Annotated in this window: 115 protein-coding genes and 2 pseudogenes (2 of these 117 running past the window's edge); 56 read left to right on the top strand and 61 right to left on the bottom strand. The window is 57.3% G+C overall.

Annotated elements, in window-relative coordinates; all coding sequences use genetic code 11:
* Positions 1-802, top strand: partial view of a multidrug effflux MFS transporter gene (locus tag F3J41_RS15035; RefSeq protein WP_059009709.1) — the 3' portion only. 392 nt of this gene lie to the left of the window's left edge; only the last 802 of its 1,194 coding nucleotides appear in the window; its start codon lies off the left edge, out of view; the stop codon is at positions 800-802.
* Here the strand turns inward: F3J41_RS15035 and dadX are convergent.
* Positions 795-1,865, bottom strand: a complete 1,071-nt coding sequence (dadX, locus tag F3J41_RS15030) for a catabolic alanine racemase DadX (protein ID WP_058757726.1) — start codon at positions 1,863-1,865, stop codon at positions 795-797. The two genes, F3J41_RS15035 and dadX, sit on opposite strands and share 8 nt — an antisense overlap.
* A 21-nt stretch (positions 1,866-1,886) precedes the next feature.
* Complete coding sequence (locus F3J41_RS15025; protein WP_059009711.1) at positions 1,887-3,188, bottom strand: D-amino acid dehydrogenase; 1,302 nt, start codon at positions 3,186-3,188, stop codon at positions 1,887-1,889.
* Positions 3,189-3,688: 500 nt separating this feature from the next.
* Between F3J41_RS15025 and F3J41_RS15020 the strand changes: the two genes are divergently transcribed.
* Entirely contained in the window at positions 3,689-5,224 is a 1,536-nt protein-coding gene (locus tag F3J41_RS15020) for a SpoVR family protein (protein ID WP_031280208.1), read from the top strand.
* 324 nt (positions 5,225-5,548) lie between these two features.
* Here the strand turns inward: F3J41_RS15020 and fadR are convergent, their stop codons facing one another.
* Positions 5,549-6,268: a fatty acid metabolism transcriptional regulator FadR gene (gene fadR, locus F3J41_RS15015; protein WP_058757728.1), complete on the bottom strand. Its 720-nt coding sequence runs from the start codon at positions 6,266-6,268 to the stop codon at positions 5,549-5,551.
* A gap of 309 nt (positions 6,269-6,577) precedes the next feature.
* Between fadR and dsbB the strand changes: the two genes are divergently transcribed.
* On the top strand, positions 6,578-7,108 hold the full coding sequence (dsbB, locus tag F3J41_RS15010; protein WP_040679952.1) for a disulfide bond formation protein DsbB: 531 nt from the start codon (positions 6,578-6,580) through the stop codon (positions 7,106-7,108).
* Positions 7,109-7,164: 56 nt separating this feature from the next.
* Here dsbB and F3J41_RS15005 read toward each other — a convergent pair whose 3' ends face one another.
* From F3J41_RS15005 to F3J41_RS14995, 3 genes are all read right to left on the bottom strand, one after another.
* The gene (locus F3J41_RS15005; RefSeq protein WP_021510046.1) at positions 7,165-7,611 is read right to left on the bottom strand and encodes a YcgN family cysteine cluster protein; all 447 of its coding nucleotides are present in this window, start codon (positions 7,609-7,611) and stop codon (positions 7,165-7,167) included.
* Positions 7,612-7,676: 65 nt separating this feature from the next.
* Positions 7,677-8,336: a fumarylacetoacetate hydrolase family protein gene (locus F3J41_RS15000; protein WP_021510045.1), complete on the bottom strand. Its 660-nt coding sequence runs from the start codon at positions 8,334-8,336 to the stop codon at positions 7,677-7,679.
* Between the two features lie 270 nt (positions 8,337-8,606).
* Complete coding sequence (locus tag F3J41_RS14995) at positions 8,607-8,882, bottom strand: YcgL domain-containing protein (RefSeq protein ID WP_021510044.1); 276 nt, start codon at positions 8,880-8,882, stop codon at positions 8,607-8,609.
* A gap of 153 nt (positions 8,883-9,035) precedes the next feature.
* Here F3J41_RS14995 and minC point away from each other — a divergent pair, with 153 nt between their 5' ends.
* Genes minC through minE form a run of 3 tightly spaced genes read left to right on the top strand, consistent with a single transcriptional unit; the run spans position 9,036 to position 10,862 of the window.
* Positions 9,036-9,743: a septum site-determining protein MinC gene (gene minC / locus F3J41_RS14990; RefSeq protein ID WP_021510043.1), complete on the top strand. Its 708-nt coding sequence runs from the start codon at positions 9,036-9,038 to the stop codon at positions 9,741-9,743.
* Between the two features lie 33 nt (positions 9,744-9,776).
* Positions 9,777-10,589, top strand: coding sequence for a septum site-determining protein MinD (gene minD, locus F3J41_RS14985; protein ID WP_021510042.1), 813 nt, complete (start codon positions 9,777-9,779; stop codon positions 10,587-10,589).
* A gap of 3 nt (positions 10,590-10,592) precedes the next feature.
* Positions 10,593-10,862: a cell division topological specificity factor MinE gene (gene minE, locus F3J41_RS14980; RefSeq protein WP_010616394.1), complete on the top strand. Its 270-nt coding sequence runs from the start codon at positions 10,593-10,595 to the stop codon at positions 10,860-10,862.
* 55 nt (positions 10,863-10,917) lie between these two features.
* On the opposite strand, the gene rnd is transcribed toward minE, so the two are convergent.
* The 5 genes from rnd to F3J41_RS14955 all read right to left on the bottom strand — a co-directional run bounded on the left by rnd (position 10,918) and on the right by F3J41_RS14955 (position 17,345).
* Positions 10,918-12,039, bottom strand: a complete 1,122-nt coding sequence (gene rnd / locus F3J41_RS14975; protein WP_166711666.1) for a ribonuclease D — start codon at positions 12,037-12,039, stop codon at positions 10,918-10,920.
* A 105-nt stretch (positions 12,040-12,144) separates the two neighbouring features.
* Entirely contained in the window at positions 12,145-13,818 is a 1,674-nt protein-coding gene (gene fadD, locus F3J41_RS14970; RefSeq protein ID WP_132462411.1) for a long-chain-fatty-acid--CoA ligase FadD, read from the bottom strand.
* Between the two features lie 208 nt (positions 13,819-14,026).
* Positions 14,027-14,620 carry a Slp family lipoprotein gene (locus F3J41_RS14965; protein ID WP_010616392.1) on the bottom strand — a complete coding sequence of 198 codons (594 nt, stop codon included), beginning with the start codon at positions 14,618-14,620 and terminating at the stop codon, positions 14,027-14,029.
* A gap of 60 nt (positions 14,621-14,680) precedes the next feature.
* Positions 14,681-15,382: a tRNA (adenosine(37)-N6)-threonylcarbamoyltransferase complex dimerization subunit type 1 TsaB gene (tsaB, locus tag F3J41_RS14960; RefSeq protein ID WP_104093239.1), complete on the bottom strand. Its 702-nt coding sequence runs from the start codon at positions 15,380-15,382 to the stop codon at positions 14,681-14,683.
* Between the two features lie 52 nt (positions 15,383-15,434).
* A complete protein-coding gene (locus tag F3J41_RS14955) occupies positions 15,435-17,345 on the bottom strand; it encodes an ATP-dependent DNA helicase (RefSeq protein ID WP_058771245.1) in 1,911 nt (636 codons plus the stop codon).
* A 125-nt stretch (positions 17,346-17,470) separates the two neighbouring features.
* On the opposite strand from F3J41_RS14955, the gene F3J41_RS14950 reads away from it, so the two are divergent.
* Positions 17,471-17,815 carry a RidA family protein gene (locus F3J41_RS14950; protein ID WP_058757734.1) on the top strand — a complete coding sequence of 115 codons (345 nt, stop codon included), beginning with the start codon at positions 17,471-17,473 and terminating at the stop codon, positions 17,813-17,815.
* Positions 17,816-17,828: 13 nt separating this feature from the next.
* Here the strand turns inward: F3J41_RS14950 and F3J41_RS14945 are convergent, their stop codons facing one another.
* A complete protein-coding gene (locus F3J41_RS14945) occupies positions 17,829-18,014 on the bottom strand; it encodes a YoaH family protein (RefSeq protein WP_152390956.1) in 186 nt (61 codons plus the stop codon).
* A gap of 115 nt (positions 18,015-18,129) precedes the next feature.
* Here F3J41_RS14945 and pabB point away from each other — a divergent pair, with 115 nt between their 5' ends.
* The 4 genes from pabB (at position 18,130) to F3J41_RS14925 (ending at position 23,405) form a co-directional block, all read left to right on the top strand.
* Entirely contained in the window at positions 18,130-19,482 is a 1,353-nt protein-coding gene (pabB, locus tag F3J41_RS14940) for an aminodeoxychorismate synthase component 1 (RefSeq protein ID WP_152390955.1), read from the top strand.
* A gap of 1 nt (position 19,483) precedes the next feature.
* Complete coding sequence (locus F3J41_RS14935; RefSeq protein WP_166711664.1) at positions 19,484-20,053, top strand: CoA pyrophosphatase; 570 nt, start codon at positions 19,484-19,486, stop codon at positions 20,051-20,053.
* A gap of 190 nt (positions 20,054-20,243) precedes the next feature.
* Positions 20,244-21,608, top strand: coding sequence for an L-serine ammonia-lyase (locus F3J41_RS14930; protein WP_152390954.1), 1,365 nt, complete (start codon positions 20,244-20,246; stop codon positions 21,606-21,608).
* A 234-nt stretch (positions 21,609-21,842) separates the two neighbouring features.
* Complete coding sequence (locus F3J41_RS14925; protein WP_166711662.1) at positions 21,843-23,405, top strand: EAL domain-containing protein; 1,563 nt, start codon at positions 21,843-21,845, stop codon at positions 23,403-23,405.
* 12 nt (positions 23,406-23,417) lie between these two features.
* On the opposite strand, the gene F3J41_RS14920 is transcribed toward F3J41_RS14925, so the two are convergent.
* Positions 23,418-24,986: a TerC family protein gene (locus F3J41_RS14920; protein WP_021510030.1), complete on the bottom strand. Its 1,569-nt coding sequence runs from the start codon at positions 24,984-24,986 to the stop codon at positions 23,418-23,420.
* A 510-nt stretch (positions 24,987-25,496) separates the two neighbouring features.
* On the opposite strand from F3J41_RS14920, the gene manX reads away from it, so the two are divergent.
* The 4 genes from manX (at position 25,497) to F3J41_RS14900 (ending at position 28,728) form a co-directional block, all read left to right on the top strand.
* The gene (manX, locus tag F3J41_RS14915) at positions 25,497-26,459 is read left to right on the top strand and encodes a PTS mannose transporter subunit IIAB (RefSeq protein ID WP_058757739.1); all 963 of its coding nucleotides are present in this window, start codon (positions 25,497-25,499) and stop codon (positions 26,457-26,459) included.
* Positions 26,460-26,516: 57 nt separating this feature from the next.
* Positions 26,517-27,317: a PTS mannose/fructose/sorbose transporter subunit IIC gene (locus F3J41_RS14910; RefSeq protein WP_031280203.1), complete on the top strand. Its 801-nt coding sequence runs from the start codon at positions 26,517-26,519 to the stop codon at positions 27,315-27,317.
* 14 nt (positions 27,318-27,331) lie between these two features.
* Positions 27,332-28,177, top strand: coding sequence for a PTS mannose transporter subunit IID (locus F3J41_RS14905; protein ID WP_021510027.1), 846 nt, complete (start codon positions 27,332-27,334; stop codon positions 28,175-28,177).
* A gap of 92 nt (positions 28,178-28,269) precedes the next feature.
* Positions 28,270-28,728, top strand: coding sequence for a DUF986 family protein (locus F3J41_RS14900; RefSeq protein ID WP_058781830.1), 459 nt, complete (start codon positions 28,270-28,272; stop codon positions 28,726-28,728).
* On the opposite strand, the gene rlmA is transcribed toward F3J41_RS14900, so the two are convergent.
* From rlmA to F3J41_RS14875, 5 genes are all read right to left on the bottom strand, one after another.
* Entirely contained in the window at positions 28,725-29,531 is an 807-nt protein-coding gene (gene rlmA, locus F3J41_RS14895; RefSeq protein ID WP_058781831.1) for a 23S rRNA (guanine(745)-N(1))-methyltransferase, read from the bottom strand. The two genes, F3J41_RS14900 and rlmA, sit on opposite strands and share 4 nt — an antisense overlap.
* Positions 29,532-29,671: 140 nt before the next feature.
* Positions 29,672-29,881 carry a transcription antiterminator/RNA stability regulator CspE gene (cspE, locus tag F3J41_RS14890; RefSeq protein ID WP_021510024.1) on the bottom strand — a complete coding sequence of 70 codons (210 nt, stop codon included), beginning with the start codon at positions 29,879-29,881 and terminating at the stop codon, positions 29,672-29,674.
* A gap of 83 nt (positions 29,882-29,964) precedes the next feature.
* Entirely contained in the window at positions 29,965-30,039 is a 75-nt protein-coding gene (locus tag F3J41_RS14885; protein ID WP_110866451.1) for a DUF2627 domain-containing protein, read from the bottom strand.
* A 540-nt stretch (positions 30,040-30,579) separates the two neighbouring features.
* The gene (locus F3J41_RS14880; protein ID WP_058781832.1) at positions 30,580-31,578 is read right to left on the bottom strand and encodes an MBL fold metallo-hydrolase; all 999 of its coding nucleotides are present in this window, start codon (positions 31,576-31,578) and stop codon (positions 30,580-30,582) included.
* 18 nt (positions 31,579-31,596) lie between these two features.
* Entirely contained in the window at positions 31,597-31,872 is a 276-nt protein-coding gene (locus tag F3J41_RS14875) for a YebO family protein (RefSeq protein ID WP_058781833.1), read from the bottom strand.
* A 218-nt stretch (positions 31,873-32,090) separates the two neighbouring features.
* On the opposite strand from F3J41_RS14875, the gene F3J41_RS14870 reads away from it, so the two are divergent.
* The gene (locus F3J41_RS14870; RefSeq protein WP_021510021.1) at positions 32,091-32,327 is read left to right on the top strand and encodes a YobH family protein; all 237 of its coding nucleotides are present in this window, start codon (positions 32,091-32,093) and stop codon (positions 32,325-32,327) included.
* Between the two features lie 40 nt (positions 32,328-32,367).
* On the opposite strand, the gene kdgR is transcribed toward F3J41_RS14870, so the two are convergent.
* Positions 32,368-33,159, bottom strand: coding sequence for a DNA-binding transcriptional regulator KdgR (kdgR, locus tag F3J41_RS14865; protein WP_058781834.1), 792 nt, complete (start codon positions 33,157-33,159; stop codon positions 32,368-32,370).
* A gap of 162 nt (positions 33,160-33,321) precedes the next feature.
* Here kdgR and F3J41_RS14860 point away from each other — a divergent pair, with 162 nt between their 5' ends.
* Positions 33,322-34,704 (top strand): MFS transporter, encoded by a 1,383-nt coding sequence (locus F3J41_RS14860; RefSeq protein WP_166711660.1) that lies wholly within the window; start codon positions 33,322-33,324, stop codon positions 34,702-34,704.
* Between the two features lie 42 nt (positions 34,705-34,746).
* On the opposite strand, the gene htpX is transcribed toward F3J41_RS14860, so the two are convergent.
* From htpX to F3J41_RS14840, 4 genes are all read right to left on the bottom strand, one after another.
* Positions 34,747-35,628: a protease HtpX gene (htpX, locus tag F3J41_RS14855; protein WP_021510018.1), complete on the bottom strand. Its 882-nt coding sequence runs from the start codon at positions 35,626-35,628 to the stop codon at positions 34,747-34,749.
* 210 nt (positions 35,629-35,838) lie between these two features.
* Positions 35,839-37,878: a carboxy terminal-processing peptidase gene (prc, locus tag F3J41_RS14850; protein WP_166711658.1), complete on the bottom strand. Its 2,040-nt coding sequence runs from the start codon at positions 37,876-37,878 to the stop codon at positions 35,839-35,841.
* Between the two features lie 20 nt (positions 37,879-37,898).
* Positions 37,899-38,579 carry an RNA chaperone ProQ gene (gene proQ / locus F3J41_RS14845; RefSeq protein WP_010616374.1) on the bottom strand — a complete coding sequence of 227 codons (681 nt, stop codon included), beginning with the start codon at positions 38,577-38,579 and terminating at the stop codon, positions 37,899-37,901.
* 96 nt (positions 38,580-38,675) lie between these two features.
* Complete coding sequence (locus F3J41_RS14840; protein ID WP_058774590.1) at positions 38,676-39,176, bottom strand: GAF domain-containing protein; 501 nt, start codon at positions 39,174-39,176, stop codon at positions 38,676-38,678.
* A 218-nt stretch (positions 39,177-39,394) separates the two neighbouring features.
* Here F3J41_RS14840 and yebS point away from each other — a divergent pair, with 218 nt between their 5' ends.
* The 3 genes from yebS (at position 39,395) to rsmF (ending at position 44,779) form a co-directional block, all read left to right on the top strand.
* Positions 39,395-40,639, top strand: coding sequence for a membrane integrity lipid transport subunit YebS (gene yebS, locus F3J41_RS14835; protein ID WP_166711656.1), 1,245 nt, complete (start codon positions 39,395-39,397; stop codon positions 40,637-40,639).
* Positions 40,608-43,241 (top strand): PqiB family protein, encoded by a 2,634-nt coding sequence (locus tag F3J41_RS14830; RefSeq protein ID WP_058771299.1) that lies wholly within the window; start codon positions 40,608-40,610, stop codon positions 43,239-43,241. The genes yebS and F3J41_RS14830 overlap by 32 nt, the downstream gene beginning before the upstream one ends.
* 113 nt (positions 43,242-43,354) lie before the next feature.
* On the top strand, positions 43,355-44,779 hold the full coding sequence (gene rsmF / locus F3J41_RS14825; protein WP_166711683.1) for a 16S rRNA (cytosine(1407)-C(5))-methyltransferase RsmF: 1,425 nt from the start codon (positions 43,355-43,357) through the stop codon (positions 44,777-44,779).
* 6 nt (positions 44,780-44,785) lie between these two features.
* Here rsmF and F3J41_RS14820 read toward each other — a convergent pair whose 3' ends face one another.
* Positions 44,786-45,433, bottom strand: a complete 648-nt coding sequence (locus tag F3J41_RS14820) for a metallophosphoesterase (RefSeq protein ID WP_127834766.1) — start codon at positions 45,431-45,433, stop codon at positions 44,786-44,788.
* A gap of 251 nt (positions 45,434-45,684) precedes the next feature.
* Between F3J41_RS14820 and F3J41_RS14815 the strand changes: the two genes are divergently transcribed.
* A complete protein-coding gene (locus tag F3J41_RS14815; RefSeq protein ID WP_058774587.1) occupies positions 45,685-46,416 on the top strand; it encodes a trans-aconitate 2-methyltransferase in 732 nt (243 codons plus the stop codon).
* 232 nt (positions 46,417-46,648) lie between these two features.
* Positions 46,649-47,410 (top strand): hypothetical protein, encoded by a 762-nt coding sequence (locus F3J41_RS14810; protein ID WP_193751821.1) that lies wholly within the window; start codon positions 46,649-46,651, stop codon positions 47,408-47,410.
* A 43-nt stretch (positions 47,411-47,453) separates the two neighbouring features.
* On the opposite strand, the gene F3J41_RS14805 is transcribed toward F3J41_RS14810, so the two are convergent.
* The gene (locus F3J41_RS14805) at positions 47,454-47,624 is read right to left on the bottom strand and encodes a hypothetical protein (RefSeq protein ID WP_164861043.1); all 171 of its coding nucleotides are present in this window, start codon (positions 47,622-47,624) and stop codon (positions 47,454-47,456) included.
* Positions 47,625-48,010: 386 nt separating this feature from the next.
* Between F3J41_RS14805 and F3J41_RS14800 the strand changes: the two genes are divergently transcribed.
* The 4 genes from F3J41_RS14800 to F3J41_RS14785 all read left to right on the top strand — a co-directional run bounded on the left by F3J41_RS14800 (position 48,011) and on the right by F3J41_RS14785 (position 49,687).
* Complete coding sequence (locus tag F3J41_RS14800; protein WP_021510007.1) at positions 48,011-48,241, top strand: hypothetical protein; 231 nt, start codon at positions 48,011-48,013, stop codon at positions 48,239-48,241.
* A 75-nt stretch (positions 48,242-48,316) separates the two neighbouring features.
* Positions 48,317-48,709, top strand: coding sequence for a YgiW/YdeI family stress tolerance OB fold protein (locus F3J41_RS14795; protein WP_058757753.1), 393 nt, complete (start codon positions 48,317-48,319; stop codon positions 48,707-48,709).
* Between the two features lie 69 nt (positions 48,710-48,778).
* Positions 48,779-48,949 carry a hypothetical protein gene (locus F3J41_RS14790; protein ID WP_058774586.1) on the top strand — a complete coding sequence of 57 codons (171 nt, stop codon included), beginning with the start codon at positions 48,779-48,781 and terminating at the stop codon, positions 48,947-48,949.
* Between the two features lie 177 nt (positions 48,950-49,126).
* On the top strand, positions 49,127-49,687 hold the full coding sequence (locus F3J41_RS14785; protein WP_211075239.1) for a diguanylate cyclase: 561 nt from the start codon (positions 49,127-49,129) through the stop codon (positions 49,685-49,687).
* Between the two features lie 110 nt (positions 49,688-49,797).
* Here F3J41_RS14785 and F3J41_RS23585 read toward each other — a convergent pair whose 3' ends face one another.
* From F3J41_RS23585 to F3J41_RS14780, 3 genes are all read right to left on the bottom strand, one after another.
* Entirely contained in the window at positions 49,798-49,926 is a 129-nt protein-coding gene (locus F3J41_RS23585) for a hypothetical protein (protein WP_021510004.1), read from the bottom strand.
* A 253-nt stretch (positions 49,927-50,179) separates the two neighbouring features.
* Positions 50,180-50,329, bottom strand: coding sequence for a hypothetical protein (locus tag F3J41_RS23470; RefSeq protein ID WP_230857119.1), 150 nt, complete (start codon positions 50,327-50,329; stop codon positions 50,180-50,182).
* A 20-nt stretch (positions 50,330-50,349) separates the two neighbouring features.
* Complete coding sequence (locus tag F3J41_RS14780) at positions 50,350-50,562, bottom strand: cold shock domain-containing protein (protein ID WP_021510003.1); 213 nt, start codon at positions 50,560-50,562, stop codon at positions 50,350-50,352.
* Positions 50,563-51,177: 615 nt separating this feature from the next.
* On the opposite strand from F3J41_RS14780, the gene F3J41_RS14775 reads away from it, so the two are divergent.
* The gene (locus tag F3J41_RS14775) at positions 51,178-53,196 is read left to right on the top strand and encodes a DUF262 domain-containing protein (protein WP_166711654.1); all 2,019 of its coding nucleotides are present in this window, start codon (positions 51,178-51,180) and stop codon (positions 53,194-53,196) included.
* A gap of 72 nt (positions 53,197-53,268) precedes the next feature.
* On the opposite strand, the gene F3J41_RS23685 is transcribed toward F3J41_RS14775, so the two are convergent.
* The gene (locus tag F3J41_RS23685; RefSeq protein WP_371815485.1) at positions 53,269-53,565 is read right to left on the bottom strand and encodes a hypothetical protein; all 297 of its coding nucleotides are present in this window, start codon (positions 53,563-53,565) and stop codon (positions 53,269-53,271) included.
* On the opposite strand from F3J41_RS23685, the pseudogene F3J41_RS23465 reads away from it, so the two are divergent.
* A pseudogene (locus F3J41_RS23465) lies at positions 53,563-53,718 on the top strand (hypothetical protein); the annotation flags it as partial. The gene F3J41_RS23685 and the pseudogene F3J41_RS23465 overlap by 3 nt on opposite strands.
* Positions 53,717-53,932: pseudogene (locus F3J41_RS23460) on the top strand (hypothetical protein); the annotation flags it as partial. The pseudogenes F3J41_RS23465 and F3J41_RS23460, both read left to right, overlap by 2 nt.
* 269 nt (positions 53,933-54,201) lie before the next feature.
* Here F3J41_RS23460 and F3J41_RS14765 read toward each other — a convergent pair.
* The 3 genes from F3J41_RS14765 to copC are packed head-to-tail and all read right to left on the bottom strand — an operon-like array spanning position 54,202 to position 55,836.
* A complete protein-coding gene (locus F3J41_RS14765; protein WP_031280196.1) occupies positions 54,202-54,549 on the bottom strand; it encodes a YebY family protein in 348 nt (115 codons plus the stop codon).
* Positions 54,550-54,577: 28 nt separating this feature from the next.
* Entirely contained in the window at positions 54,578-55,459 is an 882-nt protein-coding gene (gene copD / locus F3J41_RS14760) for a copper homeostasis membrane protein CopD (RefSeq protein WP_166711652.1), read from the bottom strand.
* Positions 55,459-55,836 (bottom strand): copper homeostasis periplasmic binding protein CopC, encoded by a 378-nt coding sequence (gene copC, locus F3J41_RS14755; RefSeq protein WP_166711650.1) that lies wholly within the window; start codon positions 55,834-55,836, stop codon positions 55,459-55,461. The genes copD and copC overlap by 1 nt, the downstream gene beginning before the upstream one ends.
* A 153-nt stretch (positions 55,837-55,989) precedes the next feature.
* Between copC and F3J41_RS14750 the strand changes: the two genes are divergently transcribed.
* Entirely contained in the window at positions 55,990-56,220 is a 231-nt protein-coding gene (locus tag F3J41_RS14750) for a DNA polymerase III subunit theta (RefSeq protein WP_010616356.1), read from the top strand.
* Between the two features lie 3 nt (positions 56,221-56,223).
* A complete protein-coding gene (exoX, locus tag F3J41_RS14745; RefSeq protein WP_021509985.1) occupies positions 56,224-56,892 on the top strand; it encodes an exodeoxyribonuclease X in 669 nt (222 codons plus the stop codon).
* On the opposite strand, the gene F3J41_RS14740 is transcribed toward exoX, so the two are convergent.
* Positions 56,886-58,949 (bottom strand): prolyl oligopeptidase family serine peptidase, encoded by a 2,064-nt coding sequence (locus tag F3J41_RS14740; RefSeq protein WP_088518142.1) that lies wholly within the window; start codon positions 58,947-58,949, stop codon positions 56,886-56,888. The genes exoX and F3J41_RS14740 overlap by 7 nt on opposite strands.
* A 119-nt stretch (positions 58,950-59,068) precedes the next feature.
* A complete protein-coding gene (locus F3J41_RS14735; protein ID WP_166711648.1) occupies positions 59,069-59,710 on the bottom strand; it encodes a tellurite resistance TerB family protein in 642 nt (213 codons plus the stop codon).
* A gap of 161 nt (positions 59,711-59,871) precedes the next feature.
* Here F3J41_RS14735 and purT point away from each other — a divergent pair, with 161 nt between their 5' ends.
* Positions 59,872-61,050: a formate-dependent phosphoribosylglycinamide formyltransferase gene (gene purT / locus F3J41_RS14730; protein ID WP_031280195.1), complete on the top strand. Its 1,179-nt coding sequence runs from the start codon at positions 59,872-59,874 to the stop codon at positions 61,048-61,050.
* A gap of 85 nt (positions 61,051-61,135) precedes the next feature.
* Here the strand turns inward: purT and F3J41_RS14725 are convergent, their stop codons facing one another.
* From F3J41_RS14725 to zwf, 3 genes are all read right to left on the bottom strand, one after another.
* Positions 61,136-61,783 (bottom strand): bifunctional 4-hydroxy-2-oxoglutarate aldolase/2-dehydro-3-deoxy-phosphogluconate aldolase, encoded by a 648-nt coding sequence (locus tag F3J41_RS14725; RefSeq protein WP_088518144.1) that lies wholly within the window; start codon positions 61,781-61,783, stop codon positions 61,136-61,138.
* A gap of 178 nt (positions 61,784-61,961) precedes the next feature.
* Positions 61,962-62,408 carry a hypothetical protein gene (locus tag F3J41_RS14720; RefSeq protein WP_104093222.1) on the bottom strand — a complete coding sequence of 149 codons (447 nt, stop codon included), beginning with the start codon at positions 62,406-62,408 and terminating at the stop codon, positions 61,962-61,964.
* 160 nt (positions 62,409-62,568) lie between these two features.
* The gene (gene zwf, locus F3J41_RS14715; protein WP_021509979.1) at positions 62,569-64,044 is read right to left on the bottom strand and encodes a glucose-6-phosphate dehydrogenase; all 1,476 of its coding nucleotides are present in this window, start codon (positions 64,042-64,044) and stop codon (positions 62,569-62,571) included.
* 373 nt (positions 64,045-64,417) lie between these two features.
* On the opposite strand from zwf, the gene F3J41_RS14710 reads away from it, so the two are divergent.
* The 3 genes from F3J41_RS14710 (at position 64,418) to F3J41_RS14700 (ending at position 68,165) form a co-directional block, all read left to right on the top strand.
* Entirely contained in the window at positions 64,418-65,287 is an 870-nt protein-coding gene (locus F3J41_RS14710) for a MurR/RpiR family transcriptional regulator (protein ID WP_150360576.1), read from the top strand.
* Between the two features lie 107 nt (positions 65,288-65,394).
* Complete coding sequence (gene pyk, locus F3J41_RS14705) at positions 65,395-66,837, top strand: pyruvate kinase (protein WP_021509977.1); 1,443 nt, start codon at positions 65,395-65,397, stop codon at positions 66,835-66,837.
* Positions 66,838-66,929: 92 nt separating this feature from the next.
* Positions 66,930-68,165, top strand: a complete 1,236-nt coding sequence (locus F3J41_RS14700) for an MFS transporter (RefSeq protein WP_058757513.1) — start codon at positions 66,930-66,932, stop codon at positions 68,163-68,165.
* 44 nt (positions 68,166-68,209) lie between these two features.
* Here the strand turns inward: F3J41_RS14700 and lpxM are convergent, their stop codons facing one another.
* The 3 genes from lpxM to znuA form a co-directional block, all read right to left on the bottom strand.
* On the bottom strand, positions 68,210-69,184 hold the full coding sequence (lpxM, locus tag F3J41_RS14695; protein WP_058771224.1) for a lauroyl-Kdo(2)-lipid IV(A) myristoyltransferase: 975 nt from the start codon (positions 69,182-69,184) through the stop codon (positions 68,210-68,212).
* Positions 69,185-69,311: 127 nt separating this feature from the next.
* Positions 69,312-70,640, bottom strand: coding sequence for a murein DD-endopeptidase MepM (mepM, locus tag F3J41_RS14690; protein ID WP_031280193.1), 1,329 nt, complete (start codon positions 70,638-70,640; stop codon positions 69,312-69,314).
* A gap of 14 nt (positions 70,641-70,654) precedes the next feature.
* Complete coding sequence (gene znuA, locus F3J41_RS14685; RefSeq protein ID WP_058757511.1) at positions 70,655-71,626, bottom strand: zinc ABC transporter substrate-binding protein ZnuA; 972 nt, start codon at positions 71,624-71,626, stop codon at positions 70,655-70,657.
* A gap of 77 nt (positions 71,627-71,703) precedes the next feature.
* On the opposite strand from znuA, the gene znuC reads away from it, so the two are divergent.
* Both znuC and znuB read left to right on the top strand, forming a co-directional pair.
* A complete protein-coding gene (gene znuC / locus F3J41_RS14680) occupies positions 71,704-72,459 on the top strand; it encodes a zinc ABC transporter ATP-binding protein ZnuC (protein ID WP_058774752.1) in 756 nt (251 codons plus the stop codon).
* Positions 72,456-73,241 (top strand): zinc ABC transporter permease subunit ZnuB, encoded by a 786-nt coding sequence (znuB, locus tag F3J41_RS14675; protein WP_021509971.1) that lies wholly within the window; start codon positions 72,456-72,458, stop codon positions 73,239-73,241. Before znuC ends, znuB begins: the two co-directional genes overlap by 4 nt.
* 6 nt (positions 73,242-73,247) lie before the next feature.
* Here znuB and ruvB read toward each other — a convergent pair whose 3' ends face one another.
* The 6 genes from ruvB to aspS form a co-directional block, all read right to left on the bottom strand.
* Positions 73,248-74,252 carry a Holliday junction branch migration DNA helicase RuvB gene (gene ruvB / locus F3J41_RS14670; RefSeq protein WP_021509970.1) on the bottom strand — a complete coding sequence of 335 codons (1,005 nt, stop codon included), beginning with the start codon at positions 74,250-74,252 and terminating at the stop codon, positions 73,248-73,250.
* Positions 74,253-74,260: 8 nt separating this feature from the next.
* Positions 74,261-74,875 (bottom strand): Holliday junction branch migration protein RuvA, encoded by a 615-nt coding sequence (gene ruvA, locus F3J41_RS14665; RefSeq protein WP_021509969.1) that lies wholly within the window; start codon positions 74,873-74,875, stop codon positions 74,261-74,263.
* A 154-nt stretch (positions 74,876-75,029) separates the two neighbouring features.
* Positions 75,030-75,557 (bottom strand): crossover junction endodeoxyribonuclease RuvC, encoded by a 528-nt coding sequence (gene ruvC / locus F3J41_RS14660; protein ID WP_021509968.1) that lies wholly within the window; start codon positions 75,555-75,557, stop codon positions 75,030-75,032.
* 37 nt (positions 75,558-75,594) lie between these two features.
* Positions 75,595-76,338 (bottom strand): YebC/PmpR family DNA-binding transcriptional regulator, encoded by a 744-nt coding sequence (locus tag F3J41_RS14655; protein ID WP_021509967.1) that lies wholly within the window; start codon positions 76,336-76,338, stop codon positions 75,595-75,597.
* Positions 76,339-76,579: 241 nt separating this feature from the next.
* Positions 76,580-77,011: a dihydroneopterin triphosphate diphosphatase gene (gene nudB / locus F3J41_RS14650; protein WP_058771222.1), complete on the bottom strand. Its 432-nt coding sequence runs from the start codon at positions 77,009-77,011 to the stop codon at positions 76,580-76,582.
* Positions 77,011-78,792 (bottom strand): aspartate--tRNA ligase, encoded by a 1,782-nt coding sequence (aspS, locus tag F3J41_RS14645; RefSeq protein WP_166711646.1) that lies wholly within the window; start codon positions 78,790-78,792, stop codon positions 77,011-77,013. Before aspS ends, nudB begins: the two co-directional genes overlap by 1 nt.
* Positions 78,793-79,022: 230 nt before the next feature.
* Between aspS and F3J41_RS14640 the strand changes: the two genes are divergently transcribed.
* From F3J41_RS14640 to cmoB, 3 genes are all read left to right on the top strand, one after another.
* Positions 79,023-79,844, top strand: a complete 822-nt coding sequence (locus F3J41_RS14640; protein ID WP_166711644.1) for a DUF72 domain-containing protein — start codon at positions 79,023-79,025, stop codon at positions 79,842-79,844.
* A gap of 78 nt (positions 79,845-79,922) precedes the next feature.
* Entirely contained in the window at positions 79,923-80,651 is a 729-nt protein-coding gene (cmoA, locus tag F3J41_RS14635; RefSeq protein ID WP_125310394.1) for a carboxy-S-adenosyl-L-methionine synthase CmoA, read from the top strand.
* On the top strand, positions 80,648-81,616 hold the full coding sequence (gene cmoB, locus F3J41_RS14630) for a tRNA 5-methoxyuridine(34)/uridine 5-oxyacetic acid(34) synthase CmoB (protein ID WP_021509962.1): 969 nt from the start codon (positions 80,648-80,650) through the stop codon (positions 81,614-81,616). Before cmoA ends, cmoB begins: the two co-directional genes overlap by 4 nt.
* Positions 81,617-81,619: 3 nt before the next feature.
* On the opposite strand, the gene F3J41_RS14625 is transcribed toward cmoB, so the two are convergent.
* From F3J41_RS14625 to cutC, 3 genes are all read right to left on the bottom strand, one after another.
* A complete protein-coding gene (locus tag F3J41_RS14625; protein ID WP_166711642.1) occupies positions 81,620-82,240 on the bottom strand; it encodes a LysE family translocator in 621 nt (206 codons plus the stop codon).
* A gap of 45 nt (positions 82,241-82,285) precedes the next feature.
* On the bottom strand, positions 82,286-83,134 hold the full coding sequence (locus F3J41_RS14620; RefSeq protein WP_058774577.1) for a hypothetical protein: 849 nt from the start codon (positions 83,132-83,134) through the stop codon (positions 82,286-82,288).
* 168 nt (positions 83,135-83,302) lie between these two features.
* Positions 83,303-84,055, bottom strand: a complete 753-nt coding sequence (gene cutC / locus F3J41_RS14615; RefSeq protein WP_021509959.1) for a copper homeostasis protein CutC — start codon at positions 84,053-84,055, stop codon at positions 83,303-83,305.
* A gap of 85 nt (positions 84,056-84,140) precedes the next feature.
* Here cutC and F3J41_RS14610 point away from each other — a divergent pair, with 85 nt between their 5' ends.
* Complete coding sequence (locus F3J41_RS14610; protein ID WP_127834214.1) at positions 84,141-85,280, top strand: MalY/PatB family protein; 1,140 nt, start codon at positions 84,141-84,143, stop codon at positions 85,278-85,280.
* Here the strand turns inward: F3J41_RS14610 and F3J41_RS14605 are convergent.
* Positions 85,277-85,837 carry a VOC family protein gene (locus tag F3J41_RS14605; protein ID WP_058774574.1) on the bottom strand — a complete coding sequence of 187 codons (561 nt, stop codon included), beginning with the start codon at positions 85,835-85,837 and terminating at the stop codon, positions 85,277-85,279. The two genes, F3J41_RS14610 and F3J41_RS14605, sit on opposite strands and share 4 nt — an antisense overlap.
* A gap of 313 nt (positions 85,838-86,150) precedes the next feature.
* On the opposite strand from F3J41_RS14605, the gene F3J41_RS23580 reads away from it, so the two are divergent.
* A complete protein-coding gene (locus F3J41_RS23580; RefSeq protein WP_007889544.1) occupies positions 86,151-86,273 on the top strand; it encodes a hypothetical protein in 123 nt (40 codons plus the stop codon).
* Positions 86,274-86,439: 166 nt separating this feature from the next.
* Positions 86,440-88,170 (top strand): arginine--tRNA ligase, encoded by a 1,731-nt coding sequence (gene argS, locus F3J41_RS14600; protein ID WP_127834215.1) that lies wholly within the window; start codon positions 86,440-86,442, stop codon positions 88,168-88,170.
* A 50-nt stretch (positions 88,171-88,220) separates the two neighbouring features.
* Here the strand turns inward: argS and F3J41_RS14595 are convergent, their stop codons facing one another.
* From F3J41_RS14595 to flhB, 3 genes are read right to left on the bottom strand one after another with little or no spacing between them, the layout of a single operon-like run.
* Positions 88,221-88,628 carry a flagellar protein FlhE gene (locus F3J41_RS14595; protein WP_127834216.1) on the bottom strand — a complete coding sequence of 136 codons (408 nt, stop codon included), beginning with the start codon at positions 88,626-88,628 and terminating at the stop codon, positions 88,221-88,223.
* On the bottom strand, positions 88,628-90,715 hold the full coding sequence (gene flhA / locus F3J41_RS14590) for a flagellar biosynthesis protein FlhA (protein ID WP_021509954.1): 2,088 nt from the start codon (positions 90,713-90,715) through the stop codon (positions 88,628-88,630). The genes F3J41_RS14595 and flhA overlap by 1 nt, the downstream gene beginning before the upstream one ends.
* Complete coding sequence (gene flhB, locus F3J41_RS14585; RefSeq protein WP_021509953.1) at positions 90,708-91,859, bottom strand: flagellar biosynthesis protein FlhB; 1,152 nt, start codon at positions 91,857-91,859, stop codon at positions 90,708-90,710. Before flhB ends, flhA begins: the two co-directional genes overlap by 8 nt.
* Before the next feature lie 639 nt (positions 91,860-92,498).
* On the opposite strand from flhB, the gene F3J41_RS14580 reads away from it, so the two are divergent.
* The 8 genes from F3J41_RS14580 to F3J41_RS14545 all read left to right on the top strand — a co-directional run bounded on the left by F3J41_RS14580 (position 92,499) and on the right by F3J41_RS14545 (position 101,497).
* Positions 92,499-92,990 carry a hypothetical protein gene (locus tag F3J41_RS14580; RefSeq protein ID WP_021509952.1) on the top strand — a complete coding sequence of 164 codons (492 nt, stop codon included), beginning with the start codon at positions 92,499-92,501 and terminating at the stop codon, positions 92,988-92,990.
* A gap of 85 nt (positions 92,991-93,075) precedes the next feature.
* On the top strand, positions 93,076-94,287 hold the full coding sequence (icmH, locus tag F3J41_RS14575) for a type IVB secretion system protein IcmH/DotU (protein WP_058780675.1): 1,212 nt from the start codon (positions 93,076-93,078) through the stop codon (positions 94,285-94,287).
* Entirely contained in the window at positions 94,287-96,401 is a 2,115-nt protein-coding gene (gene tssM / locus F3J41_RS14570) for a type VI secretion system membrane subunit TssM (RefSeq protein ID WP_166711640.1), read from the top strand. Before icmH ends, tssM begins: the two co-directional genes overlap by 1 nt.
* A gap of 13 nt (positions 96,402-96,414) precedes the next feature.
* A complete protein-coding gene (gene tagF, locus F3J41_RS14565; RefSeq protein WP_058771215.1) occupies positions 96,415-97,113 on the top strand; it encodes a type VI secretion system-associated protein TagF in 699 nt (232 codons plus the stop codon).
* Between the two features lie 33 nt (positions 97,114-97,146).
* On the top strand, positions 97,147-98,277 hold the full coding sequence (gene tagH, locus F3J41_RS14560) for a type VI secretion system-associated FHA domain protein TagH (RefSeq protein ID WP_166711638.1): 1,131 nt from the start codon (positions 97,147-97,149) through the stop codon (positions 98,275-98,277).
* Entirely contained in the window at positions 98,274-99,050 is a 777-nt protein-coding gene (locus F3J41_RS14555) for a PP2C family serine/threonine-protein phosphatase (protein ID WP_058757495.1), read from the top strand. Before tagH ends, F3J41_RS14555 begins: the two co-directional genes overlap by 4 nt.
* 711 nt (positions 99,051-99,761) lie before the next feature.
* The gene (locus F3J41_RS23680; protein WP_088517819.1) at positions 99,762-99,836 is read left to right on the top strand and encodes a hypothetical protein; all 75 of its coding nucleotides are present in this window, start codon (positions 99,762-99,764) and stop codon (positions 99,834-99,836) included.
* Between the two features lie 245 nt (positions 99,837-100,081).
* A complete protein-coding gene (locus tag F3J41_RS14545; RefSeq protein ID WP_166711636.1) occupies positions 100,082-101,497 on the top strand; it encodes a serine/threonine-protein kinase in 1,416 nt (471 codons plus the stop codon).
* A gap of 2 nt (positions 101,498-101,499) precedes the next feature.
* Here the strand turns inward: F3J41_RS14545 and F3J41_RS14540 are convergent, their stop codons facing one another.
* Both F3J41_RS14540 and chaB read right to left on the bottom strand, forming a co-directional pair.
* Entirely contained in the window at positions 101,500-102,171 is a 672-nt protein-coding gene (locus F3J41_RS14540) for a gamma-glutamylcyclotransferase (protein ID WP_021508695.1), read from the bottom strand.
* Between the two features lie 238 nt (positions 102,172-102,409).
* Positions 102,410-102,640 (bottom strand): putative cation transport regulator ChaB, encoded by a 231-nt coding sequence (chaB, locus tag F3J41_RS14535; RefSeq protein ID WP_021313035.1) that lies wholly within the window; start codon positions 102,638-102,640, stop codon positions 102,410-102,412.
* 369 nt (positions 102,641-103,009) lie between these two features.
* Between chaB and chaA the strand changes: the two genes are divergently transcribed.
* Positions 103,010-104,101: a sodium-potassium/proton antiporter ChaA gene (chaA, locus tag F3J41_RS14530; RefSeq protein ID WP_021508693.1), complete on the top strand. Its 1,092-nt coding sequence runs from the start codon at positions 103,010-103,012 to the stop codon at positions 104,099-104,101.
* 265 nt (positions 104,102-104,366) lie between these two features.
* Here chaA and kdsA read toward each other — a convergent pair whose 3' ends face one another.
* The 6 genes from kdsA to hemA are packed head-to-tail and all read right to left on the bottom strand — an operon-like array spanning position 104,367 to position 109,673.
* Positions 104,367-105,221, bottom strand: coding sequence for a 3-deoxy-8-phosphooctulonate synthase (gene kdsA, locus F3J41_RS14525; RefSeq protein ID WP_166711634.1), 855 nt, complete (start codon positions 105,219-105,221; stop codon positions 104,367-104,369).
* 27 nt (positions 105,222-105,248) lie between these two features.
* On the bottom strand, positions 105,249-106,058 hold the full coding sequence (gene sirB1, locus F3J41_RS14520) for an invasion regulator SirB1 (RefSeq protein WP_021509943.1): 810 nt from the start codon (positions 106,056-106,058) through the stop codon (positions 105,249-105,251).
* The gene (locus F3J41_RS14515; RefSeq protein WP_058757490.1) at positions 106,055-106,453 is read right to left on the bottom strand and encodes a SirB2 family protein; all 399 of its coding nucleotides are present in this window, start codon (positions 106,451-106,453) and stop codon (positions 106,055-106,057) included. The genes sirB1 and F3J41_RS14515 overlap by 4 nt, the downstream gene beginning before the upstream one ends.
* 9 nt (positions 106,454-106,462) lie before the next feature.
* Entirely contained in the window at positions 106,463-107,293 is an 831-nt protein-coding gene (gene prmC, locus F3J41_RS14510) for a peptide chain release factor N(5)-glutamine methyltransferase (protein WP_166711632.1), read from the bottom strand.
* Complete coding sequence (prfA, locus tag F3J41_RS14505) at positions 107,293-108,375, bottom strand: peptide chain release factor 1 (RefSeq protein ID WP_021509940.1); 1,083 nt, start codon at positions 108,373-108,375, stop codon at positions 107,293-107,295. Before prfA ends, prmC begins: the two co-directional genes overlap by 1 nt.
* Positions 108,376-108,416: 41 nt before the next feature.
* On the bottom strand, positions 108,417-109,673 hold the full coding sequence (gene hemA / locus F3J41_RS14500) for a glutamyl-tRNA reductase (RefSeq protein WP_021509939.1): 1,257 nt from the start codon (positions 109,671-109,673) through the stop codon (positions 108,417-108,419).
* A 216-nt stretch (positions 109,674-109,889) separates the two neighbouring features.
* On the opposite strand from hemA, the gene lolB reads away from it, so the two are divergent.
* From lolB to F3J41_RS14480, 4 genes are all read left to right on the top strand, one after another.
* Entirely contained in the window at positions 109,890-110,516 is a 627-nt protein-coding gene (lolB, locus tag F3J41_RS14495) for a lipoprotein insertase outer membrane protein LolB (RefSeq protein ID WP_021509937.1), read from the top strand.
* The gene (gene ispE, locus F3J41_RS14490) at positions 110,513-111,370 is read left to right on the top strand and encodes a 4-(cytidine 5'-diphospho)-2-C-methyl-D-erythritol kinase (protein WP_166711630.1); all 858 of its coding nucleotides are present in this window, start codon (positions 110,513-110,515) and stop codon (positions 111,368-111,370) included. The genes lolB and ispE overlap by 4 nt, the downstream gene beginning before the upstream one ends.
* Positions 111,371-111,506: 136 nt before the next feature.
* Complete coding sequence (prs, locus tag F3J41_RS14485; RefSeq protein WP_006118899.1) at positions 111,507-112,454, top strand: ribose-phosphate diphosphokinase; 948 nt, start codon at positions 111,507-111,509, stop codon at positions 112,452-112,454.
* A 225-nt stretch (positions 112,455-112,679) separates the two neighbouring features.
* Positions 112,680-113,729, top strand: partial view of a GGDEF domain-containing protein gene (locus F3J41_RS14480; RefSeq protein WP_166711628.1) — the 5' portion only. 120 nt of this gene lie beyond the right edge of the window; only the first 1,050 of its 1,170 coding nucleotides appear in the window; its start codon is at positions 112,680-112,682; the stop codon falls past the right edge of the window.

The following is a 113,729-nucleotide window of genomic DNA, read 5'->3' as shown; positions in this document are numbered from 1 at the left end:
CCTCAATGGCGCGCTGAACATCGTGCCAGCGCTGGCACCGCTGCTCGGCGGTATTCTGGCGGAAGCCTATGGCTGGCGTGCGCCCTTCTGGTTCCTGTGCGGCTATGCGCTGGTGATTGCCGTTATTGTGGTGGTCGCACTGCCGGAAACGCGTCCGGCGGACACGCTGCGCGTTAAAGGGCTGCCGCTGGCGCAGTATGCTGCCATCGCCCGGCAGCCGCGCTTTCTCGCTTTCGCCTTTGCCAACGCGGGCGCGCTCGGCATGGTGCTGACCTACGTTTCGCTGGCACCGCACGTGTTGATGACCGAAGGTGGCCTGACGCCGCTGCAATTCTCCTTTGCCTTTGGCGCCAACGGTTTCTGGATCATGCTGGTGAGTGCCTTCGTCAATAAAACCATTCGTAAAGCGGGCCGCCCGTTTTGTCTCGCCATGGGGTTTGTCACCATGCTGCTCGGTGCGCTGCTGCTGGTGGCGGGGATGACGCTGTTTCCTGCGGCCTGGCAAACCCACTGGTCGCTGTACATGATTCCGGTGGCGATCTCGGTGGCCGGCCTGGCCTTCACCGTCGGGCCGGCCACCAGCTATGCGCTGGAGCCGTATCAGCAGCAGGCGGGTGTGGCGGCGGCGCTGCAGGGATTTATTCAGATGGCGGGCGGTGCGGGTGGCAGCCTGGCGATGGTGGCGCTGCCGGTGGCAGAGAAATCAGCGTTAGCGCTGATGATGCTGGTGGGTGCAGCGCTGGCGCTGATCGCCTGGCGCTGCAGTAAGAACATGCGTGGTACAGTTACGGCGCTTAACTAAGCGTGACCGGGACGCGCGGCGCGAGTGCACACATTAGCTCGTAGCCTACCGTTCCGGCGGCTTTCGCCACCTCATCAATTTTCACCTCGTTGCCCCACAGCTCCACGCGCGAACCGATACCCGCCTGCGGGCAGGGCTCGAGGTCAATCATCATCATGTCCATCGAGATCGCCCCGAGCGTTTGCGTGCGGATGCCATCAACGCTGACCGGCGTACCGGTCGGCGCATGGCGCGGATAGCCGTCAGCATAGCCACAGGCCACAATACCGATACGCTGTGGCGCGGCCGCGTGGTAGCGGTAACCGTAGCCAACACCCTCGCCGGCACCGATCTGCTGTATGCCAATAATTTCACTGCTGAGCGTCATTACCGGCTGCAGACCGGTACTGGCGATATCCTGCCAGTCGCCGCTCGGTGACGCCCCGTAGAGAATAATGCCGGGCCGCACCCAGTCAAAATGCGCCTGCGGATGCCACAGCGTGGTCGCTGAGTTGGCAAGCGAACGCGGACAGTTCAGCCCTTCCGCCGCCTGTTCGACGCGCTGCATCGGTTCCACCAGCCCTTGCGGGTTTTCCGCATCGGCAAAGTGCGCCATCAGCGTCATTTCCCCCACGTTGGGCAACGCACGCAGCTTGTGCCAGGCCGCCTGTGCCTGTTCCGGACGAAAACCGAGACGGTTCATGCCGCTATTGATCTTCAGATAAACATCGACTGGCGCCGACAGCTGCGCCTTCGCCAGCGCCTGAATCTGCCAGTTACTGTGTACGCTGGTGGTCAGGCGATAGCGATCGATCAGCGTCAGGTCATCGGCGTGAAAGAAGCCTTCCAGCAGCAGAATTGGCTTTTTCCAGCCCTGCTCGCGCAGCAGGATCGCCTCTTCCATATTCAGCAGCGCGAAACCGTCGGTCTCCGCCAGACTCTGCCATACGCGGGCAATGCCGTGGCCGTAGGCATTGGCCTTCACCACTGACCAGACGCGCGCGTGCGGTGCCGCCTGACGCACAATCGCCAGATTGTGGCGCAGCGCCTGTTGATTAATGGTGGCACCCGTAGGACGTGACATGTTTTTACTCTCCCTGAAGTATCAGCGCGTCGCGCTGGCATTACGCAGCGGCGATGCCGGGGCCGCAAAGCCCGGCAGGTAACGCAGCACCGACAAGTCGTCGGCGGCGATGGCCGGTTTACGTCCCGAAATCAGATCGGCCAGCAACTGGCCGGAACCACAGGCCATCGTCCAGCCCAGCGTACCGTGCCCGGTGTTCAGCCAGAGATTGGTCAGCGGCGTGCGCCCGACAATTGGCGTGCCATCCGGCGTCATCGGGCGCAGTCCGGTCCAGAACGTAGCCTGTTCAACATACCCGCCTTCAGGATAGAGATCGCGGACCACCATCTCCAGCGTTTCACGTCGTGCCGGCAACAGTTTGGTGTTAAAACCAACGATTTCGGCCATGCCACCGACGCGAATGCGGTCATCAAAGCGTGTTACCGCCACTTTATAGGTTTCATCCAGAATGGTGGAGAGCGGCGCGCCCTGCGGATCTTTGATCGGGATAGTGAGGGAATAGCCTTTCAGCGGATAGACCGGAATCGACACGATGTCTTTCAGCAGCGCCGTAGAGTAAGAGCCAAAGGCCACGACGTAAGCATCGGCTTTGATGACCTCATCGCCGCACTTCACGCCATAGATGCGATTGCCTTCGCGCAACAGCTGATCCACCGACGTGTCATAACGGAAAGTGACGCCGGCTGCGGCTGCCATCGCCGCCAGACGCTGGGTAAACAGCTGGCAGTCACCGGTTTCGTCATTCGGCAGGCGCAGGCCGCCGGTCAGCTTGTGCGCGGTACCCGCCAGCGCCGGCTCCACGCTGTGCAGCTGATGCGCTTCCAGCAGCTCATAGGGCACCCCCGCTTCACGCAGTACCGCGATGTCTTTGCTGGCGCTGTCAAACTGTTGCTGCGTGCGGAACAGCTGCAAAGTGCCGCCCTGGCGCCCTTCATAGGCGATACCGGTGCTGCTGCGCAGTGCCTTCAGGCAGTCGCGGCTGTATTCGGCGATACGCACCATACGGCCCTTATTTTCCTGGTAGTGACGCATGTCGCAGTTGCGTAGCATGTTCCACATCCACTCCAGCTGGAATTTGCTGCCGTCGAGTCGCACTGCCAGCGGCGCATGCTTCTGAAACATCCACTTTACCGCCTTAAGCGGTACACCGGGCGCCGCCCAGGGTGCCGCATAGCCGGGCGAAATTTGCCCGGCATTGCCGGCACTGGTTTCCAGCGCCGCGCCGGGCTGGCGATCGATTACGGTGACGTCATGCCCCGCCTGCGCCAGATACCACGCACTGGCTACCCCTACGACACCACTACCCAGAATGACTACGCGCATAAGCCCCTCATCGCGAAAAGCATAATTAACTGGTATCACCATCGGGTTTAGCATAACCCGATGGCTGAACTGATATTACATTCGACCCTTTCATTTCACATGTTTTTCACTTAACTGCACACTGAAATCATGCGCTCGCGCCAAAATCAGAGTTTTTTGTGCCTTAAAAGCGTTAACCAGCGAATTATTATGCGAAAGGCAGAGCATCTCACTTTTTTCAGGAGAAAGCGCCGCAGTCATATCGCGCGCTTATAAACAGGATTTAATGCTGCAATTTATCACCCAGATAACACATAACCTTATTAGCTACCAAAGCACGCCTATTATGATGATTTTGTACCAAAAGAATTCGATTGAGTTCCCGCATCGGATAAGCGACAGTGGACTATCATTGAAGTGTTCGCTCAGTTTTTTTTGGGCTGTCTTTCTCAGGATGAAGCCTTAAACGATCGTGACAGGTGACACTCTGTTGCCTGCCGCTTGCAAAACAGAGGTGCGCTATGACGACAATGTTTGACGAGCCAACCCGCAACAGCAAACGACTCAGTGACGGTCCCGACTGGACCTTTGAGCTGCTTGATGTCTACCTGGCGGAGATCGACCGCGTGGCCAAAAGCTATGGGCTCGATACCTACCCGCACCAAATCGAAGTGATCACCTCCGAGCAGATGATGGATGCGTACTCCAGCGTGGGGATGCCCATCAATTATGCCCACTGGTCGTTCGGCAAGAAGTTCATCGAAACCGAGCAGCGCTATAAACATGGTCAGCAGGGACTGGCGTATGAAATCGTCATTAACTCGAATCCCTGTATCGCTTACCTGATGGAAGAGAACACCATGACCATGCAGGCGCTGGTGATGGCGCACGCCTGCTATGGCCACAACTCTTTCTTCAAAAACAACTACCTGTTCCGCAGCTGGACCGATGCCAGCTCAATTGTCGATTATCTGCTGTTCGCGCGTAACTACATCTCTGATTGCGAAGAGCGTTATGGCGTGGAAGAGGTCGAGCGACTGCTGGACTCCTGTCATGCGCTGATGAACTATGGCGTCGATCGCTATAAACGCCCGCAAAAGATTTCGCTGCAGGAAGAGAAAGCGCGGCAGAAAAGCCGGGAAGAGTATCTGCAGAGCCAGGTCAATACGCTGTGGCGCACCCTGCCACGCAAAGAGAAAGAGTTTACTCAGGTCGAGGCGGCGCGCTATCCCTCTGAGCCGCAGGAAAACCTGCTGTACTTTATGGAAAAGAACGCGCCACTGCTGGAGTCGTGGCAGCGTGAAGTGCTGCGCATTGTGCGTAAAGTCAGCCAGTATTTTTACCCGCAGAAACAGACCCAGGTGATGAATGAAGGCTGGGCGACCTTCTGGCACTACACCATTCTGAATCACCTGTACGATGAGGGCAAAGTGTCGGAGCGCTTTATGATGGAGTTCCTGCACAGCCATACCAACGTGGTGTATCAGCCGCCGTATAACAGCCAGTGGTATAACGGTATCAACCCGTATGCGCTGGGCTTTGCCATGTTCCAGGACATCAAGCGCATCTGTCAGTCGCCAACTGAGGAAGATCGCTACTGGTTCCCGGACATCGCCGGCTCCGACTGGCTTAAGACGCTGCATTTCGCCATGCGCGAGTTTAAAGACGAGAGTTTTATCAGCCAGTTCCTGTCGCCGAAAGTGATGCGGGATTTCCGTCTGTTTACGGTAATGGACGACGATCGTAATAACTATCTTGAGATTGCCGCCATTCATGATGAGGCGGGATATCGCGCGATTCGTCAGCAGCTGTCAGCGCAGTACAATCTGAGCAATCTGGAGCCGAATATTCAGGTGTACAACGTTGACCTGCGCGGTGACCGTTCTCTGACGCTACGCTATGTGCCGCAGCAGCGCGCCCCGCTCGATAAGAGCCGTCGCGATGTGCTGAAGCATGTGCATCGGCTGTGGGGTTTTGATGTCAATCTGGAACAGCAGAACGAAGATGGCAGCGTGGAGCTGCTGGATCGCTGTCCGGCGCGCGGACCGGCGCTTTAAACAAAATCTCCATGCTCAGGGACGAGCATTTATCATCCTGCGTTGTAAGCCCCTAATCTCACAGATAATCCTGCACCAACTTCACAGACAGTCAGTATCCGCTGATGCGGCGGGCTATTCGCAGCGCTGAGGCTTTTACGTTGCGCCAGGAGATTCCCGCGGGGAGGCGGGAATCAGGCCGGGCCGGTCAGGAAGACCGATACCGGCCGGTCCGTCAGGCGCAACGTGAACGCCGAAGGTACCGCGTAAGCGGCGCGAGGAGCAGCCCGGCAGCAGCGGATACTGGCTGTCCGGGACAGGAGCCCGCCAAACCTTAGTGCGCTGTTAGCGCTTACTGCTCAAATCATCCGGCATGCTTTTCTGCATACTGTGCCAGATTTCACCGCTGCGGCGGCCGTAGTTACGCACGCTGTCGACGATCTGATCCTGCGTCGGCTGTTTGCCACACAGATCCGCCAGCTGACGATAAAAGTTACGCGCCAGTTCACGCGCTTCCGGATTTGAGAAGTAATGGCGGCCAACGCGGGTGTACAGCCCTTTCAGACCGTTGAGAATCAGGCCGTAAATCGGGTTGCCGGAAGCAAAGGCCAGGCCGCGAAATACGCGGTAATCCAGCTCGGTATAGGCTTCAGCCTGATCTTCCTCGCTCAGCGCACTCTCCAGCACTTCACGCGCCTTATCCGGATGATGGCGCAGCGCGCGGCTGATAAAGATCGACGCGATATTGGTGCGCACTGACAGCAGGTTATCAATTAACTGCGGCACACTGTCGTGGTCAAGACGGGCGAGCGTTTCGAGGATATTAAGACCAGACGTTTCCCAGAAATCATTGACGCGGGTGGGTTTACCATGCTGAATGGTCAGCCAGCCATCACGAGCCAGCCGCTGCAGCACTTCACGCAGAGTGGTGCGGGTCACGCCGATCAGTTCAGAAAGCTCACGTTCGGCAGGAAGAATCGATCCCGGCGGAAAACGGCTGTTCCAGATGCTTTCAATTATGTACTCTTCAGCGAATCCTGCAGGGCTCTGTGCCTTAATCACCATAGCATTTATTTCTCATTGCTTTCTTTGTCGTAATGGCACTCATCATACCAGAGGGGTCATAGCGGAAATAGCCTGCCAGCGGATTAAAAGCGCGCGCTGGCGCAAAATTCAGCAGCTGCGCAGCGAAAAAAGCCGTGGGTTACGCTGCGCTTGCGTGGGCGCTTTTGATACCGTGTGCTAAAAGCCACGATTTTTTGGCGTGGATCAGGGATAAGTCATTTTTATACATGATTTTTTCCGCCTGGCTGGCTGGCACGGGTACGCTTTTGGTTTACACTGCGATGCATTAACGGCTACGGGAAAAGCAATATGTTGCGATACTTGAATCAATGCTCACGCGGACGCGGTGCCTGGTTATTAATGGCCCTGACCGCCCTGGTTTTTGAACTGGTTGCGCTGTTCTTTCAGCACGTAATGGGACTGCAACCCTGCGTAATGTGTATCTATGAGCGTTGTGCGCTGTTTGGCGTCATGGGCGCCGGCCTGGTGGGTGCAATTGCGCCTAAAACGCCGCTGCGCTGGGCAGCCATCGCCATCTGGCTCTACAGCGCTTATGAAGGGGTACGCCTCTCTTATGAGCACACCATGATTCAGCTGCACCCCAACCCGTTTGTGACCTGCGATTTTGCTGCTCGCTTCCCGAGCTGGCTGCCGCTGGATAAATGGCTGCCGGCGGTATTTGTCGCCAGCGGTGACTGCGCGGAACGCGGATGGACTTTCCTGACCTGGAGCATGCCGCAGTGGATGATCGTGATTTTTGCCGCTTATCTGCTGGTGGGCATTCTGGTATTGATTGCGCAACCGTTCAAAGCAAAACGTCGCGATCTGTTTGGTCGCTGAGTTCAGTCAAACAAAGTCTCAGACGAAACAGGCAGCCGCGGCTGCCTGTTGCGTTATCAGCCGTTCCGATCCGGCCGGTCAATAATGTGTTCTTCCCAGTCGCGCACTTCACTCTCGCGCACCGCGATGTATCGCACCGAAATACGCTGAGCATGCATCGCCTTCTTCGACCCGGCAATCAGCGGGTGCCATGCCGGCAGCGTTTTGCCCTCCCCTAACAGCCGGTAAGCGCAGGTGCGCGGCAGCCAGTTAAAGGTGGTGAGATTCTCGCGCGTCAGCTTGATGCAATCTTCTTCGTACTCGAAGCGACGCTCATAATTGCGGCACTGACAGGTCTTGATGTTGAGCTGATTGCAGGCGACGTTAGTGAAGTAAATCTCATCGGTATCCGCATCCTGCAACTTATTCAGACAGCACTGTCCACAGCCGTCGCACAGCGATTCCCACTCTGCGTCGTTCATTTGGTCCAGGCGTTTGGTCTGCCAGAAAGGTTGGTCGGTCATGATAGCGGTCCGGGTTGAGCAACAAGACCGCACCTTATAAAGCTTCAGGTGCGGTGATGCAAGTATTACAGTACGCGGGTGCTGATACCGTGACCGGCCAGCGACACTTCCAGCTTATCGCCGGAGCGCAGCGGGCCCACGCCTTCAGGCGTACCGGTCAGCACCACGTCACCGGCGCGCAGCGTGAAGTACTGGCTCATGTAAGCAATCAGCGGCAGAATTTTGTGGATCATATCTGCCGTAGTGCCGTGCTGGCGCACCTCGCCGTTAATGACCAGCTTGAGTTCGGCATCCTGCGGATCGACGCTGAATTCAGCCGCCGGGATAAACCCGGACAGCGGACAGGAGTTATCGAAACTCTTGGCGCGCTCCCATGGCTGACCGGCTTTCTTAAACCCGGCCTGCAGATCGCGCAGCGTTAAATCCAGCGCGACGCCATAACCGGCAATCGCTTTCGCCACGTGCTCTTCACTGGCCTGCTTCAGGGTAGCGCCAATCAGCACCGCCAGCTCCACTTCATGATGCACCTCACCAAAGCTGGCCGGGATCGACAGTGGCTGCCGCAAATCGCACACCGCGGTTTCCGGTTTGATAAACACCACCGGCTCACTCGGGGTGGCGCTGCCCATCTCTTTAATATGCTTTGCATAGTTGCTGCCGACGCACACCACTTTGCTGACCGGATAATCCAACAGCGCGCCCTGCCAGTTACGATGCTGATACATGCTAATCCCCTGCTTGAGTTGAGTTAGGTGCCAGCCGCGCTGGCGAAGATGTCTCATCAGCCGCCGGAACGTGGCAGGCTGCTGAGCACTATATTAGCGGGTTTATCGCGGCGCACGTGACGGAAAGCGGCAAAAGCCGTTCCCCTGTTCATCAGGTCCGCCGCTTAAGACAACGATTATTGCCCACAATAATGGGTTAAGGTGAGCAATTAAATTAATGCCGAAGCACTGATTATATTTACAGGATATATTTTTACAGATGAATCTGAATTAAACTTTTTTACCCTGTTCAAGATGAATGTTGAGCAGACTTTCAACCGGTGGTGGGATCTGCAAATAATAACCTTGTTCGCTTAAACCCTGCTTCACTTTATTGATGTCAGCGTTGGCCAGCCTGTCGCGCTGGTCGAGCGACAGCACCATCGCCAGCTGCGGTTTACCAAAGCCGCGCAGCAATTCTTCCGGGACGCGCGAAAAATCGTCTTTTTTTTCTACATACAGATAAGTCTGGTCACGTTGCGGGCTTCTATAGATCACACAAAACATATTTTTTACTCGAATTAACTAAGGGCGTCACTTGCCTGAATATAGCAGTAACTATAACATGCTTGCAGAACTTCGAATATTGACCCGCGGATGTTAATGACGATTTTATCGGCGTTTACTTCAGGGTCGTAAAACAGGACTGAGTCAGGACAGATGTCGCAATCGCCAATCGAATTCAAGGGCAGCAGTTTTACCCTGTCAGTTGTTCATCTGCACCATTCGCAACCCGAGGTGATTCGTCAGGCGCTGCAGGACAAAATCGACCAGGCCCCGGCTTTTCTGCACAACGCGCCGGTGGTGCTGAACGTGTCAGCCCTGAACGGTGACATCAACTGGAAGCAGATGCAGCAGGCTGTCAGCGCCACCGGCTTACGCATTGTGGGCGTGAGCGGCTGTAAAGATGAAGCCCTGAAAAAGATGATTGCCCGCGCTGGCCTGCCGGTGCTGTCAGAGGGTAAAGAGAACCGCAAACGCGCTGATGCGCCCGCGCCGGAGCCGGAAGCGGTCGCGCCGCCGGTCAGCGAACCGGCCAGCAAAACGCGTATCATCAATACGCCAGTGCGTTCCGGTCAGCAGATTTACGCGCGCAACGCCGATTTGATCGTCACCAGCAGCGTCAGCGCCGGTGCCGAACTGGTGGCTGACGGCAACATTCATATTTACGGCATGATGCGCGGCCGCGCGCTGGCCGGTGCCAGCGGCGATCGCGACTGCCAGATTTTTTGCACCAACCTGTCAGCAGAGTTGGTCTCCATTGCCGGCGAATACTGGATCATGGACCAGATCCCGGCGGAATTCTTTGGTAAAGCTGCGCGCCTGTGCCTTAAAGAGGGCGCGCTCACCATCCAGACACTTAATTAGGCCCCTTTTCTTTCGTTAAGGAAATCAACATTTATGGCACGCATCATTGTAGTTACATCGGGTAAAGGGGGCGTTGGCAAGACCACGTCAAGCGCGGCCATCGCCACAGGGTTAGCGCAGAAAGGCAAAAAAACCGTGGTGATCGATTTCGATATCGGTCTGCGTAACCTCGACCTGATCATGGGCTGTGAACGCCGCGTGGTGTATGACTTTGTCAACGTTATTCAGGGCGATGCGACGCTGAATCAGGCACTGATTCGCGACAAGCGCACCGAGCAGCTTTATATTCTGCCCGCCTCACAAACCCGTGATAAAGATGCCCTGACCCGCGAAGGCGTGGAAAAAGTGCTGAACGACCTGGCGGCAATGGACTTCGATTTTATCGTCTGCGACTCGCCGGCCGGTATCGAAACCGGTGCGCTGATGGCGCTGTACTTCGCGGATGAAGCGATCATTACCACCAACCCGGAAGTCTCTTCCGTGCGTGACTCAGACCGTATTCTCGGCATCATCTCGTCGAAATCACGTCGCGCTGAAAACAGCGAAGAGCCGGTAAAAGAGCACCTGTTACTGACCCGCTATAACCCGGGACGCGTAACGCGTGGCGACATGCTGAGCATGGAAGACGTGCTGGAAATCCTGCGCATTCCTCTGGTCGGCGTGATTCCGGAAGATCAGTCGGTGCTGCGCGCGTCTAACCAGGGTGAGCCCGTGATCCTCGATGCAAACTCTGACGCCGGTAAAGCTTACGCTGATACCGTAGATCGCCTGCTTGGCGAAGAACGCCCCTTCCGCTTTATTGAAGAAGAGAAGAAGGGTTTCCTGAAACGCCTGTTCGGGGGATAACCAATGGCATTACTTGATTTCTTTTTATCCCGTAAGAAGAACACAGCCAATATAGCCAAGGAAAGGCTGCAGATTATCGTGGCCGAACGCAGAAGGGGCGACAGTGAGCCCCACTATCTGCCGCAGCTCAAGCGCGATATCCTGGAAGTGATCTGTAAATACGTGAAAATTGACCCGGACATGGTCACGGTGCAGCTGGATCAGAAAGGGGATGACATCTCTATCCTCGAGCTCAACGTGACGCTGCCGGAGACGGAAGACGTTCCTAAATGATTGTAGCGGGTTCCTGATTTTCCCCTGCGTGGTTGCGCAGGGGAAAACGTTCCGCTTACAGCGTGTGTAAAATCTCGTCGATCCCGGCTTTCAACACCTCACCCCGCCAGCCTGCCAGCAGTTCCGGCGGACGCGTGGCACTTTTCAGTCCCCAGTGCACGCTCAGCACCTGGTTAATCTGGCGCCGTGATGCTAACAGCTCCTGACTGTAACCGGTCTGCTCACTCACCTGCTGTACCAGCGCTTTAATCGCTTTAAACGCCTGCTTGTAATGCGCGTGGTCAATCAGATTAGGCAACGGCGGCGGTAATGCGGCCTCATCCAGCGCCTGCGCCTCTGCCACCATCGCCACCAGCGCCTTACCGTGGAAGCGGATTTCGTGACCGTTCAGGCCGAGATGATCCAGCTCGCCAAGTCTGCCGGGCATAAAGCGCGCGACTTTCCACAGGTTCTCTTCGCGCACCACAAAATTCACCGCCATGTCTTTCTGCCGGGCAAGATTGAGACGCCACGCGGCCAGACGCTGCAGCACCGCCAGCTGGCGCGGACGCAGCTGCCACGCGTTGGTGATATCGCGCCATGCCTCTTCCGGCTGCAGCACGTCAAGACGTCGCTGACACAACGTAGCGCACTCACTCAGCGCCGCCGCCATGTTGCCTGCCGCTTCGGTCTGCGCCACCAGCTGATGGGCAATCGGCAGCAGATAAGCCACATCGGCCGCAGCGTACTGGCACTGTCGCTCGGTAAGCGGACGCGCCAGCCAGTCGGTGCGCGCTTCACTCTTATCCAGCTCAATCTGGTTGAAATGATTGACCATCGCGGCAAAGCCCCACGACAGCGGCTGCCCGGCGAAAGCGGCCAGAATCTGCGTATCGATCATCGGCTCCGGCAGGCAGCCGAAACGATGCAGGAAGACTTCAAGGTCTTCCCCGCCGGCGTGCAGGAACTTGGTCAGCTGACGATCCTGCAGCAGCGCAATAAACGGTGCCCAGTCGCTGATGGTTAACGGATCGATCAGGACCAGTTGCTCGCCATCGAAGAGCTGGATCAGGCCAAGCTGCGGATAGTACGTGCGGGTGCGCACGAATTCGGTATCCAGCGCCACGGCGCGATGCTGGCGGGCCTGCTGGCATACGGCGGCCAGCTGGTCATTGTGGTCGATCAGGGTGTAATTCACGTTGTCTTTCTCGCTGCGACAAACCTCGCACAGCGCTCCATGTTAAAAGCAATAAAAACGCCGGACGGTGCCGGCGTTAACCTGAGCATTCAGCGGAAGCCAGTACTACGCTTCGCGCTTCGCCTCGTCGCGCAATTCGCGACGTAAAATTTTACCGACGTTGGTCTTCGGCAGCTCATCACGAAACTCGATAATCTTCGGCACTTTATAGCCGGTGAGCTGACGGCGACAATGATCCAGCACTTCCTCTTTCGTCAGCGACGGATCTTTTTTCACGATGCACACTTTCACCGCTTCGCCGGAGAGATCGCTCGGCACGCCAATCGCCGCCGCTTCGCGCACCTTGGCGTGCTGCATCAGCACATCTTCGATTTCGTTAGGATACACGTTAAAGCCGGACACCAGAATCATGTCTTTTTTACGATCGACGATGCGGATAAACCCTTCCGCGTCCACGGTAACAATATCACCGGTGTGCAGCCAGCCATTTTTCAGCACTTCCTCGCTGGCATCCGGTCGCTGCCAGTAGCCAATCATGACCTGCGGCCCGCGAATGCAAAGTTCACCCGGTTCGCCCGGCGGTACGTCGCGATCTTCATCATCAACAATACGCACGTCGGTGGACGGAACCGGCAAACCGATGCTGCCGGTGTGGCAGGTAATATCATACGGATTAACCGACACTAGCGGTGAGCATTCGGTGAGTCCGTAGCCCTCCAGCAGATAGTGTCCGGTGAGTTTCTCCCAGCGCTCGGCCACCGCTTTCTGCACCGCCATACCGCCGCCGGCAGACAGACGCAGCGTGGAGAAATCCAGCTGGTTAAAATTGGCATCGTTCAGCAGGGCGTTGAACAACGTATTAACACCGGTGATGGCGGTAAAGGGAAATTTGCTCAGCTCTTTAACGAAGCCGGGAATATCGCGCGGGTTGGTAATCAGCAGGTTGGTGCCGCCCAGGTCGAGGAACAGCAGACAGTTCACCGTCAGGGCAAAGATGTGATAAAGCGGCAGCGCGGTTACCACCTGCTCCTGACCGGCGCGCAGCAGTTTACCGTAGGTGGCTTTGGTCTGCTCCAGATTAGCCTGCATGTTGCCGTGGGTCAGCATGGCGCCTTTCGCCACGCCGGTGGTGCCGCCGGTGTACTGCAGAAATGCCAGATCCTGATTATTGATGACAGGACGATGATAGCTCATCTGCTCGCCCTGCTGCAGCGCATGACGGAACGGTACCGCCCCTGGCAGATGGTATTTCGGTACCAGCTTTTTCACGTATTTAACGACGAAGTTCACCAGCGTAGCTTTCACCGGCGCCAGCTGATCACCCATGCGCGTCAGCATCACGTGCTTAACCGGGGTCTCCGCGACCACTTTTTCCAGCGTATGGGCGAAGTTGGAGACAATGACAATCGCACTGGCACCGCTGTCATTAAGCTGGTGCTTCAGCTCGCGCGGCGTGTACAACGGGTTAACATTCACCACCACCATACCGGCACGCAGGACGCCAAACAGCGCCACCGGATACTGCAGCAGATTCGGCATCATCAGCGCGACGCGATCGCCCTGCTGCAAGCCTAATCCCTGTTGCAGCCAGGCCGCAAAAGCGCGGCTCTGCTGCTCCAGCTGGCGGTAAGTCATTGGCTGGCCCATGTTAATGAAAGCCACCTGATCGGCATAACGTTGCGCTGCGTGTTCGAAAAGATCGACCAAAGAGGGATAACGGTCTGCGTTAATTTCCGCTGGTACATCTGGCGGATAGCGTTTCAGCCAAACCTTGTTCAAAGAATCACCCCGATATTCTTGTTGCGTAGCCATCGCCGCCTCTGCAATCAGTGTTGTTAACAATATTTTAACTGATTGTACCAGTTTGCCTGTTCCGGCATTTTCAGGTTGCGAGGCGCATCACTAAATTTCGCGCATCGGTTGCGCGCCCAATAAAAAGGCCCGTTCGCGAGCACCGCGACCGGGCCGTAAAAAAAACTGTTTAGGGCTATTCGGTAAGAATGGTCTCGACCTGCGCCGGACCGCCGGTGTTCATGCCCCAGTAGGGGTTAGGGCCCCAATAGCCGGGATGGCGACGCGTCGGCCCGTACCAAATCCACGGATCGATCGGCTGCGGCGGCGTCATCACCTGCTGAGTCAAATGCCAGCGCTGATAACCGCGCACATCAATCACCACAAAGTTGTAACTGGCTTTGCCAATTTCTCCTTTCTCGGTGCCTTTGATGTTGCCCAGCACCGTGACGTACTGATTATTGACGTCGATCGGATCAACAAAACCATGAATGTCCGCATAAATGCGGCCAATTGAGGCAGCACCGAGGCGCGGTCGTGCGCTGTCATCCAGCGGCTGAGTGGCAATTTCCAGCCGGGTCAGGCCGTTAAGGTTGGTCACCTTCACTACTTTGCCGCCGAAGCGCGACTCCTGGCCGACATACAGCTGCGGCGCATTCATCACGCGTAATAAATCCTGCTGTGGAAGCTGAGAACTCCCTTTAATGGCATCCGGCACTGACACGCAGCCGCTGAGCAACAGCGCACAGGCTAACAGAGCGCCAGACATCCCTTTACGACTAATTGGCATAGCACTTCTCCTGTTATTTCTCCGTTAGACTGAAGGCGCAAAAATAAGTTGCGTAGGCGCCTAGCGCCCCGGCAATTTTTTCCATGCCACTTCATTGCGCAGATAAACCGGCTCAGCATTTTCCACCGCCACGCTATCGTCGCGCTGCCAGGCGCTGAGCGCCAGCGGCAGCATATCTTCTGCGGCAGGCAGCGTGACCGTGGTGGTCAGCAGTTGTGCCCCGGTCGTGCCAGCCAGCAGCTGCGGATATGCCTGCCAGCCGGTGCCGACAGTGGCCCACTCGCCGCTCAACTGCGCGATGCGCGCCTGTGCCGCTTCCGGCTTGAGTACGGCTTCGCTCTCAGCGCCCTGCCACTCGCCCTGCTCATCACGCTGATACTCTGCCCAGTAGACTTCACCCATGCGCGCATCAATCGCCGCCAGCACGCGCGTTGCCCCGGCCAAACGCCAGGCGCCCTGCGCCATGGTTGCCAGCGAGGATACGCCAATCATCGGCAGATTTGCGCCCAGCGCCAGGCCCTGCGCGATGCCAATGCCGATGCGCACGCCGGTAAAACTGCCGGGCCCGCGGCCAAACGCCAGCGCGTCCAGCGCGCTCAGCGCCAGCGACTGCGCCTGCAGCAATTCCTGCACCAGCGGCAGAATACGTTGAGTATGATCGCGGGGCGCGATTTCGAAGCGGGCATCGATCTGCTGCTGATTCAGCAGCGCGGCAGAACAGGCTTCTGTCGCAGTGTCCAGGGCTAAAATTCGGGCGGACATAACAACCTCAGAGAATCAAAATGGCGCGCATCTTACCACAGCCTGGCACAAATTAGTGCTGCTCTGGCGGACGCACAAAGTCAATCGCACGCTGTAAATCGCGGGTGCGCGGTGTCGGCGGCAGGCTATTAAGGAACAGACCGCCATACGGACGCGACACCAGCCGCTGGTCACAAATCACCAGCACGCCGCGATCGTCGGTATCGCGAATCAGACGGCCCACGCCCTGCTTGAGGGTGATCACCGCGTCCGGCAGCTGCACATCGTTGAACGGATCGCCGCCGCGCAGACGGCAATCCTCCATGCGCGCCTTCAGCAGCGGATCTTCCGGTGAGGTAAACGGCAGCTTGTCGATGATCACCAGCGACAGCGCATCACCGCGCACGTCAACGCCTTCCCAGAAGCTGCTGGTGGCCACCAGCAGTGCGTTGCCGGCATCAAGAAACTGTTTGAGCAGCTGGCCTTTGCTGGTTTCGCCCTGCAACAGCACCGGTAAGGTCATGGAGGCGCGGAACTCCGCCGCCAGCTCACGCATCATTTTGTGCGAGGTGCACAGGAAGAAACAGCGCCCTTTGTTGGCTTCAATCAGCGGTTTCATCATGCGTGCCAGCTGACGCGCACCGCCGGGATAGTTGGGTTCCGGCATGTTGCGCGGCACGCACAGCAAGGCCTGCTGCGCATAATCAAACGGACTTTCGAGGATCAGGGTGCGGGCATTATCCACGCCGAGCCGGCTGGCGAAGTGGCTCATCTGTTCGTTGACCGCCAGCGTCGCCGAGGTGAATACCCACGCCGCTTTGCGTCCGTCCATCACTTCGCGGAAGCGCTCCGCGACCGACAGCGGCGTTAGCGCCAGCGTAAAGTGCCGGCTGCTGCATTCGTACCAGTAGCTAAAGCCCGGTTCATCAATCGCACGTAAACGCTTGAGCCGGGTGCGATACAGCGCGGCACGCTCGAAGGCAGCGTCCAGCAGCGCGGAACGGCCCAGCGACAGCTTAATCACGTCGTAACACAGCTCGAGCGCATCATCCAGCAGCGTAAACATGCGCATGATGTTGTTGTCGCTCAGCAGGTCACGCAGATTGCCGCGAAAACCGGGCTCGCCCAGCGTCAGGCGGAAATCCTGTGCGCACTGCGCCAGCCGGTCGGCGGATTTCTGCAGCTGCTGCACATCGCGCACCTCGGTGCGGTAGGCAAGGATAATGTCTTTGGCGAGATCCTGCAGTTGCCGGCTCGACAGCTGCTGGCCAAAATACTGGCTGGCTATATCCGGCAGCTGGTGCGCTTCATCGAAGATCATCACGTCGGCTTCCGGGATCAGCTCGCCAAATCCCCCCTCTTTGACCACCAGGTCAGCGAGAAACAGGTGATGGTTCACCACCACCACATCCGCATCCATCGCTTTTTTGCGCGCCTTCACCACGAAGCAATCTTTATACAGCGGGCAATCGCTGCCGAGGCAGTTATCGTTGGTGCTGGTGACGTAAGGCCAGATCGGACTGTCTTCCGCGACGCCGGCGCAGCTGCTGACGTCGCCATCAACGGTCTCCGAAGACCAGCTGCGCACGTTAATCAGATCGCCGAGCGCCTGCACGCTGAGATCGCCGCCAGTCTGATTTTGCTGCTCCAGCCGTTCCAGGCACAGATAGTTGGAGCGCCCTTTCAGCAGCGCGGTTTTGCCGCTGAACGCCAGGGCGCGGGCAATGGTCGGCAGATCGCGGTTGTAGAGCTGATCCTGCAACGCTTTGGAACCGGTCGATACAATGACTTTTTTCTTCGCCCGCAACGCCGGAGCCAGATACGCATAAGTTTTACCGGTGCCGGTGCCGGCCTCGACCACCAGCTCGCCTGCCTGCTGCACCGCTTCGCTCACTGCCTGCGCCATTTCGCGCTGTGCCGCGCGCGGCTTAAAGCCGGGAATCGCCTGCGCTAACGCGCCATCCGCTGCAAAATCGTCTGCCACACATCCTCACCGATTGCTCTTAAAACACCTGTAATTATGTCAGGATTCACCGCAGGCGACCACAACAGATGACAGCCGGCCATGGGATATGGCAGGCTAACGCAGCAAAAATAAAGGAGAACAGCATGACCATTACGCGTATTGATGCGGAACACCGCATGTCCGAAGCGGTTGTACATGACCAGACCGTGTATTACACCAGCGTGCCGGAGAATCTGGATGACGATGCGGAAGCGCAGACCGCCAACGCGCTGGCGGTGATTGACCGCATCCTGACGCGCGTGGGTTCGGATAAAAGCAAAATTCTCGACGCTACCATTTTCCTGGTAGACAAAGAGGACTTTGCCGCGATGAACCGCGCCTGGGATGCGTGGGTCTCGCCGGGTAATGCGCCGGTACGCTGCACGGTGCAGGCCGGCCTGATGAATCCGCGCTATAAAGTTGAAATCAAAATCATCGCCGCGCTATAACGCTCGCCGGGCGCTATTCGTCGTCGTCGTCCTCTTCGAAGCGCGCCCGAATCGCTTCGCCCTGATGGTTCTGGCGAATTTCCTGCGCCACCTGCGCAATTGCCTGCCCGCTGGACATGCCGCCGGCCATCAGTTCCTGAATACGTTCCACTGCCTGCTGCTGCTGTTCGTGCGATAAAGCCGGAAGACCTGAAAACATGATGCACTCCTGTAATGGGGGGACGCATTATTCCACGCTGAACAAACAGGTGCCAGCAGCAAAAAAATATGCCAGGCTACGCGCCTGCCTGCTGAACTGATTTAGTCAAACGAACGTGAAAACCCTCTCGCTACAGTATACGCCCGATATACTTTTACACCGTTTTTCCACGCTGGCGCACCGCCCGTGGGCGATGCTGCTGACCTCTGGTCACGCCGAGCACGCGGATAACCGTTTCGATATTCTCACCGCCGACCCGCGGGTGACCCTGACGACGCGCGGTGACAGCACCGCCATCGACGACGGCACCGGCATCAGCCACTCTAACGCCGATCCGCTGCAGCTGGTGCAGCAGCAGCTGGACGCGCTGGGCATCCGGCCGGCGTTTGATGCAAATCTGCCGTTTCAGGGCGGCGCGCTGGGTCTGTTTGGGTATGACCTCGGTCGCCGTTTCGAAACGCTGCCGCAGCGGGCGCAGCAGGATTTACACACGCCGGATATGGCGGTCGGCATTTATGACTGGGCGCTGATTGCCGATCATCATCGCCAGACGCTGACGCTGATTGCCCAGCACGACGCGGAGCAGCGCTGGCAGTGGCTACAGGCGCTGGCGGTGCCGCAGCCCAAACCCTTTGCCCTGACCAGCGACTGGCAGGCCAATATGAGCTATGCGCAGTACGCCGCGCGTTTCCAGGCAGTGCAGGCCTACATTCAGGCGGGCGACTGCTACCAGGTTAATCTGGCGCAGCGTTTTCAGGCCAGCTATCGCGGCGATGAGTGGCAGGCGTTTTTACGTCTCAACCGCGCCAACCGCGCGCCGTTCAGCGCCTTCCTTCGTCTGCCGCACAGTGCCGTGCTGAGTCTGTCGCCCGAGCGTTTTCTCTCGCTGCAGCAACAGCAGATTGAAACCCGCCCGATTAAAGGCACGCTGCCGCGCCTGGCCGATCCGCAGGCCGATCGATTGCAGGCGGAGAAACTGGCCAGCGCCGAAAAAGATCGGGCGGAAAACCTGATGATTGTCGACCTGCTGCGTAATGATATTGGCCGCGTCGCCGAGCCGGGCAGCGTCAGCGTGCCGGAGCTGTTTGTGGTGGAGCCGTTCCCGGCGGTGCATCACCTGGTGAGCACGGTGCGGGCCAGACTGCCAGACGCGCTCTCCGCTACCGATTTGCTGCGCGCCTGTTTCCCCGGCGGCTCCATTACCGGCGCGCCCAAGATCCGCGCCATGGAGATCATCGAGGAACTCGAACCGCAGCGGCGCAATGCGTGGTGTGGCAGTATCGGCTACATCAGCCTGTGCGGGCGTATGGACAGCAGCATTACCATCCGCACGCTGATTGCCGAAAACCAGCAGCTGTACTGCGCGGCGGGCGGCGGCCTGGTGGCTGACAGCGATGCTGAGGCGGAATATCAGGAGACGCTGCACAAGCTCAACCGTATTCTGCCCTGTCTGCGTGATGAGGCGTGATATGGAGCTGACGCTGGCGCAGTTTCTCAGTCGCTTTGTGCTGCAGCCGCCGCTGGCGACCGCGCACAGCGTGATCAGCGGACGCCGTGCCGCGGTGCTGGTACCGGTGATTGATGGCGACCAGCCCGAACTGCTGCTGACCCGCCGCTCCGCGCTGCTGCGCAAACATGCCGGGCAGGTGGCGTTCCCCGGCGGCATGATGGATGCCACTGACGATTCGCTGATCGCCACCGCGCTGCGTGAAGCGCAGGAAGAAGTGGGCATCGCACCGCAGCAGGTGCGGGTGGTCGGCGTGTTACCGCCGGTCACCAGCAGTACCGGTTTCGCCGTCACGCCCGTGGTCGGTATCATTCCGCCGCACTTACCGCTGCGGCTCAACCCGGATGAAGTTGAAAGCGCCTTTTCCATGCCGCTCGCAGAGGCGCTGCGGCTGGGGCGCTACAGCGGACTGACGCTGCGCCGCGGTCATCGCCAGCACCAGGTGTGGCTGTCGTGGTATAAAGATTATTTTATCTGGGGCATGACCGCCGGTATCCTGCGCGCGCTCGGTCAGCAGATCGCCCTGCCCTGATCCCCCGTCCCGTTTCACCCTGGCCGAAAAATTGATCCCGTTCACATCCGGGGATACGGATAACTATTTCTGTGGTTTATAATTAGTTTATTTCATGCGAAAAGCTGCTCGCTGCCGCCCGCTGGCGATTACTATTAGCCGCATTAACGGCCTGCGCCGTAGAAAAGAAGATTTGTGAGGAGCGTCACCGGTGATAAGTGTTTTTGACATGTTCAAAGTGGGTATCGGCCCGTCCAGTTCGCATACCGTTGGCCCGATGAAAGCGGGCAAACAGTTTGTTGATCTGCTGATCGAACAGGGCAAGCTGCAGGACGTGACGCGCGTGGCGGTGGACGTCTACGGCTCACTGTCGCTCACCGGGAAAGGACACCACACCGACATTGCCATCATCATGGGTCTGGCCGGCTTTGAGCCTGCCAGCGTCGACATCGACAGCATTCCGGCGTTTATCAAAGATGTCGAAACGCGTGAGCGCCTGCTGCTGGCACAGGGCGCGCGCGAGGTCGACTTCCCGCGTGACGGCGGCATGGTGTTCCGCAGCGAAAACCTGTCGCTGCATGAAAACGGCATGACCCTGTACGCTTTTGCCGGCAATCGTCTGCTTGAGCGCAAAACCTATTACTCGATTGGCGGCGGCTTTATTGTCGACGAAGCGCACTTTGGTCAGTCCGTGCTGGATGAGGTCGCCGTGCCCTACCCGTTCCATTCAGCCAAAGAGTTGCTCAGTCATTGCCGCGATACCGGCATGTCGCTTTCCGGGCTGGTGATGAAAAACGAGCTGGCGCTGCACAGCCGTGACGAGATTTACGCCTATTTTGGCAACATCTGGCAAACCATGCAGGCGTGCATCGATCGTGGCCTGAATACCGAAGGGGTGCTGCCGGGCCCGCTGCGCGTGCCGCGTCGGGCGGCGTCGCTGCGACGTCTGCTGGTCTCCTCGACCAAACACTCCAACGATCCGATGAACGTCATCGACTGGGTCAATATGTTTGCGCTGGCGGTGAATGAAGAGAATGCGGCCGGTGGTCGTGTGGTCACTGCACCGACCAACGGTGCCTGCGGTATCGTGCCGGCGGTGCTGGCGTATTACGATCACTTCATCGAAACGGTCACGCCGGATATCTTTATCCGCTACTTCCTCGCCTCGGGCGCGATTGGCGTGTTGTATAAAATGAACGCCTCGATTTCCGGTGCCGAAGTCGGCTGCCAGGGTGAAGTGGGCGTGGCCTGCTCAATGGCCGCCGCCGGCCTTGCTGAACTGCTGGGAGCCAGCCCGGAGCAGGTGTGCGTTGCCGCTGAAATCGGCATGGAACACAACCTTGGACTGACCTGCGATCCGGTCGCCGGTCAGGTACAGGTGCCGTGCATTGAGCGTAACGCCATTGCCTCCGTCAAGGCGATCAATGCCGCGCGAATGGCGCTGCGCCGCACCAGCGAGCCGCGCGTATCGCTGGATAAGGTGATCGAAACTATGTACGAGACCGGCAAAGACATGAACGCTAAATATCGTGAGACCTCGCGCGGCGGTCTGGCTATCAAGGTGCAGTGCGACTGACCGGCAACGTCGCGTTTCGCTGCTGACAATTGCAGCGATCGGCCATTATTTCTGCAATGGCCTCTACCTCCGCGTTATCAAACCAGATACATTATTTTTGCGCGCGACCTCTACCGGTCGCGCGATTTTTTAGTGCCGCTTTTTTTCTCCAGCCGCGCTAAATTTGGCCGCCGCCATGCCGATAACCTTCACGTTAATTTGGCCTCATTCTTTGTCTTAGCAAGGTGGTTACTGATGCTCCTTCCCCAGCAATTTGTGGGTCAATTTCGCCGTAAGCGCCTGCTTATTGCGTTGGTGATCGCGTCGCTGGTTCTCATTCTTACGCTGACTTTTCGCTACATCGAAGAGAAGTCACGCATTGAGCAGCAGTCCCTTAACTTTGCCACCCGCGCGATTGAACGCTTTGACCGCATGTTTTCGCCGCTGGACGTCTCCGCCAACAACACGCTGGGGCTGGTGGGCGTGCCCTGCACGCAGGTGCGCTACCCGCTGATTGAGAAGATCGCCGCGCTGCAAACCGTGCGCACCGTGCTGCTGGTGCAGGACGATACCATCTACTGTTCGAGTATTTATGGCCCGCGCCACATCTCGTTCAGCCAGACCTATCCCGAGCTGGCGATCAACAACCAGCGCATGATGCTGTCCACCGACGACTACCTGCTAAAAGGTTCGCCGGTGCTGCTGCTGTGGACGCCAAAGTCGCTGGATAACCAGGACGGCCTGCTGCAGATCATCAACATTGAGCTGATGACCAACTATCTGCTGGAGCCGCAGCTGCCGTGGGTGGAACGCGCGATCTTCAACGTAGGCGGACAGAGCCTCGAGTACGGTAATCCGCTGATCGAGCATACCGTGCCGTCCGATGACGAAGTGGCGTACGATCAGGCCTCGCTGCGTTATCCCTACAGCATTACGCTGTACGGTCCCTCTCCGGCGCGGCTGGCGCTCAACACGCTGCCGTCTCAGCTGCCGCTGGCGGTACTGCTGAGCCTGCTGCTGGGCTATATCGTCTGGCTGGCCACCGCCAATCGCATGAGCCTGAGCTGGCAAATCAGCTATGGCATCACCGCTAACGAATTTATGGTTTACTGCCAGCCGCTGATCAATGCCCGCAGCGGCGACTGCGATGGTATCGAGCTGCTGCTGCGCTGGCACAATCCGCGTCAGGGCTGGATTGCCCCGGACGTATTTATTCCGCTGGCCGAACGCCAGAATCTGATTGCACCGCTGACGCGCTTTGTGATTGCCAGAGTCGTCGCGGAGTTGCCTAATCTGCCACAGTACCCGGCATTTCATATCGCGATTAACGTCGCGGCCAGCCACTTCCGCGACCGCCTGATTGTTGAGGATTTACAGCGCTACTGGTGGCCCGCCAATCCCCTGCCGAAACTGGTGGTGGAGCTGACCGAGCGCGATGCGCTGCCAGTTATCGACCAGACGGTCGTGGCGCAGCTGCATGAAATTGGCGTGCGGCTGGCGATTGACGATTTCGGCACCGGCCACAGTTCGCTGGCCTATCTGAAGGACCTGAAGCCGGACGTACTGAAAATCGATAAAATTTTTACCGCCGCGATTGGTACTGACGCGATCAACGCCACGGTGACCGATATGGTGATTTCACTGGCGCAGCGGCTGAATATCGCGCTGGTCGCGGAGGGCGTGGAAACCGCCGAGCAGGCGCATTATCTGCGCGAGCGCGGCGTGGATCATCTGCAGGGTTACTACTATGCGCGCCCGATGCCGATTGAGGACTTCCCGCAATGGCTGGCGCAGCATCAGGCGCAGCTGGGCGCCTGATGCCGGACGACATCAGGCGTCGCCCTCCTCCTCGTCATGGTGCGGCTTGTCTTTGGTGACGCGCACCAGATCGATACGGTAATCCGTGGCTTCGATAATCTGGAAGTGCAGCGGTGGCAAATCGATAATCTCGCCCGGCAGCGGCAGCTGCCCCTTCTGCTCAATCAGCAGGCCGGCCAGCGACGCGTGATCTTCATCCGGATCGACCAGCTCATGGTGGTCGAGCAGCTGCTGCAGCGAGTGCAGATCGGTACCGCCCTTCACCAGCCAGCCGTCGCCATCCGCCACCACATCCGGCGTTTCGTCTTCGTCCGGGAACTCACCGGCAATCGCTTCCAGCACGTCCAGCGGCGTAATCAGGCCCTGCACCACACCAAATTCGTTGGTAACGATGACGAAGCTCCCTTTAGCGCGACGCAATACGCCCAGCAGGTTGATCGGATCCAGCGTTTCCGGCACCACAATCGGCGGCGTGTTGGCCGCGAAGGTCGCGACATCCATACCGTGCTCCAGCGCCACCAGCAGCTCTTTCGCGCGCACCACGCCGATGATCTCATCCAGCTCGCCACGACACACCGGGAACAGACTGTGAGGCGTATCCAGCAGCTGAATGCGGATCTCATCCAGCGGACGCGAGACGTCAACCCATGAGATATCGCCGCGCGGCGTCATGATGCTGCGAATCGAACGCTGTGACAGCGTCAGCACGCCGTTAATCATGTAACGCTCTTCGTCTTTAAACGCTTCCTGCGGCATCGCTTCCGTCAGTGACGCTTCTTCGGTATGCGCCGGCTGGTTACGCTGGCGCCCGCCCATCAGACGCAGAATCGCTTCGGCGGTACGTTCACGCATCGGACGATGCGCCTGATGACGGATAAAGTTCCGGCGCGCAATCTGATTAAACAGCTCGATCAGAATCGAGAAGCCAATTGCCGCGTACAGATAACCTTTCGGAATATGGAAACCAAAGCCTTCCGCCACCAGCGACAGACCAATCATCAGCAGGAAGCTCAGACACAGCACCACCACCGTTGGGTGCGCGTTGACGAAGCGGGTCAGCGGTTTTGAGGCCAGCAGCATCACGCCCATGGCAATCACCACCGCCGTCATCATCACCGGCAGATGGTTCACCATACCGACGGCGGTAATCACCGCATCCAGGGAGAACACCGCGTCCAGCACCACAATCTGCGTCACGACCGCCCAGAAGCTGGCATAGGCTTTGTTGCCCTGATGCTCCATGCCACGGTTTTCCAGCCGCTCGTGCAGTTCCATGGTGGCCTTAAACAACAGGAACAAACCACCAATCAACAGAATTAAATCTCGTCCGGAAAAGCTGAAATCGCCTACGCTGAATAGGGGTCGCGTCAGCGTCACCATCCAGGAGATCAGCGACAGCAGGCCGAGGCGCATCACCAGCGCCAGCGACAGACCAATCAGGCGCGCTTTATCGCGCTGTTTCGGTGGCAGCTTGTCGGCAAGAATGGCGATAAACACCAGGTTGTCGATGCCTAGCACAATCTCCAGCACGATCAGCGTCAGTAAACCCGCCCAGATTGAGGGGTCGAAGAGAAATTCCATCAATGACTCCTTGCTAAACGTAAGGGCGAACGCGACTGAGCCTGCGCCGGAAGGCGAGACGAGAGAGCGTTAACGGATGAGGCAACACCGGCAGGTGTCAGAGTGCGCGCTGAGCAGCGCGGGGAACAAGTGAAGCGACGTCGGTGACGGTCCATATAGGTGAGCTAAAGCCCGGTACTCCTGAGTAATAAACAGAAAGCTAATGTATCAGTTACATCAATAACGTCAAAAAATTTTCTTACATTTACAAATAACTGCGCCAGCGCAAGAAACTGCCATAAAAATGCCCGTTGCCGCCGGTACGCTCTGAATAGCAGAGCAACGTCACAAATTTTATTTTTTCGCTCACTAAAATAAATCGCGACCTTACTGCTGTATCGCGGAATGTTTTGGGCCTTTTCCTGATGACTTTCTTCAATTTAGTCCCGGGCGATCCACAGAAAATAACAACGGTAATTCTCAATGATTCCCGGCCATGGTCGGGAACTCTCATGCGAACGGAGGTAGCAAGTGACCATTGCGCTTGTAATTGGTACACATGGCTGGGCGGCAGAACAGCTGCTGAAAACAGCAGAAATGCTGTTGGGCGAGCAGGAAAATGTCGGATGGATTGATTTCGTTCCCGGCGAAAATGCAGAAACGCTAATCGAAAAATATCAGGCGCAGCTCGCCCGACTCGACACGTCGAAAGGCGTGCTGTTTCTGGTGGACACCTGGGGCGGCAGCCCGTTTAACGCCGCCAGCCGCATCGTGGTGGACAAACCGGGCTATGACGTTATTGCCGGGGTCAACATTCCCATGCTGGTGGAAACCCTGATGGGGCGCGATGACGACCCATCGCTGGAAGAGCTGATCCATATCGCCGTCGAGGCCGGCCGCGAGGGGGTGAAAGCGCTCAAAACCGAATCCGCCGCGCCGGCAGCGGCAGCGCCCGCCCCGAAAGCTCCTGCCCAGCCGCAGAAACCGCTGGCACCGGGCGAGCACATGAAAATTGGCCTGGCCCGTATCGATGACCGTCTGATCCACGGCCAGGTGGCCACGCGCTGGACCAAAGAGACCAACGTGACGCGCATCATCGTCGTCAGTGATGAAGTGGCCAACGATCACGTTCGCAAAACCCTGCTGACTCAGGTGGCGCCGCCGGGCGTGACCGCCCACGTGGTGGATATCGCCAAGATGATCCGCGTGTGGAACAACCCGAAGTACGGTTCCGATCGCGTGATGCTGCTGTTTACCAATCCGACCGATGTTGAGCGCGTGGTAGAACAAGGCGTGGATATCAAGTCGGTGAATATCGGCGGCATGGCCTTCCGTCAGGGGAAAACGCAGGTTAATAACGCGGTGTCGGTGGATGAGAAGGACATCGCTGCCTTCCGCAAGCTGAATGAGCGAGGTATCGAACTGGAAGTGCGTAAAGTCTCCAACGACCCGAAACTGAAAATGATGGACCTGATTGCGAAGGTAAATGCCTGATTCGCCTGTGCCTGCGCGCGTGGGCAAAAAGTTCTGATCTTGCTGAGGAAAAATGCAATGGAAATAACCTCGCTACAAATAGTGTTGATATTTATTGTGGCCTGTATTGCCGGGATGGGATCGATTCTCGATGAGTTCCAGTTCCACCGGCCGCTGGTGGCCTGTACCCTGATTGGTGCAGTGCTGGGTGATATGAAAACCGGCATCATCATTGGCGGTACGCTGGAGATGATCGCGCTGGGCTGGATGAACATCGGTGCGGCAGTGGCACCGGATGCGGCGCTGGCTTCCATCATCTCTACCATTCTGGTCATTGCCGGCGGTCAAAGCGTCGGTGCCGGTATTGCGCTGGCCATCCCGCTGGCCGCAGCCGGTCAGGTGCTGACCATCATCGTACGTACCATCACTGTCGCCTTCCAGCACGCTGCGGATAAAGCTGCGGAGAAAGGCAACCTGACGGCGATTTCGTGGATCCACGTCTCTGCCCTGCTGCTGCAGGCGATGCGTATTGCTATCCCGGCGCTGATTGTGGCGGTCTCGGTCGGTACCAGCGCAGTGCACAGCCTGCTGAGTTCAATTCCGGAAGTGGTCACCAATGGTCTGAACATCGCCGGCGGCATGATCGTGGTGGTCGGTTACGCGATGGTCATCAACATGATGCGTGCCGGTTATCTGATGCCGTTCTTCTATCTTGGCTTTGTCACCGCCGCGTTCACCAACTTTAACCTGGTGGCGCTGGGCGTGATTGGCGTGGTAATGGCGGTGCTGTACATCCAGCTGGCGCCAAAATACAACCGCGTCGCAGGCGCTGCCTCGGCGGGCCCGGCTAACAACGACCTCGACAACGAACTCGACTAGGAACAGGTGACATCATGGTAGATACAACCAATACTCCAAAGAAACTCACCCCCGGTGACGTGCGCGGTGTGTTCCTGCGCTCCAACCTGTTTCAGGGTTCGTGGAACTTTGAACGCATGCAGGCGCTGGGCTTCTGCTTCTCAATGGTGCCGGTGATCCGTCGCCTTTATCCGGAAAACAACGACGAGCGCAAGCAGGCGATTAAGCGTCACCTTGAGTTCTTCAACACCCATCCTTATGTGGCAGCGCCAGTGCTCGGCGTGACCATGGCAATGGAAGAGCAGCGCGCCAACGGGGCGGCGATCGATGACGGTGCCATTAACGGGATCAAAGTGGGCCTGATGGGTCCGCTGGCTGGCGTGGGCGACCCGATTTTCTGGGGGACCGTGCGTCCGGTGTTCGCCGCACTGGGTGCCGGTATCGCGATGAGCGGCAGCCTGCTTGGTCCGCTGCTGTTCTTCTTCCTGTTTAACATTGCGCGTATGCTGACCCGCTATTACGGCGTGGCTTATGGCTATCGCAAAGGGGTGGATATCGTCAGCGATATGGGCGGCGGCTTCCTGCAAAAACTCACCGAGGGGGCATCGATACTCGGCCTGTTTGTCATGGGGGCGCTGGTCAACAAGTGGACACACGTCAACGTGCCGCTGGTGGTATCCCGCATCACCGACCAGACCGGCAAAACCACGGTCACCACCGTGCAGTCAATTCTCGACCAGCTGATGCCTGGCCTGATTCCACTGCTGCTGACCTTTGGCTGTATGTGGCTGCTGCGCCGTAAAGTTAACGCGCTGTGGATCATCGTTGGCTTCTTTGCCATCGGTATCTTTGGTTACTGGATCGGCCTGCTCGGTCTGTAATCTCACCGCCGGGAGTCAGACTCCCGGCGTTTTTTGAACGGCGTGACCTGAGCGCCAACGCTGAGGTCACTTCGGTTGAGGAAGAAGCCTGTATGTCACTGACTGACGCCCTGATTGCCCTGCTGATCGCCGCTCTCGCCCTGTTTGCGATTTACGACGATCTCATCCTGCCCCGCCGCAATGGACCGACCCGACTGCGCGTCACCCTGCGTCGCCGCCATAAAATCGACAGCGGCATCTTTATCGTGCTGCTACTTATTCTGCTGTGGAACAACGTCAGCCATCATGGCCCGCAGCTCACCACCACTTTGCTAATGGTGCTGTGCTTTATGGCTATCTGGCTGTTCTGGATCCGCAGCCCGCGGCTGCTGATGAAAAATGACGGCCTGTTTTTTGCCAGCGTGTGGATCGATTACCGGCGTATTCAGAGTATGAACCTGTCAGAGGATGGCATTCTGGTGATGCAGCTGGAGCAGCGTCGCCTGCTGATAGCGGTGAAACAGCTCGACGACCTGGAGAAAATCTATCATACGCTGGTGGAGGCGCGTTAAACGCGCTGCCACAGCGTCAGGGTGAAATCCGCGTCACAGCTAAAGGTGGCGCTGGAGGCCAGCTGCTGCCACACCGCTTCACGCGCACGCCAGGCAAAGGGGGTCATCTGCAGCAGGCTCACCGCTTCCGCCCCGTTCAGCGTCATTGTGTAGTGAAGGTTTTGCTGATCGATCTGCTCAAATCCCGCATAGTTTTTCTCTTCCGCTGTATGCAGCTGCACTTCGCGATAGATCAACGCCTTAAACTGCTGCAGATGGTGCGGCCCCGGCGTCACCGTCAGTAAATAGCCGCCAGGCCTGATGACGCGGCTCACTTCCTGCTCGTTACAGGGCGCGTAAATGCGCACGATGGCGTCCAGTGAACCATCGGCAAACGGCAGGCGCTGGCTGGAGGCGACACAAAAGTTAACCGCGCGATAGCGCTTTGCCGCCATGCGCACCGCGGCTTTGGCCACATCCAGACCGTACAGCTGGCTGTCGGGCAACGCGGCAGCCAGGGCGGCGGTGTAATAGCCTTCGCCACAGCCGATATCCAGCAGCTGCGCGGGCCGGTTCGTGAGCGGCTGAGCCAGACGTTGCGCCACCCGATCGCGCAGCGGCTGATAGTGTCCGGCATCCAGAAAGGCCCGGCGCGCCTGAAGCATCTCTGCGCTGTCGCCCGGTTCCCGTGAACCTTTGTGCTGCACCGGCAGCAGGTTGACGTACCCCTCTTTCGCCCGATCGAACTGATGACCGGACGCACAGCGATAACTGCTGGCGTGCAGGTGCAAAGCGAGGTGGCAAAGTGGGCAAATCAACGACATAGATAACTCCGGGTTAGCGATTCGCGGCGCAGTTTACCCTGATCATCCGGTAACAGAAAGGATAAAGAAAAGCCCCGCTCATTGAGCAGGGCTTTTAAGATTCGATTCAGCGGTGCATGACACCGAGCCTGAGTGCGAAATCAGATAGCAGTAACGTTAACTGCTGCCGGGCCTTTCTGGCCGTCCTGAATTTCAAACTCAACTTGTTGACCTTCGGCCAGGGTTTTAAAACCGTTGCCCTGGATAGCAGAGAAGTGAACGAACACGTCTTTGCTGCCGTCAGCAGGAGTAATAAAACCAAAACCTTTAGACTCGTTGAACCACTTAACCTGACCTTTAATCTTTGCCATTTTTGCAAATTCCTTAGAGTGTTTATATTGCCCGCAGGCAGTCTTACAGAGAAACCAGAGACATTACTGAATGAGGCACTAATTTAAGGTTCGGCAAGGAAGCGGTATTCAACGTCAACGTCTTTACTCGTAACTTCTTTACTGAAGATGCCATACATAAACAGAACTGTACCTCGTTTAACCCACGATTCGTTATCACATATCCGCTAATTAATGGCAAGCCATTTTTAAACAGTGATCGACATGCCGCACATAATTGCCTGAAACCGGCAGCGAAAGGTGGATAACGTTATTGACAGCAACGCCTCAGCGTGTGCAAAAAAAGTCTATGCGTCAGTATAGTTAGCGCCAGACTCGCGTTTCGTCAAGCGCAGCGGTAAACGCTGCCTTTTCACATTTAAACCAAATAAGTTTAGGCAAAAAATATTGCATTAATATGGCACAGATAAGCTATTTCACTGGCCGTTGTGCAATGAGCAACATAAACTGCGCAGCGCTCAAATCTTGTACAATAAATTGCTGGCAGTACAAGTTAAAAATAGTTTTGCACCAAAATCAGGAAAATATAATCGCCGTTGCCCCAAATATAGGCAGACTGCACGCTGGCATTTATCTCATTTTTTTCTAAACACCCAACAATTAAATGTTAAAAAGCGCGGAAGCCGCTGGCATTTAACAAAAATGGCTTAGGATAAATCTTAATCGTAATTCATCAGGCTGCGGCTCTCGCCAATTCGCCATGGGGCAAAAGGCGCATCGACCTCGCCCGCCTGCAGCAATGCTTGCGCCAGCACCGTCGGCGGATCGTCAAGCGATTCGTCCGCCAGCTCAAATACGCCCCAGTGAATGGGAATCGCCAGCGGTCGCCCTATCTGCTGCCAGAGCTGTACCGCCTGATCCGGGTCCATGTGCTGGCCGCGCATGAACCATTTTGGTGCATAGGCACCTATCGGTAACGCAGCCAGATTAAACGGCCCCAGACGCTGCGCGATGGCAGAGAGATTATCGCTGTAGCCGCTATCGCCGGAGAACCAGAAATTGAGCTGCGCATTACGCACTACCCAGCCGCACCACAGCGACCGGTTGCGATCCCAGAAGGTGCGCATGCTCCAGTGGCGCGCGGGAACGGCTGTGAAGCTGATGTCGTCCAGTTGCACCTGCTGCCACCAGTCCAGTTCGGTGACGGTGCGCACGCCACGGCGGCGACACCAGTCGGCCATCCCCAGCGGTACCAGAAAGTGCGCGGCAGGAAAGCGGCGGGCGATGCGTTTCACCGTAGGCCGATCAAGGTGGTCGTAATGGTTATGCGAGATCAGCACATAATCAAGATGCGGCAGCTGCGCCACGCTGAGCGGCGCCGGGGTTTTACGCTGCGGCCCGGCAAACGGCAACGGCGAGGCGCGTGCCGACAGCGCCGGGTCGATCAAAATATAACGCTGATTGAGACGCAGCAGCAGCGCGGCATGGCCCAGCCACCAGACACGGTCATCTTCACCGCTCAGGTCGGCCTGCTGGCACCAGCTAGCGGTAAAGGCCGCATAGCCGGACTGCGGTGGCAGCGGCAGATTCTGCTGCTTACGCTCGCGCCGCCAGCGCTGTAAATCGCCAGGCTGACGCAACTCCTCTTCCGGGTTACGAAAGCCATGCGGCGTATGATGGGCCAGCGAAGCGTCATACCAGGGATTTTGCCAGGCCATGGCCTCTCCGTTGTGTGCTTAACGTTCCGGGATCAGGCGAATAAAGTCGCGCTTATCCCCGGCATCCTGCTCATCCTGCGCTTTTTCGGCCACCGGCTGCGCCTCAGCGATACGGCGCAGCAGCGCGTTCTGTTTCTTTTGCTCTTCCAGCAGCGCTTCCAGCAGCTGAAGCTGTTCACTGGCGCGCACGCTGGCCCGGTTAACAAAAAACCAGGCAATAAAGGCCACAATCACAATGATGGCCAGCACGCCATAGTTAAACAGCGGACCGGTACTGGCGGCTAATTCGTTCATAACTGCATCAATCCTCAAACATCATTCAGGTACATCGCCGCTGATTCTACTCGTTGCGTGCGGAAAAGATATGGTTGCGGAGATAAAGCAGATTATCCCGCCTGCGTGCCGCTTTCAGTTATCTCTGATCGATCCGGCGAGAAAAGCGAGGCATGCTGCTACTATAGAGTTCGCAGCAATGCGGGAACAGCTGCGTTATGTAACACAAGGAGATAAAAATGAAACTACTGATTCGTGCGGTGATGGTGCTGGCAGTCTTGTGGCTGGCGATGCTGTTTACCGGCTACGGCGTGTTAACCGGCAGCAATAAAAACGCAGCCGGGCTGGGCTTACAGTGCAGCTACCTGACCGCGCGCGGCATGATTACCGCACAGTATCTGCACACCGACAGCGGCATTGTTGGCGTTACCGATTGTCCACTGCTGAAGAAAAGCGGCGAAGTGGTCGACAACTAAGTTAAGCCGCCTGCCGGGCTGCGCGTCAGCCCGGCAGGATTCAGAACGGATAGTCGTAATAGCCCATTTGCTCCGACACCTTACGCGCAGCACGGTGCAGCATCGCCACATACTCTTTTTTTGCCGGTTCGGAGAAGCGCACCGTCGGGAACGAGAGGCTCATGCCGGCAATCACCACGCCGAAGCGATCAAACACCGGTACCGCCAGACAGCGAATCCCCGCTTCCTGCTCTTCAATATCCTCACCAAAGCCCTGTTGCCTGACCTGATCCAGCACCGGCAGCAGCGCCTGCGCGCTGACGATAGTGTTAGCGGTACTGCGACGGAATTCCACTTCACGCAGAATGTCGTTCACCTCCGTGCGCTCACGCCACGCCAGCAGCACTTTGCCGATGGCGGTACTGTGCAGCGGATTACGCCGGCCGATGCGCGAATACATGCGCAGGTTATACAGCGAGTCAATCTTGTGGATATAGACGATGCTGTCCTCTTCCAGCGCGCCGAGATGAATGGTCTCTTTGGTCTGGCGCGACAGTTCGCGCATCTCCACATCGGCGCTGCGAATCAAATCCACGTTCTGCAGCGCGTGCGCGCCAAGTTCAAACAGTTTGAGCGTCAGCGAATATTTTTCGCTCTCGCCCTCCTGCGCCACGTAGCCGAGTGATTTCATGGTCTGCAGAAAGCGGTAGACCGTGCTTTTCGACATCATAACCCGCTGCGAAAGCTCGGTGATGCCGTGATCGCGCTCTTCGCCCAGCGCCTGCAGAATGCCAAACACTTTCATCACTGATGATACGGCATCCGGCTGTTTATCGTTATCGCGGCTCGCCATGCGGGACTTCCTTAACGCTTTTGCAAAAAACGCCAGTATAGAGGTTACAGCCGGACGGCGGCAACGACACATCCACTTGTAATTTTTGTCCATTAATGCGGTGATTTCAGGCAGAAAATTGATTAGCATGATGATATTCACTTACTTCACTTCTCCCTGTTTATGTCTCCTACCGTGTCTCAGGATGGATTACCCGTTCCACAGCGCTACGGCGCAATAATTACCATTGCGCTTGGCATCATGATGGCAGTGCTGGACGGCGCGATTGCCAACGTGGCGCTGCCGACCATTGCGCGTGAGCTGAACGCCAGCCCGGCGGAATCGATCTGGATCGTCAACGCCTATCAAATCGCTATCGTGATTTCGCTGCTGTCGCTGTCGTTTCTTGGCGATATGTTCGGCTACCGGCGCGTCTATCAGGTCGGGCTGGTGCTGTTTGTATTCACCTCGCTGTTCTGCGCCCTTTCCTCTTCGCTGAATATGCTCACCGTGGCGCGCGTGCTGCAGGGCTTCGGCGGTGCGGCGCTGATGAGCGTCAACACTGCGCTAATCCGTATTATTTACCCGCAGCGCTTCCTGGGACGCGGCATGGCCATCAACTCGCTGATCGTGGCCGTCTCCAGCGCCGCCGGTCCCACGGTGGCGGCCGCGATTCTCTCCATCGCCAGCTGGAAATGGCTGTTCCTGATCAACGTGCCGCTCGGTGTGGTGGCGCTGTGGCTGGCGCTGCGCTTCCTGCCGGATAACACGCAGAAAGCGAAGCAGCAGAAATTTGATGTGCCGAGCGCCGTCATGAATGCGCTGTTTTTCGGCCTGCTGATTTCAGCGCTGACCGGCTTCGCGCAGGGAGAAAATGGCTGGCTGATTGCGGGTATGCTGCTGGCGCTGCTGCTGATCGGCGTGGTGTTTGTGCGGCGTCAGCTGGCGATGCCGGTGCCGCTGCTGCCGGTGGATTTGCTGCGCATTCCGGTGTTTTCGTTGTCGATCGGCACCTCGATCTGTTCGTTCTGTGCACAAATGCTGGCGATGGTGTCGCTGCCGTTTTTCCTGCAAAACGTACTGGGCCGGGATGAAGTCGCGACCGGCCTGCTGCTGACGCCGTGGCCGCTGGCTACCATGGTGATGGCACCGATTGCCGGCCGCCTGATCGAGAAGTTTCATGCCGGGCTGTTGGGTGGGCTGGGGCTGGCGCTGTTTGCCGCCGGGCTGTTTCTGCTGGCGCTGCTGCCTGCACAACCCACGGATGCCGATATTATCTGGCGCATGATGCTGTGCGGTGCCGGCTTCGGGCTGTTCCAGTCACCCAACAATCACACCATCATCTCGTCGGCTCCGCGCCAGCGCAGCGGTGGTGCCAGCGGTATGCTCGGCACCGCGCGACTGGTCGGGCAAAGCACCGGCGCCGCGCTGGTGGCGCTGATGTTTAACCTGTTCAACGACAGCGGCACGCATGCCTCGCTGCTGCTGGCCGGGACCTTTGCCAGCGTGGCGGCGATCGTCAGTATGCTGCGCATGACGCAAAGCCGTCAGCCGGCAGAGTCATAAAAAAAGGGCGCCCACAGGCGCCCTGTTCATTTTCTATATGGCTTACTTAAGGTAGGCACCGCTGCGCAGCGCTTCGATACGCTTGTCGAGCGGCGGGTGCGACATAAACAGCTCGCTCAGCGACTTACCTTTACCGTTAATACAGAACGCCATCATGCTGCTGGGTTCCTGCGGTTCGTAGCTGGTTTTCAGGCGCTGCAGCGCGGCAATCATCTTTTCACGCCCCACCAGCTTCGCAGAGCCGGCGTCGGCGTGGAATTCGCGATGGCGCGAGAACCACATGGTGATGATGCTGGCGAGAATACCAAACACCAGTTCCAGCACTGTCGCCACGGCAAAATAGACCAGCGGATTGCCGTTGCTGCTCTCTTCACCGTCGCGGTTGCCGGACAGGAAGCCAGACGCCACCTGCGCAATGATACGCGAAATGAAGATCACGAAGGTGTTCACGATACCCTGAATCAGTGTCATGGTGACCATGTCACCGTTCGCGATGTGGGCGATCTCGTGCGCCAGCACCGCCTCCGCTTCATCGCGGCTCATGTTCTGCAGCAAACCGGTGGAGACCGCTACCAGCGAGGCGTCACGGCGTGCGCCGGTGGCAAAGGCGTTGATATCGGGCGCGTGGTAAATCGCCACCTGCGGCATCGCAATGCCGACCTGCTGAGCCTGGCGGCCGACGGTTTCCATCAGCCAGCGTTCCGTCTCGTTACGGGGTTGTTCAATCACTTCACCGCCGACCGAGCGTAACGCCATCCATTTGGACATCAGCAGTGAAACAAACGCACCGCCAAAGCCAAACAGACCTGCCATAATCATCAGACCCTGAACACTGCTTGACTGGATTCCTGTCAGACTCAGAATCAGTCCGAATACCAACATCACCGCCAGGTTGGTGACCAGGAAAAGCGCAATACGCATCATAAACGTTAATCTTCCTCAGTTGTGCTCGCGCTCATGCGCGGATATACATCCTATGTCCATTGTGGCGCTTTTCAAGCGACCTTAATCTTTAAGTGCCTAAAAAGACATAACTTTACATTTGGTAATGGTAGCGGCTGCAGCCTGCCGGGCGGCGAGTTGCAGGCAAAAAAAAGCACCGCCGCAGCGGTGCTGTGATTTCAGGCCGAAGGGTTACTTCGCTGCCGCCGGCGCTGGCTGGTCTTTTTCCAGCTGGGCCAAATCGTTAGCGATTTTCACCGTTTCATCCAGATATGGATCCGGCTCTTTGTAGTCTTTCGGCAGATCGTCCAGGCTCTTCAGCGGCGCTTTGCCTTCCGCCTGGTAGCGCGCATTGATACGTTCCAGACGCAGCGCATCTTCTTCGTGGTTCTCTTTCTCGCGCTGGGCCAGATTGAGCGACACGATGTTACGCTTATCCTTCATCGCGTTGAAACGCGCGATGTCTTTCATGATGTACTGGAACTCGCGATCTTTGGCGATGCGATCGGCGTGCTCTTTGGTCAGCTGCGGCACCAGCGGCGTGATATCGCCGGTTTTGGTGTAGGTCGCCGCGTTGATGCTGTCCCACGGCAGCGCGTTATCCTCAAACTTCTCGCCGGTCTCTGCTGCTTCCACACCGGTCGGCATCAGCAGGTCTGGCGTGACGCCTTTCCGCTGAGTACTGCCGCCGTTGATGCGGTAGAACTTCTGAATGGTGTACTGGACTGAGCCCAGCGCTGGCCATTCCGGACGCAGCATCTGATCGTAGATGCGGTTGAGTGAGCGATACTGCTGCACCGTGCCCTTACCGAAGGTCGGTTCGCCGACAATCAGCGCGCGGCCGTAATCCTGCATCGCCGCGGCAAAGATTTCCGACGCCGAGGCGCTGAAGCGATCGACCAGCACCACCAGCGGACCTTTGTAGTAAACGATGCCGTCGTTGTCGCTGTCCTCACGCACGCGACCATTATTATCACGCACCTGCACCACCGGGCCACTCGGAATAAACAGGCCGGAGAGCGATACCGCTTCGGTCAGCGCGCCGCCGCCGTTGGTACGCAGATCGATGACGATGCTGTCGACGTTCTGCTTCTGCAGTTTCTGCAGCTGCACTTTCACATCATCGGTCAGGCCAACATAGAAGCCCGGGATATCCAGCACGCCGACTTTCTCTTTGCCGACGTTGTGCACGGTGCCCTTCACCGCGCGATCTTCCAGACGGATTTTCTCACGCGTCAGCGTCACGGTACGGATTTTGGTGCCCTTGCCGGCTGGCAGGATCTCGAGGCGCACTTTGCTGCCCTTCGGCCCTTTGATTTTGGACACCACGTCGTCCAGACGCCAGCCAATCACATCTTCCATGGGCTTGCCCGGCTGGCCGACGCCCACAATGCGGTCGCCCACGCTGATGGATTTGCTCTTGGCCGCCGGACCACCGGCCACCATCGAGTTGATCACCGTGTAATCATCATCCATCTGCAGCACGGCACCGATACCTTCCAGCGACAGGCTCATTTCGGTATTGAACTGCTCGGTGTTGCGCGGTGACAGATAGTTAGTATGCGGGTCGATTTCATGCGCGAACGCGGTCATCGCCAGCTGGAACACATCTTCGCTGTTGCTTTGTGCCAGACGACGGATGGCAAAGTTGTAACGCTTGGTCAGCGTCTCGCGAATCTCTTTGTCATCTTTCCCGGCCAGCTTCAGGCTCAGCTCGTCATACTTCACCTTGGCATCCCACAGCGCGTTTAGCTCATCTGTGCTTTTCGGCCACGGTGCTTTGGCACGATCGATATCGATGGTGTCATTGCCGGTGAAGTTCATCGGGCGGTTCAGCACGCTGAGCGCATACTGATAGCGCTCGAAGCGGCGCTTCTGCGCCAGATTATAGAGATCGTAAAACACATCCAGCTTGCCGCTGCGCAGCTCATCACCGAGCGTGGTTTTTTTGTCGGCGAATTGTGCCACGTCCGACGCCAGCAGCACGTTATGGCTGTAATCGAGCAGATTCAGGTAGCGGTCAAAAATTTTCGCCGAAAAATCCTGATTCAGATCGAACTGACGATAGTGGGAGCGGGTGAAACGCGAAGTGACGCGTTCACTGACGGTAGGATGCTGTGCTTCTTCGTGTAACTGGGGAATCTGGTCGGCGCGGGTAATGTTGTCCGCGCCAAAGGTGGGGCCTGCCAGCAGCAGGCCCGCGATCATACCGATCTTAAAAATGCTGTTCATGCCAGGGTCGGGCCTCCGTTTCAGAACTGCAAGTGTTCTGCGCGCACAATCATTGCCAGGCCGGAAGCGAGCTGGACCCGGACGCCATCTTTGGTAATCTCCAGGATGGTAGCGTCCATTGCACTTTTGCCTGCTTTGACTTTGATGTTTTGACCCGCTTGCAACGTTGAAGTGTCAGTGACGGGTTTTGCCCGCGGTGGACGCGGAGCAGCCTGACGCTCACCGGCCGCAGCACGCGGTGCCTGTGGACGTGGCTTACGCGGTGCGTCGCCCTCCGCCGCTTTACGCGCAGCAGGCTTGCGCGGACGACGCTCAGCGGTCTCTTCCCCGGCTTCACGTTTTTTCGCTTTTTGCTGCTCGCGCTGCGCCTGCACGCGCGCTTTGGCTTCTTCCAGCTGCTTGCGCGCGTGTTCTACGTGCTGCTCATCCAGCACGCCACAGGCGTTGCCGTCGAGATCGACACGGGTGGCACCGGCTTTAATGCCGTAAAGATAACGCCAGCTTGAGGTATAAAGGCGTAAGGCCGAACGCAGTTGCGTCTTGCTCAGGCTGTTTTCGCCCTGAACGCGCTCCACCAGATCCTGAAAGATACCGATTTTGAGCGGACGCGCTTCACCTTCGGCGCTAAAGCAGTGCGGAAAACGCTGCGCCAGAAAGGCGATGACTTCTTTACTGCTGTTCAACTTAGGTTGATTTTCCATGAAATTTCCTGATTACAACGGGTTTGCCGACCAGAGCAGGCATGAACAGGCGACATTATAATGACAACATCGCCAAATGCTATGTGATCCAGTCGATTAGCTGCGCGTCAGCTGAAGAAATTTTTCAATGTCGCTGTTCGCCAGCACTGCACAAAGCCCGTCGGTAAGGGCTACCAGCCCCGCTTCATCCTCGCTATCGAAGCGAGAATAAACCGTACTGTCGATGTCGAGAACACCGACCATCGTGCCATTCACTTTCAGAGGAATCACGATTTCCGCGTTGCTGGCGGCGTCGCAGGCAATGTGCCCCGGGAAAGCGTGTACGTCTTCAACCCGCTGCACGCTATCCTCCGCAACCGCGGTGCCACATACTCCTTTACCCACCGGAATGCGTACGCAGGCGATTTTGCCCTGGAACGGCCCCAGTACCAGCGTCTCCGGCTCGGTCAGCAGATAGAAGCCTGCCCAGTTAACCCCTTCCAGGCGTTCAAACAGCAGCGCACTGCAGTTGCCCAGCGCCGCCAGGAAAGAAGTTTCGCCCGCTAACAGTGCGCGGACATCGCGATTTAAATCCTCGTAAAAGGCTTTTTTGTTCATTGTTTAACCATAACTCATCACTGGCGTGACCTTGTTGTCACTCAGTTGTTAAAATAAGCACTAATAATCCAACCCCACAAGGTGAATCATTGTGTTAGTTACTATACCCTTAGCACGCTATGCTTGAGACTATTCTCGTACCATAGATTGATGCAGACAGACGTGCTCTGCTCCGCATGCCGGTAACTGTAACGAACAATGGGCCCCTTGCGTCATTTATGAAAATTCACGCCATCAGCCAGACGTTGCCCCACGCACGTTATCAGCGTTGCCCGCAATGCGATACCCTTTTTTCCTTACCGGATGTGAAATCGCATCAGTCGGCTTATTGCCCGCGCTGTCATGCCCGTATTCAGAACGGTCGCGACTGGTCAATGACGCGGCTCACCGCCATGGCCGTCACGATGATCGTACTGATGCCGTTCGCCTTCAGCCTGCCGCTGGTGGATATCCGCCTGCTTGGCATGCGCATCAACGCCAGCCTGCTGGAGGGCGTGCTGCAGATGGCGCAACAGGGCAACGTGCTGACAGCCGCCATGGTGGCGTTTTGCACGATTGGCGCGCCGGTGACGCTGGTGGCCGGCATCTGCTATTTGTGGATTGGCCACGCGCTCGGCATGAACCTGCGCCCGGTCCTGCTGATGCTGGAGAAGCTCAAAGAGTGGGTCATGCTGGATATCTATCTGGTCGGCGTGGCGGTGGCATCGATTAAGGTGCAGGATTATGCCGCGCTGGAGGTCGGCTACGGGCTGGTCGCCTATCTCGCGCTGACCATTATGAGCCTGCTGACGCTGATTCATCTCAACGTGGAGGAGCTGTGGGAACATTATTACCCGCAGTCGGTGCCGCACGAACCGCCCGAGCGGTGGCAGGTTTGCCTGAACTGCCACCATACCGGTATGCCCGATGAACGCGGACGCTGCACGCGCTGCCATACGCCGCTCGATTTTCGCCGCCGCCACAGCCTGCAAAAATCCTGGGCGGCGCTGATCGCCTCGATTGTGCTGCTGATCCCGGCTAACCTGCTGCCGATTTCGGTGGTGTACGTCAACGGTGCGCGGCGCGAAGACACCATTTTCTCCGGTATTCTTGGCCTCGCCTCCGGTAACGTGCCGGTGGCCGCGGTGGTGTTTATCGCCAGTATTCTGGTGCCGTTTACCAAGGTGATAGTGATGCTGACGCTGTTGCTCAGCATCCATTTTAAGTGTGAACAGGGTTTGAAAACTCGCATCCGTCTGCTACGCGCCGTCACCTGGGTGGGCCGCTGGTCGATGCTGGATCTGTTCGTCATTGCTTTAACCATGTCGCTGGTCAATCGTGATCAGCTGCTGGCTTTTACCATGGGACCTGCCGCCTTCTACTTTGGCGCGGCAGTCATCCTGACCATTATGGCCGTTGAGTGGCTCGATAGCCGCCTGATCTGGGATGCACATGCAACAGGAAACGCCGACTACACCGACTAGCGCTAATCTGCGTAATAAACGCAAGATTTCGCCGTTCTGGCTTTTGCCCATTATCGCCCTGCTGATTGCCGGCTGGCTGTTATGGACCAATTATCAGGAGCGCGGCACCACCATCACCATCAACTTCCAGACCGCGGACGGCATCGTGCCGGGCCGCACGCCGATTCGCTATCAGGGCGTGGAAGTGGGCACCGTGCAGGGCATTGTGCTGAGCGATGACTACCGCAGCATTCAGATCAAAGCCAGCATCAAGAGCGACATGCGCGATGCGCTACGGGAGAACACCCAGTTCTGGCTGGTGACGCCAAAAGCCTCGCTTGCGGGCGTCTCCGGGCTGGATGCGCTGGTGGGCGGTAACTACATCGGCATGATGCCCGGCGACGGCAAAGAGCGCGACCACTTTACCGCGCTGGATACCCAGCCGAAATACCGGGTAAACACTGGCGAACTGCTGATTCACCTGCACGCGCCCGATCTCGGCTCGCTCAACACCGGTTCGCTGGTCTATTACCGTAAAATTCCGGTCGGCCGCGTCTATGATTACAGCATCAACGGTAATACCGATGGCGTGACCATCGACGTGCTGATTGAGCGGCGCTTCACCAACCTGGTGAAAAAACAGAGCCGCTTCTGGAATGTGTCGGGCGTTGACGCCGATGTCAGCCTGAGCGGTGCCAAAGTGAAGCTGGAGAGCCTGGCCGCGCTGGTGAATGGCGCGATTGCCTTTGACTCGCCGGACAGCGGCGAACAGGCCAACAGCGATCAAAACTATCAGCTCTATTCGGATCTGGCGCACAGCCAGCGCGGCGTGCTGATTTCGCTCGATCTGCCCAACGGTGACAACCTGAAAGCCGACAGCACACCGCTGATGTATCAGGGGCTGGAAGTGGGCACCCTGACCAAACTGACGCTGCTGCCGGGCGGTAAAGTGTCCGGCGAGCTGACGATCGATCCCTCCGTCACCGGCCTGATGCGCAGCGGCACGCGGATTGAGATGCGCGCGCCGAAACTCAGCCTGACCGACACCAGCCTGAGCAGCCTGCTGACCGGCAATACGCTGGAACTGGTCCCGGGCGAAGGTGAGCCGCAGGATCACTTCAGCGTGCTGCCGGCCAGCGAAACGCTGTTGCAGAAGCCGGATGTGCTCACCGTTCAGCTCAGCGCGCCGGAAACCTACGGTATCGACGCCGGGCAGCCGGTGATGCTGTATGGCGTGAAGATCGGCCAGGTAATTTCGCGCCGGCTGGATGAAAACGGCATCAGCTTTGTGGCAGCCATCAATCCGGAGCACCGCCAGCTGGTGCACGCCGACAGCAAGTTCATCGTTAACAGCCGTCTCGACGTTAAATTTGGCCTCGACGGCATGCAGGTGCTGGGTGCCAGCGCGCGCGAATGGGTCGACGGCGGTATCCGGCTGGTGCCGGGTGCGAAAGGTCAGCCGTCCAGCCGCTATCCGCTGTACGCCGACTCCGAGCGCGCGGCGGAAGGCATTACCGGCGATCAGCCGCCGACCACGCTCAAACTGACCGCCAACAGCCTGCCGGATGTGCAGGCCGGCTCGGTGGTGCTGTACCGCAAGTTCCAGGTCGGTGAAGTGGTGGATGTGGTGCCGCGCGCCGATGCGTTTGAGATTTCGGTCCATATTCAGCCGCAGTATCGCAAGCTGCTGACCAGCGAGAGCGTGTTCTGGGCCGAAGGCGGCGCCAAAGTCCAGCTCAACGGCAGCGGTCTGACCGTGCAGGCTTCGCCGCTGAACCGCGCGCTGAAAGGCGCAATCAGCTTTGATAACCTAACGGGCGCGCAGGCAGCGAAAGGCGTTAAGCGCGTGCTCTATCCGTCAGAGACCGCCGCGCGTGCAGTCGGCAGCCAGATTACCCTGCACACCTTTGATGCCAGCAAACTGTCGGCCGGCATGCCAATCCGCTACCTCGGCATCAACGTCGGTCAGGTGGAGTCATTGGCGCTGAGCCAGGATAACAACCAGGTGGTGGCGAAAGCGGTGCTCTATCCGGAGTATGTGCAGGACTTCGCGCGCATCGGCAGCCGCTTCTCTGTCGTCTCGCCGGAGATTTCGCCCGCCGGCGTTAATCACCTGGAAACGCTGCTGCAGCCGTATGTGAACGTGGACCCGGGCAAAGGCGCGCTGGCGCGCAGCTTTGAGCTGCAGGAGAGCACCATTACCGACTCGCGTTACCTCAACGGCCTGAACATCTATGTGGATACCACCGAAGCCGGTTCGCTGTCGATTGGCACGCCGGTGCTGTTCCGCGGTGTAGAAGTTGGCACGGTCACCGGCACTTCGCTGGGTAACATGGCCGACCGCGTGCAAATCGCGCTGCGCATCAGCAAAAAGTATCAGCATCTGGTGCGTAACAACTCGGTGTTCTGGCTGGCTTCCGGTTATAACCTCGACTTTGGCCTGATTGGCGGCGTGGTGAAAACCGGCACCTTCCAGCAGTTCATTCGCGGCGGCATCCAGTTTGCCACACCACCGACGGTGCCGCTGGCGCCACAGGCCGGTGCCGACAAGCACTTCCTGCTGCAGGATGAAGCGCCAAAAGAGTGGCGCAACTGGGGCACGGCGATTCCGTCGCCAAACTAAGACAACGGGCAGCCTGCGGGCTGCCCGACTTATTTGCGCCAGGGATATTGCGCACGGCTGTACCTGAGCCGGGCTCGGCGTTACACTTCGCCCTCACTTTGTTAGTCCGGTAGATATCCGTGTCCGATCGTTTTCCTGAAGATTTTCTCGCGCTGATGCGCGCCAGCCTGGCCGACGAGGCCGAACTCAAACGCTTTCTCGCCATCAGTCAGCAGCCGCTGCGCCGCAGTCTGCGCGTCAATACGCTGAAAATCAGCGTGGAGGATTTTCTCACGCGTGTGGCGGGCTACGGCTGGCAGCTGACGCCGATTCCGTGGTGTCGGGAAGGCTTCTGGATTGCGCGTGATGACGAATCGCTGCCGCTCGGCAGCGTCGCGGAACACCTCAGCGGTCTGTTCTATATTCAGGAAGCCAGCTCAATGCTGCCGGTCAGCGCGCTGTTTGACGCCGCGCCGGATGCCCGCCAAGTGATGGACGTGGCCGCTGCGCCGGGCTCTAAAACCACGCAGATGGCCGCACTGATGCGCAATCAGGGCGCGATCCTCGCCAATGAATACTCCGCCAGCCGGGTGAAAGTGCTGCATGCCAATATCAGCCGCTGCGGCGTCAGCAATGTGGCGCTGACCCATTTTGACGGGCGCGTCTTTGGTGCCGCGCTGCCGGAACAGTTCGATGCCATACTGCTGGATGCGCCCTGCTCCGGCGAAGGCGTGGTACGGAAAGATGCTGACGCGCTGCGCAACTGGACGCTGGCCAGCACCGAGGCCATCGCCGCCACCCAGCGCGATTTACTCGACAGCGCTTTTCACGCGCTGCAACCGGGCGGCACGCTGATTTACTCGACCTGTACGCTCAATACCATCGAAAACCAGCAGGTGATTGCCTGGCTGCAGCAGCGCTATCCGCAGGCGCTGGAAATTGTGCCGCTCAACGATTTGTTCGCTGGCGCCGAACGCGCGCTGACGCCGGAAGGCTTCCTGCACGTGTTTCCGCATATCTTCGACAGCGAAGGCTTTTTCGTCGCGCGGCTGCGCAAAACTGCCAGCGTGCCGCCATTGCCAGCGCCGACCTACAAACTCGGCAAGCTGCCCTTCTCGCCCGCCAGCCGCAAGCTGGTGGCGGAGGTGGCGCAGGCCGCGCACAAGGTGGGACTGCACTGGGATGAGAGCCTGACACTGTGGCAGCGCGACAAAGAGCTGTGGCTGTTCCCGGCGGCGCTGGAGAGCTGGCTCAGCAAAGTGCGTTTCTCGCGTATCGGTCTCAAACTGGCAGAAACCTTCCCGAAAGGTTTTCGCTGGCAGCATGAAGCGGTGGTGGCGCTGGCGCAACCGGACAGCGCGCTGGCGTTCGAACTGGACGAAGCGCAGGCGGAAAGCTGGTATCGCGGTCAGGATATTCATCCCGACACGCCGCCCGTGCGCGATGAGGTGATTGTCACTTACCAGCAGCAGCCGCTGGGCCTGGCGAAACGCGTCGGAAGCCGCATCAAAAACAGCTATCCGCGTGAACTGGTGCGCGACGGCCGGCTGTTCCGTTAACAACCATTACTGCAATTGCACCAGCGTCAGCCGGTTGCCAAATACCGCGCCGGTATCAATGTAATGCTGATTCGCGGCGTTAAGCGGCTGCTCCAGCGGCGTATGGCCAAAGTAGAACGCACTGGCGCCGGCGATCGGCTGCGAGCGGCCGCGCTGATGGCGAGCGAGCCGGTCGCGGCTCCAGACGACCTGATGCCAGTCGACATCCTGTCCCAGTGCATAGGCACTGGCAGGATAGTCGGCATGAGCAATGACGATGACGCGCTCCTCGAATTGCAGATGTAATATCAGCGGCAGTTCGGCACAGCGCTTCAGCGCATGACGCGCGGCAATCAGCCGCGCACCGCTCAGCTGCCAGAACCAGTCCCCGCCGTTCATCATCCACAGCATCGGATCGTCGCCCTGCAGCGCATCGAGCGCCATCTGCTCGTGATTACCGCGCACGCAGCGGAACCACGGCTCTTCCAGCAGTTGCAGACAGCCGAGGCTGTCCGGCCCGCGGTCGATTAAATCCCCGACCGATAGCAGCAGATCCTGTTGCCGATCAAAGCCCTGCCGCAGCAGCTGCGCATCAAGCTGCGCGCGGCAGCCGTGCAAATCACCGACCACCCAAATATTGCGCCAGTTATTTGCACGCAGCGTCTGATAAAACATGTAATCTGCCCCGGTTGACTGGAAGTTTAGTAAACCCGGCATAAAGTATAGTCCGGTGAGGGGTAGCCGCGGAGGCATCAGCGTGAGCAGTCGGAAACAGTTTGTTGGCATCCTCGTGATGATTTTTATTGGCAGCCTGCTGCTGCTGGAGTCGCTCGCGCGCCTGGTGCATCTGCTTTTTGTTGGCTGAGCGGTGTTTCATACCGCGCTAAACGCTTACACTCCTTTGCGTCTTATTGAAAGGAGTCGCCATGAGTCAGAATATCTACGATAACCCCGATTTTTTTGCTGGCTACGCCACCCTGCCGCGTTCGGTCAACGGACTGGACGGCGCGCCCGAGTGGCCCGCGCTGCGGGCAATGCTGCCTGAACTGCGTGACCAGCGCGTGCTGGATTTGGGCTGCGGCTACGGCTGGTTTTGTCGTTATGCGCAGCAGCAAGGCGCGCGTGAAGTGCTGGGGCTGGATGTGTCAGAAAAAATGCTGGCGCAGGCCGCTGCCATGACCGATCGGCCAGGCATCACTTACCAGCGCGCTGACCTCGAAACCCTGCAGCTCAGCAGCACTTTTGATGTGGTGTACAGTTCGCTGGCGCTACACTATCTCAGCCATATCGACGCCCTGTTTGCCACGATTTTTCATGCGTTACGTCCCGGCGGCGCGCTGGTGTTTTCATGCGAGCATCCGATTTATACCGCTCCGCGTCAGCAGGAGTGGTTCATCGATGATGCCGGGCAGCGCAGCTGGCCAGTCAATCAGTATCAGCAGGAAGGGGAACGGATCAGCAACTGGTTTGCCGCCGGCGTGAAGAAGCAGCACCGCAAGCTGGCAACCTGGATTAACGCGCTGATTGCCGCCGGTCTGGTGATTGAACGGCTGGATGAGTGGGGTCCGGATGTACAGCAGGTAGCGGAGAATCCGGCGCTGGATGAGGAGCGCGAGCGTCCGATGCTGTTTTTGCTGGCGGCGCGCAGGCCGCTGTAAGGTTTTCAGCAGTGGCTGCATCCTGCAGCCCTGTGAAAATTCCCCCCGGCGCTTATCTCCGGCACTCAATCAAGGTGTTAGCTCTGTAAGGGACGGCACCTACTGTAACGCTTAAGATTATTCCGAACAAGTTAAATGATATTAACTATCATTCTCAACTATTGATCTGGCGCGCTGTTAATGCCCGTTGCGTTTGTGTCGCTTCTGTCTGCTGAATCCCACAGGAGCCCGCATGATCACTGACTACACCTTTAACTATCTGAATGGCCTGGATGTGCACTATCGCTATAAACCGGCCAGTCTGGATAATCAGCATCTGTTGATTGTCATGTCCGGGTTTAACCTGCCCGATCCTACCGTGTATGATTTTACTTTGCTGGAGCACACCCGCGCAGCCGTGTTATGGATCAAAGACGATTTCAACGGTTTGCCAGCGTATTACCTGTGTAACAATCTCCAGTTCAACATCGAGCACGGCGTCAGTCAGCTCATCCGGGCGGTGATTGAGCTAACCCAACCTTCTGATGTGACCATTCTGGGCGCGTCGAAAGGCGGCAGTGCCGCGCTCTACTTCGGTATCCGCCACAACATCAGAAACATTATTACTGCAGTGCCGCAGTTTTTTCTCGGTGACTATGCAAGCCAGATTTGGCCCAGTGTGGGTAAAGCGATGATGGGAGAGATAAGCCCGGCTGCGGTCGCGTTGCTAAATAAATACCTGCCCAATGCCCTGCGACGCGATCGCCAGACGCAGAAAAATATTTATTTGTTTACTGCTCTGGCCGATCATCAGCGCGAGCAGGAAGTGTTACCGCACCTCGGGCTGCTGGAAAAATACAGTAATTTCAATCTGATAGAATCGTCATCACCCTGTATCACGCAACATAATGAGGTGACCCGCTATAACCTCAACCTGATTCTGGCGCTGATATATCAGCTGGAGCAGAATATCACCCCGCGCTGGGGCCATATTCGCAACGGCAGCGGTTGGTAACGGCGCAGCTGAGAATCATAGGTTGGCTATGACGAATCCCCGGTTAACGCGTGATTAAAAAGATCGCCAGCATAAAACCGACAAACAAACCGGCAAAGGTCAGCAAACCGGTGCGCGGCGTTTTGGCCTGACCGACAATCGCGCCGATAAAAATGCTCAGAATGGTGAGCGTGCCAATCATCACCCAGAGAAGATATTGTGTATTTGCTGCCATGCGAAATCCTGTTAAGCGGCCATCAATCAATGCGCCCTGTTATACCATTTTTCGCTGTGGCTGGCTGCTGCAAATATCCGCTGTGTTGCGCTCAGCATAACAATGCATCACATGTGACAACGTCACTTGTGTATTATCTCACGCAATGTTATCGCGCTTAATAATTGCGCTAATTGAGCAAATAAAGTCCGGCAACAAGGGTACCGACGGAAATAATATGGAATAGCTCAGTCATGGTAGCAACCTCAATTTAATGCCTGTACGACTCAGTCAAGAACAGCATCTGGCGTTCGTCAAATCATCACCGCCTGCAATAAGCGCAGCCGATGGCATAAATACCAATCGATGCTTAACTGAATACGTACCCATAAGACAGGAGGAAAGCCATGAGCCAGTCTGCATTAGCCACCTACCTTGCGTTAAGCGACGACGACCTCAATGAGATGGGCATCCGTCCGGACACGCTGTTCGAAGCGCAGCCCGACGATAACGGCGCCGCCGGTTACTATTTCAACGTACCGGACACCACGCCGCAGCGCGTGCTGGGGCAGAAACGCTGGTCGCTGGGCGATCGCATCGACATTCCGGCCAGCGTGCTCAATAACGATTCAGCGTAACGGCTCCCGGGATGCGCGATCCTGTGCCAGGCTTAAGTCATTGTGGAATGTTGCAATCAAGAGGGAATGATTATGATGAAAAAAACGGTACTGGCGTCACTGCTGATGGTGTTTAGTCTGGGCGCTATCGCTGAACAGGGCGGCTTTGAGGGCGGTAAAACCCCGCCGCCGCAGAAACAACAGGACGCCGGTTATAAAGGTTCTGAAGACACCGGCCAGACGCATATCGAACAAATTCGGGATTTTCGTCAGGGCGGCTATGTCACGCTGGAAGGCTATATCGTTAAAAAGTTAAGCGGTGATAATTATCAATTCCGCGACAGCACCGGCACCGTGACGATTAAGGCTGCAGCCGATACCTTCAAAGGCAAAACCTATAACGCCGAGGATCAGGTCCGGGTGAGCGGCAAAGTATATGGCCGGGGCGAAAATACCCGCGTCGATGTTGCACGTATCGAAGAACCTTAATGCATTATTGTCCGGTCCGCCGTCGCGTGTGCGGCGGACGTTATCTTTCCATTCGCAGGAAATCATCGCATGAAGAGCCTGTTTGCCAGTCTGTTAATCCTCTCCACCCTGACCGCGCTGGCTGGCTGTCAGCAACCTGAACGGCCAATTGGCCCGGACGGACGCCCTAATGTCCCTGCAGAACAACCGGTGCCCGGGGGTCCAATGAGTAAAGGGCCGGTAGGTCAGCCGCAGGCCTGACCGTTAGCCGCTTCAGCGCTCATAACGGCCTGTCCTGAAAATTTATCGTCTTTATCGCCGCCGGGTATTATTTCCGGCGGCTTTTTTACGTCTGGCTTAATTAACGCCCACCACCATTACCCTGATTAAATTTTCATGGCTAAGCTTGGTTATTACGCTGAACTAAAGGATATGCTGATGCACAGTCTTGATCCACAAATGTTGCTGTTACTCTATTTTGTCCTACCGGTTTGGCTTATTGCTGGTTTTGCCGACTGGCTTTGCCATCGCGCAACCGAAATAGAGCACACCTCCGGCGTTAAAGAGACGTGGATACATATTTTAATGTTTCTGGAGATGGGCATTCCGCTGCTGCTGGCATTATTTCTTGAGGTGAATGCGCTGATTATTGCGCTAATGATCGTGCTGTTTTTTTGTCATGAAGCCACTGCGTTATGGGACGTCAGCTATGCGGTGAAAAGCAGAAAAGTGACGCCGGTCGAACAACACATCCACAGTTTTCTCGAAATGGTGCCGCTGATGGCGCTGCTACTGGTGATCTCCCGTCACTGGCCGCAATTTCTCGCGCTATTTGGGGCCGGCAATGAAGCGCCCCGATTTACTCTAACGCTACGTGCCGATCCGCTGCCGCAGGGTTATATTATTGGCGTACTGTGCGCAATCGTGGTGTTTGAACTGCTGCCTTATCTGGAAGAATATCTGCGTACCCGGCGCGCGAAGAAAAACGCCTCAACGTGAACAGCATAAACCACCGTGCTGAATGGAAATGTGGATGATTGGGGAAGCTATTGATTCCACCACAGCCAATACCCACATGGTAAAAAAACCTCCCGCGGGAGGTTTATCGATTAGATCGGTTTTTGCCCATCGTCTTCAGGCAATCCGGTGCCGGTATCATCATCGTCATCCAGCGGCTCTTCGCCGGGCACCTGCGCATCATCAGGCAGCGGAGTGACATCATCGGGTCGTTCTGACATAAGCACCTCCATACCCCACATTGGGTAATAACTATTTTAGTTGCGTTATCCTTCAGCCCGGCGGGTTTATCACGCATCTGTGAATTAAGCGTAAGAAGTAAATTAGTCAGCGATTTACGCTTTGCTTATCGCCAGGCTTCAGCTAGTAACCATAAAAAAGGCCACCCGAAGGTGACCAATAATAGGGTACTCGCTGCGTTAGTCATCATGTGTGGTTATTAATTTATTTCGCCACATAAATAACACAACTGAATTAATTCGCTTCTTTCATCACATACAACGACGAGGCGATGGCAATCATAATCGACTTACAAAAAATACATTTTGCGCCGAGTGGATTTTGCCTGTTCCTGTCAAAAATGGACTGGCGATATTGAGAGCCCTGACATTGTGGGCATCTCATAGCATTAATTACTGTAATAATCAGAGACCTGTAACGTTAACAGCTGACGGACCTTTAGGGCCGTTTTCTACAGAGAATTCAACTTTCTGACCGTCATCGAGTGAGCGGAAGTCAGTTCCCTGAATGGCAGAGAAATGGACGAAAACGTCTTTGCTGCCGTCTTCCGGAGAAATGAAGCCGAAACCTTTCTCAGCGTTGAACCATTTTACTGTACCGAGCATTTTATTTGACATGTTTATACCTTGATAATGAGCCATATGGCATTAGAGGCTGAACCGCAGCGACACATCAGAACCTGAGATAAAACTCAAAGAGAAAGGCACAGGAAAGGCACTAACACAGATGAGAGATACAAAACGAACTAACTATGGGACTGTCTGCTTATCAGACCGGAGATGCATTAACGCACGTCTGGCGGATAAACACAAGGGCTAAGACATTTTATTAATAAATTTCGGGTGTGACGAAGCGGTGACTGCACCGCGTTTGAATTTTAAGTGGATAGAATTAATCACTATTTTCATCTCTGAAAGCCTCAGGCATTTAAAATAATTATTTTGCTGCTGCCACGACTGCAATTTCGCCAGGTAAAGAGTAAGCCGAAAAAGAGACAAAAAAAACACCAGACACTTTTTATTATCAATTAAATAAATTACTTAATGTGAATTATGGCGACGTTTTGGCTTGCTTCATTTTGCAGAAATAAAATGACAATTAGTCGCACATAACAAAATGTAATATAAATTATGATTTATATTACCTTTAATTATTTAACATATGTTTTGTTTCGTAAAAAGTTATGATAAGCATATTTTTTTATGGATTAAAGAACTTAAAGAAGGTTAAATATGGATTCTAGTTTAATTTCAATTTCAAAAATATTCACAGAACGATTATTACGTATACCTGATTACCAAAGGGGCTACGCTTGGACGGAAAAAGAAGTCTCTGAGTTTTGGAATGACTTAATGTTTCTCGAGCATGATAAGAATCATTATGTAGGAGTTTTGACCTTAGAAGAAGTCCCAGAAGAAAATGTTGACGGTTGGATTGAAGACCATTGGATTATCCGCTCGAAAAGCTACAAACCTTCTTATATTGTTGATGGGCAACAAAGGATAACAACCGTAATACTTTTAATTCAATCAATAATTGAAGAAGTTAAAGGCCGTGGAAACAATGATCAATTAAACTATACTGATCTAATAGATATTCGGAAAAAATTTATTTTTGAAGAGAAGAGTAATACTCATGCTAGGTCTTATATTTTTGGCTATGATAAGGATAATCCAAGTTATGAATATTTAAAGAAGAATATTTTTTTAGAGGAATCACCTAATGCGATGTATATGGAAAGTACTATATACACGCAAAATCTCACGGCAGCTAAAGTTTTCCTTCAAGGAAAGCTGAAGGGTAAATCAATTCCTGATATCGAGTTAATCTATAAAAAATGTACACAGCAGTTACTATTTAATATTTATTCATTAGATGAAGAAATAGATACTTACGTTGCTTTTGAGACGATGAATAACCGTGGCAAGCCTTTATCTCATTTAGAACTATTAAAGAATAGATTAATTTATCTTTCAACAAAAATAGATATCGAAGATTTCCATAAAGCTTCTCTACGACATTCTATAAATGAGTGTTGGAAAGCCATGTACCATTTTTTAGGAAGGGATATGACGAATAGATTGGACGATGATGAATTTTTATATCATCATTCAATTAATTACTTCACCGATTTAGAGATCGGAAAAAATGTCGATGTTAGTGAAGAAGAAAACGTTATAACCATATTTGAAGATATCAAGATAACTAGAAAAGAGTACGACAGATTCATTCGGCTTGATCATCACAGCTACATTGTCGGAAACAGAAGCATCTTACTAGATGATATCTTTTCGGCTAAACCAATCGGTGATCAAACTCGCACGTATGCGATTGATATTAATGTGATAAATAATTACGTTAGCGATTTAAAAAAATCCGTTGAAACTTGGTATTTTATTCACAATCCTAAAAACAGCAATTATGACCCAGATATTGTAATGTGGTTAGAAAGAATTAAAAAACTGCCTGAATGGAGGTCTTCTCGTCTATTAATATTAGAAGTTTTTAATAAGAAAGCTTCTCGAGATGAGATCATAAGCGTTCTCGTCGAAATTGAGAGAGCATTCTTTGTATACACGACTTTCAGTCGAGTTTATTATAGAATGTCAAGTTTTATTCCATTGGCATTGGAATACAAAAGAACTAAAGACCTCAACGCAATTAGTCAAAAAATAAAATCGCATACAGACAAATTACTTAAATCGACCAATAGTAGTTTCGCCGAAAGTTTCGCCGATGGTGATTTTTACACTTGGCAGGGTATTAGATACTTCCTTTATGAATACGAATATCACTTAAAAAATCATTTTCGAGAAAGCCGTGACAAGCTGTCATGGTCTGAATTTGGCGCCAAAGAAAAAGATAAAGACTACCATACTATTGAACATATATTCCCGCAAAAAGCAACCCGGGAATACTGGAAGAAATTATATTCAGCTTATGATTTTAGGCAGAAGAAACAGTTAAGGAATGCCCTGGGGAATTTAGTACCTTTATCAATTGCTAAAAATGCCGCATTATCAAACAAACCATTTCCTGAGAAAAAGGAGAAGTTTGCTCACGGTTGTTACTGTGAAATCTCTCTTACGGCTCACGAAAATTGGACGGCAAAAGAAATTCAAGACAGAACAGTCGAAATGCTTTATTTTTTAGACACACGTTGGCAAATGCATATTTGTCCTACAAGCATGCTAAAAGATAAGCAAAAACGTAATGCTTTTTACCTTAGTGTTGCAAAAATAAATTTCTAATTGAAATGGCTCGTCCTGAGCCATTTCTAAAGACATGCTCCCTAGTTATGGGAGTGCGAAACTTAGGACATCTTAACTATTAAATAAAACACTATAATCCATTGTTACAACGACCTTCCCTGAAATTTCAATTTCGCTAACTTCACAAATAAAACTGAAATTGGAATTAGAAACATTAATTCTATCTTTAGGTAAAATAGTAACATCATAAATATCATATTTACCTCCTACACCCAATAGCCAACGACCATTACTAATACTATGGACGTCCAAATCTACAACCCAAGAAAATAAATCACCATTCACTAACATTGGTGAGATTGGTACTTTTGAAAGAAAATTAAGTTCGCATGACCATCTATCTGAAATAGTTACGGCGAAGAAACTATTCGTATCAAAGGCGTGTATGCCACTGACGCTGGCGCAGATACACCAATCCTAACCAGATTGACGCAATGGAAGATTGTGCCGAAGCGTGCCGTTGATTTGGCCGTTGATGTTAAGGGCGCGTCCGCGCCCTCTTGTGCTGCAGCGCATCCTTGGTCACTCGGATATACGCGTAACCATGCGTTATGCCCACTTCGCGCCTTATCATCTTGAAGACGCTATTCACTGCAATCCATTGGCGATCATGGCCGGCAAAAGTGGCGGCAAAATGGCGGCAAAATGGCGGCGGAGGTTGTCACAGGGTAGAACACGGTGTAATAGGATGGGCAATAACTCGTTGATAAATTAATAAGTTATTGATGTTGAATAGTAAACAAAAAAAGACCCAATACGATTCCTGTATCGGGTCCAGGGAAATGGCTCGTTGAGAGCCGTGCGCTAAAAGTTGGCATTTTTGCAGGCGAGGACGCCTTGCCTTTTAAAGGTAGACCAGCATCGGTGATTTTCCAGCCAGCGGGCTTCGCCGCCGGCAAAAGCTGCCAACTCTGTGATCGGGCTGGCACTAACGGCTGGCAGGCGCAGCGGCAAAAATGTGCGCTACGCCTGATAATGCAGGGATTATTTACCGCACAGCTGCTGGGCGCGATCGACGATCGGCTGCAGGCTCATCTTTTGTCCCGGATGCGCTTTATCGGCGGCAAGGATGGTATCGATGGACTGCAATGTGCCCTGCCCGGCATTGCCGCGCGCCAGCGCTTTATCATTAAGCGGATACTGCAGCAGTGTGCTGGGGTTGATGGCAAACAGCGCGCCATCTTTCTCGCAGGTCAGCATCACCTCTTCGCGGGTGAACGGCCACTTATCTTTGCCAATTTCAAAACGACTGACGGTGATAATCTGCCCGGCGAACGCCTGGCTGCACAACGCCATCAGTAACCCAGCTGGAATCAGTTTCTTCAGCAAAATCTGGACCTCATCTCATCTTTTAACAGATTCAGGCCGGCGAAAGCGTGGCAAACACGCTCACCAGCCCGATAACAATCAACGCCAGCAGCAGCTCGAGCTGCGTCAGGCGAATAAAAAGTTTCGGTGCCCGGCTGGCGGCCAGGCGAAAACGCGGCACCAGCAGATAGCGATTCAGCAGCGCAATCAGCACCATCAGTGCCACCAGCAACGCTTTGCTCACCAGCAGCTCGCTCCACAGCGTGGCGGTCCAGTTGAGCGGCGTACCGGCAATTAGCAGGCTGTTGACCGTGCCGGTAACAATCGCCAGCGCCACGGCCAGATGACCATAGCGTGAAAAGCGCATCATGCTGCGAATGGCATCGGTGCGCCAGGCAATGTTACGCGCCTCGCGCATCAATAGCAGTAGCGGCAGCAGACCACCGGCCCAGAAGGCGGCCGCGATCAGGTGCAGCGCATGATTCCCCTGCTGCAGCAGTCCCGGCATGCCATCGCGCATCGCCGCATGGCCGACGCCCGCCAGTGCCACCAGCTGCAACAGCGCAGTCGCCAGTGACGCCTGCTGGCGCAGATTACCGCGCAGGCGCAGCGCCAGCGTGCTGAGCAGGGCAAACAGGATAACCCAGCGCCACACCGCGCCGAAGCGCGTGCCCAGCACCGCCAGCCAGACGTCAATGCTGGCGATACTGCGCCAGTCGCCGCTCATCAGCCCGGTCTGCGCCGCCAGCATCAACAGCGCACTGAGTAAACTCAGCACGGCGCTGTATCCCATCAGTCGCCGCCAGCGCTGTGTCAGCACCGGTCGGTAGCGCGCCGGCGCCAGCAGCGCGGTATAAAAGGCACTGCCGGTCAGCAGAAACAGCGCCAGAAAATGCAGCACCCGCAGGCCGATCCAGAACGCGCTAAGACTCATTACTTCACGCTGAAGCTGTAGCTACCTTTGGTTTTGTGGCCGTCCACTGACAGCACGTGCCAGTTGACCTGATACTGGCCCGATGCCAGCGGCTGGGCGATCGGCACAATCAGCTGATCGTGCTGTTGCGGATTCAGCTGGGCTTTCTCCAGCGCCACCGGCTGCTGCTGCGCGTTGATCATTTCCACGCCGCTGAATGCCGGTTCAATATCTTCGGTGAATGTCAGGGTGAGTTGCTGCGGCGCGCGCTCCACCACGGCGTTGTCCGCCGGCACCGGGGCTTTCAGGTGGGCATGTGCCAGAGCCAGCTGGCTGAAGCCCAGCGTCGCGCCCGCCAGCAGTAGCGCGATAACGCGCCTGGATGCAGTTTTCATCATCACGTCTTCCCTTTTAACTGCGGCACTGCGCCGCAAATGTGGCAGCAGGATACGCCGCTGCTTTTAGGCTGTCGAGACTTGCGGTGCGATCCAATTCCCTTGATCCAGCAGGGCGAAACCATTATTTTTGCCCCTGTTTATCAGGAGAAAAGCATGAGCCAAAACCTTGCCCTGCTGTCGCAGGAAGAGAAAGACAAAGTAAACGTCGATCTCGCCGCCGCTGGCGTGGCGTTTAAAGAGCGCTATAACATGCCGGTGATCGCCGAGATGGTGGAGCGCGAGCAGCCGGAAGCGCTGCGCGACTGGTTCCGTCAGCGCCTGATGGCCTATCGCCAGGCATCGCTCAGCCTCTCCCGCCTGCCCTACGAACCTAAGCAGAAATAATTTATGTTACGCGTAATCGATACGGAAACCTGTGGCCTGCAGGGCGGCGTGGTGGAAGTGGCGTCGGTGGATGTCATTGACGGCCAGATCGTCAATCCGATGAGCGATCTGATCTGCCCGGATCGGCCCATCAGTCGTCAGGCGATGGCGGTGCACCGCATCACTGAAGCCATGGTGGTGGGCAAGCCGACCATCGAAGAGGCGATTGGCCGCTATCACGGTAGCCCGCACTATGTGGCGCATAACGCCAGCTTTGACCGGCGCATGCTGCCGACGATGCCGGGCGAATGGATCTGTACCATGACGCTGGCGCGCCAGCTGTGGCCGGGCATTAAATACGGTAATCAGGCGCTGCGCCATAGCCTCAAACTTGAGGTGTCGCCGCCGGATGATCTGCACGCGCACCGCGCGCTGTACGATTGCTACGTCACCGCCGCGCTGCTGATCCGCATTATGGAAACCTCCGGCTGGAGCGCCAGCGAGATGGTGAGTCGCTGCCAGCCGGCGCCGGTCAGCGACGAAGTGTTCCCGTTTGGTAAATATCGTGGTCAGAGCATCGGCAGCATCGCGCGTAAAGATCCGGGCTATCTGCGCTGGGTACTGGAAAACGTACGTGATTTGCGCGCGCCGCTGCGGCAGACGCTGCGCAAATACGTTAAGGACACTCAGTAATCGCTGCGTGGCGGCAGCGTGCCCTGCGCCAGAGCGATCAGGAAAGTGAACTCCTGCGCCACGCCTTCATAGGATTTATAACGACCTGACTTGCCGCCGTGGCCGGAATCCATATCGGTGCAAAGTAACAGCAGCGCATCGTTGGTGCGCAGCTCACGCAGCTTTGCCACCCACTTCGCCGGCTCCCAGTACTGTACCTGCGAATCGTGCAGCCCGGTGGTCACCAGCAGGTGCGGATACGCCTGCGCCGTCACGTTGTCATACGGGCTGTACTGGCGGATGTAGCGATAGAATTCCGCCTGCTCCGGATTGCCCCACTCATCATATTCACCGGTGGTCAGCGGAATCGACGGATCGAGCATGGTCGTGACCACATCGACAAACGGCACCTGAGCGATCACGCCGTGAAACAGCTGCGGCGCCATATTCAGCACGCCGCCCATCAGCAAGCCCCCGGCACTGCCGCCCATCGCGTATAGCTGCTGCGGGTTACCGTAGCCTTTCGCCACCAGCGCTTCAGTGACATCAATGAAGTCGGTGAAGCTGTTCATTTTATGTTGCAGCCGGCCATCGTCATACCACTGCTGGCCCAGCTCGCCGCCGCCGCGCACGTGGATAATCGCGTAGATGAAACCGCGCTCCAGCAAACTGATGCGGCTGGTGCCGAAGCTGGCCTCCATGCTGCTGCCATACGCGCCGTAGCCGTACGCCAGCAGCGGATTGGCGCCGCGCTGAAAGTGTTTACGGTGATAAACCAGTGAGACCGGCACTTCCGTGCCGTCGCGCACCGTGATCCACAGGTGTTCACTTTTGTAGTCGGCAGAGTCAAAGCCCGGCACCGGGGTTTGCTTGAGAATGCGCCGCTCGCCGGTCTCCATGTTCAGTTCGAACAGTGTAGTCGGCGTCGTCATCGACGAGTAGCCGTAACGCAGCGTGTCACTTTCCGGCGTGGGGTTGTAGGCCAGCCAGGTGACATAGGCCGGATCGTCAAAGGCAATACCGTAACTCTCGCCGCTGGCCCAGTTAATCTGGCGCAGAGTATTTACTCCGCGCTGGCGCTCTTCGACCACCAGCCAGTTACGAAACAGCTGGAAATCTTCCATCACTACGTGGTCGCGCGGCGGAATCAGGGTTTGCCAGCGATCTTCAGCCAGCCACGCGCTGCGGTACAGGCCGAAATTTTTGCCGTCGCGGTTGGAGCGAATGAAGAACTGGTGATCATAGTGATCGATGCTGTATTCATGATCGCGCCGCCGCGGACAAAACACCTGCGGCTGTGCGTCCGGATATTCCGCGTCAATCAGCAGAATTTCACTGGTAGTTGTGCTGAACAGCGCGATCAGGATGAAGTGTTCCGAGGTGGTTTTATGCACGCTGAGGTGGAAAGACTCATCCTGCTCTTCATACACCAGCTGATCTTCCGACTGCGGATGCCCCAGTTCGTGACGCCACACCTGATAAGCCAGCAGCGTTTTCGGATGCTTGCGTACGTAGTAGAGGGTGCGTGAGTCGTTGGCCCACGCCACGCTGGAGGACGCGTCGCGCAGCACCTCCGGATACCAGCTGCCGCTGTTGAGATTACGAAAGCGGATGCCGTACTGGCGGCGCGATAAAAAATCTTCCGCCAGCGCCATCACCTGGTTATCCGGGCTGATATCCAGCGTGCCCATGGTGTAAAAGTCACTGTGCGCGGCGCGCTGGTTGCCATCCAGCAGCAGTTGCCACGGCTGGTCGGCGGGCGCATCCACCGGCTGGCGGAAATAGGCCGCGTACTCATTGCCGGCTTCGTAACGGCTCTGGTAGCGATAGCCGCGTTTAACGTACGGTACCGAGTGGTCCTGCGCCGGTAGCCGATCGATGATCTCTTTCAGTACCCGATCCTGCAGCGCATCCTGAGAAGCCATCATCGCTTTACCGTAGCGGTTTTCCGCCTCCAGATAAGCCAGTACCTCGGGATTTTGCCGGTCATCATCACGCAGCCAGAAATAGTTATCGGTGCGCGTTTCGCCGTGTAACGTCATGTGGTGGGGGATTTTTTTCGCTTGCGGCTGATTCATTACAGAGTTTCTCCCTGAAAGACGACATCCTGCAAGCGTGGCACTTCTGGCAGAGGAAGCCAAGCCGGAAACGCACGCGAAGTGTAACCGGAGGCCGCCGCAACCGCCTCCGGCGTGACTCAGGCCGCTTTTTCCGCCGCGATGTCGCGCTGAATACCGTCGCGCACGTCCTGCGGAATTTTTAGCGCATCGCCGAGCGCAGAGAGGTAACTGCGTTCCATGAAATGATCGACATCGATCGCCGCACAGCTAAGGAAATAGAGTTCCAGCGCTTCCTCTTCATTTTTCACGTCGGCGGCCAGCCACTGCGGATCGAGCGGACGGTTCATTGCCTGCTGAATCAGCGCTTCCGCCTGCGCCCCGTAACCTGCCTGATGGATATTCTGCTCGATGGCCGTGCGCTCGCGATCGTCAATGTGCCCGTCGCTTTTCGCAGCAAACACCAGCGCAGTTACCAGTCGCTCCGCGCGCTGGTCGAGCGGCGTCTGCAGCTGGCCAAACGCAGGGTCATCCTGATGGGTTTCACGCACGCGCTGCTTGTATTTATTCCACAGCACCGCGCCTGCCGCCGCCCCGCCGCCGACCAGCAGCGCGGTGCCGCCGTATTTGGTTAACAGCTTGCGCGACGATTTGCTGGCAACCAGTAAACCCGCCAGGCCACCCAGCGCGCCGGGTGCCAGCATATCGCTCAGGCCGCCTGATTTGCCGTCACCGCCCTTCTTTGCCAGAACCGATTGAATTTGCTGCAGCCAGTTACTCATCGTTTAACTCCTGTTTAAGTTTCCGCTCACTATGCTGCCGCACGCTGTGTCAGTTAACGTCAGAGCTGGCAAAGTATGGCAAAGCCGGACGTGCGCAATGCGTGAGTACGCAAACGTTTTCGTTTATACTGCGCGCGCATTTTGACTGCTAAGGTGAAATTATGACGACTCTCGGAACCGCGCTGCGTCCTGCCGCAACGCGTGTCATGCTGTTAGGTTCAGGTGAATTGGGCAAAGAGGTGGCGCTGGAGTGTCAGCGTCTCGGGGTGGAAGTGATCGCCGTCGATCGCTATGCCGATGCCCCGGCGATGCACGTTGCGCATCGCAGCCACGTCATTAACATGCTGGACGGTGACGCACTGGCGGCGCTGATTGCGCAGGAGCAGCCCCACTTTGTGGTGCCGGAAATCGAAGCCATCGCCACCGAAAAACTGCTGGAGCTGGAAGCACAGGGGCAAAAAGTGGTGCCGACGGCCCGTGCTGCACGTCTGACCATGAATCGCGAAGGCATTCGCCGTCTGGCGGCCGAAGAGCTGGCGTTACCAACCTCAACCTATCAGTTTGCGGACAGCAAAGCGCGTTTCGTCGCGGCCGCGCACGAGATCGGTTTTCCCTGCATCGTGAAACCGGTAATGAGCTCCTCCGGTAAAGGCCAGAGCTTCATTCGCGAAGCCAGCCAGCTGGATCACGCCTGGGATTACGCGCAGCAAGGCGGACGCGCGGGCGCGGGCCGGGTGATCGTCGAGGGCGTCGTGAAGTTCGATTTTGAAATCACCCTGCTGACCATCAGCGCGGTGGACGGCATCCATTTCTGCGCGCCAATTGGCCATCGTCAGGAAGACGGTGATTATCGGGAATCCTGGCAGCCGCAGCAGATGAGCGAACTGGCCCTGCAGCGCGCGCAGGATATCGCCGCTAACGTGGTGAAAGCGCTCGGCGGTTACGGCCTGTTTGGCGTGGAGCTGTTTGTGTGCGGCGACGAGGTGGTGTTCAGCGAAGTCTCTCCGCGTCCGCACGATACCGGTATGGTGACACTGATTTCGCAGGATCTCTCTGAGTTCGCGCTGCACGTGCGCGCCTTCCTCGGCCTGCCGATTGGCGGCATTCGCCAGTATGGACCGGCTGCTTCGGCGGTGATCCTGCCACAGCTCGATAGCCACAACGTGCAGTTTGTGAATGTGGAAGCCGCACTTGGCGCCGGTTTGCAGCTGCGTCTGTTTGGTAAGCCGGAAATTGCGGGGCAGCGCCGTCTGGGTGTCGCGCTGGCGACCGGTGACAGCACCGATGATGCCGTGGCCCGCGCCATTGCCAGCGCCGCAGCCGTGCAGGTTCAGGGCTGATTGCCCGGGTGGTGACGCAGCGCCATCACCACCCGCAAAAATTGACCGCTGCCGCGTAGCAGTTGCGCGGCAGCGCTATTCGCGATCAGCGGGGTGAAGCCGCACCTGCCACAGCCTCACGCGCCAGCTGCGTAATGCGATCCCAGTCGCCGCTCTCCAGCGCATCGTTTGGCACCAGCCACGAGCCGCCAATACACAGCACGCTTTTCAGCGCCAGATAGTCACGATAGTTGGCCGGTGAAATGCCGCCGGTCGGGCAGAAACGCACCTGCGGGAATGGACCACCAATCGCCGCCAGCGCTTTGACGCCACCGTTAGCCTCTGCCGGGAAGAACTTGAACTCGCGCAAACCATAATCCATGCCGACCATCAGTTCTGACACGGTGCTGATACCTGGAATCAGCGGCACCGGGCCTTCCACCGCCGCCTTGAGGAGTGGTTCGGTGAGCCCCGGGCTAATGACAAACTGCGCGCCGGCGTCGGTCACTTCTTTCAGCTGCTGGATATTGATCACCGTGCCGGCACCCACGATCGCTTCCGGGACTTCTTTGATCATCGCCCGCAGCGCATCCATCGCTACAGGCGTGCGCAGCGTCACTTCCAGCACGCGTACGCCACCTGCGACCAGCGCTTTGGCCATCGGCACCGCATGTTCCAGCTTGTTGACGACAATCACCGGCACAACCGGGCCGGTAGTCAGGATCTGTTCCGCACTCGTTTTCCAGTTCTTCATTACGTTTCCTCAGGAGAGACAACCCGACGCGCGGTCCGGCTGTCAGAAAGAGAGCCCTACCATACAAGATCGGCCGGACGGACGTCTATTGGATATCATCAATTTTTGAAACCGCGGTTCATTTTGGTGATGACCTGTATCCGCTCGCAAGTTGAGCCTGATGCCTGCGTCTGCAGTTTTAACCCAGCACCAGTGAGACAACCGCTAAAACAATTAATAAAAACACCAGTGCACTGACCAGAGCCATACCAGCCACGATGGCATGGAACGTCAGAGTGGCACCTGCGAAAAACAGCGCGCCGTAAACACTCCAGCGGCTCTCTTTGCGCATACCACCAAACGCGGCCAGCAGCAGGGCAATAGCCGCCAGCACGACATCCGTAATGGTAAGCAGCCCATCGATGTCCATCTTGCTGGCTTTCGATGTAGAACTTTGCACGTTCTCCCCTTTTAGTCCGGCAAGAACACCTTTCTTCACTGCGGCAACCTGTTCTGCTACCACCTGCTCAATTGAGGGACGATGTTGGAACGGGCCGAAAGTAAAGTGAACTGCAACCAGCATGAATGCTATGGCCCCCAGCAACATACCGACAGAACTCCATTTATTGCGCAATAGCGTTTCCATACGTTTCCTTAGCATTATCATTTGCGCATCATTGCGCACCATTCTGTAAGGTTGCCATTAATGGCGACCAGGGTTAACCTCGCTGGCTAAAAACAAAACGCCCCTGGCGAACAGCGCAGGGGCGTTATCATAAATCTCTCAGTCAGCGATGCAGGAGCGGTTATTCAAACTCGTTCCATGAACGGCCGTCGCGGGTGATCATCGCCACCGAGGCGACCGGGCCCCATGTGCCGGCCTGATACGGTTTGGAGGCGTCGCCATCCGCATTCCACGCTTCAATAATCGAATCGACATAAGTCCACGCCGCTTCAACTTCATCGCGGCGCACAAACAGTGCCTGAATGCCGCGCATGGTTTCCAGCAACAGACGCTCATAGGCATCCGCCAGATGCGACTGATTGAAGGTTTCGGAGTAGCTCAGATCCAGCTTGGTGGTCTGCAGCTTATGCTTGTGATCGAGACCCGGCACCTTGTTGAGGATCTCAATATCCACGCCCTCGTCCGGCTGCAGACGAATCGTCAGCTTATTCTGCGGCAGTTCAGCGTAAGAGTCCTTAAACAGGTTCATTTCCGGGTTTTTGAAGTACACCACCACTTCTGAGCACTTGGTCGGCAGACGCTTACCGGTGCGCAGGTAGAAAGGCACGCCCGCCCAGCGCCAGTTATCGATATCCACGCGGATGGCAACGAAGGTTTCGGTGCTGCTCTGCTTGTTAGCCCCCTCTTCTTCCAGGTAGCCCGGCACTTTTTTGCCCTGCACAAAACCGGCAGTGTACTGACCGCGTACGGTTTTCTCGCGCACGTTGGTCTGGTCGATGCGGCGCAGCGAGCGCAGCACTTTCACCTTCTCATCACGAATCGCGTCAGCGCTGAGATCGGACGGCGGCGACATGGCGATCATGGTCAGGATCTGCAGCAGGTGGTTCTGGATCATGTCACGCATCTGGCCGGCTTTGTCGAAGTAACCCCAGCGGCCTTCGATACCCACCTCTTCCGCCACGGTGATCTGCACGTGGTCGATGGTGCGGTTGTCCCAGTTATTGACGAAAATCGAGTTGGCAAAACGCAGCGCCAGCAGGTTGAGCACCGTCTCTTTACCGAGATAATGGTCGATACGGAACACCTGGCTTTCATCGAAGAATTTACCGACGCTGTCGTTAATCTCCTGCGAGGTCTCCAGCGAGGTGCCAAGCGGCTTCTCCATCACCACGCGCGCCGGTTTGGCGTTGAGTTTAGCGGCGCCCAGGCCTTCACAGATGGCGCCAAAGGTGCTCGGCGGCATGGCAAAGTAGTTGATGGTGACGCGGTTTTTCTGATCCAGCATCTTGCCCAGTTTCGAGAAGTGCGAGGTGTCGTTAACGTCGAGGTTGCAGAAGTCGAGACGGCCGCTGAGTTTGTCCCACAGCGCTTCGTCAATCTTCTCCTTCATGAAGGTTTCCAGCGCTTCACGCACCACTTTGGTGTAGGCCTCTTTGTCCCACTCCGCGCGACCCACGCCAATAATGCGCGTGGTATCGTGAATCTGACCGGCTTTCTCCAGCTGATACAGTGAAGGCAACAGTTTCCGGCGTGCAAGATCGCCTTTGGCACCGAAAATCACCAGATCGCATGCCTGGGCTGTTTGTGTTACCGCCATTTTCCTCTCCTCGTTGCAGGATATACCCGGCCTGAGCGTCCTCATCCTGCCGGGTCCTTATTGTAATTTTCTTACAGCACAATGTACTTTTTTCACCGCGCCAGGACAACCCGGCTGCGGTCGGTTACAGGTGATTATCCTGCACCGCCGGGTCGCATTTAACGTGTTGCGAAGTGCGCTAACGCGCCTTTTTCTGTTTCGATGTTTGTCGGGCGAAAACCCGGCAGCGATCAAAGTATGACAAAAAAAGCGCGGTTACATTTGTCCGCCGCTGCGTACGTCAGGCTATTACACGGTATATTCCGCATAATTGGCAGCGATTTCACGCACGGGTGAACGCAAAAAAGTGATTGATGGTCATCGGGTTAACAACATGCTGGATCAAATACAGGCGCAGCTGGCCGCGCTGAGCAAATCAGAACGCAAAGTGGCAGAACAGATTCTGGCCGCGCCGCAGCAGGCGATGCACTCGAGCATTGCCACGCTGGCACAGGCGGCGCAGGTCAGCGAACCGACGGTGAACCGCTTCTGTCACCGCATGGGCACGCGCGGCTTTCCCGATTTCAAGCTGCAGCTGGCACAGAGTCTGGCCAAAGGACCGAGTTGGGTCAGTCTCGATGTCGAAGAAAATGACAGCGTAGAACGCTACAGCCACAAGATTTTTGATTCCGCGCTGGCGGGACTCAGCCGCGTGCGTCAGCAACTGGATATGCAGGTAGTGGCTCAGGCGGTGCAGGCATTGTCACAGGCGCATAAAGTGGCCTTCTTTGGTCTTGGCGCCTCGGCGGTAGTGGCGCATGATGCCACCAATAAATTTCTGCGTTTTAATCTGCCGGTCATCTGGTCCGAGGATATTGTGATCCAGCGCATGAGTTGCATAAATAGTGGACCAAATGACGTGTTTGTTCTGATATCGCATACTGGCCGCACCAAAAATATGATAGAACTGGCTCGCCTGGCGCGTGTAAACGCTTCCACCGTGCTGGCTATCACCTCGCCTGGATCGCCGCTGGCTGAGGAAGCCACGCTGGCGCTGACGCTGGATGTACCGGAAGATACCGACATCTATCTGCCGATGGTTTCCCGCCTGGCGCAGCTCACCGTGGTTGACGTGCTGGCAACCGGTTTTACCCTGGAGCGCGGTACCGCTTTCCGTGAGAATCTGAAGCGGGTAAAAGAGGCGCTGAAAGCGTCGCGCCTCGAAAAGCCGGCGCCGGAATCACGTGCACAGCAAAATAATTAACATCACATTCACAATGTGAGTCGAATCACAGCCCCTCGATCATATAGAATGAGTGACCATTGCGTGTCACTTGTGATCGACACGATACTTTGTCAACGGAGTCCTTCATGTCCAGACGTCTCAGAAGAACCAAGATCGTTACAACCCTCGGCCCCGCCACCGATCGCGACAACAACCTCGAAAAAATCATCGCGGCAGGCGCTAACGTTGTGCGACTCAATTTCTCCCACGGCACCCCGGAAGATCATCAACTGCGCGCCGATAAAGTGCGGCAGATTGCGGCCAAACTCGGTCGCCACGTCGCCATTCTTGGCGATCTGCAAGGCCCTAAAATTCGCGTATCAACCTTCAAAGAAGGCAAAGTTTTCCTCAATGTCGGTGACCGCTTCCTGCTGGATGCCAACCTGAGCAAAGGCGAAGGCGACAAAGAGAAAGTCGGTATCGACTATAAAGGCCTGCCGGAAGATGTGGTGCCGGGCGATATCCTGCTGCTGGACGACGGCCGTGTGCAGCTGAAGGTGCTGGAAGTTCAGGGGGTGAAAGTCTTCACCGAAGTGACTGTCGGCGGCCCGCTCTCCAACAATAAAGGCATCAACAAGCTCGGCGGCGGTTTGTCGGCTGAAGCGCTGACCGAAAAAGATAAGCTGGATATCATTACCGCGGCGAAAATTGGCGTCGACTATCTGGCGGTCTCCTTCCCGCGTAACGGCGAAGACATGAACTACGCGCGCCGTCTGGCACGCGATGCCGGCTGCGACGCCAAACTGGTGGCCAAAGTGGAGCGCGCCGAAGCGGTGGCAACGCAGGAAGCGATGGATGACATCATCCTCGCCTCTGACGTGGTGATGGTGGCGCGTGGCGATCTCGGCGTGGAAATTGGCGATCCGGAGCTGGTGGGCATTCAGAAAGCATTGATTCGTCGTGCGCGTCAGCTGAACCGCACCATCATTACTGCTACCCAGATGATGGAGTCGATGATCACCAATCCGATGCCGACCCGCGCGGAAGTGATGGATGTGGCAAACGCCGTGCTGGACGGCACCGATGCGGTGATGCTGTCGGCGGAAACGGCGGCCGGTCAGTATCCGGCGGAAACCGTGTCGGCGATGGCGAAGGTGTGTCTTGGCGCGGAAAAAATTCCAAGCGTGAACGTATCCAAACACCGCCTGGACGTGCAGTTCGACAACATCGAAGAAGCGATTGCCATGTCGGCGATGTACGCCGCTAACCATTTGCAGGGCGTGTCGGCCATCATTACCATGACCGAATCTGGCCGTACCGCACTGATGACGTCGCGCATCACTTCGGGTCTGCCGATCTTCGCAATGTCACGTCATGAACGTACCCTGAACCTGACCGCGCTGTACCGTGGCGTGACGCCGGTGTTCTTTGACAGCAACAACGATGGTGTCGCCGCCGCGCACGATGCGGTTAATCTGCTGCGCGACAAAGGGTTCCTCGTCTCCGGCGATCTGGTGATTGTCACCCAGGGCGACGTGATGGCGACCACCGGCACCACCAACACCAGCCGTGTCCTGCGCGTAGACTGAGTTTTACGCACCTCCTGACAGCGGCTGTAACAACATGGACAAACGCGACTGCCTGGCAGTCGCGTTTTATTTTTCACTGACAAGGAGGCCAGATGGCCCGCTATCAACCCATCAGTCAACTCACCGGGCGCGTGCTGCTGTTTCCGCTCGCGCTGGTGCTGTTTGAGTTCGCGACCTACATCGCCCATGACATGATTCAGCCCGGCATGCTGCTGGTCACCGCCGAGTTTAACGTCGGCCCGGAATGGGTATCCACCTCACTCACTGCCTATCTGATGGGCGGCGTAGTACTGCAGTGGCTGCTCGGTCCGCTGTCGGATAAATATGGCCGGCGTCCGGTGTTGCTGTTCGGCATTCTGTTCTTTGCCGCCGCCTGTGTTCTCACCACCTGGGTGAGCAACATCGAGCAGTTCGTCACGCTGCGCTTTATCCAGGGCATCAGCCTGTGCTTCATTGGCGCAGTAAGCTATGCCGCAGTGCAGGAGGCGTTTGACGAGGCGTTAGCTGTGCGCATGATGGCGCTGATGGCTAACGTGGCGCTGCTGGCACCGCTGGCGGGTCCGCTGGCCGGTGCCGCCTGGCTAACGGTGGGCGAATGGCGCAGCATGTTCTGGCTGTTTGCGGTTTGCAGCCTGCTGGCGTTTGTGGTGCTGTGGCGCATCATGCCGGAAACCGCCGGCGATCGCAGCCACTCCATTGCGTTACCGAACCTGGCGCGCGGCTACGGACGGCTGGCGCGCGATAAGCAGGTGATGTACGGCTCCTTCGCTATCGGCCTGGTGTTCATCCCGATTCTTACCTGGGTGGCGCTGTCGCCGGTGATTCTGATGCATGAAGAGGGCTTATCCCGCCTGCAGTACGCATTGCTGCAATTACCGGTATTTCTGGCGATGATCGCCGGTAACCTGACGCTGGGCAAACTGGCGGGACGCGTGGCCATCGAGCAACCGGTTAAATTTGCCGCCTGGCCGATTCTGCTCGGCCTGAGCATCGCACTGGTGGCGAACCTGCTCAACAGCCACAGTTACCTGCTGCTCACCGCCGGCCTTAGCCTGTATGCGTTTGGTGCCGGGATGGTCAACGCCGGGCTGTACCGGCTGACGCTCTATTCCAGCAGCGAAGGTAAAGGCAGCATCGCCGCGATGCTGGGGATGATCAGCATTCTGACGCTGGCGGCAGGGATTGAAGTGGCAAAAAGCGGTTATTTCAGCGGCGGTACGCCGTGGTTCAGCGCGATCAACTTCGTCGCCGGCGTGTTGTGGTTTGGCCTGGTGACGCTGTTCCTGCGCGAGCGTAAGCGGCGCAGTCGCCTGACAAGCGTCGAATGAGTGATGACGAACCGTGCCGGGCGGCACGGTTCAGCACGCGTTAGCTATTTACGCGGGTACAAATCCTTCCGCGCGTAAGGCTCAATATCCCCTTCTTTACGCGTCTTCAGCAGTTTGAGAATCCACGTGTACTGCTCCGGATGCGGGCGCACGAAGATTTCCACCTCTTCGTTCATGCGCCGCGCCAGCGTGGTGTCATCGGCATCCAGCAAATCGTCCATCGGCGGGCGCACATAAATCTCCAGCTTGTGCGTCGCGCTGTTATACACCGGGAACAGCGGCACTACGCGCGCGCGGCATACTTTCATCAGACGCCCGACCGCCGGCAATGTCGCTTTATAGGTAGCAAAGAAATCGACAAACTCGCTGTGCTCAGCACCGTGGTCCTGGTCCGGCAGATAGTAGCCGTAATAGCCCTGACGCACCGAGGCGATAAACGGTTTGATGCCGTCGTTGCGCGCGTGCATGCGGCCACCAAAACGGCGACGGACGGTGTTCCAGATATAATCCATCAGCGGATCGCTTTGATTGTGGAACATCGCCGCCATCATCTGACCTTCCGAGGCCAGCAGCATCGCCGGAATATCCACGCCCCAGCCGTGCGGCACGAGGAAAATCACGTTCTCATGATTCTCCTGCAGCGCCGTGATGATCTCGCGGCCGTGCCACTCAACGCGCTGGCGCACGCGTTCAGGATTACGCATCCCCAGCTCGGCCATCATCACCATCGCCTGCGGCGCGGTGGCAAACATACGATCAGCAATCTCTTCGCGCTGCGCTTCGCTGAGCTCCGGCAGGCAATAGTAGAGATTGATCAGCGCACGGCGGCGCGCACTTTTCGCCAGCTTGCCGGCAAACTTACCCAGCCCGCCCAGCACTGGATCGCGCACCTTGGCCGGCAGCATCGCCATACCGGCCAGCGCACCTATCGCCAGCCAGCTGCCCCAGTATTTCGGCTTTAAAAAAGAACGTTGAAAAACGGGAATAAACTCACTGTTATTTTTTTTTCGGGTTTCCATGCACTCGCCTCTGACAATGACGGCTCAATAATAGTGACGGCAGGTAATTTTGCAATCTTCACAGGCCAGATAGCAAAAAACCGACGAAGAATCCGTCGGTTTTTGCGCGTTTGCCCGGAAATTAACGTTATTTCAGCGTCAGCTGTGGCAGATAACTCTTCACCTGCGCCAGATAGGTGCTGCGATCTTTACCGGTCAGCCCTTCCATGCGCGGCAGCTTCGCCGTCAGCGGGTTGACCGCCTGGTTGTTGATCCACACTTCATAATGCAGATGCGGTCCGGTGGAGCGACCGGTGTTACCGGAAAGCGCGATGCGATCGCCGCGTTTCACTTTCTGTCCCGGTTTCACCAGCGCTTTGCTCAGATGCATGTAGCGGGTCATGTACTGACGACCGTGACGGATCGCGACGTAGTTACCGGCGGCTCCGCCGTTTTTCGCGATCACCACTTCGCCATCGCCGACGGCCAGTACAGGCGTACCAATCGGCAGCGCAAAATCGACGCCTTTATGCGGCGCGATGCGGCCGGTTACCGGATTGAGGCGGCGCGGATTGAAGTTTGACGAGACGCGGTACTGTTTCACCGTCGGGAAGCGCATGAAGCCACGCGCAAGACCGGAGCCGTTGCGATCGTAGAACTTGCCGTCTTCCGCGCGGAAGGCATAGTAATCTTTGCCGCCGGTGCGCAGGCGCACGCCGAGCAGCTGACTCTGCGCACTCTTACCGTCCAGCATCTCGCGCGACATCAGTACGCTAAAGTCGTCACCGGCGCGCAGTTTGCGGAAATCCATCTGCCACTGCATGGCTTTAATCACGCTGCTGGTTTCGGCGCTGGTCAGGCCGGCGCGCTGGGCGCTGGCGGCGAAACTGCCGCGCACTTCGCCTTTCAGCACGCTGTTCTGCCATTCACCCTTCTGCATCTCCTGCTGCATCTTAAAGCTGCCGTTCGGCTGACGCGCATAGGTGCGGGTTTCACGCCGATCGATCTCCCAGGTGAAATCCTGCAGCGCGCCATCGGCATCCAGCGTCCAGCTCAGCTGCTGCCCCACGCGCAGATTACGCAAACTCTTGTCGCTGCTGACCAGCGCATTAATGTCACCGAGATCGATACCGTACTGATTAAGCGCGCTGCTCAGCGTATCGCCTGAGGAAACGGTGTAATCATGCTGATCGGGATTGACAGGCACGTCTTTATCAATGTCATCCGACGGGATCTCGTCTTCCGGTTCCGCCGTGGTTTGATCGATCGGTTCACTGGCTTCCGGCAGCAGCGTGCGCAGCTCGTTTTTGTCCAGCGTGATGTCTTTCACGATGGGCGCAACATCGCGGGGATGATAGACGTAAGGCCGCCAGACAGCGACGGCCAGTGTAACAACGGTGAGTGACCCCAGCATAACGCGGTGGGGGCGCGGCAAATTATTAAATGCGAGGGCGACAGAGCGGGCTATCTGCTGCACTTTTACCTATTCCTCTATGCTCCATTCAGGCAGCTCGCATACTGGCTTGACAGCTGTGAGAGGAATTTCACGTAGCTGTCTTTGGTTAAGCTGATTCCCATGCCTAACGGGTCGAGGGTGCCTTTACGCACGCTGGTTCCGCGAGACACGGCATCGATGACCGCCGGCCTGAATTGTGGTTCAGCAAAAACGCAGACTGCTTTCTGCTCAACCAACTGTGTTCGTATTTGATGTAAACGCTGGGCGCCCGGCTGGATCTCAGGATTGACGGTAAAATGACCTAATGGTGATAAACCGTAATGTTTCTCAAAGTAGCTGTAAGCGTCGTGAAAAACGAAATAACCCTTGTTCCGTACCGGCGCGAGTTGTGCGCCAATCCGTTTGTCTGTGTCCGCCAATTGTGCCTCAAACTGCTGCAGGTTGGCGTCAAGTTTGGCTTTGCTTTGCGGCATAAGTTCCAATAATTTTCCGTGGATTGCAACAGCAGATTGTTTCGCAATCTCCGGCGACATCCACAGGTGCATATTAAACTCGCCGTGGTGATGATGAGTATGAGACGGGTCCTGGTTCTCAGAATTGTCTGAGTCATGGTCGTGATCGTGACCGTGCTCATGTTCGTCCTCATCTTCACCACCGCTAATCAATAGCGGTTTTACGCCAGGCAAGGCGGCAATTTCAAGGTTTTTACTGGCTGGTAACTCTCCGGCGGACTTCGTCAGAAAGGCTTCCATCTCCGGACCGGTCCATACTACTAAGTCAGCGTTTTTAATACGTTTTACATCGGATGGCCGTAAGGCATAATCGTGCTCTGAGGCACCGTCCGGCAGCAATACTTCAACCGGCGTAATGCCATCGGCAATGGCGGCTGCGATAAATCCGAGAGGCTTGATTGAAGCCACCACCGCAGACTGCGCGGAAAACGTGGTGGCGAGGCTTAACGTCGCCGCAGAAAGGGTAAAAGCCAGGCGCTTTTTATTGTGTAACATAATGCGTCATTCCATCGTGACCAGGTGATGGAATGTGATATTATAACATTCGAAATTCAATGCAACCCGTAAATATCATGTCGTCACTTGTTACACTCGAAAACATTTCGGTGAAGTTTGGCCAGCGTGCGGTGCTGGCAGGCATCAGCCTGTCGCTGCAGCCGGGCAAAATTCTCACCCTGCTGGGTCCCAACGGAGCCGGCAAGTCCACGCTGGTGCGCACGGTACTCGGCCTGCTCACGCCAGACAGCGGCAGCGTCCGCCGCGCGCCGGGGCTGCGTATTGGCTATGTGCCGCAAAAGCTGCACATCGATCCGACGCTGCCGATCAGCGTTGAGCGCTTTATGCGTCTGACGCGCGGCAGTCGCCGTGATGATATTTTGCCGGCGCTGAAGCGGGTGCAGGCCGGCCATCTGCTGCAGTCACCGCTGCAAAAACTGTCTGGTGGTGAAACGCAGCGCGTGCTGCTGGCGCGCGCCCTGCTCAACCAGCCGCAGCTGCTGGTGCTGGACGAACCGACGCAGGGCGTGGATGTTAACGGCCAGGTGGCGCTCTACGATTTGATCGATCAACTGCGACGCGAGCTCAACTGCGGCGTGCTGATGGTGTCGCACGACCTGCATCTGGTGATGGCAAAGACCGACGAAGTGCTGTGCCTCAACCATCACATCTGCTGTTCCGGCACGCCGGAAGCCGTCTCGCAGCATCCGGAATTTATCGCCATGTTTGGCCCGCGCGGCGCACAGCAGCTGGCGATCTACCGCCATCACCATAATCACCGTCACGATTTACAGGGACGCATTGTTCTGCGCAAAGGAAACGGCCCGTCATGATTGAACTGTTATTACCCGGCTGGCTGGGCGGCGTATTGCTGGCCCTGGCGGCCGGTCCGCTCGGCTCTTTTGTCGTCTGGCGCCGCATGTCCTATTTCGGTGATACCCTCGCCCACGCCTCTCTGCTCGGCGTGGCGTTTGGTCTGCTGCTCAACGTGAACCCCTATTATGCGGTGATTCTGGTGACAGTGTGCCTGGCGCTCGGGCTGGTGTGGCTGGAGCGACGCCCGCATCTGGCGATCGATACGCTGTTAGGGATTATGGCGCACAGCGCGCTGTCGCTGGGTCTGGTGGTGGTCAGTCTGATGCAGGGCGTGCGCGTTGATTTGATGGCCTATCTGTTTGGCGATTTGCTGGCGATCACCCCGGATGATTTGTCGCTGATGGCGGGCGGCGTGGCAATCGTGCTGGTGGTGATGGCGTGGCAATGGCGTTCGCTGCTGTCGATGACCATCAGTCCGGAGCTGGCGCAGGTGGACGGCGTAAACATTCAGCGTACCCGCCTGATGCTGATGCTGGTAACCGCGCTGACCATTGGTGTGGCGATGAAATTTGTTGGCGCGCTGATCATTACTTCACTGCTGATCATTCCGGCCGCCACGGCGCGACGCTTCTCGCGTTCGCCAGAACAGATGGCCGGCTTTGCGGTGCTCATCGGCATCATTGCCGTCACCGGTGGCCTGACTTTCTCTGCCAGCTACGACACCCCGGCCGGTCCGTCGGTGGTGCTGTGTGCTGCGGTACTGTTCATTATCAGCATGGCAAAAAAACCGGCGGCGTGACGCCGGTTACTCTTCGCGGCTGATGCCGAAATGCTTATAGGCGTGCTGCGTGGCCATCCGGCCGCGCGGCGTGCGCTGAATAAAGCCCTGCTGGATCAGGAAGGGTTCGATAACGTCCTCAATGGTTTCACGCTCCTCACCAATCGCCGCCGCCAGATTATCCAGCCCCACCGGACCGCCCATGAACTTGTCGATAATCGCCAGCAGTAGCTTGCGGTCCATATAGTCGAAGCCCTGATTGTCCACATTGAGCATATCCAGTGCGCTGGCGGCGACTTCGCCACTCATGTTGCCACTGGCGCGCACTTCGGCGAAGTCACGTACACGGCGCAGCAGGCGGTTGGCGATACGCGGCGTACCGCGCGCACGGCGCGCCACTTCCAGCGCGCCCTCTTCGCTCAGCGTCAGCCCCAGGCAGGCGGCGCTGCGTCCGACGATGTGCTGCAGATCCGGCACATTGTAGAACTCCAGGCGCTGCACAATCCCAAAGCGATCGCGCAGCGGTGAGGTGAGCGAGCCTGCGCGGGTGGTAGCGCCAATCAGGGTGAACGGCGGCAAATCCAGTTTGATCGAGCGCGCTGCAGGTCCGTCACCGATCATGATATCCAGCTGATAATCTTCCATCGCCGGATACAGCACCTCTTCCACTACCGGCGACAGGCGATGAATTTCATCGATAAACAAGACGTCGTGCGGTTCAAGGTTGGTGAGCATCGCCGCCAGGTCACCGGCCTTTTCCAGCACAGGACCGGATGTGGTGCGCAGATTGACGCCCATCTCATTAGCTACGATATTGGCCAGCGTGGTTTTGCCCAGCCCGGGCGGACCAAAGATCAGCAGGTGGTCCAGCGCATCGCCGCGCAGTTTGGCGGCCTGGATGAAAATCTCCATCTGCTCTCGCACCTGCGGCTGCCCGACATACTCCGTCAGCAGTTTGGGGCGAATCGCGCGGTCGAGGCTCTCTTCCTCAGTGAATGAACTGCCCGAGACCAGGCGGTCGGCTTCAATCATGCATTACCTCAAATAGCAGCGCGCAGGGCTTCGCGAATCAGGGTTTCACAATCCGCATCTGGTTTGCCAACCTTGCTGACCATACGGCTGGCTTCCTGCGGTTTATAACCCAGCGCTACCAGCGCCGCAACTGCTTCAGCCTCGGCGTCGTTGTTATCCTGCTGTGCCGACGGCGTGGTCAGGGTAAACGCCGAGTCGCCGCCAAACAGGTCGCCGTGCATGCCTTTGAAGCGATCTTTCATCTCAACCACCAGACGCTCAGCGGTTTTCTTGCCCACGCCCGGCAGCTTCACCAGCGAGGCGATCTCTTCGCGCTCCACCGCCGTGACAAACTGCTGCGCTGACATGCCGGAAAGAATCGCCAGCGCCAGTTTGGGCCCGACGCCGTTGACTTTGATCAGCTCACGGAACAGCGCCCGCTCCTGCTTACTGTTAAACCCGAACAGCAGCTGCGCATCTTCCCGCACCACAAACTGGGTGAAGATAATTGCTTCCTGGTTGATGTCCGGCAGCTCGTAAAAGCAGGTCATTGGCAGGTGCACTTCGTAACCCACACCGTGCGCCTCAATCAGCACCAGCGGCGGCTGTTTTTCCAGAATAATGCCTCGTAAACGACCAATCACCTGAGCAATTCCTTAGTGTATGTGTAAGCGTCTGAATCATCGGCCTCCTGCCACACCGCGCTCAACCGCGCGCCTGCTGGAGGTAAAATGTCGGCTATGTATATCATAAAAAAGGCTGGATGCATATCCAGCCTATTGAATGGCCACGCTTTTGCTAACCGGATCGCAAACGTCCGCGCGTCAGCACCAGTTTGCTGTCGCTCATGCGCGCCGCATTCTGGCTGACGTGGCAATGGGTGATGGCGATGGCCAGCGCATCGGCGGCATCCGCCTGCGGATTGGCCGGCAGTTTGAGCAGCGTGCGCACCATGTGCTGCACCTGGCTTTTTTCCGCGCTACCGATGCCGGTTACCGTCTGCTTCACCTGACGGGCCGCATACTCAAACACCGGCAGATCAAGGTTGACTGCTGCGACAATCGCCGCGCCACGCGCCTGCCCCAGCTTGAGCGCCGAATCCGCGTTCTTCGCCATAAACACCTGCTCAATGGCGAAGTAATCCGGCGCGAACTGGGTGATGATTTCGCTGACGCCAGCGTAAATCAGTTTGAGGCGGGAAGGCAGATCGGTGACGTTAGTGCGGATACAGCCGCTGCCCAGATAGCTGAGCTGGCGGCCGGTCTGGCGGATGACACCGTAGCCGGTGACGCGCGAGCCGGGGTCAATCCCGAGTATTATCGCCATAGCGCGTCTCCGTATTGCAGGGGGGTGCGTAACGCCATTACAGCGTTTCCGCTACCTCATCAGAAATTTCACCGTTATGGTAAACTTCCTGCACATCATCACAATCTTCCAGCATGTCGATCAGACGCAGCAGTTTAGGAGCCGTCTCGGCATCCAGTTCCGCTTTGGTTGATGGAATCATCGACACTTCAGCACTGTCGGCTTTCAGACCAGTGGCTTCCAGTGCATCGCGCACGCTGCCCAGCTCTTCCCACGCGGTAAAGACGTCAATCGCGCCATCGTCATAGCTCACGACATCTTCTGCACCGGCTTCCAGCGCCGCTTCCATCACAGCATCTTCGTCCTGGCCTGGCGCGAAGGAGATCACGCCTTTCTTGCTGAACAGGTAAGAGACCGAACCGTCGGTGCCGAGGTTACCGCCGGTTTTGCTGAAGGCGTGACGCACTTCGCCCACGGTACGGTTACGGTTATCACTCAGACACTCCACCATGACCGCAGAGCCGCCCGGACCGTAACCTTCATAGATGATGGTTTCCATGTTGCTGTCATCTTCACCGCCGACGCCGCGCGCGATCGCACGGTTCATGGTGTCACGCGTCATGTTGTTGGACAGGGCTTTGTCCATCGCTGCGCGCAAACGCGGGTTGGAGCCGGCATCGCCACCGCCCAGCTTGGCCGCTGTCACCAGCTCGCGAATGATTTTGGTGAAGATTTTACCGCGCTTGGCGTCCTGAGCCGCTTTGCGGTGCTTCGTGTTTGCCCATTTACTGTGTCCAGCCATCTTACATATTCTCCGATCTTTAACAGGGTGCAGGCTATCTTGCTGGCAATCTTGTTCCCCGGCAGTGCGCGCAATCCTCACGTACTCATGTACGCTCCGGTTGCTGTGCGCTGGCGGTGAACAACCTTGCTGCGCCGATGACGCCTGACTGTTCTATTTTAGCGGTGCAAATCTTTCGACTTATACCGTATGTCTGTAATTTAACGATAAAACCACCGGAAAAACGCGCGGTGGCGGGCATTCAGATAAATTCGTCGATTGCCTGACGATTACTCCACGAGCGGGTTAGTGCGGCGGCGGCGGCCGGTGTCAGCCACTGTGCGGCGAGATGCTCGCTCAGCAGTGGCTGGCGTTCGGCGGGCAGCGCCAGCCGGAACCAGTGTTCCCGGTTATGCGTGATACCCGGCGCATAGCGATGGCGATAGTGCGGAAAGATCTCAAACTCAATCTGTTTGTGGCAATCTTCCAGCACCAGCCCCTCTGCGGCAATATCAATCGCCAGCTCTTCAGCCACTTCGCGCTGCGCCGTTTGCGCCGGCGTTTCGCCCGGCTCCAGGCTGCCGGTAACCGACTGCCAGAAGCTGGGGTCATCGCGCCGCTGCAGCATTAACACCCGGCCGGTATCTTGCGCAAAAATCACCACCAGCACCGATACCGGGTGTTTATAGCCCATTATTTCGTCTCTGGAGTGACTTTCTTCGGCGCGATCTGGATACCGAGGTCAGCCAGCGCCGCTGGGTTGGCTTCGCTTGGTGCTTCGGTCATCAGACAGGCCGCCGCGGTGGTTTTCGGGAACGCAATCACATCGCGGATATTGTCGGTGCCGGTCAGCAGCATGGTCAGACGGTCAAGGCCGAATGCCAGACCTGCGTGCGGCGGGGTACCGAACTTCAGCGCATCCAGCAGGAAGCCAAACTTCTCACGCTGCTCTTCTTCGCTGATGCCCAGAATGCTAAACACTGTCTGCTGCATATTGCCGCTGTGGATACGCACCGAACCGCCGCCCACTTCATAACCGTTGATCACCATATCGTAGGCGTTAGCCACCGCCTGCGTCGGATCGGCCGCCAGCTGTTCCGCGGTCAGCGCTTTTGGCGAGGTAAACGGATGGTGCATCGCCGCCAGGCCGCCCTCGTCGTCCTCTTCGAACATCGGGAAGTCGACCACCCACAACGGAGCCCAGGCTTTATCATTGGTGATTTGCAGATCACGGCCCACTTTCAGGCGCAGTGCACCCAGTGCATCCGCCACCACTCTGGCACGGTCGGCGCCGAAGAAGATCAGGTCGCCGTCCTGCGCGTCGGTACGCTGCAGAATAGCTTCAACGATCTCCGGCGTCAGGAATTTGGCCACCGGGCTCTGCACGCCGTCGAAACCGCTGGCGCGCGCATTGATCTTCATCCACGCCAGACCTTTGGCACCGTAAATGCCGACAAAGCTGCCGTATTCGTCGATTTGCTTACGCGTCAGCGCGGCACCGCCCGGCACGCGCAGCGCCGCGACGCGACCTTTCGGGTCGTTTGCCGGGCCGGCGAACACCTGGAATTCGACGTTTTTCAGCAGGTCAGCAACGTCCACCAGCTCCATCGGGTTACGCAGGTCTGGCTTATCGGAACCATAGCGGTTCATCGCTTCGGCGAAGGTCATCTGCGGGAAGTCACCGAGGTCGACGCCTTTGATGTCCAGCCACAGCTCACGGATCATCTGCTCCATCATGCTGCGCACCTGCTCAGCGCTCATGAACGAGGTTTCCACGTCGATCTGGGTGAACTCCGGCTGACGGTCTGCACGCAGGTCTTCGTCACGGAAGCATTTGACGATCTGATAGTAGCGGTCAAAACCAGACATCATCAGCAGCTGTTTGAACAGCTGCGGTGACTGTGGCAGCGCGTAGAATTTACCTTTGTGCACCCGGCTCGGCACCAGGTAGTCACGCGCGCCTTCCGGCGTGGCTTTGGTCAGCATCGGGGTTTCGATGTCGAGGAAGCCTTCACCGTCCATAAAGCGGCGCACAAAGCTGGTAATTCTGGCACGGGTTTTCAGACGCTGCGCCATTTCCGGACGACGCAGGTCGAGGTAGCGATAGGTCAGACGCGCTTCTTCGCTGTTGGTCTGGTTAGAATCCAGCGGCAGCGGTTCTGCGCGGTTAATGATGTTCAGCTCATGGGCGAACACTTCGATGTCACCGGTTGCCATGTCGCTGTTGCGGTTTTTCTCTTCACGCGCACGCACAGTACCGGTGATCTGGATACAGAATTCATTACGCAGTTCAGACGCCAGCTGGAAAGCCTGCTGATGATCGGCATCGAAAAACACCTGCGCGATGCCTTCGCGGTCACGCATATCGATAAAAATCAGGCTGCCGAGATCGCGACGGCGATTGACCCAGCCGCAGAGAGTAACTTGCTGACCCACATGAGACAGATTGAGCTGTCCGCAATATTCTGTACGCATAACGTATCCTTTTAACTTCGCCGCTGCTGCCAGACAGCATCAGGCCGCGTAACCTTCTGAGATGCTGCCGCAAAAAAGGCGGCTATTATAATGGAAAATGGCAGGCAGGATAAGCAGATCCCGCGCAAAGCGGACAAATCGTCAGCGTTTGCCGCGCGATCGGTTCCTGACCGTGGCAAAACCAGGTAACGTACGGCGCATTTTCCGCGCCACAGCAGGCAGGAGCAGTTTTGACACTTCGTATTGGATTACCGCAATGGCAGCACGCCAACTGGAAAGTATTGGGTATCGAAACCCTGGCGGATTACGCCCGGCTGTTCGGCTGCGTCGAAGGCAACACCACGCTTTACGCGCTGCCCAGACCCGAAGTAGTGCAGCGCTGGTATGACATGACTGACGACGCCTTTCGCTTCTGCTTTAAATTTCCTGACACCATCAGCCACAAAGCGGCGCTGAAGAACTGCGATGAGCTGGTGAATGAATTTTTGCGCCTGCTGGATCCGCTCAGCCAGCGCATCGGCCAGTACTGGCTGCAGCTGCCCGCCGCCTTTTCACCGGCGCAGCTGACAGATTTATGGGCGTTTCTCGATCGCCTGCCGCGCAGCTTTCACTATGGCGTTGAAGTGCGCCATGCGGCCTTTTTTGCCAAAGGCGAGGCCGAGCGCGCGCTGAATCGCGGCCTGCATCAGCGCGGGGTTAATCGGGTGATTCTCGACAGCCGTCCGGTGCACGCCTCTGCCTCGCTCAGCCCGGCCGCCGTGCATGCGCGCGCGCAAAAGCCGCGCGTGCCGACGCACGCGGTGCGCACTGCCGGACAGCCGATGGTGCGCTTTATCGGCAGCGACAGCGTGGAGGAGAGCCTGCCGCTGTTTGATGTCTGGCAGCAAAAACTGGCGGACTGGCAGCACGACAGCGACCCGCTGCTGTTTATCCACACGCCGGATATGGGCGCGGTGTTTCCGCTGCTACAGGCGCTGTGGCCGCAGCTGCAACAGCTGGAGCCGACGCTGCGCCCGCTGCCCGCCTGGCCACAGCAATCCAGCCTGTTCTAAACGCAGGGAAACGGGTGCAGCCTGCGGCAGTTTCTGCCAGAATAGCGCCCTTTCCGTTTTCTCTCCGGATAATTCATTATGTCTGACCGCGATACGCTATTCTCCGCGCCCATCGATAAACTGGGCGACTGGACCTTTGACGAGCGCGTGGCTGAAGTCTTTCCCGATATGATTCAGCGCTCGGTGCCGGGTTACTCCAACATCATTTCGATGATTGGCATGCTGGCAGAACGCTTTGTGCAGCCCAATAGCCAGGTTTACGATCTCGGCTGCTCGCTGGGCGCGGCCACGCTGGCGGTGCGCCGCAATATTAAGGCACCGGGTTGCCAGATTATTGCCGTCGATAATTCACCGGCGATGGTGGAACGCTGCCGCCGACACATCGACGCCTTCCGCGCCGCTACGCCGGTGCAGGTGCTGGAAGCGGATATCCGCGATATCCACATCGAAAACGCCTCACTGGTGGTGCTCAACTTTACCCTGCAGTTCCTTGAGCCGGACGCGCGCCTGACGCTGCTGCAGAAAATCGCCGCCGGCCTCAATCCGGGCGGTGCGCTGGTGCTGTCGGAAAAGTTCAGCTTTGAAGATGCCGACGTCGGCGAACTGCTGTTCAACATGCACCACGACTTTAAGCGCGCCAACGGCTACAGCGAGCTGGAGATCAGCCAGAAGCGCAGCATGCTGGAGAACGTGATGCTGACGGACAGCGTGGAAACGCATAAAGCCCGCCTGAAAAGCGCCGGCTTTGCCCATGCCGAATTGTGGTTCCAGTGCTTTAACTTTGGCTCACTGGTGGCGTTGAAATGATTGATTTTGGCCGTTTTTATCAGCAAATCGCCACCGGCCCGCTCGCCAGCTGGCTGGAAGTGTTGCCGGCGCAGGTCGCCGCCTGGCAGCGTGAAAACCTGCACGGACATTTTCGCAACTGGGAGAAGTCGGTCGACAATCTGCCGCTGCTGGTGCCGCAGCAGCTCGATCTGCTGCACAGCGTCAGCGCGCAGCATGACGCGTTAACCGATCGCCAGCGCGCCGGCATCGAAAAGCTGCTGCGTAACCTGATGCCGTGGCGCAAAGGGCCGTTTTCGCTCTACGGCTGCGACATCGACACAGAATGGCGCTCCGACTGGAAGTGGGACCGCGTGCTGCCGCATATCTCTTCGCTGGCCGGTCGAACCGTGCTGGATGTAGGCTGCGGCAGCGGTTATCACATGTGGCGCATGATTGGTGCCGGCGCGCAGCTGGTGGTCGGTATCGATCCGATGCAGCTGTTCCTGTGCCAGTTCGAAGCGGTGCGTAAGCTGCTGGGTGACGATCGCCGTGCGCATCTGCTGCCGCTGGGCATTGAGCAGTTGCCGGCGCTGCAGGCGTTCGATACCGTGTTCTCCATGGGCGTGCTCTATCACCGGCGTTCGCCGCTCGACCATCTGCTGCAACTGAAAAATCAGCTGGTCAGCGACGGCGAACTGGTACTGGAAACGCTGGTGATTGAAGGCGATGAAAACGCGGTGCTGGTGCCGGGTGAACGCTATGCGCAGATGCGCAACGTTTACTTTATTCCGTCTGCGGCGGCGCTGAAAAACTGGCTGGAGAAGTGCGGTTTTGTCGATGTGCGCATCGCCGATTACGCCATCACCTCGGTGGAAGAGCAGCGTCGCACCGACTGGATGACCAGCGAATCGCTGGCGGAGTTCCTCGATCCGCACGACAGCAGCAAAACGATTGAAGGCTATCCCGCCCCGCTGCGTGCCGTGCTGGTGGCGCGCAAACCGTAACGCTTAACGCCGCGACAGCGCCAGCTTCGCGGCGAAACCAATAAACACGCAGCCGGTCAGGCGATCCATCACTTTTAACACTGCCGGACGGCGCAGATGACCGGCAAAGTACTGGCTGCCGCTAATCAATACCGCGTTCCACACTAAGCCTATCACCATGTGGGTGAGCGCCATCAGCGTGCACCACAGTGCCACCGATCCGCCGGCCGGGATAAACTGCGGCAGAAAAGTGACGTAAAAAACCCCGACTTTGGGATTGAGCAGGTTACCGGTCAGGCCACGCGCGAAGCAGGTCAGATAGCGCTCTTCCCGCTTTTGCCCCTGCTGCCCGCTGGCCACCGTGCTGCGCGGGTTAAGCAGCAGTCTGACGCCGAGATACAGCAGGTACACGGCACCGATGCCTTTCAGCAGGTTATAAGCCATTTCCGAAGCCAGCAGCAGCGCGCCTAAGCCCAGCCCGACCGCCACGCCCCACACCAGACAGCCGAGCGTAACGCCCAATGCCGTCGCCGAGGCACGCTGCCAGCCCTGCGCAGCCGCCGAACGCAGCACCAGCGCGGTATCGAAGCCGGGCGTCAGCGTAAGCAGGGTAATGGCGAAAAGGAATGAAATAATCAGTGTCATGATGGGCTCCCGGGTTGTGCACAGAACAGCATACGCGACGGCGCATCAATTGTCCGTTGCCGGACGATCCCAATACTGATATTTGTAGGCCGAACTCAGATGCCGCTCAATGGTGCCTTTGGCAAACACTTCCGTCTCATGCAAATAGCTCAGCGTGCAATTGCCCACCTCGTCCCACAACTGGCACTCATCCACCGACCGCAGAGTGCTGACCGGCGTGGTCGAGGTGCCGTGCAGCCGCAGTTCGCGCAATTGATTATCGTAGCTGTAGGTATCTTTACTGCGCGCGCTGGTGGATGCCACCACCAGCCCCTGCGGATTCCAGCGCCAGGTATTCTCGCCGTTGGTCAGTTCATCGCTGCCACGCGCGATACTTTTTTCCAGCCGGAAGTGTTTATCGTAGCGGTAAGTGGTATCGGTAAAGCCCTCTTTCCCCATGCTGGTAAATTTGTCCGAGGCGCTGATGATGTTGCCGTGTTGCCCCATCTGCCAGCTGATGGTGCCCTGTCGGCTATCCACCACTTCCTCTTTGCCCGCGCGGGTCACTTTAACCAGATAAGCATAGTCAGCCACCCAGCCGCGCTGCACGCGCGCGATATGCTGCTCCATGCTCAGCACCACGTTGCCTTCGCTTTTGTCATAGGTGATGTCAGCCACCATCAGATCGCCGCACTGGTCAAACTGACCGAGCACGCGCTTCTGCGAGTTGACGTCTTTACCAAACTCCCCGGCCACCACCTGGCGCACCGCGCCTTTGGCGTCGCCGCCCAGCATAATCCAGTTGTTGCTGCTGGTGATGTTTTTGCTCAGCGGCGGGCAGGTGCTGCTGGCGGCCAGCGCCGCGCCGGCAACGGGGAACAGCAGAATCACAACAGCATAAGGGAGGGATTTCATCAGCGTTATCCGCGCGTTAAGCCATAGAGTAATCAAAGCATCTTTTTCACCAATGCGCTATTCATGGCGAAGCGGCAGACAAAAAGAACCCCAGCAAGGAACTGGGGTTTGGTACTTGCAAACATCACGTCAGGTTTTCGGCGTGCTGCGCGGCAAAATTGGTACGGGTCAGGCGACCCGGTCAACGCTCATCTGCATCATGCTCTTCATGGCTTCGACGACATCGCCATCGACACAGGAGCGGCTGAATTCATCGGTTTCCGCTTCAGAACACATCGAGACACCGGCTTTACGGTAGCGCATCGGTGACGCGACGGCACGGCTGGCGGAGCTGTGGACTTCCTGCAATCCGCTGTCGAGGAACTTTTGCAGATTGCTGAGGCGCACGCCTGCCCCTGCCATAATGATTGGACCGGTGCTGTATTCATTTAGTTCCCGTAATAATGCAATTCCGGTTTCAGCGCTCTGCTGCTGACCGGAAGTCAGAATGCGGGCGATCCCTAAATCAGTCAGCACCTCCAGCGAACGCTTCGGGCTGTGGCACAAATCAAAGGCGCGATGGAAGGTCACCGCCATGCCGTCGCACAGCGCCATAATCTGCTGCATGCGAACCGTGTCGACGTGCGCATCTTCGTCCAGCATGCCAATCACCAGGCCAGGAAAACCCAGCTCGCGAATGCGCGCCACGTCCGATTTCATCACCTCAAATTCGCGTGCGGTGTAACAAAAATCGCCGCCGCGCGGCCGCACGATCGGGTGGACCGGAATGGTCAGTTCACGTTGTGCGGCTTCCAGCATACCCGCCGAAGGTGTCAGTCCGCCTTCACGTGGAGCACTGCACAGCTCCACGCGATCGGCACCGGACGCCTGCGCAGTCATTGCGCAGTCGATGCCATAGCAACAAATTTCCAGTTTCGTCATACCTTGCTCCTTTTCATGACTGCTGGCTCGGGAGGAGTGCATCAGTTAGTCTGCTCATTCAGACAGTTTACGTGGAAAGCGCACTATGGCATTCGATTTTGATCAAGGGATAGACCGTCGTCACAGCGATAGTTTGAAATGGCACAAATATGGTGATCGCGATGTGCTGCCTTTGTGGGTTGCCGACACCGATTTTCGCTCGCCGCCGTGCATCATTGAGGCCATTAAACAGCGTGCCGACCACGGTGTTTTCGGCTATGGCGCGACGCCGCACGGTTTGATTGATATCACTATTTCCCGCTTAGCCCAGCGCTATGGCTGGCAGATTGAGCCAGAATGGATTGTGTTGCTGCCGGGCGTGGTGAGCGGCCTGAATTTATCGGTCCGGGCATTTACCGAGTCGTCGCAGAGCACCGTGGCACCGACGCCGATTTATCCGCCATTTCGCGCGGCGGCGCGGCTGGCGCAGCGCGCGCAGATCAATCTGCCATTGCAGTTACAGCAGGATCGCTGGGCGATGCAGCTGGATGACAGCCAGATGCAGGGTAACGAGCGCCTGCTCATGCTGTGCAATCCGCAGAATCCGGGCGGCACCGTCTACCGCCGTGATGAGCTGGAGGCGCAGCTGGCCTTTGCCCAACGCCACGATTTGCTGGTGTGCTCTGATGAAATCCATTGTGACCTGCTGTTAACGCCCGGCGTACAGCACATTCCGTTTGCCTCGCTGAGCGAAGACGCAGCCCAGCGCAGCATCACCCTGATTTCGCCGTCTAAAACCTTCAACATCGCCGGGCTGGGTGCGTCCATGGCCATTATCCCTCATCCCGAACTGCGGAAACGCTTTAAGCAGGTGCGTGAAGGCATCGTACCGGGCGTGGATATTCTGGCGCTGGTGGCGGCGGAAGCCGCATGGCGCGACGGTGATGGGTGGCTGGCGGACCAGCTGGTTTACCTGCGCACCAATCGTGACTGGCTGGTGCAGCAGGTGAATGCGCTGCCGGAACTCAGCATGGTCGCGCCAGAGGCCAGCTACCTCGGCTGGATTGACGCCAGCCAGCTGGATGTCGCCAGCCCGGCGCTGTATTTCGAAAAACACGGTCTCGGTTTCTCGCCGGGCCGTGATTTCGGCGACGATCGCTTCGTGCGCTTCAACTTTGGCTGCACGCACGCCACCCTGCAGCAGGCGGTATCGCGCCTGCAGCAGGCGGTGGCAGCGCGGCGCTAAGCCTGTTCGCTGGCAACGATCTCCTCCAGCCGCCACGGATGAAACTTGATGGTAGTCTGCCCGTCCGTCACCGCTAAGGTCGGATTGGGCAGACGTTCATTTTCGCCCTGCGGCGTGCTGGTTTTAAACGCGATGCCCGGCTGCGTCAGCGCCTCGTCTGCCAGCAACGCCATCGCACGCATGCCCAGCGTTTCCGGCTCGCCGCGCAACACAATTTCCACATGCTCCCAGCCTTCATGGCGATACAGCTTCTCACCGGGCCACGGCAGCTCGATCACATCCACCTGCCAGCCCGCAATGCGCAGCGGCTGATGCAGCTTAAACAGGCAGATCGGCCGTCCATTAATCATCGCTTCGGAAAACTGATCGCCGATTTGCAGTAACCCGGCTTTCCAGCGTTCTGCCGTGGCGAACTGGTGACAGCGCACTGCCACGTGGTCCGCCTCATGCTGCGTGAGATCCAGGCCGAGGCGTGCCGCAAAATGTTGCAAAGCCTGTTCAAATCGGGACAGGTCTTGTTTTAAGTCACTCAGTTCTGAAGGAAAATCCAGATTCATACGTTAAATACCTCAAACTCAGTTCAGATCTTTTAATCAATAAAAAAACAGGGCTGCCGCAGCTTTCGCTTGACAAAATGCTCGGATTCATCCGATTTCACGCCAAAAACCTTCAAAAACCGCATAAACCGCCCCTCTCTTTCGGATTAATCGCGTAATCAGGTCCACACGTTACTTTATAAAAGTGCCTTAACCAACTGTTATTATTAACAATAGTTAATACAATGAGATAACTCTTATTTACCCGTCAATCAATTGCAGTAGCTGACCCTTTCTTATAAATTTGGGTTTCACAACTACAAGGAATGGCCCTATGTCTATGCTCATTGTTGTCGCGGTCCTGATAGCCTTGATGGGATTTGCAATTTCCCGCCACTGGAAGGTGCGTGAAGACAAAAGCGTTAAAAATCCCCGTCGCCACCCGCGCCGCCGTTAACCGGCGCGCGGGCCTGCGTCCACCGGCAGCCATAACCGATTGCTGACGCACCCCAACATTTCACGTATACTTCCCCTCTTATTTTTTCCGTCCCGACACGCACGCGGGATGACGACATCGGCTCGCCCTCAGCTGGCGGGCCTTTTCAGCATATGAAGGTAACGCGGTGAATATTCAGGCTCTTCTTTCCGATAAAGTCAGTCAGGCGATGGTGGCGGCAGGCGCACCGGCCGATTGCGAACCGCAGGTTCGTCAGTCTGCAAAAGTGCAGTTCGGCGATTACCAGGCGAACGGTATCATGGCCGTGGCGAAAAAGCTCGGTCAGGTGCCGCGCCAGCTGGCTGAGCAGGTAGTTCAGCATCTGGATCTGGCTGGCATCGCCAGCAAAGTCGACATCGCCGGTCCCGGCTTTATCAACATCTTCCTCGACCGCCAGTGGCTGGCACAGCAGGCCGCGCAGGCGCTGCAGCTGCCACGCCTGGGCGTCAGCGAAGTGACACCTCAGACTATCGTGATTGACTACTCGGCGCCTAACGTGGCGAAAGAGATGCACGTCGGTCACGTGCGATCCACCATCATCGGTGATGCCGCAGTGCGCACCCAGGAGTTTCTCGGTCATCACGTCATCCGCGCTAACCACGTCGGTGACTGGGGCACACAGTTTGGCATGCTGATCGCCTATCTGGAGAAGCAGCAGAACGAGCACCATGAAGATATCGCGCTGGCTGACCTTGAAGCCTTCTACCGCGAAGCGAAACGCACCTATGACGAAGACGAAGCCTTCGCCGAGCGCGCCCGCGGTTACGTGGTGAAACTGCAGGGTGGCGACGAATATTGCCGCGCCATGTGGAAAAAGCTGGTGGATATCACCATGAGTCAGAACCAGCAGGTGTATGACCGCCTTAACGTCACCCTGACGCGTAAGGATGTGATGGGTGAAAGCCTGTATAACGACATGCTGCCGGGCATTGTCGCCGATCTGCGCGAAAAAGGGCTGGCGGTGACCAGCGAAGGCGCCACCGTGGTCTTCCTTGATGAGTTTAAAAACAAGGAAGGTGAACCGATGGGCGTGATCATCCAGAAGAAGGATGGCGGCTATCTCTACACCACCACCGATATCGCCTGCGCCAAATATCGCTATGAAACGCTGCATGCCGATCGCGTGCTGTACTACATCGATTCCCGCCAGCATCAGCATCTGCAGCAGGCGTGGACCATCGTGCGCAAAGCGGGCTACGTGCCGGAGTCAGTGCCGCTGGAGCACCATGCGTTCGGCATGATGCTGGGCAAAGATGGCCGTCCATTTAAGACGCGCAGCGGTGGCACCATCAAACTTTCCGATCTGCTGGATGAAGCCGTTGAGCGCGCCCATGCGCTGGTCAGCGAGAAGAATCCGGAGATGAGCGCGGCAGAGCTGAAAGAACTGGCGGAAGTGGTCGGCATTGGCGCGGTGAAATACGCCGACCTGTCGAAAAGCCGCACCACCGATTACATCTTCGACTGGGACAACATGCTGGCGTTTGAAGGCAACACCGCGCCGTACATGCAGTATGCCTACACGCGTGTGCTCTCGGTATTCCGTAAAGCGGGCATTGAGGCAGACAGCCTGTACGGTGATATCATCCTGACTGACGAGCGCGAAGCGCTGCTGGCGACCCGTCTGCTGCAGTTTGAAGAGACCATCACCCAGGTTGCGCGCGACGGCACGCCGCACGTGATGTGTGCTTATCTGTACGATCTGGCCGGTCTGTTCTCGGGCTTCTATGAGCACTGCCCGATTCTCTCCGCCGAAGAGGAAAACGTACGCAACAGCCGTCTGCAGCTGGCTGCGCTGACGGCGAAAACCCTGAAGCAGGGGCTGGATACGCTGGGCATCAAAACCGTCGAGCGAATGTAAGCCTAAAAAAACCCGCTGCGGCGGGTTTTTTATTGGCTATTGGCTATTTGCTATTGGTAATTGACCATCACTTCACTGCTCACCACCCGCAGGCCGGGCGGCAACGCGCCCTGCCCCTGAAATCCGAAAGCCAGATGCAACGTTTCATCGGCTGCCACGTTGGCGAGGCCGCGCGTGCTGCCGCTGGCGCCGTCCAGCTCCACGCAGCGCTGACTGGCGCACAGCCGCACCACCAGACCGGATGGCGCCGGGCGGCTCAGCGTGTAGCGCCAGTTCACCACCGAAATAGTCCCTGGAGCCGCCGAGGGCGCTTTAAGCGCCGGCGACAGCAGCCAGTTGCCGCGCACGCCAAGGCTCGGGCCGCTGGCGCTGGCCTGCCACGCACCGCTGGCGGCTTTGCCCGTTAGCGGCAGCGCCAGCAGCGTCGCCAGCAGCCATGAGAGCGTCACGCCGCGCATTATTTGCCGCCTATGGTAGCAGTCATGCGGATCTGCCGGTTATCGGTCAGCTCCATATTAGACAGCACCACCAGCTGCGGCAGGTTACGGCGCAGGAAGCGCGCCAGCAGCGCCCGCAGCGGATGGTTAACCAGCAGCACCGGCGGCGCACCGGTCATCTCCTGCTGCTGCAGCGCGGCCTGCGCCTGCATCAGCAGTCGATCGGCAAGACCCGGTTCCAGACCGCCACCACCCTGCAGCGCCTGCAGCAGCAGACGTTCCAATGTGGCATCCAGTCCAATCACCTGCACTTCGCCGTTGCCCGGGAACCACTGCTGGGTAATCGCGCGGCCCAGCGCGACGCGTACCACGCTGGTCAGTTCCTGCGGATCGTTCTGCACCGGCGCATGTTCGGCCAGCGTTTCGATAATGGTGCGCATGTCGCGAATCGAAACGCGTTCGGTCAGCAGATTTTGCAACACTTTATGCAGCGTGGTCAGGGTAATCACGCCCGGCACCAGATCTTCCGTCAGCTTTGGCATCTCCTGGGTGACGCGGTCCAGCAGCTGCTGCGCTTCCTGACGCCCAAACAGCTCGCTGGCGTACTGGCCGATCAGGTGATTAAGGTGGGTAGCCACCACGGTACTGGCTTCCACTACGGTGTAGCCCTGAATCTGTGCCTGCTCTTTCAGCGCGCTGTCGATCCAGATGGCCGCGAGGCCAAACGCCGGGTCAACCGTCGCTTCACCCGGCAGCGTGCCCGCCGCCGTGCCCGGGTTGATCGCCATCCAGCGTCCCGGATAAGCATCGCCGCTGCCAATCTCCACGCCCTTCATCAGGATGCGATAGCGCGCCGGCGGCAGCTCCATGTTGTCACGAATGTGCACCACCGGTGGCAGGAAGCCGACCTCCTGCGCCACCTTTTTACGGATACTGCGGATACGCCCGAGCAGCTCGCCGTTTTGCAGATGATCGACCATCGGAATCAGGCGATAGCCCACTTCCATACCGAGCGAATCTTCCAGCTGGACGTCGGTCCACGAGGCTTCGACCGTGGCCGGCGTCTCCTGCGTTTTCACCACGCTGGAGGCTTCACTTTGCTTCTTCGGCTGCATTTCGCGACCGCGCAGCCACCAGGCCAGGCCGAGCAGCGCCGCGGTGAACAGCAGGAACACAAAGTTCGGCATGCCGGGCACCAGGCCCAGCAGGCCAATCACGCCGGCGCTCAGCATCAGCACGCGTGGATTGTTAAACAGCTGGCCCACCATCTGTTCGCCGACGTCCTGATCGGTGCTGACGCGGGTAACGATGACACCGGCAGCGGTCGAGATCACCAGCGCCGGGATCTGCGCCACCAGGCCGTCACCGATGGTCAGCAGCGTATAGGTTTCCCCGGCGTGGCCGAGATCCATACCGTGCTGCACCACGCCCACCAGCAGGCCGCCGATCACGTTGATCACCATGATCAGGATGCCGGCGATGGCGTCGCCGCGCACAAACTTACTGGCACCGTCCATTGAGCCGTAGAAGTCCGCTTCCTGGGTCACCTCGGTGCGCCGGCGTTTGGCTTCGTCTTCACCAATCAGGCCGGCGTTCAAATCGGCATCGATCGCCATCTGCTTGCCGGGCATACCATCCAGCACGAAACGCGCGCCCACTTCGGCGATACGTCCGGCACCTTTGGTGATGACCATGAAGTTGATGATCACGAGGATGATGAATACCACGATACCAATGGCGAAATTACCGCCGACGAGGAAGTGACCAAAGGCTTCAACCACACGCCCGGCGGCATCAGCACCCGTATGCCCTTCCAGCAGGATGATACGCGTTGAGGCGACGTTCAGCGCCAGACGCAGCAGCGTTGAGAACAGCAAAATGGTCGGGAAGGCAGCGAATTCCAGCGTGCGCTGGGTGAACATCGCCACCAGCAGCACCATGATGGACAGCGCAATGTTGAAGGTAAACAGCAGGTCAAGGATGAACGCCGGCAGCGGCAATACCATCATTGACAGAATCAGCATGATCAGCACCGGACCAGCCAGCACCTGCCATTGCGTGTCTTTAAAATTGCCCGGTAAACGCAGCTTTTCGGCCAGATTAGCCATGGTTGGTGTTCTCTCCTGCAAAGTCCATCTCTGCCGGGACCGGCAGATGTTTTGGTTTGTTTGGAATCAGGCCGCCTTCACGCTTCCAGCGTCGCAGCTGCCAGACCCACGCCAGCACTTCTGCCACGGCGGCATAGAGCGCGCCGGGAATAAACTGGCCAATTTCCGTATGACGATAGAGCGCACGCGCCAGCGGCGGCGCTTCCAGAATCGGTACGCGGTGCTCTTTTGCGATTTCACGAATGCGCAGGGCAATGTCACCGGCGCCTTTGGCAATCACTTTCGGCGCGCTCATCTTGCCTTCCTGATACTGCAGCGCCACCGAGTAGTGCGTCGGGTTAGTCACGATGACGTCCGCCTTCGGTACGTCGGCCATCATGCGGCGGCGGGCGGCGGCACGCATCGCCTGGCGGATACGCCCTTTAACGTGCGGGTCGCCTTCGTTCTGCTTGTGTTCATCGCGAATTTCCTGGCGCGTCATGCGCAGCTTTTTGAAGTAGCTGTAGAGCTGCCAGAACACATCAAAGCCAACCATCGGGATCAGACCCAGCATCACCAGCGCGCAGCTGATGGCGGTCATCGACAGGCCATGCTGCAGCGCATTCACAGGCGATTCGCTCATCAGGCGCAGCATCTCCTGCCAGTGACTCCACAGATACCAGCCAGCCACCAGCGCCACCAGCACCGCTTTGAGGATCGCCTTCACCAGTTCCGCCCACGTCTGACCGGAGAACATGCGCGCAATGCCCGGTAACGGGTTGAGCTTTTTGAAATCGAATTTGATGGATTTTCCGCTGATGTTGATTCCGCCCAGAATCATCGGCGCGGCGATGGCAACGATCACCAGCCCGGCCATCAGCGGCAGCAGCGCGATCACCGCCTGCATCACCAGGTTGCCGATGTGCGAGACGATAATTTTATCGTCGTTGACCATGCCGTGGTCGAAGCGGAAGCCGGTGGCCACCATGCTGGCCAGCCGTTGCGCCATATTGTGGCCGCCCAGCCAGATGATCAGCAGCCCGGCCAGCAGCATCAGTACCGAAGTCAGCTCGCGCGAACGCGGAATCTGCCCCTCCTGCCGTGCTTTCTCAAGTCGGTGGGGGGTGGGCGATTCTGTTTTGTCCTCGTTGCTCTCTTCAGCCACGACATACCTCAGCTGGCAGGAATTCTGAGCATAGGATGCCAAAACCCTTCGGGTCTAAAGCGCGGATTAAGCGAGAAAAAGATGGGTTTATTTAGCCATAAGTGAAATCAGGACCTGCGCTAACCTGGTGCGGGCCAATCACCAGCGAACGGTTCCGCGACCTTTGCTGCGTAATACGGTTAAGTGGTGGAGCAAGCAAAAGCCGTGCCGGACTGGCTGGGTTAAAGACGTGGCTGCGCCCGGAAATTCCGAAAATCATAAAATTGTTTCGCCGCGCAATCTTTTTTTATCTGAAAAAATAGATAAATCTTATTTACCAATTCCCTTAAGCACCATCAGGGGGTAAATGTCGCGCCGCACACCAGCCGCGCTTGCTTACGCAAATAAATTAATGCAGCTTATCTATCGTCCCAGCCAGAACTATCGCGGCGTGCCGTTAAGGCGTTTTTTCGCCCGGTAGCACGGGATTTGCCGCGGTGCAATGGTTTGAATTCTCAAAAGTCTTAGGTAGACTTAAGTCAGCACTATCTTTCTGTAATTTGACTGTTTTTTAGTGGCCTTCTCACTGCATAATCTGCCCGCCCGCTGAGTGCGTGCCGGATACAACTCTGCAGCGACACTGATGAAAATTTGAGGATCATGGTGAATAAGAGTCTCTTGCTAACGCTGCTGGCGGCTTTAACGCTGGCGGGATGTAAAGCGCCTCCACCGCCCGTGACGGATGACACCCTGGTCACCAGCGAAGTGAACGGCGTAAAACTGGTTCATCGTCATGCAGTGGCAGCACCCGGTGAATTTACCCCGGTGAATGAGAGCTTTCGCGCGCTGTATGCCGCCTCTGTGATGACCCTGCCGGATTACGGCGGCAAAGTGGTCCGTTATCTGGATAACGCCCAAACCTTTGAGGTGCTGGGTCGCGTCGAGCACAACTGGCTGGCGATTGCAGAAGAACCCAGCGGTCAGCTGATTGGCTACGTGCCCCCCAAAGCTGGCGTGGAGAGCAGCCGCTATGATGCCACGCTGCGCAGCGACCGGCCGCGTCCCCGTCGTACTAAACAGGTCTGCGTGGCCGTGGGCGGCGCTAGTAAAGCATGCCGCACCAATGATACCGCGACCTGGATCTTAGACTGATGATGCAATCCGGCGCATATTGCCCGCAGCACACCGCTGCTTTGCGGGCTAACCGTTCCGTTATTGCCAGGATAATCGAGATTTAATGACTCAGGACTCCCTTGCCCGCGATGGCATTGTCGCGGGCAACGATAACCTTTTGCTGAATGCCGCAGCACCGATTCTGAATGCCGTCGTGCGTATACGGCAGGCGGCGACGCACGACGATCCCGCCGGCCTGCGTCAGCTGCTGATTGAAGAGATCCGCCAGTTCGAGCAACGCTGCAAGCAGGCGGGTTTGCCATTTGAGATGATCATCGGTGCACGCTACTGCCTGTGTAGCGTGCTGGACGAAGCGGCGGCGCAAACCCCCTGGGGCACGCGCGGCGTCTGGTCCGGCAACGGCATGCTGGTGACCTTTCATAACGAAAGCTGGGGCGGCGAAAAAGTGTTCCAGCTGCTGTCGCGCGTGTCGCAAAGCCCGCAGCAGCATTTATGGCTGCTGGAAGTGATTCACTACTGCCTGCTGCTGGGCTACGAAGGGCGCTATCGCGGCAGCGACAGCGGACGCGCACAGTGTGAAGGCATCCGTAAACGGCTGGCGCAGCTGATTACGGAAACCCGCCCGGCGACACCACCGCGCGCGCCGCTGGTGGAAGTACATCCGCTGGTCAGCACCCTGACGCGGCCAATGGTGCCACTGTGGGCCTGCGTCACGCTGGCTACGCTCATTGCCTGTCTGATCTACAGCGGGCTCAACTGGCGGCTGGGCAATGCGGCCGAACCGCTGCTGCGCGCCATCTATCAAACCCCGCTGCCGCAAATCATGCCGGGCCGCCGCCCCACCTCACCGCAGGCGCTGCTCGATCTGCATCAGCGTCTTAACGACGTGATTGCCGCAGGCCAGCTGGAAGTGAGCGACGGTGCCTTTGGCAGCAAGGTGATCATCCCTGCGGACAAGCTGTTTGCGCCGGACGGTACGGTGGTAAACCAGGTTGGCCGCGCGCTGCTGGCGCACGTGGCCAGCGCGATGAAGACGGTAAAAGGCACGGTGCTGGTATCGGTCTATACCGATAATCGTCCGGTGGATGGCCGTTTCGCCTCCAGCTATGAATTCTCCTTCGCTCGTGCCCGTGCCGTTACGCAACTGCTGAATACGCAGCTGGCGGACGGTCACAGCGTTAAAGCCGAAGGCCGTGGCGACAGCAATCCGCTCTTACCCAATGACAGCAATGAAAACCGCGCCCGCAATCGCCGGGTGGAGATCACCCTGTTTGCGGCACCGGAAACCCTCGGCAATCATCAGGGAGGCCAGTGATGCGCGCATCACTCCAACATCTGTTAACCCATCGCCTGCTGTGGGGCCTGATTGGCGTCACGGCACTGAGCTGCGTGCTGTGGATGCTCGGTCCGCTGTGGAGCTGGGGCGATACTCGTCCACTGGAGCCGGTATTCCCGCGCCAGCTGGCGGTCGGCCTGCTCTATTTCTGCTGGGTACTGTTCCAGTTTATTCCCGCCATCTGGCGCGGCTGGTTTAACAGCAAGCTGCTCAATCGCCTGCAGGAAATGAGTCACGAAGAAGCGTCCGATCGCCAGGCGACCGAGACGCTGCTGACCCAGCGCTTCAGCGAAGCGGCGCTGCGGCTGAAACGCACCCAGTTTGGTCGCCGGCATCAGAAAAGCTGGCTGGCGCGTTTTCAGAGTCACTATCTGTATCAGCTGCCGTGGTACGTGATGATCGGCGCGCCCGGCGCCGGTAAAACCACCGCGCTGCTGAATGCTGGTCTGGAGTTTCCGTTAACTGACAGCCTCGGCAAAGAGGCGGTACGCGGCGTCGGCGGCACGCGTCACTGCGACTGGTGGTTCACCGACAGCGCAGTTTTAATCGACACCGCGGGCCGTTACGCACTGCAGGAGAGCCAGCGCGCGCGCGACGGCGCCGAGTGGCATAACTTCATAAAACTGCTTAAGCGCTACCGCACGCGCCAGCCAATCAACGGCGTGATCATGACCATCAGCGTGGCCGACCTGCTGACCGATTCCGCCGAGGCACGTCACGCCCAGGCCAGCGCGCTACGCAGCCGCATGGTCGAGCTGCATCAGCAAACCGGCATTCACTTCCCGGTGTATGTGATGGTCACCAAAACCGACCTGCTGAAAGGGTTTATGAGCTTTTACGGCAACCTGAGTAAACCGCAGCGCGATGCCATCTGGGGCTTCACCTTCCCGTGGGAACCGGGCAAGCCGCATAAAGATGACTGGCACCGCAGCTTTAGCGAGCGCTTTCAGCAGCTGGAGCAGCGTCTGCAGCAGCAGCTGGCCGACGTGATGGCTGGCGAGCGCGATCTCACCCAGCGCGCCGACAGCTTCCTGTTCCCGCAGGAATTCAGTTCGCTGCGTCCGTTACTCAACGAATATCTCGACGTGGTGTTTTCCCGCCATCAGGATGAGATTGCCTGGTCGGCGCGCGGCCTGTTCTTCACCAGCGGTACCCAGGAAGGCCTGCCGTTTGACCGCATCATGGGCGAACTCAACCGTAAGCTACAGCTGCCACACACCGGCGAGTCGAGCCTTGCCGCGTGGGACAGCGTTAACCGCAGCAATCCGATTCCGGGTACCAAAGGCCAGAGCTTCTTTATTCGCGACCTTTTAAGCGACCTGGTGTTCCGCGAAAGCGGCCTTGCCGGCAGCAACCGTCACTGGGAGTATCGTAACCGGCTGCTGCACTGGATCGGTTACGGCGCGCTCACCGGCGCGCTGGTGCTGCTCTCCGGTTTGTGGCTCACCAGCTACGTACAGAATCAGCGTTATCTCGATCAGGTCGCGGCGCGTATCGGGCCGATTACCGCGCAAAGTCAGCAGGTTATTCATCAGCCAGCCGATAATATTTTTGATCTGCTACCCTTCTTAAATAACCTGGTGAAACTGCCGCTGTCGGTGCATTTTTCTCTCGACAATCCACCGCTTACCATGCGCGCTGGACTGTATCGCGGTAACCAGGTGAGCGATGCCGCATGGGTGCTTTATCAAAATGCGCTTAAGTCTTTACTGCTGCCGCGCGTGGCCCAGCAAATCACCAACCTGCTGCGTGACGATCCCGGCACCGACAATGACTACAGCCGCAATGCGCTGCGCGCTTATCAGATGCTGTATCAGCCGCGTAACTACGACGGCGAATTTCTGCGCGGCTGGCTGATGCAAAATCTGCAGCGCACGCTGCCGGACAATGTCAGCGCGCGCGATCTGCAGCAGCTTGACTGGCACCTTAGCCAGCTGCTCGATCAGCAGATTCAGTCGTCGCCTTATGCGCGCGACAATGCGCTGATGATGCGTAAGCTTGCGGAAAATCTGAAAAATGCCGGTCAGAATGGCCGTATGCTGGCGGTTGCGCCACACACCGTATCGCAGCGATTGACCGGACACAGTGAGTAATGGTGAGGTAACCATGGCGAGTTACACCGCGCCGGGCTGGTATGGCAAATTACCGGCCACCGGTGATTTTCTGCGCCAGCGGCTCAGTGAAGCCACGGTGACGCCGTGGAGCCACTGGTTTCAACAAGGCTTAATCCACTGGCATCAGCAGGAAGAGGCCAGTACGCAACAGTTTTTACGCGCGCCGGTATGGAATTTTGTCCTGCCGCTATCGCCGCTGCGCCAGCAGGTGCAGCTGGGCTGTCTGCTGCCCTCGTGCGATCGCGTCGGCCGTGCGTGGCCGCTGCTGGCGCTGCACAGCATTCCGCTCAGCGCGTGGCATGCTTCACAGCTGGCGATCTCCGGCGACTGGTATCAGGAACTCGGCGCGCTGCTGTGGCAGGCGGTGCGCGATCGCCACAGCCCGGACGCGCTGGAGACGCAGATTCAACAGCTGGCTCCGCTGCTGCTGCCGGATAAGCAGCGCAGCGACATCATGGATGTGATTGGTTTTGACGATTTGCCCTGCACCCTGAGCTGGCGTGAAGTGGCCGACCGTTTTGATCCCCAACAGCACATTAGCTACTGGTGGAGTAATCGCAGTGACGGCTTTGCCCACGCCACGCATAAACACAGTGGCCCGCTCACCGCGCAACTTTTTTCGTTATTGTTTAACCCGGCGGCGGGTGCCCAGCCGGGACGTAATGGCCTCTATCCACCGATGTTTGAGTAGGCCAGTGCGCTTGCCTTGTTAACGGGATGACTCATGCAATTTACCATTGTGCAGTGCAATACGGATGTGCCCGCCAAAACCGTCGCGTTTAGCCCGCCTGGCGGGACCATTGGCCGCAGCCAGGATAACGACCTGGTGCTGCCCGACGAATCGCGCGCTATTTCGCGCCTGCAGGCGCTGGTGCACCTGTCGCCAGACGGCGAGTGCCGCCTGACCAACCAGGGCAGCGTCACTTCAGTGGTGCTGAACGGCGTGGCGCTACAGCGCGGCTCGCAGGTGCGGCTGCGCCACGGCGATACGCTGCAGATTGGCGAATATGGCCTTGAAGTGTGTGACCCGGCGTGTCAGAACGCACCGCAGGATGATCCACTGGCGTTTTTTGCTGACAGCGCCGCCGATCCGCTGGGTATGCAGCAGGACGAAAGCGTGCCGGAACCGGAAGTCCTGCCGCAGAGTGACAGTCCGCGTCACGAACGCCGCCCGGACGCGCGCCTGGCGATCGATCCGCAAAGCGATGCGCCCGTGATGCCAGCCGTGCTGCCGGGCGCCGATCAGGACAAACTGATCGCCGCGCTGCTGGAAGGTATGGGCCTGAATAATGGTCACCAGACGCCGATCACCGAAGAGCAGATGCGCGTCACCGGCCGTATGCTCAGCCTGTTTTCGCAGGGTACGGTTGCCCTGCTCTCTTCGCGCTCCATCCTCAAGCGCGGCGTGAAAGCCGACATGACGATGATCCTTAACGAAGCCAATAACCCGTTTAAAATTCTGCCTTCCGGCAAAACCGTGCTGATGCAGATGTACCAGAGCCAGATGCCTGGCTTTATGCCACCGGAAGCAGCGGTGCGCGATGCGCTGGTGGATTTACAGGCGCATCAGCTGGGGATGATTGCCGGCATTCGCGCCATCATTGCCGCGATGCTGCAGTCGTTTAATCCGCAGCGTCTGGAAGAGGAAGCGCGCAAAGACGGCGTGCTGCCTAAGATGCCGTTCAGCGGCGGACGTAAAGCGGCGCTGTGGGACTATTTTCTCCGTCACTATCAGCGCACTGCGGGCGAGATTGAAGATGACTTCCACACCCTGTTTGGTGAAGCCTTTCTGCATGCCTACGACATGGAAGTGAATCAGTACAAAGATTCCCAGACGCGGACCGAAGACGCATGAAGATGAAGTTTGCCAGCCGCTGCCAGCAGGGTATGCGTGACGAAAACCAGGATCGCACCGGTGCCGAAGTCGATGAACAGAAAGCCTGTTTTCTGGTATGCGACGGCGTGGCCGGTCTGCCCGGCGGCGATTATGCGGCCCAGCTGGTGCGCGATACCCTGCTGACGCAGCTGCAGCAAAACGACACGTTCACGCCGGAGAGTACACGCGCGGCGATAGAAAAGTGTCAGCAAACGCTGGTCAGCGCCCAGGGGAACAATCCGAATTTTTCGCGCATGAGCACCACCCTTGCCGCCCTGTTTATTGACCGCACAACGCAGCGCGCATGGTGGGCGCACGCCGGTGATAGCCGGGTTTATCACTTCCGCCACGGGGTGCTGCATCAGGTGACGCGTGACCACAGTCTGGCGCAGCAGCTGCGCGAAGCCGGCTATGAAAATACCGGCATTAACAGTAATTTACTTTATAATGCGCTGGGTATTGAGCCGGCCCGACCGGCCACCTTCAGCGAGGTGATTGAGCTGACCGATGGTGACGCATTTCTGGTCTGTACCGACGGTTTCTGGCTCAACCTCACCACCGACGAAATGGAACAGGCACTGCGCATGGTGAACGCCTGCGAAGAGTGGCTGGCATTGATGGAACAGGCCGTAAACCGCAGTGTTAAAAGCGACAATCTCAGCGCTCTGGCAATCTGGATTGGCGAACCGCAGGACGCGACGCTGCTTTATTCCCAGGCTGATGCGGCACGTTTTCTGCCGTCACGTTATTGATTGCAAGGATCATTATGAAACTGTGGTTGCCGGGCGTTGCCGCCCTGTTACTGGCCCTGAATGCGCAGGCGGAAGATTACCGGGTGGTCTACTCGCCCAGCCTGTCGCTGGAAGTCTATATCGATAACGTTGCCAGTAATGCGCCCGACGACTGGTGTAAAGAGACGCTGCCGCTGCGCATCGTGTCCGGTAAAAGCAGCGACACCAGCATTCTTACCAGCTTCCTGCCGCGCGTCGGTACGCTGCTGGCGAACCAGTGCGGCCTGCTGGATGAGATCCCCTGGCAGATGACCAGCAAAGAGGGCAGCGTGCTGGCTAACGGCAGCGCGGCAAAACTGCAGAACTGGCGGCCGATCATCCTCAACGACGCGACCGCCAGCGCCAGTGCAAATACCGCGGCGCCGCTGGATTTATCGCGTCCGGCCGACAGCACGCCGCTGCAGCACTTCGCCCTGCCCGGCGGCTGCCATTTCCGTACCTGGTGGGATGAAAACGGCGGTTCGCTGTTTATTCCTGAGAACCCGCAGCAGCATTGCTCAACCGAGGGCTGGCTGGAAGGTCCGGCGGCGATGACGCTGCTGAGTGACGGCAAAACGCGCAGCCAGACGGTAACCTTCCTGCAGGGTTATCCCATCGCCGATCTTACGCTGACCCGCACGCCGCTGGAGGTGGTGGCGGTGAACAAACAGCGCATGATTGTCACGCGGCCCGATGCCAGCGATAGCTGGCTGGTGCTGCCGTTTGATGCTCAGCAGCACGTCTGGCGCTTCAGCGGTACGCTGCTGATTAAAATGGATAAAAACACCGGCACGGATAGCGAAGCGGTGAAATCGCGGGTTGATAGCTTACGCGGCATCTGGTCGCCGCAGTTTATGCCACAGCAAAAAGTGACTGTGTTACTGATTGACACCCTGCACGCCGATCTGGCCGATCCGGCAATTGGTGCCTGGCGTAACATTAATTAATTAGCGGTTGTTGCCCGCCGTCACCGGCGTGACGGGGCGCTACAGGACGTGTTCAGAGAGCTCACTATGTCGGCAAACGAAAATCATACCCCCAATGCCCTGCCTGCGGGCTACCGGTTTAACGAGTTTGAAATCAAGGAAGTGATCGGCGGCGGCGGCTTTGGCATTGTCTATCGCGCCTGGGATCATCAGCTGGAACGCACCATCGCCATCAAAGAGTACATGCCGGTGTCACTGGCGGTACGCGGTGCGGATCTGGCGCTGGAACTGCGCGGCGAGCGCTTCCAGAAACTGTTTAATGCCGGACGCAACAGCTTTATTCAGGAGGCACGGCTGCTGGCGCGTTTCAATCATCCCGGTCTGCTGCACGTCCTGCGCTTCTGGGAAGAGAACGGCACGGCTTACATGGGCACGCTCTATTACAGCGGCATGACGCTGAAAGAGTGGCAGCTCACCAGCCCGGACAGCATTGACGAAGCGTGGATTCGTCGTCTGTTGCCGCCGCTGTTTGGTGCCATCAACACCATTCACACCGCCGGTTACCTGCATCGTGATATTTCGCTCGATAACATTCAGATTCAGGAAAATCAGCTGCCGGTGCTGCTCGACTTTGGCTCGGCGCGCAAAGAGATTGGCAACCTGTCGGATGAAACCGAGATCATGCTCAAGCCGGGCTTCGCGCCAATTGAGCAGTACAGCGAAGAGGGAGAAGTCGAACAGGGACCCTGGACCGATATCTACGCGCTGGGCGCGGTGCTGCATACGCTGATCACCGGCCACGCGCCGCCGGTCAGCGTGGTGCGCTGCATTGAAGATAACTACCAGCCACTGGTGGAGCGCAAGCCTGAGGGGTATTCGTTGCCGCTGCTGCACGCGATCGACTGCGCGCTGGCGATGAAGCCGGAAGACCGTCCGCAGAGTATTGATGCTTTTGCCCGGCTGATCGATCTGCCGGTGAGCGATGTCGAAGCGCTGGTGACGACCTTCCCGGTGACCGCGGAGAGCCAGCCCGTGCCGGAGCCGGTAGCGGCCGTGCCGGAACCGCAGGTAATGGCGGTTAATCATGCCGCCGCCGCGATTGAACCGGTGACGCCGCGCAATGTGCGCCGTTTGTCGCCTGCCCTGCTCGCCGCCGCTGCCGTGGCGTTGCTTGCCGTGGTGGTCGTAGTGTGGAAAGCCAATCGCCCGAGCGACGCACCGCCGGTGGCGGCCAGCAGCGCCCCGGCGGCGACCCCATCAGCGGGCAGCGCGCCCGCCAGCAGCGCACCAACCATGGCGACGGTTTACCTGCAGTTGCAGGCAGGGGAAAATATCGTGCTGAACGGCGAAGCGAAGGATGTGAAACCCGCCAGCAGCGGTTTCGCCTCGCTGAATCTGGCGGCAGGCAGCTATCGTATTGAAGTGCATCACGGCAGCCTGGTGCGCAGCCAGATGCTGACGATTAACCAGCCGGGCACCTGGCTGATTAATCCGGGTAATTGAGGTTAGCCGCGCGCAGCGCTCTGCTGCAGCGCGCGCACTTCGGCCGCAAGGCGCGTTAACGCCTCTTCCTGCATGCCGCGTTTGCCCAATTCCTGTTCCAGCGAGAACAGATACTGCGCGTTGCTGCCGAGCGGGCCGCTGGCCTGAGCGATCAGCGGAGCAATGGTGCTGCGGCAGGAGTCGGCTTCATACAGCGGATGACGCGGATCCATGATAAACACCAGCGCCGTAACCGTGCGGCCATCCTCCAGCGTCAGTTCACACCAGGTGGGCAGATAGCAGCCGGTGATCATTTCCCGTTTCCACAGCAGTTCAAGCTCTTCATGCAGGCGCGCTTCCGGCAGGCGAAACGCCAGACCGCTGGTAGAACCGCCCTCTTTCAGCGCCAGCATCCGTCCTGGTGCGGCAACGGTGCCGCGTCCGGCGGTCAGCCGCAGGCAAAAGGCACGATGCCAGCCCTCAAGCCGTCCGGTCGCCACCTCTTCCGCTTCAAAAACCGGGTTCCACATCAGGGAACCGTAGCCGAAGATCCACACCGGGCTTTGATCGGGACGACAGGCAAGCGTGGCGCAGAGCGACGCCGCGCGCTTCTCACAGCTCCACAGCAGCGCTTCGTCAATATCACCAAATGAAGTTTTGCAATCCGCTTTTAGTAAGAATTCCCGGGTTAACACTGCGATCTCCTCTACTGCGCTGACCTTCCTGTCGTTATGGCTCCCTGAATCTGCGATTTTACAGGCGGCGCCCATGGCGTCGACTTAAGACAAGACAGTAATGCATTTGCCATAAACGTTTCAAGATTGACCCCGATCACAAAGGGGAAATTATCTGTAAATAGCATCGGCTGCCTGGCAGGATTCTTGAACGAAGCGCGGAGAAGTGTGAAGCGGGCCGCAGTGGCCCGCGCGGGAGCTAGTGTTTAGGATGCCACTTGTCGTCCTCGCCTTTGGCGTACTCTTTTTTGACCGCCGCCCAGGCGACTTTGTGTGCCACCTGCTCGCGCGATTCATCACCGCGACGATCGTCTTCATCTTTATACTGATCCCAGGCGCTGTTAAACGCCTTTTGGTAGATGGTTTGCGCATGGCCCGGCAGCACGTGGCGCACGCTGTCCGGCAGTTCCCGGTTCGATGAATAAGGCATAGTTCCTCCTGTTTCAGGTTCCCTGTATAAGTCTGGAAGAGAACGGCAAAAACGCAAACCTGCTATTTCATACTTCTGCCAGCAAAAAAGGCGGGTAGTGAGGATAAGGCCAGATAATTCAGTTCTGTTCTTACTCCTTTTACGCAGGATAGATGAGAAACACGCAACATTAACCTGCTGATGAAAAGGGTTAATTCGCTGATTAACGCGAATTTCGCTTCATTCAGATTAAAATGACAAAAAGTAAAAACGCGTAAAAAATCTGCGTGAGCAGTGGTGAAAAGTTACACTGCGCTTCGTCAGATGAGTCACTATATTTATCAGGCAGCAATTGCCTGTTTTTGTTCTTTTTGCCGAAGAGGATGGCGCATGGCTGGACATGAGAAGACCCGACACAGCGAGTATTCGCTGATTTTCCCGATTCTGGCGCTGGCGGTGCTGAGCTTTTTTGGCGGCCAGACAGCGCTTCTGCCGGTAATCGGCATCAATCTGCTGGCGCTGGTAGCGATTTTAAGCAGCGCCTTCAGCGTAGTACGTCACGCCGACGTTCTGGCGCACCGGTTAGGTGAACCCTACGGCTCGCTGATCCTCAGCCTGTCAGTGGTAATTCTGGAAGTGAGCCTGATTTCGGCGCTGATGGCGACCGGCGATGCAGCGCCCGCGCTGATGCGCGATACGCTCTACTCCATCATCATGATCGTTACCGCCGGACTGGTGGGCTGTGCCCTGCTGCTTGGCGGGCGTAAATTTGCCACCCAGTACGTTAACCTGGCCGGCGTGAAGCAGTACATGATCGCCATTTTCCCGCTGGCGATTCTGGTGCTGGTGTTTCCCAATGCCCTGCCCGGCGGCAATTTCACCACCGCGCAGGCGCTGATCATTGCGGCGATCTCTGCGGCGATGTACGGCGTGTTCCTGCTGATTCAGACCAAAACTCACCAGAGCCTGTTTGTTTACGAGCATGAAGACGAGAGCGATGATGGCGACCCGCACCACGGTAAGCCTTCCGCGCACAGCTCGTTGTGGCACACCGCGTGGCTGATTGTGCATCTGATTGCGGTGATCAGCGTGACCAAGATGAACGCCAACTCGCTGGAAATGCTGCTCACTGAAATGAACGCGCCGGAGCAGTTTACCGGTTTCCTCGTCGCGCTGCTGATTCTGTCGCCGGAAGGTCTGGGCGCAATCAAGGCGGTGCTGATGAATCAGGTGCAGCGCGCGATGAACCTGTTTTTCGGTTCGGTGCTGGCCACCATTTCATTGACGGTGCCGACGGTGACCATTATCGCCACCCTGACCGGACAGCAATTGATTTTCGGCCTTGAGCCGCCGCATATGGTGGTGATGAGCGCGGTGCTGATTCTGTGCCACATCTCGTTCTCCACTGGCCGCACCAACGTGCTCAACGGCGCAGCGCATCTGGCCCTGTTTGCCGGTTATCTGCTGACGATTATGCTGTGATGTTGAAGTGGGTATACGGGTGATACGGTCGCCATAAATGGCGACCCTACAGCGCAGGGTGCGCATTCATGTGCATCAGGTGAAACGGTCGCCATAAATGGCGACCCTACAGCGCAGGGTGCGCATTCATGCGCATCAGGTGAATCGATCGCCATGAGCGGCGACCGTACAATGTAGGGTGCGCATTTATGCGCACCTGGATAGAAATATCCTAACGGCTCAATGATGGGAGTGGTTTCAACGTCATCTTACTGATTAATAACAATCAGTTACTGGTGTCCAGCTCCGGGAAGCTTTTAACCAGATCGTCAATCGCTTTCATCTGCGCGAGGAACGGTTCCAGCTTATCAAGCGGCAGCGCGGACGGGCCGTCGCATTTGGCGCTATTCGGCTCCGGGTGCGCTTCGATGAACAGACCGGCGATGCCTACCGCCATGCCCGCACGCGCCAGTTCGGCAACCTGCGCACGACGACCGCCAGAGGCCGCGCCAAACGGATCGCGCGTCTGCAGCGCATGGGTAACGTCAAAAATCACCGGGCTGTTGTTAGTGACTTTCTTCATCACGTTGAAACCGAGCATATCAACCACCAGGTTGTCATACCCGAAGTTGCTGCCGCGATCGCACAGAATCACCTTGTCGTTGCCGCCTTCGGCAAACTTATCGACGATATTGCCCATCTGGCCTGGGCTGACGAACTGCGGCTTCTTCACGTTAATCACGGCACCGGTTTTCGCCATCGCTTCCACCAGATCGGTCTGACGCGCCAGGAAGGCCGGCAGCTGAATCACATCCACCACGTCGGCGACCGGCTGCGCCTGCCAGCTTTCGTGCACGTCAGTGATAATTTTCACGCCGAACGCCTGCTTCAGCGCCTGGAAAATTTTCATGCCTTCGTCAAAGCCAGGGCCACGGTAAGACTTGATGGAAGAGCGGTTGGCTTTGTCAAAAGAGGCTTTGAACACATACGGAATGCCGAGCTTGTCGGTTACCTTCACGTAATGTTCGCAGATGCGCATGGCGAGATCCTGGGATTCCAGCACGTTCATGCCGCCGAAGAGAACAAATGGCAGATCGTTTGCGACCTTGATATCGCCGATACTCACTACTTTCTGTGTCATGCCCTTTCCTTAAATGTCGGGGGACGCTTAGTGCAGCGTCACCTGTTTCTGTTCAATTGCGTGGATCTGCACTTTAATCATCTCGCTGACCGGGTCTTCAGGACACTGTTCAACGAAATAGGTCAAATCGGTCAGTGCGATATGCTCGCACTCCAGCTGGGCGTAAATCAAACCGCGGTCGCGAATCTCATAGGGATCGTCCGGGTCGATTTGCAGCAGCACCTGGCTGACATTGAGCGCCAGCTCCATCTGCTTCTCATCCATCAGCGCCGCTTTCAGCGTGTCGAGCATTTTGCGCATCACGCTGACGGTTTTCGCTTCGTCGAGGTCGTCAGAGTAGAGCTTTGCCGTCGGGCTGATGTTGCCCTTCAGCCACACTTCCAGCGTATGGGTGTCGAGCGTCTCACCGTTAAACGGATTGATCAGCCACATTTCACCGTCGAGCCAGTCGGCACGCAGGATCAGCTGCGTCGGGAAAATCACCGGCATCAGCGGCAGCTCTAGCTCATCCGCAATGTGCAGCAGAATCACGCCGAGCGATACCGCCGTCCCCTGCCGGCTCTTCAGCACTTTATCGATCCACAGCGCGTCTGACAGATTGTAGACGCCACTGGCACCGCCAAAGCCCCACTGCTGGTAAAACAGATCGAGCAGCTTCTCCAGCTGCAGATCCGCATCCTGTTCGCTACTGACATAGCGCCGCGCCTCTTCAACCAGGTCAGCCAGCTGCTGCTGGACGGAAGGCGCGGAAAAATCATTGCGTATGGCGCAGGTCGCGCCGATCACCGCTTCACTTAACGGTGTTTCACTGTAATCAAGTTGCACTGGCGAGGTCATACTATCCCCAATAACGGCATTTTGGTCATCGCCAGTTTAATCACCAGCAACAATGCGACCACGGCGACTAAACAGGCGACCCAGCGGGTCGCCATGCTGCGCGGGCGACGACTCAATGCCACGGAACCTAAGGCGATGTAGATGATAACCGCTAACAGCTTCTCCGTCAGCCAGCTTCCTTGTGGGGTAAACGGATAAAAGTGGGTAATCAGCACCAGCAGTGCACCGCTGAGCAGCAGGAATGTATCGTTGATGTGCGGCGCAATGCGCACCCAGCGGCGCTGCAGCAGGGCAGATCCGGTGGTCAGCCAGTAAAAACGCAGCAGAAACAGCGTGATGGTGATCGCGACTGTCAGCAGATGGAAATTTTTAATCAGCGGATACCAGCTGGCCATAGTGCTTCCTTAAGTAAGTTGTCCAAGCGTGACGCGCGGATTGCCGCCGTAATCCTCAACGGTGGTGACCGCCAGGAAACCGTGATGGATCAGCAGCGCGCGTACAGCCTCGCCCTGCTGCCAGCCGTGTTCCAGCAGCAGCCAACCCTGCGGCAGCAACCAGTGCGGCGCGCGTTCAATGATTAATCGTAAATCGGCCAGCCCGGCCTCCTCCGCCACCAGCGCGCTGAGCGGCTCAAAACGCACGTCGCCCTGCTGCAGATGTTCATCGGCGGCATCAATGTAAGGCGGATTGCTGACAATCAGATCGAAACGTTGGGCGGGCAGATCGTCGAACCAGTGGCTGAGCACAAATCCGGCGTTGGTGAGGTGCAGGCGCTGGGCGTTCTCCTGCGCCAGCGCAACCGCGGCGGCGATGCGATCGCAGCCGGTAATCTGACAATCGGGCCGCTCGCTGGCCAGCGCCAGCGCAATGGCGCCGGTGCCGGTACCGAGGTCGAGCACCGCGGAGGGCGTTGCGGGCAGCCGCAGCAGCGCCTGCTCCACCAGCACTTCGGTATCCGGACGCGGAATCAGCGTGGCATCACTGACGCGCAGCGGCAGCGACCAGAACTCGCGTTCGCCCACCAGATGCGCAATCGGCTCACCGCGCACGCGGCGTGCCAGTAACGTCTCCAGCTGTGCCAGTTGTGCATCATCGAGCGGGCTGTCGTCAAACGCTATCAGCCAGCTGCGCGACTTGCCGGTGACAAAACCCAGCAGAATCTCCGCGTCGCGCTTCGGGCTATCGCCTCCGCACAACGCAGCCTGCGCCTGCTGCAGCCAGCGCCGGACGTTCATCACTCCTGCCCGGCCAGTGCGGCCAGCTGGTCAGCCTGATACTCCTGCACAATCGGCTCGATCAGCGTATCCAGCTTGCCTTCCATGGTTTCGTCGAGGCGGTAGAGCGTCAGGTTGATGCGGTGATCGGTGACGCGCCCCTGCGGGAAGTTATAGGTACGAATACGGTCGGAACGGTCGCCGCTGCCCAGCAGATTACGCCGCGTCGAGGCTTCCGCCGCCTGGCGCTTCGCCATTTCCGCCGCGTGAATGCGTGCACCCAGCACCGCCAGCGCTTTGGCTTTGTTTTTGTGCTGCGAGCGCTCATCCTGGCACTCCACCACGATGCCGGTTGGCAGGTGGGTGATACGGATCGCCGAATCGGTGGTGTTAACGTGCTGACCACCCGCGCCGGAAGAGCGGAAGGTGTCGATTTTCAGATCGCCCGGATTGATGTCCGGCAGTTCGGCTTCCGGCAGCTCCGGCATCACCGCCACGGTACAGGCGGAAGTATGAATGCGCCCCTGCGATTCGGTTTCCGGCACGCGCTGCACGCGATGACCGCCGGATTCAAACTTCATGCGACCGTAAGCCCCGTCACCGGTGATACGCGCAATGACTTCTTTGTAGCCGCCATGCTCGCCATCGTTGGCGCTCATGATCTCCACCTGCCAGCGGCGCGCTTCGGCATAGCGGCTGTACATGCGGAACAGATCGCCGGCGAAAATCGCCGCTTCGTCGCCACCGGTGCCGGCGCGCACTTCGATAAAGCACGGACGTTCATCGTCGGGATCTTTCGGCAGCAGCAGCACCTGAAGTTGCTGTTCCAGCACCTCGCGCTTTTCGCGCGATAGTTTCAACTCTTCCTGCGCCATGTCGCGCATTTCCGCATCGTCGAGCAGCATTTCAGCCGTTTCGACATCTTCCTGCACCTGCTGCCATTCACGGAAACAACGAGTGACGTCGCTCAGCTGGGCATATTCACGTGATAACGCGCGGAAACGGTCCTGATCGCCAATTACGCCGGCATCGCCCAGTAACGCTTCAACTTCTTCATGGCGTTCCTGCAGCGCTTCCAGCTTGGCAACAATCGAGCTCTTCATCTAATAGAGGGTATCCCAGTGATAGGTCGTGACAGACCAGATTACTCTAAACCGAGGCTGTCACGTAAGATCTGCAGGCGTTCGCTGTCGCCGTCGCGCGCGGCCTGCTGCAGTGATTTGGTTGGTGCATGAATTAAACGGTTGGTGAGCTTGTGTGCCAGCTCCTGCAAGACTTTTTCGGCATCAGCACCCTGACGCAACGCCGCCAGCGCGCGATCCTGCAGCTCGGCGCGCACGTCGTCAGCCTGCGCGCGGTATTCGCGGATGGTCTCACCGGCGCTTTGCGCGCGCAGCCAGGCCATGAATTCACCGCTCTCCTGCACCACAATGCTTTCCGCCTGCACCGCCGCCGCTTTGCGCTGCGCCATGTTCTGCTCGATGATCGCCTGCAGATCATCCACACTGTACAGATAGGCGTTGGCCAGCTTGCCCACTTCCGGCTCAACATCGCGCGGCACGGCGATATCGACCAGCAGCATAGGCTGATTGCGGCGCGCCTTCAGCGCCCGTTCCACCATGCCTTTGCCAATAATCGGCAGCGGACTGGCAGTCGAGGAGATGATGATATCGGCATCGGCCAGGCGGGTTTCGATATCGGCGAGACCGATCACTTCGGCGCCGACTTCGTCCGCCAGCAGCTGTGCGCGTTCGCGCGTGCGGTTGGCGATCATCAGTTTGCGCACGCTGTGTTCGCGCAGGTGACGCGCCACCAGTTCGATGGTTTCACCGGCACCAACCAGCAGCACGTTAACGCTGCTGAGTGATTCGAAAATCTGACGGGCTAAGGAGCAGGCAGCGAAGGCGACCGACACCGCGCTGGCGCCGATTTCGGTTTCGGTGCGCACGCGCTTGGCTACCGAGAAGGTTTTCTGGAACATGCGTTCCAGCTCGCTGCTCAGCGCATGGTCGCGCGAGGAGTCAGCATGGGCTTTTTTGACCTGACCGAGAATCTGTGGCTCGCCCAGCACCAGCGAGTCGAGTCCGCTGGCCACGCGCATCAGGTGGCTGACCGCCGCGTTGTCCTGATGCCAGTACAGGCTGTTGCGCACGTCCTCTTCACGTAAGTCGTGATACTCGCACAACCAGCGCACCAGCTGCTCCTGCAGATCGGTCTGCTGCTCTACGCTGAGGTAGAGTTCCGTCCGGTTACAGGTAGAAAGCACCACCCCGCTCTGCACCATCGGCTGAGACAGCAAGCTGTTCAGCGCCTGGTCCAGCGTGTCTGGCGTGAACGAAACACGTTCGCGCAGCGCAACAGGTGCGGTTTTGTGGTTGATTCCGAGAGCAAGCAGCGTCATGGTGATTCGGGTTGGGAAGTCCCAATAATTGTCAGGTTTTGTGCTGCGCATTCTACAAGATGCAACAGATCAAGAAAAGCCATACAAAGCCTATGACTGTAATAAGATTAAACTGATCGTGCGCAATTATCCTGACATCGCCATTGACGGCACAGAGACGGATGGTTAGCGTTATCGGTTACGACGTAAAAACGTGTCTGAGGAGACGACCACGTGATGCATTTGCCCCCGCGCCAGCTGTTGCGCCTTTTGCCCCTTGCCAGCGTGTTGCTGGCTGCCTGTAGCATCAACAAACCCCAGCAAGGTCCCGGTCCCAGCACGACATCGCCGCAGTGGCAGCAACACCAGCAGGCGGTAGCGAAAATTACCCAGTACCAGACGCGCGGCGCTTTTGCCTATCTGTCAGATAAGCAAAAAGTTTATGCCCGTTTTAACTGGCAGCAAACTGCTGCAGACCGTTACCGTCTGCTGCTGACTAACCCGCTCGGCAGCACGGAACTGCAGCTCGACGCGCAGGGTTCGGTGGTGCAGATTGTTGATAACAAAGGCAAACGCTACGTCAGCAACGACGCGGAGAAGATGATTTCCCAGCTCACCGGCATGGATATTCCGCTGGCGAACCTGCGTCAGTGGATGATGGGGCTGCCAGGCGACGCCAGCGACTATCAGCTGAACAACAACTATCAGCTGCAAAGCCTGACCTACAGCCGCAACGGCCAGCAGTGGAAGGTGAATATCAGCGATTACGACAGCAAGGTGAACCCGCCGCTGCCGGCCAACCTCGAACTGACCGAAGGCGGTCAGCGCATCAAACTGCGCATGGATAGCTGGACCACACAATGATCACCACCTGGCCCGCGCCGGCAAAGCTCAACCTGTTTCTCTACATTACCGGCCGTCGTGCAGACGGCTACCACAATTTGCAGACGCTGTTTCAGTTTCTCGATGTTGGCGACACCCTGGAGATTATCCCGGATAACAGCGGCAGTATCACCCTGCTGACGCCGCTCGACGGCGTGGCCGATGAAGACAACCTGATCGTGCGGGCGGCGCTGGCGCTGCGCGCCGCAGCGGCGGACAAAGGCACGCTGCCGCCGCAGGCCGGTGCCCGGATCGCGCTGGAGAAGCGCCTGCCGATGGGCGGTGGTCTGGGCGGTGGCTCGTCTGATGCCGCGACGGTGCTGGTGGCGCTGAACCATCTGTGGCGCACCCAGCTCAGCGTGGATGAGCTGGCTACGCTTGGCGTGCGTCTAGGTGCTGATGTGCCGGTATTCGTGCGCGGCCATGCGGCGTTTGCCGAAGGGGTCGGCGAGCAATTGCAGCCCGCGTTTCCGGCGGAAAAATGGTATCTGGTGGCGCATCCTGGCGTCAGCATCGCTACCCCGGATCTGTTTCGCGATCCTGAACTGACGCGCGATTCACCAATACGCACATTAGATGAACTGTTGCAGCGTCCTTTTCACAATGATTGTGAAGCGGTAGCAAGAAAACGTTTTCGTGAGGTTGATGCGCTGCTTTCCTGGCTGCTAGAATACGCGCCGTCGCGCCTGACAGGGACCGGCGCTTGTGTGTTTGCTGAATTTGACACCGAGTCCGCTGCTCGTCAGGTGCTGGAGCTTGCCCCGAAATGGATGTGCGGATTTGTGGCGCGTGGGCTTAATCTCTCGCCGTTACAGCGCACCCTTTCCGGGCTCTAAGCGTAAACGTGACAGTGTCACCTTGTTCCAGACACTGCACGTGACGCATTAACACACCCGTATGAACAGGCTCAAATGTATTCGCCGGTTATTTTGAGCGGTTCATTCTCTGGACGCCAAGCCTGAGGTTCTTCTCGTGCCTGATATGAAGCTATTTGCTGGTAACGCCACCCCGGAACTAGCACAACGTATTGCCAACCGCCTTTACACCAGCCTCGGAGACGCCGCTGTCGGCCGTTTCAGCGATGGCGAAGTAAGTGTACAGATTAATGAAAATGTACGCGGTGGTGATATTTTCATCATCCAGTCCACCTGTGCCCCCACCAATGATAACTTGATGGAGCTGGTTGTGATGGTCGACGCACTGCGTCGGGCTTCTGCTGGTCGTATTACTGCTGTAATCCCTTACTTTGGCTATGCCCGTCAGGACCGCCGCGTGCGTTCTGCCCGCGTGCCAATTACCGCCAAAGTTGTGGCTGATTTCCTCTCCAGCGTCGGCGTGGACCGTGTACTGACGGTTGACCTGCACGCTGAACAGATCCAGGGCTTTTTTGATGTCCCGGTGGATAACGTGTTCGGTAGCCCGATTCTGCTGGAAGATATGCTGCAGATTGGTCTGGAAAACCCAATTGTGGTTTCGCCGGACATCGGTGGCGTAGTGCGCGCTCGCGCTATTGCCAAACTGCTCAACGACACCGACATGGCCATCATCGACAAACGTCGCCCGCGTGCGAACGTGTCGCAGGTGATGCACATCATCGGTGACGTTGCCGGTCGTGACTGCGTACTGGTCGACGATATGATCGACACCGGCGGTACGCTGTGCAAAGCGGCTGAAGCACTGAAAGAGCGCGGCGCGAAACGCGTGTTCGCTTACGCCACCCACCCAATCTTCTCTGGCAACGCGGTGGAAAATCTGCGCAAATCAGTGATTGATCAGGTGATTGTTTGCGACACCATTCCGCTGTCGGAAGAGATGAAGTCACTGCCTAACGTGCGTACGCTGACGCTGTCTGGCATGCTGGCCGAAGCCATTCGTCGTATCAGCAACGAAGAATCGATTTCGGCGATGTTCGAACATTAATTGTTCGCGAAAAACCGGGCGCCCTGCCCGGTTTTTTATTGCCTGTGCGCAGAGTAACATCCCGATAAAGCCGCTTCCGCCGCCACTATTTGCGCGATAAATGGCCTCAAAATCCGCCAATCTCCCCGCCTTCCACTCTTTTTATCAGACAAGCGCATCCGGGCTTTAGCGGTCCAGTGATTAGTGATATTTTTCACCACACTTTTGCTGAGAACTCCGACCACCATGCCACTCGACATTTATACGTTGTTTATTTGCGAGCTCTACGTGCTGGGGTTTCTGAGCATTATTTTGATTTTTGCCTGGGTCGGGGCGCAGTACGACCGGGTGCTGGGTTTTACCACCCTGACGCTAATACTGACGCTTGCCGCCGTGCTGCTCAGTAGCCTGCGCAGCGCCGGTTTGCACTTTTTGCCGGTGGCAGTCGGGAATGTCATCATGCTGCTGGCCTACGGCACCCTGCTCAACGCCTTTCGTACTTTTTGCCGCCTTCCACTCGGTTTTTGCTGGATCACTGGCGCGCTACTGTGGGCGCTGCTTTGTGCCTTTCCGCAGTTCTATCACGGCCAGCCGAAACGCGTGCTGGTCATGTGCCTGCTGTGCATCATCTTTACCGCCGCGCTGATTCGTCTGCTGTGGCAGGCACGCGCCTCGCTGACCGTCACTTTCTGGCCCGCGCAGATACTGCTGTGGATCCACTTACTGTTCCATCTGGCGCGCATTTTCCTTGACGATGCGGTAGCCACCCCCGTACCGGGCGCCATTGGCGGGTCCGGCTTTTCGGTGTATGTGATTCTGGAGTCGATCCTCTTCGTCATCGGCCTGACATTCACTATCCTGGCGATGGTCAATGAGCGTACGCAGATCGCCCATAAGCTGGCGTCGCTGCACGATCCGCTTACCGGCGTCTGGAACCGGCGCGCATTGTTTGAGGCCGCAGAAAAACTGCTGCTGCGCCACGCACGTATGCCGCAGCCCTATATTTACAGTGCAGTGCTGTTCGACCTCGATCATTTCAAAAGCATTAACGATCGCTATGGCCATCAGCAGGGGGATCGTGTGCTGGTCGATTTTTGTCAGGTGGTGAAAGCGTTAATGCCGGTTGAGGGTCAGTTTGCCCGGCTGGGCGGTGAGGAGTTTGCCGCGTTGCTTCCTGGCGACAGTGAGCAGGCGCAGCGCATATGTGAGCGTATCCGGCTGGCGACACAGCTGTCGCTACCCAACGACATCGGTTATACGGTGAGCATTGGCTTTGCTACTGCCAGCCAGCGGCAT

Source organism: Pantoea sp. Ap-870, assembly GCF_011752515.1.
Lineage (GTDB): Bacteria > Pseudomonadota > Gammaproteobacteria > Enterobacterales > Enterobacteriaceae > Pantoea > Pantoea dispersa.
Note: the sequence above shows the minus strand (reverse complement) of the source record. Positions and strands in the feature narration are given on the sequence as shown.

Coding starts and splice junctions, on each gene's coding strand:
- dadX (WP_058757726.1), bottom strand. CDS start 1,865: ATGTCACGTCCTACGGGTGCCACCATTAATCAACAGGCGCTGCGCCAC.
- F3J41_RS15025 (WP_059009711.1), bottom strand. CDS start 3,188: ATGCGCGTAGTCATTCTGGGTAGTGGTGTCGTAGGGGTAGCCAGTGCG.
- F3J41_RS15020 (WP_031280208.1), top strand. CDS start 3,689: ATGACGACAATGTTTGACGAGCCAACCCGCAACAGCAAACGACTCAGT.
- fadR (WP_058757728.1), bottom strand. CDS start 6,268: ATGGTGATTAAGGCACAGAGCCCTGCAGGATTCGCTGAAGAGTACATA.
- dsbB (WP_040679952.1), top strand. CDS start 6,578: ATGTTGCGATACTTGAATCAATGCTCACGCGGACGCGGTGCCTGGTTA.
- F3J41_RS15005 (WP_021510046.1), bottom strand. CDS start 7,611: ATGACCGACCAACCTTTCTGGCAGACCAAACGCCTGGACCAAATGAAC.
- F3J41_RS15000 (WP_021510045.1), bottom strand. CDS start 8,336: ATGTATCAGCATCGTAACTGGCAGGGCGCGCTGTTGGATTATCCGGTC.
- F3J41_RS14995 (WP_021510044.1), bottom strand. CDS start 8,882: ATGTTTTGTGTGATCTATAGAAGCCCGCAACGTGACCAGACTTATCTG.
- minC (WP_021510043.1), top strand. CDS start 9,036: ATGTCGCAATCGCCAATCGAATTCAAGGGCAGCAGTTTTACCCTGTCA.
- minD (WP_021510042.1), top strand. CDS start 9,777: ATGGCACGCATCATTGTAGTTACATCGGGTAAAGGGGGCGTTGGCAAG.
- minE (WP_010616394.1), top strand. CDS start 10,593: ATGGCATTACTTGATTTCTTTTTATCCCGTAAGAAGAACACAGCCAAT.
- F3J41_RS14965 (WP_010616392.1), bottom strand. CDS start 14,620: ATGCCAATTAGTCGTAAAGGGATGTCTGGCGCTCTGTTAGCCTGTGCG.
- tsaB (WP_104093239.1), bottom strand. CDS start 15,382: ATGTCCGCCCGAATTTTAGCCCTGGACACTGCGACAGAAGCCTGTTCT.
- F3J41_RS14950 (WP_058757734.1), top strand. CDS start 17,471: ATGACCATTACGCGTATTGATGCGGAACACCGCATGTCCGAAGCGGTT.
- F3J41_RS14945 (WP_152390956.1), bottom strand. CDS start 18,014: ATGTTTTCAGGTCTTCCGGCTTTATCGCACGAACAGCAGCAGCAGGCA.
- F3J41_RS14935 (WP_166711664.1), top strand. CDS start 19,484: ATGGAGCTGACGCTGGCGCAGTTTCTCAGTCGCTTTGTGCTGCAGCCG.
- F3J41_RS14925 (WP_166711662.1), top strand. CDS start 21,843: ATGCTCCTTCCCCAGCAATTTGTGGGTCAATTTCGCCGTAAGCGCCTG.
- F3J41_RS14920 (WP_021510030.1), bottom strand. CDS start 24,986: ATGGAATTTCTCTTCGACCCCTCAATCTGGGCGGGTTTACTGACGCTG.
- F3J41_RS14910 (WP_031280203.1), top strand. CDS start 26,517: ATGGAAATAACCTCGCTACAAATAGTGTTGATATTTATTGTGGCCTGT.
- F3J41_RS14905 (WP_021510027.1), top strand. CDS start 27,332: ATGGTAGATACAACCAATACTCCAAAGAAACTCACCCCCGGTGACGTG.
- F3J41_RS14900 (WP_058781830.1), top strand. CDS start 28,270: ATGTCACTGACTGACGCCCTGATTGCCCTGCTGATCGCCGCTCTCGCC.
- rlmA (WP_058781831.1), bottom strand. CDS start 29,531: ATGTCGTTGATTTGCCCACTTTGCCACCTCGCTTTGCACCTGCACGCC.
- cspE (WP_021510024.1), bottom strand. CDS start 29,881: ATGGCAAAGATTAAAGGTCAGGTTAAGTGGTTCAACGAGTCTAAAGGT.
- F3J41_RS14880 (WP_058781832.1), bottom strand. CDS start 31,578: ATGGCCTGGCAAAATCCCTGGTATGACGCTTCGCTGGCCCATCATACG.
- F3J41_RS14875 (WP_058781833.1), bottom strand. CDS start 31,872: ATGAACGAATTAGCCGCCAGTACCGGTCCGCTGTTTAACTATGGCGTG.
- F3J41_RS14870 (WP_021510021.1), top strand. CDS start 32,091: ATGAAACTACTGATTCGTGCGGTGATGGTGCTGGCAGTCTTGTGGCTG.
- kdgR (WP_058781834.1), bottom strand. CDS start 33,159: ATGGCGAGCCGCGATAACGATAAACAGCCGGATGCCGTATCATCAGTG.
- F3J41_RS14860 (WP_166711660.1), top strand. CDS start 33,322: ATGTCTCCTACCGTGTCTCAGGATGGATTACCCGTTCCACAGCGCTAC.
- htpX (WP_021510018.1), bottom strand. CDS start 35,628: ATGATGCGTATTGCGCTTTTCCTGGTCACCAACCTGGCGGTGATGTTG.
- prc (WP_166711658.1), bottom strand. CDS start 37,878: ATGAACAGCATTTTTAAGATCGGTATGATCGCGGGCCTGCTGCTGGCA.
- proQ (WP_010616374.1), bottom strand. CDS start 38,579: ATGGAAAATCAACCTAAGTTGAACAGCAGTAAAGAAGTCATCGCCTTT.
- F3J41_RS14840 (WP_058774590.1), bottom strand. CDS start 39,176: ATGAACAAAAAAGCCTTTTACGAGGATTTAAATCGCGATGTCCGCGCA.
- yebS (WP_166711656.1), top strand. CDS start 39,395: ATGAAAATTCACGCCATCAGCCAGACGTTGCCCCACGCACGTTATCAG.
- F3J41_RS14830 (WP_058771299.1), top strand. CDS start 40,608: ATGCAACAGGAAACGCCGACTACACCGACTAGCGCTAATCTGCGTAAT.
- F3J41_RS14820 (WP_127834766.1), bottom strand. CDS start 45,433: ATGTTTTATCAGACGCTGCGTGCAAATAACTGGCGCAATATTTGGGTG.
- F3J41_RS14815 (WP_058774587.1), top strand. CDS start 45,685: ATGAGTCAGAATATCTACGATAACCCCGATTTTTTTGCTGGCTACGCC.
- F3J41_RS14810 (WP_193751821.1), top strand. CDS start 46,649: ATGATCACTGACTACACCTTTAACTATCTGAATGGCCTGGATGTGCAC.
- F3J41_RS14805 (WP_164861043.1), bottom strand. CDS start 47,624: ATGGCAGCAAATACACAATATCTTCTCTGGGTGATGATTGGCACGCTC.
- F3J41_RS14800 (WP_021510007.1), top strand. CDS start 48,011: ATGAGCCAGTCTGCATTAGCCACCTACCTTGCGTTAAGCGACGACGAC.
- F3J41_RS14795 (WP_058757753.1), top strand. CDS start 48,317: ATGAAAAAAACGGTACTGGCGTCACTGCTGATGGTGTTTAGTCTGGGC.
- F3J41_RS14790 (WP_058774586.1), top strand. CDS start 48,779: ATGAAGAGCCTGTTTGCCAGTCTGTTAATCCTCTCCACCCTGACCGCG.
- F3J41_RS14785 (WP_211075239.1), top strand. CDS start 49,127: ATGCACAGTCTTGATCCACAAATGTTGCTGTTACTCTATTTTGTCCTA.
- F3J41_RS23585 (WP_021510004.1), bottom strand. CDS start 49,926: ATGTCAGAACGACCCGATGATGTCACTCCGCTGCCTGATGATGCGCAG.
- F3J41_RS23470 (WP_230857119.1), bottom strand. CDS start 50,329: ATGAGATGCCCACAATGTCAGGGCTCTCAATATCGCCAGTCCATTTTT.
- F3J41_RS14780 (WP_021510003.1), bottom strand. CDS start 50,562: ATGTCAAATAAAATGCTCGGTACAGTAAAATGGTTCAACGCTGAGAAA.
- F3J41_RS14775 (WP_166711654.1), top strand. CDS start 51,178: ATGGATTCTAGTTTAATTTCAATTTCAAAAATATTCACAGAACGATTA.
- copD (WP_166711652.1), bottom strand. CDS start 55,459: ATGAGTCTTAGCGCGTTCTGGATCGGCCTGCGGGTGCTGCATTTTCTG.
- copC (WP_166711650.1), bottom strand. CDS start 55,836: ATGATGAAAACTGCATCCAGGCGCGTTATCGCGCTACTGCTGGCGGGC.
- F3J41_RS14750 (WP_010616356.1), top strand. CDS start 55,990: ATGAGCCAAAACCTTGCCCTGCTGTCGCAGGAAGAGAAAGACAAAGTA.
- exoX (WP_021509985.1), top strand. CDS start 56,224: ATGTTACGCGTAATCGATACGGAAACCTGTGGCCTGCAGGGCGGCGTG.
- F3J41_RS14740 (WP_088518142.1), bottom strand. CDS start 58,949: ATGAATCAGCCGCAAGCGAAAAAAATCCCCCACCACATGACGTTACAC.
- F3J41_RS14735 (WP_166711648.1), bottom strand. CDS start 59,710: ATGAGTAACTGGCTGCAGCAAATTCAATCGGTTCTGGCAAAGAAGGGC.
- purT (WP_031280195.1), top strand. CDS start 59,872: ATGACGACTCTCGGAACCGCGCTGCGTCCTGCCGCAACGCGTGTCATG.
- F3J41_RS14725 (WP_088518144.1), bottom strand. CDS start 61,783: ATGAAGAACTGGAAAACGAGTGCGGAACAGATCCTGACTACCGGCCCG.
- F3J41_RS14720 (WP_104093222.1), bottom strand. CDS start 62,408: ATGGAAACGCTATTGCGCAATAAATGGAGTTCTGTCGGTATGTTGCTG.
- zwf (WP_021509979.1), bottom strand. CDS start 64,044: ATGGCGGTAACACAAACAGCCCAGGCATGCGATCTGGTGATTTTCGGT.
- F3J41_RS14710 (WP_150360576.1), top strand. CDS start 64,418: ATGCTGGATCAAATACAGGCGCAGCTGGCCGCGCTGAGCAAATCAGAA.
- pyk (WP_021509977.1), top strand. CDS start 65,395: ATGTCCAGACGTCTCAGAAGAACCAAGATCGTTACAACCCTCGGCCCC.
- F3J41_RS14700 (WP_058757513.1), top strand. CDS start 66,930: ATGGCCCGCTATCAACCCATCAGTCAACTCACCGGGCGCGTGCTGCTG.
- lpxM (WP_058771224.1), bottom strand. CDS start 69,184: ATGGAAACCCGAAAAAAAAATAACAGTGAGTTTATTCCCGTTTTTCAA.
- znuA (WP_058757511.1), bottom strand. CDS start 71,626: ATGTTACACAATAAAAAGCGCCTGGCTTTTACCCTTTCTGCGGCGACG.
- znuC (WP_058774752.1), top strand. CDS start 71,704: ATGTCGTCACTTGTTACACTCGAAAACATTTCGGTGAAGTTTGGCCAG.
- znuB (WP_021509971.1), top strand. CDS start 72,456: ATGATTGAACTGTTATTACCCGGCTGGCTGGGCGGCGTATTGCTGGCC.
- ruvB (WP_021509970.1), bottom strand. CDS start 74,252: ATGATTGAAGCCGACCGCCTGGTCTCGGGCAGTTCATTCACTGAGGAA.
- ruvC (WP_021509968.1), bottom strand. CDS start 75,557: ATGGCGATAATACTCGGGATTGACCCCGGCTCGCGCGTCACCGGCTAC.
- F3J41_RS14655 (WP_021509967.1), bottom strand. CDS start 76,338: ATGGCTGGACACAGTAAATGGGCAAACACGAAGCACCGCAAAGCGGCT.
- nudB (WP_058771222.1), bottom strand. CDS start 77,011: ATGGGCTATAAACACCCGGTATCGGTGCTGGTGGTGATTTTTGCGCAA.
- aspS (WP_166711646.1), bottom strand. CDS start 78,792: ATGCGTACAGAATATTGCGGACAGCTCAATCTGTCTCATGTGGGTCAG.
- cmoA (WP_125310394.1), top strand. CDS start 79,923: ATGTCTGACCGCGATACGCTATTCTCCGCGCCCATCGATAAACTGGGC.
- cmoB (WP_021509962.1), top strand. CDS start 80,648: ATGATTGATTTTGGCCGTTTTTATCAGCAAATCGCCACCGGCCCGCTC.
- F3J41_RS14625 (WP_166711642.1), bottom strand. CDS start 82,240: ATGACACTGATTATTTCATTCCTTTTCGCCATTACCCTGCTTACGCTG.
- F3J41_RS14620 (WP_058774577.1), bottom strand. CDS start 83,134: ATGAAATCCCTCCCTTATGCTGTTGTGATTCTGCTGTTCCCCGTTGCC.
- cutC (WP_021509959.1), bottom strand. CDS start 84,055: ATGACGAAACTGGAAATTTGTTGCTATGGCATCGACTGCGCAATGACT.
- F3J41_RS14610 (WP_127834214.1), top strand. CDS start 84,141: ATGGCATTCGATTTTGATCAAGGGATAGACCGTCGTCACAGCGATAGT.
- F3J41_RS14605 (WP_058774574.1), bottom strand. CDS start 85,837: ATGAATCTGGATTTTCCTTCAGAACTGAGTGACTTAAAACAAGACCTG.
- F3J41_RS23580 (WP_007889544.1), top strand. CDS start 86,151: ATGTCTATGCTCATTGTTGTCGCGGTCCTGATAGCCTTGATGGGATTT.
- F3J41_RS14595 (WP_127834216.1), bottom strand. CDS start 88,628: ATGCGCGGCGTGACGCTCTCATGGCTGCTGGCGACGCTGCTGGCGCTG.
- flhA (WP_021509954.1), bottom strand. CDS start 90,715: ATGGCTAATCTGGCCGAAAAGCTGCGTTTACCGGGCAATTTTAAAGAC.
- F3J41_RS14580 (WP_021509952.1), top strand. CDS start 92,499: ATGGTGAATAAGAGTCTCTTGCTAACGCTGCTGGCGGCTTTAACGCTG.
- icmH (WP_058780675.1), top strand. CDS start 93,076: ATGACTCAGGACTCCCTTGCCCGCGATGGCATTGTCGCGGGCAACGAT.
- tssM (WP_166711640.1), top strand. CDS start 94,287: ATGCGCGCATCACTCCAACATCTGTTAACCCATCGCCTGCTGTGGGGC.
- tagF (WP_058771215.1), top strand. CDS start 96,415: ATGGCGAGTTACACCGCGCCGGGCTGGTATGGCAAATTACCGGCCACC.
- tagH (WP_166711638.1), top strand. CDS start 97,147: ATGCAATTTACCATTGTGCAGTGCAATACGGATGTGCCCGCCAAAACC.
- F3J41_RS14555 (WP_058757495.1), top strand. CDS start 98,274: ATGAAGATGAAGTTTGCCAGCCGCTGCCAGCAGGGTATGCGTGACGAA.
- F3J41_RS14545 (WP_166711636.1), top strand. CDS start 100,082: ATGTCGGCAAACGAAAATCATACCCCCAATGCCCTGCCTGCGGGCTAC.
- chaB (WP_021313035.1), bottom strand. CDS start 102,640: ATGCCTTATTCATCGAACCGGGAACTGCCGGACAGCGTGCGCCACGTG.
- chaA (WP_021508693.1), top strand. CDS start 103,010: ATGGCTGGACATGAGAAGACCCGACACAGCGAGTATTCGCTGATTTTC.
- kdsA (WP_166711634.1), bottom strand. CDS start 105,221: ATGACACAGAAAGTAGTGAGTATCGGCGATATCAAGGTCGCAAACGAT.
- sirB1 (WP_021509943.1), bottom strand. CDS start 106,058: ATGACCTCGCCAGTGCAACTTGATTACAGTGAAACACCGTTAAGTGAA.
- F3J41_RS14515 (WP_058757490.1), bottom strand. CDS start 106,453: ATGGCCAGCTGGTATCCGCTGATTAAAAATTTCCATCTGCTGACAGTC.
- prmC (WP_166711632.1), bottom strand. CDS start 107,293: ATGAACGTCCGGCGCTGGCTGCAGCAGGCGCAGGCTGCGTTGTGCGGA.
- prfA (WP_021509940.1), bottom strand. CDS start 108,375: ATGAAGAGCTCGATTGTTGCCAAGCTGGAAGCGCTGCAGGAACGCCAT.
- hemA (WP_021509939.1), bottom strand. CDS start 109,673: ATGACGCTGCTTGCTCTCGGAATCAACCACAAAACCGCACCTGTTGCG.
- lolB (WP_021509937.1), top strand. CDS start 109,890: ATGCATTTGCCCCCGCGCCAGCTGTTGCGCCTTTTGCCCCTTGCCAGC.
- ispE (WP_166711630.1), top strand. CDS start 110,513: ATGATCACCACCTGGCCCGCGCCGGCAAAGCTCAACCTGTTTCTCTAC.